This window comes from Candidatus Manganitrophaceae bacterium, assembly GCA_012960925.1.
GTDB lineage: Bacteria > Nitrospirota > Nitrospiria > SBBL01 > JAADHI01 > DUAG01.
The window spans coordinates 1-115,343 of sequence record DUAG01000011.1 but is presented as its reverse complement, the minus strand read 5'-3'; the positions used below and the strand labels follow the sequence as shown (position 1 = coordinate 115,343).

At 49.4% G+C, this 115,343-nt stretch carries 114 protein-coding genes, 3 tRNA genes and 2 pseudogenes (1 of these 119 running past the window's edge); 68 read left to right on the top strand and 51 right to left on the bottom strand.

The window, feature by feature from the left end; genetic code table 11:
• The 15 genes from gspE to EYQ01_01865 form a co-directional block, all read left to right on the top strand.
• On the top strand, positions 1-139 hold the final stretch of the coding sequence (gene gspE / locus EYQ01_01935) for a type II secretion system protein GspE (protein ID HIE64573.1). The gene continues 1,571 nt to the left of window position 1, outside the view; 139 of the gene's 1,710 nt are visible here — the last part of the coding sequence; its start codon lies beyond the left edge, outside the window; its stop codon occupies positions 137-139.
• Positions 140-1,360, top strand: coding sequence for a type II secretion system protein GspF (gspF, locus tag EYQ01_01930; protein ID HIE64572.1), 1,221 nt, complete (start codon positions 140-142; stop codon positions 1,358-1,360). It abuts the gene before it with no gap.
• 8 nt (positions 1,361-1,368) lie between these two features.
• Positions 1,369-1,914, top strand: a complete 546-nt coding sequence (gene gspG / locus EYQ01_01925; GenBank protein ID HIE64571.1) for a type II secretion system protein GspG — start codon at positions 1,369-1,371, stop codon at positions 1,912-1,914.
• A gap of 17 nt (positions 1,915-1,931) precedes the next feature.
• Positions 1,932-2,477, top strand: a complete 546-nt coding sequence (locus EYQ01_01920; protein HIE64570.1) for a type II secretion system protein — start codon at positions 1,932-1,934, stop codon at positions 2,475-2,477.
• Positions 2,467-2,844 carry a prepilin-type N-terminal cleavage/methylation domain-containing protein gene (locus EYQ01_01915; protein ID HIE64569.1) on the top strand — a complete coding sequence of 126 codons (378 nt, stop codon included), beginning with the start codon at positions 2,467-2,469 and terminating at the stop codon, positions 2,842-2,844. The genes EYQ01_01920 and EYQ01_01915 overlap by 11 nt, the downstream gene beginning before the upstream one ends.
• 23 nt (positions 2,845-2,867) lie before the next feature.
• Positions 2,868-3,530 carry a prepilin-type N-terminal cleavage/methylation domain-containing protein gene (locus tag EYQ01_01910; GenBank protein HIE64568.1) on the top strand — a complete coding sequence of 221 codons (663 nt, stop codon included), beginning with the start codon at positions 2,868-2,870 and terminating at the stop codon, positions 3,528-3,530.
• Positions 3,527-4,483, top strand: a complete 957-nt coding sequence (gene gspN / locus EYQ01_01905; protein HIE64567.1) for a type II secretion system protein GspN — start codon at positions 3,527-3,529, stop codon at positions 4,481-4,483. The genes EYQ01_01910 and gspN overlap by 4 nt, the downstream gene beginning before the upstream one ends.
• A 23-nt stretch (positions 4,484-4,506) precedes the next feature.
• Positions 4,507-6,225, top strand: coding sequence for a hypothetical protein (locus tag EYQ01_01900; protein ID HIE64566.1), 1,719 nt, complete (start codon positions 4,507-4,509; stop codon positions 6,223-6,225).
• Positions 6,206-6,784, top strand: coding sequence for a hypothetical protein (locus tag EYQ01_01895; GenBank protein HIE64565.1), 579 nt, complete (start codon positions 6,206-6,208; stop codon positions 6,782-6,784). The genes EYQ01_01900 and EYQ01_01895 overlap by 20 nt, the downstream gene beginning before the upstream one ends.
• On the top strand, positions 6,781-7,722 hold the full coding sequence (locus EYQ01_01890) for a general secretion pathway protein GspK (protein ID HIE64564.1): 942 nt from the start codon (positions 6,781-6,783) through the stop codon (positions 7,720-7,722). Before EYQ01_01895 ends, EYQ01_01890 begins: the two co-directional genes overlap by 4 nt.
• Before the next feature lie 312 nt (positions 7,723-8,034).
• Entirely contained in the window at positions 8,035-10,503 is a 2,469-nt protein-coding gene (locus EYQ01_01885; GenBank protein HIE64563.1) for a vitamin B12-dependent ribonucleotide reductase, read from the top strand.
• A 313-nt stretch (positions 10,504-10,816) separates the two neighbouring features.
• Positions 10,817-12,217 carry a Glu/Leu/Phe/Val dehydrogenase gene (locus tag EYQ01_01880; protein ID HIE64562.1) on the top strand — a complete coding sequence of 467 codons (1,401 nt, stop codon included), beginning with the start codon at positions 10,817-10,819 and terminating at the stop codon, positions 12,215-12,217.
• Between the two features lie 85 nt (positions 12,218-12,302).
• Positions 12,303-12,638, top strand: a complete 336-nt coding sequence (locus EYQ01_01875) for a 4a-hydroxytetrahydrobiopterin dehydratase (protein ID HIE64561.1) — start codon at positions 12,303-12,305, stop codon at positions 12,636-12,638.
• A 49-nt stretch (positions 12,639-12,687) separates the two neighbouring features.
• On the top strand, positions 12,688-12,897 hold the full coding sequence (locus EYQ01_01870; GenBank protein ID HIE64560.1) for a hypothetical protein: 210 nt from the start codon (positions 12,688-12,690) through the stop codon (positions 12,895-12,897).
• 149 nt (positions 12,898-13,046) lie between these two features.
• Positions 13,047-13,241, top strand: a complete 195-nt coding sequence (locus tag EYQ01_01865) for a hypothetical protein (GenBank protein HIE64559.1) — start codon at positions 13,047-13,049, stop codon at positions 13,239-13,241.
• 21 nt (positions 13,242-13,262) lie between these two features.
• Here EYQ01_01865 and EYQ01_01860 read toward each other — a convergent pair whose 3' ends face one another.
• A complete protein-coding gene (locus EYQ01_01860; protein HIE64558.1) occupies positions 13,263-13,811 on the bottom strand; it encodes an NUDIX hydrolase in 549 nt (182 codons plus the stop codon).
• A gap of 142 nt (positions 13,812-13,953) precedes the next feature.
• Positions 13,954-16,542 carry a hypothetical protein gene (locus tag EYQ01_01855; protein ID HIE64557.1) on the bottom strand — a complete coding sequence of 863 codons (2,589 nt, stop codon included), beginning with the start codon at positions 16,540-16,542 and terminating at the stop codon, positions 13,954-13,956.
• 222 nt (positions 16,543-16,764) lie between these two features.
• On the opposite strand from EYQ01_01855, the gene EYQ01_01850 reads away from it, so the two are divergent.
• The 17 genes and pseudogenes from EYQ01_01850 (at position 16,765) to EYQ01_01770 (ending at position 36,093) form a co-directional block, all read left to right on the top strand.
• A complete protein-coding gene (locus EYQ01_01850) occupies positions 16,765-17,934 on the top strand; it encodes a hypothetical protein (protein HIE64556.1) in 1,170 nt (389 codons plus the stop codon).
• A gap of 152 nt (positions 17,935-18,086) precedes the next feature.
• Entirely contained in the window at positions 18,087-18,443 is a 357-nt protein-coding gene (locus EYQ01_01845; protein ID HIE64555.1) for an NADH-quinone oxidoreductase subunit A, read from the top strand.
• On the top strand, positions 18,434-18,913 hold the full coding sequence (locus EYQ01_01840) for an NADH-quinone oxidoreductase subunit B (protein ID HIE64554.1): 480 nt from the start codon (positions 18,434-18,436) through the stop codon (positions 18,911-18,913). Before EYQ01_01845 ends, EYQ01_01840 begins: the two co-directional genes overlap by 10 nt.
• A 75-nt stretch (positions 18,914-18,988) precedes the next feature.
• Positions 18,989-20,761 (top strand): annotated as a pseudogene (gene nuoD, locus EYQ01_01835) (NADH dehydrogenase (quinone) subunit D).
• A 55-nt stretch (positions 20,762-20,816) separates the two neighbouring features.
• Positions 20,817-21,350: an NADH-quinone oxidoreductase subunit NuoE gene (gene nuoE, locus EYQ01_01830; GenBank protein ID HIE64553.1), complete on the top strand. Its 534-nt coding sequence runs from the start codon at positions 20,817-20,819 to the stop codon at positions 21,348-21,350.
• Positions 21,350-22,651, top strand: a complete 1,302-nt coding sequence (gene nuoF / locus EYQ01_01825; GenBank protein ID HIE64552.1) for an NADH-quinone oxidoreductase subunit NuoF — start codon at positions 21,350-21,352, stop codon at positions 22,649-22,651. The genes nuoE and nuoF overlap by 1 nt, the downstream gene beginning before the upstream one ends.
• 12 nt (positions 22,652-22,663) lie before the next feature.
• Positions 22,664-25,279 (top strand): NADH-quinone oxidoreductase subunit NuoG, encoded by a 2,616-nt coding sequence (gene nuoG / locus EYQ01_01820; GenBank protein ID HIE64551.1) that lies wholly within the window; start codon positions 22,664-22,666, stop codon positions 25,277-25,279.
• Between the two features lie 9 nt (positions 25,280-25,288).
• On the top strand, positions 25,289-26,311 hold the full coding sequence (gene nuoH, locus EYQ01_01815; GenBank protein HIE64550.1) for an NADH-quinone oxidoreductase subunit NuoH: 1,023 nt from the start codon (positions 25,289-25,291) through the stop codon (positions 26,309-26,311).
• 10 nt (positions 26,312-26,321) lie between these two features.
• On the top strand, positions 26,322-26,879 hold the full coding sequence (nuoI, locus tag EYQ01_01810) for an NADH-quinone oxidoreductase subunit NuoI (protein HIE64549.1): 558 nt from the start codon (positions 26,322-26,324) through the stop codon (positions 26,877-26,879).
• The gene (locus EYQ01_01805) at positions 26,876-27,475 is read left to right on the top strand and encodes an NADH-quinone oxidoreductase subunit J (GenBank protein ID HIE64548.1); all 600 of its coding nucleotides are present in this window, start codon (positions 26,876-26,878) and stop codon (positions 27,473-27,475) included. Before nuoI ends, EYQ01_01805 begins: the two co-directional genes overlap by 4 nt.
• Positions 27,472-27,774, top strand: coding sequence for an NADH-quinone oxidoreductase subunit NuoK (gene nuoK, locus EYQ01_01800; protein HIE64547.1), 303 nt, complete (start codon positions 27,472-27,474; stop codon positions 27,772-27,774). Before EYQ01_01805 ends, nuoK begins: the two co-directional genes overlap by 4 nt.
• A 21-nt stretch (positions 27,775-27,795) precedes the next feature.
• Entirely contained in the window at positions 27,796-29,280 is a 1,485-nt protein-coding gene (locus tag EYQ01_01795; GenBank protein ID HIE64546.1) for a monovalent cation/H+ antiporter subunit D family protein, read from the top strand.
• Positions 29,281-29,324: 44 nt separating this feature from the next.
• Positions 29,325-29,537, top strand: a complete 213-nt coding sequence (locus EYQ01_01790; protein ID HIE64545.1) for a hypothetical protein — start codon at positions 29,325-29,327, stop codon at positions 29,535-29,537.
• Positions 29,538-29,545: 8 nt separating this feature from the next.
• The gene (locus tag EYQ01_01785) at positions 29,546-31,405 is read left to right on the top strand and encodes a Na(+)/H(+) antiporter subunit D (protein HIE64544.1); all 1,860 of its coding nucleotides are present in this window, start codon (positions 29,546-29,548) and stop codon (positions 31,403-31,405) included.
• Between the two features lie 7 nt (positions 31,406-31,412).
• Positions 31,413-33,059 carry an NADH-quinone oxidoreductase subunit M gene (locus tag EYQ01_01780; protein HIE64543.1) on the top strand — a complete coding sequence of 549 codons (1,647 nt, stop codon included), beginning with the start codon at positions 31,413-31,415 and terminating at the stop codon, positions 33,057-33,059.
• Positions 32,837-34,636: an NADH-quinone oxidoreductase subunit M gene (locus tag EYQ01_01775; GenBank protein HIE64542.1), complete on the top strand. Its 1,800-nt coding sequence runs from the start codon at positions 32,837-32,839 to the stop codon at positions 34,634-34,636. Before EYQ01_01780 ends, EYQ01_01775 begins: the two co-directional genes overlap by 223 nt.
• On the top strand, positions 34,513-36,093 hold the full coding sequence (locus EYQ01_01770) for an NADH-quinone oxidoreductase subunit N (protein ID HIE64541.1): 1,581 nt from the start codon (positions 34,513-34,515) through the stop codon (positions 36,091-36,093). Before EYQ01_01775 ends, EYQ01_01770 begins: the two co-directional genes overlap by 124 nt.
• Positions 36,094-36,255: 162 nt before the next feature.
• Here the strand turns inward: EYQ01_01770 and EYQ01_01765 are convergent, their stop codons facing one another.
• On the bottom strand, positions 36,256-36,663 hold the full coding sequence (locus EYQ01_01765; GenBank protein ID HIE64540.1) for a DUF2127 domain-containing protein: 408 nt from the start codon (positions 36,661-36,663) through the stop codon (positions 36,256-36,258).
• A gap of 182 nt (positions 36,664-36,845) precedes the next feature.
• On the opposite strand from EYQ01_01765, the gene EYQ01_01760 reads away from it, so the two are divergent.
• The 3 genes from EYQ01_01760 to EYQ01_01750 all read left to right on the top strand — a co-directional run bounded on the left by EYQ01_01760 (position 36,846) and on the right by EYQ01_01750 (position 40,638).
• Entirely contained in the window at positions 36,846-37,829 is a 984-nt protein-coding gene (locus tag EYQ01_01760) for a polyprenyl synthetase family protein (GenBank protein ID HIE64539.1), read from the top strand.
• A gap of 65 nt (positions 37,830-37,894) precedes the next feature.
• A complete protein-coding gene (locus EYQ01_01755; GenBank protein HIE64538.1) occupies positions 37,895-38,866 on the top strand; it encodes a hypothetical protein in 972 nt (323 codons plus the stop codon).
• A gap of 176 nt (positions 38,867-39,042) precedes the next feature.
• Positions 39,043-40,638, top strand: a complete 1,596-nt coding sequence (locus EYQ01_01750; protein HIE64537.1) for a DEAD/DEAH box helicase — start codon at positions 39,043-39,045, stop codon at positions 40,636-40,638.
• Positions 40,639-40,789: 151 nt separating this feature from the next.
• Here EYQ01_01750 and EYQ01_01745 read toward each other — a convergent pair whose 3' ends face one another.
• The 23 genes from EYQ01_01745 to EYQ01_01635 form a co-directional block, all read right to left on the bottom strand.
• The gene (locus tag EYQ01_01745) at positions 40,790-41,077 is read right to left on the bottom strand and encodes a BolA family transcriptional regulator (protein ID HIE64536.1); all 288 of its coding nucleotides are present in this window, start codon (positions 41,075-41,077) and stop codon (positions 40,790-40,792) included.
• A 42-nt stretch (positions 41,078-41,119) separates the two neighbouring features.
• Entirely contained in the window at positions 41,120-41,635 is a 516-nt protein-coding gene (locus tag EYQ01_01740; GenBank protein HIE64535.1) for a hypothetical protein, read from the bottom strand.
• A 142-nt stretch (positions 41,636-41,777) separates the two neighbouring features.
• On the bottom strand, positions 41,778-43,322 hold the full coding sequence (gene guaA / locus EYQ01_01735) for a glutamine-hydrolyzing GMP synthase (protein HIE64534.1): 1,545 nt from the start codon (positions 43,320-43,322) through the stop codon (positions 41,778-41,780).
• Positions 43,322-44,791, bottom strand: a complete 1,470-nt coding sequence (gene guaB / locus EYQ01_01730) for an IMP dehydrogenase (GenBank protein ID HIE64533.1) — start codon at positions 44,789-44,791, stop codon at positions 43,322-43,324. The genes guaA and guaB overlap by 1 nt, the downstream gene beginning before the upstream one ends.
• A gap of 90 nt (positions 44,792-44,881) precedes the next feature.
• The gene (gene bamD / locus EYQ01_01725; protein HIE64532.1) at positions 44,882-46,189 is read right to left on the bottom strand and encodes an outer membrane protein assembly factor BamD; all 1,308 of its coding nucleotides are present in this window, start codon (positions 46,187-46,189) and stop codon (positions 44,882-44,884) included.
• Positions 46,186-47,670, bottom strand: coding sequence for a hypothetical protein (locus tag EYQ01_01720; GenBank protein ID HIE64531.1), 1,485 nt, complete (start codon positions 47,668-47,670; stop codon positions 46,186-46,188). Before EYQ01_01720 ends, bamD begins: the two co-directional genes overlap by 4 nt.
• A gap of 208 nt (positions 47,671-47,878) precedes the next feature.
• Positions 47,879-48,310, bottom strand: a complete 432-nt coding sequence (locus tag EYQ01_01715) for a nucleoside-diphosphate kinase (protein HIE64530.1) — start codon at positions 48,308-48,310, stop codon at positions 47,879-47,881.
• Between the two features lie 116 nt (positions 48,311-48,426).
• Positions 48,427-49,611, bottom strand: coding sequence for a tyrosine--tRNA ligase (locus EYQ01_01710; GenBank protein HIE64529.1), 1,185 nt, complete (start codon positions 49,609-49,611; stop codon positions 48,427-48,429).
• Positions 49,612-49,622: 11 nt separating this feature from the next.
• On the bottom strand, positions 49,623-50,069 hold the full coding sequence (locus tag EYQ01_01705) for a helix-hairpin-helix domain-containing protein (GenBank protein HIE64528.1): 447 nt from the start codon (positions 50,067-50,069) through the stop codon (positions 49,623-49,625).
• Positions 50,038-50,424 (bottom strand): glycine cleavage system protein GcvH, encoded by a 387-nt coding sequence (gene gcvH / locus EYQ01_01700; GenBank protein ID HIE64527.1) that lies wholly within the window; start codon positions 50,422-50,424, stop codon positions 50,038-50,040. The genes EYQ01_01705 and gcvH overlap by 32 nt, the downstream gene beginning before the upstream one ends.
• Positions 50,425-50,491: 67 nt before the next feature.
• A complete protein-coding gene (locus EYQ01_01695; GenBank protein HIE64526.1) occupies positions 50,492-51,478 on the bottom strand; it encodes a class 1 fructose-bisphosphatase in 987 nt (328 codons plus the stop codon).
• A gap of 214 nt (positions 51,479-51,692) precedes the next feature.
• A complete protein-coding gene (locus tag EYQ01_01690) occupies positions 51,693-52,619 on the bottom strand; it encodes a homoserine kinase (GenBank protein ID HIE64525.1) in 927 nt (308 codons plus the stop codon).
• Complete coding sequence (locus tag EYQ01_01685; protein HIE64524.1) at positions 52,616-53,653, bottom strand: LOG family protein; 1,038 nt, start codon at positions 53,651-53,653, stop codon at positions 52,616-52,618. Before EYQ01_01685 ends, EYQ01_01690 begins: the two co-directional genes overlap by 4 nt.
• Positions 53,654-54,042: 389 nt before the next feature.
• Complete coding sequence (gene pyk / locus EYQ01_01680) at positions 54,043-55,470, bottom strand: pyruvate kinase (protein HIE64523.1); 1,428 nt, start codon at positions 55,468-55,470, stop codon at positions 54,043-54,045.
• A 39-nt stretch (positions 55,471-55,509) separates the two neighbouring features.
• A complete protein-coding gene (locus tag EYQ01_01675) occupies positions 55,510-56,523 on the bottom strand; it encodes an aspartate-semialdehyde dehydrogenase (protein ID HIE64522.1) in 1,014 nt (337 codons plus the stop codon).
• Complete coding sequence (leuB, locus tag EYQ01_01670) at positions 56,520-57,632, bottom strand: 3-isopropylmalate dehydrogenase (GenBank protein HIE64521.1); 1,113 nt, start codon at positions 57,630-57,632, stop codon at positions 56,520-56,522. The genes EYQ01_01675 and leuB overlap by 4 nt, the downstream gene beginning before the upstream one ends.
• 29 nt (positions 57,633-57,661) lie before the next feature.
• Positions 57,662-59,209, bottom strand: a complete 1,548-nt coding sequence (locus EYQ01_01665) for a 2-isopropylmalate synthase (GenBank protein ID HIE64520.1) — start codon at positions 59,207-59,209, stop codon at positions 57,662-57,664.
• A 93-nt stretch (positions 59,210-59,302) separates the two neighbouring features.
• Positions 59,303-60,130, bottom strand: a complete 828-nt coding sequence (gene pssA / locus EYQ01_01660) for a CDP-diacylglycerol--serine O-phosphatidyltransferase (GenBank protein ID HIE64519.1) — start codon at positions 60,128-60,130, stop codon at positions 59,303-59,305.
• Complete coding sequence (locus EYQ01_01655) at positions 60,127-60,771, bottom strand: phosphatidylserine decarboxylase family protein (protein ID HIE64518.1); 645 nt, start codon at positions 60,769-60,771, stop codon at positions 60,127-60,129. The genes pssA and EYQ01_01655 overlap by 4 nt, the downstream gene beginning before the upstream one ends.
• Positions 60,772-60,831: 60 nt before the next feature.
• Positions 60,832-61,845, bottom strand: coding sequence for a ketol-acid reductoisomerase (gene ilvC, locus EYQ01_01650; GenBank protein HIE64517.1), 1,014 nt, complete (start codon positions 61,843-61,845; stop codon positions 60,832-60,834).
• Between the two features lie 136 nt (positions 61,846-61,981).
• Positions 61,982-62,518: an acetolactate synthase small subunit gene (ilvN, locus tag EYQ01_01645; protein ID HIE64516.1), complete on the bottom strand. Its 537-nt coding sequence runs from the start codon at positions 62,516-62,518 to the stop codon at positions 61,982-61,984.
• A 39-nt stretch (positions 62,519-62,557) separates the two neighbouring features.
• Complete coding sequence (ilvB, locus tag EYQ01_01640; protein HIE64515.1) at positions 62,558-64,318, bottom strand: biosynthetic-type acetolactate synthase large subunit; 1,761 nt, start codon at positions 64,316-64,318, stop codon at positions 62,558-62,560.
• Positions 64,319-64,524: 206 nt separating this feature from the next.
• Positions 64,525-65,430 carry a hypothetical protein gene (locus EYQ01_01635; GenBank protein HIE64514.1) on the bottom strand — a complete coding sequence of 302 codons (906 nt, stop codon included), beginning with the start codon at positions 65,428-65,430 and terminating at the stop codon, positions 64,525-64,527.
• 405 nt (positions 65,431-65,835) lie between these two features.
• On the opposite strand from EYQ01_01635, the gene serS reads away from it, so the two are divergent.
• The 6 genes from serS (at position 65,836) to EYQ01_01605 (ending at position 69,431) form a co-directional block, all read left to right on the top strand.
• The gene (gene serS / locus EYQ01_01630) at positions 65,836-67,110 is read left to right on the top strand and encodes a serine--tRNA ligase (GenBank protein HIE64513.1); all 1,275 of its coding nucleotides are present in this window, start codon (positions 65,836-65,838) and stop codon (positions 67,108-67,110) included.
• Between the two features lie 30 nt (positions 67,111-67,140).
• Positions 67,141-67,226: transfer RNA gene (locus EYQ01_01625), tRNA-Ser, on the top strand.
• Positions 67,227-67,304: 78 nt separating this feature from the next.
• Positions 67,305-67,398 (top strand) — tRNA-Ser (locus tag EYQ01_01620).
• Between the two features lie 25 nt (positions 67,399-67,423).
• Positions 67,424-67,963 (top strand): DUF2155 domain-containing protein, encoded by a 540-nt coding sequence (locus tag EYQ01_01615; GenBank protein ID HIE64512.1) that lies wholly within the window; start codon positions 67,424-67,426, stop codon positions 67,961-67,963.
• Between the two features lie 8 nt (positions 67,964-67,971).
• A tRNA-Arg gene (locus tag EYQ01_01610) sits at positions 67,972-68,048 on the top strand.
• 705 nt (positions 68,049-68,753) lie between these two features.
• On the top strand, positions 68,754-69,431 hold the full coding sequence (locus EYQ01_01605; GenBank protein HIE64511.1) for an IS6 family transposase: 678 nt from the start codon (positions 68,754-68,756) through the stop codon (positions 69,429-69,431).
• 272 nt (positions 69,432-69,703) lie between these two features.
• Here EYQ01_01605 and EYQ01_01600 read toward each other — a convergent pair whose 3' ends face one another.
• The gene (locus EYQ01_01600; GenBank protein ID HIE64510.1) at positions 69,704-70,732 is read right to left on the bottom strand and encodes a diguanylate cyclase; all 1,029 of its coding nucleotides are present in this window, start codon (positions 70,730-70,732) and stop codon (positions 69,704-69,706) included.
• Between the two features lie 476 nt (positions 70,733-71,208).
• Between EYQ01_01600 and EYQ01_01595 the strand changes: the two genes are divergently transcribed.
• From EYQ01_01595 to EYQ01_01580, 4 genes are all read left to right on the top strand, one after another.
• Positions 71,209-71,568: a hypothetical protein gene (locus EYQ01_01595; protein HIE64509.1), complete on the top strand. Its 360-nt coding sequence runs from the start codon at positions 71,209-71,211 to the stop codon at positions 71,566-71,568.
• Between the two features lie 890 nt (positions 71,569-72,458).
• Positions 72,459-73,061 carry a hypothetical protein gene (locus EYQ01_01590; protein HIE64508.1) on the top strand — a complete coding sequence of 201 codons (603 nt, stop codon included), beginning with the start codon at positions 72,459-72,461 and terminating at the stop codon, positions 73,059-73,061.
• 85 nt (positions 73,062-73,146) lie between these two features.
• Positions 73,147-73,878, top strand: coding sequence for a hypothetical protein (locus EYQ01_01585; GenBank protein HIE64507.1), 732 nt, complete (start codon positions 73,147-73,149; stop codon positions 73,876-73,878).
• Positions 73,879-73,891: 13 nt separating this feature from the next.
• Positions 73,892-74,179: a hypothetical protein gene (locus EYQ01_01580; protein ID HIE64506.1), complete on the top strand. Its 288-nt coding sequence runs from the start codon at positions 73,892-73,894 to the stop codon at positions 74,177-74,179.
• A gap of 22 nt (positions 74,180-74,201) precedes the next feature.
• Here EYQ01_01580 and EYQ01_01575 read toward each other — a convergent pair whose 3' ends face one another.
• Positions 74,202-74,948 (bottom strand): HAD family hydrolase, encoded by a 747-nt coding sequence (locus EYQ01_01575; GenBank protein HIE64505.1) that lies wholly within the window; start codon positions 74,946-74,948, stop codon positions 74,202-74,204.
• Complete coding sequence (locus tag EYQ01_01570; GenBank protein ID HIE64504.1) at positions 74,902-75,876, bottom strand: ketopantoate reductase family protein; 975 nt, start codon at positions 75,874-75,876, stop codon at positions 74,902-74,904. Before EYQ01_01570 ends, EYQ01_01575 begins: the two co-directional genes overlap by 47 nt.
• A 453-nt stretch (positions 75,877-76,329) precedes the next feature.
• Between EYQ01_01570 and EYQ01_01565 the strand changes: the two genes are divergently transcribed.
• Complete coding sequence (locus EYQ01_01565; protein HIE64503.1) at positions 76,330-76,512, top strand: hypothetical protein; 183 nt, start codon at positions 76,330-76,332, stop codon at positions 76,510-76,512.
• Positions 76,513-76,700: 188 nt separating this feature from the next.
• Here EYQ01_01565 and EYQ01_01560 read toward each other — a convergent pair whose 3' ends face one another.
• Entirely contained in the window at positions 76,701-77,252 is a 552-nt protein-coding gene (locus EYQ01_01560; protein ID HIE64502.1) for a GGDEF domain-containing protein, read from the bottom strand.
• Positions 77,253-77,449: 197 nt separating this feature from the next.
• On the opposite strand from EYQ01_01560, the gene EYQ01_01555 reads away from it, so the two are divergent.
• From EYQ01_01555 to EYQ01_01545, 3 genes are all read left to right on the top strand, one after another.
• Positions 77,450-78,418, top strand: a complete 969-nt coding sequence (locus EYQ01_01555) for an IS30 family transposase (GenBank protein ID HIE64501.1) — start codon at positions 77,450-77,452, stop codon at positions 78,416-78,418.
• A gap of 150 nt (positions 78,419-78,568) precedes the next feature.
• Entirely contained in the window at positions 78,569-79,192 is a 624-nt protein-coding gene (locus EYQ01_01550; protein HIE64500.1) for a hypothetical protein, read from the top strand.
• A gap of 1,090 nt (positions 79,193-80,282) precedes the next feature.
• Positions 80,283-81,068: a hypothetical protein gene (locus tag EYQ01_01545; GenBank protein HIE64499.1), complete on the top strand. Its 786-nt coding sequence runs from the start codon at positions 80,283-80,285 to the stop codon at positions 81,066-81,068.
• A 514-nt stretch (positions 81,069-81,582) separates the two neighbouring features.
• Here EYQ01_01545 and EYQ01_01540 read toward each other — a convergent pair.
• From EYQ01_01540 to EYQ01_01515, 6 genes are all read right to left on the bottom strand, one after another.
• The gene (locus tag EYQ01_01540; GenBank protein ID HIE64498.1) at positions 81,583-82,050 is read right to left on the bottom strand and encodes an IS6 family transposase; all 468 of its coding nucleotides are present in this window, start codon (positions 82,048-82,050) and stop codon (positions 81,583-81,585) included.
• 164 nt (positions 82,051-82,214) lie between these two features.
• Positions 82,215-83,033, bottom strand: coding sequence for a 2-amino-4-hydroxy-6-hydroxymethyldihydropteridine diphosphokinase (folK, locus tag EYQ01_01535; GenBank protein ID HIE64497.1), 819 nt, complete (start codon positions 83,031-83,033; stop codon positions 82,215-82,217).
• Entirely contained in the window at positions 82,981-83,694 is a 714-nt protein-coding gene (locus tag EYQ01_01530) for an SDR family oxidoreductase (GenBank protein ID HIE64496.1), read from the bottom strand. The genes folK and EYQ01_01530 overlap by 53 nt, the downstream gene beginning before the upstream one ends.
• 82 nt (positions 83,695-83,776) lie before the next feature.
• The gene (locus EYQ01_01525; protein HIE64495.1) at positions 83,777-84,799 is read right to left on the bottom strand and encodes an ATP-binding cassette domain-containing protein; all 1,023 of its coding nucleotides are present in this window, start codon (positions 84,797-84,799) and stop codon (positions 83,777-83,779) included.
• Between the two features lie 178 nt (positions 84,800-84,977).
• Positions 84,978-85,799: a hypothetical protein gene (locus EYQ01_01520; GenBank protein HIE64494.1), complete on the bottom strand. Its 822-nt coding sequence runs from the start codon at positions 85,797-85,799 to the stop codon at positions 84,978-84,980.
• A complete protein-coding gene (locus EYQ01_01515; protein ID HIE64493.1) occupies positions 85,780-86,568 on the bottom strand; it encodes a hypothetical protein in 789 nt (262 codons plus the stop codon). Before EYQ01_01515 ends, EYQ01_01520 begins: the two co-directional genes overlap by 20 nt.
• 701 nt (positions 86,569-87,269) lie before the next feature.
• Here EYQ01_01515 and EYQ01_01510 point away from each other — a divergent pair.
• From EYQ01_01510 to EYQ01_01450, 13 genes are all read left to right on the top strand, one after another.
• Positions 87,270-88,835, top strand: a complete 1,566-nt coding sequence (locus EYQ01_01510; protein ID HIE64492.1) for a tetratricopeptide repeat protein — start codon at positions 87,270-87,272, stop codon at positions 88,833-88,835.
• The gene (locus EYQ01_01505) at positions 88,765-89,232 is read left to right on the top strand and encodes a hypothetical protein (protein ID HIE64491.1); all 468 of its coding nucleotides are present in this window, start codon (positions 88,765-88,767) and stop codon (positions 89,230-89,232) included. Before EYQ01_01510 ends, EYQ01_01505 begins: the two co-directional genes overlap by 71 nt.
• Positions 89,229-90,728 carry a tetratricopeptide repeat protein gene (locus EYQ01_01500; GenBank protein HIE64490.1) on the top strand — a complete coding sequence of 500 codons (1,500 nt, stop codon included), beginning with the start codon at positions 89,229-89,231 and terminating at the stop codon, positions 90,726-90,728. Before EYQ01_01505 ends, EYQ01_01500 begins: the two co-directional genes overlap by 4 nt.
• 17 nt (positions 90,729-90,745) lie before the next feature.
• A complete protein-coding gene (locus EYQ01_01495) occupies positions 90,746-91,693 on the top strand; it encodes a tetratricopeptide repeat protein (GenBank protein ID HIE64489.1) in 948 nt (315 codons plus the stop codon).
• On the top strand, positions 91,693-92,406 hold the full coding sequence (locus EYQ01_01490) for a tetratricopeptide repeat protein (protein ID HIE64488.1): 714 nt from the start codon (positions 91,693-91,695) through the stop codon (positions 92,404-92,406). The genes EYQ01_01495 and EYQ01_01490 overlap by 1 nt, the downstream gene beginning before the upstream one ends.
• Positions 92,406-92,735 (top strand): hypothetical protein, encoded by a 330-nt coding sequence (locus EYQ01_01485; protein HIE64487.1) that lies wholly within the window; start codon positions 92,406-92,408, stop codon positions 92,733-92,735. The genes EYQ01_01490 and EYQ01_01485 overlap by 1 nt, the downstream gene beginning before the upstream one ends.
• The gene (locus tag EYQ01_01480) at positions 92,732-93,430 is read left to right on the top strand and encodes a MotA/TolQ/ExbB proton channel family protein (GenBank protein HIE64486.1); all 699 of its coding nucleotides are present in this window, start codon (positions 92,732-92,734) and stop codon (positions 93,428-93,430) included. The genes EYQ01_01485 and EYQ01_01480 overlap by 4 nt, the downstream gene beginning before the upstream one ends.
• A complete protein-coding gene (locus EYQ01_01475; protein ID HIE64485.1) occupies positions 93,360-93,905 on the top strand; it encodes a hypothetical protein in 546 nt (181 codons plus the stop codon). Before EYQ01_01480 ends, EYQ01_01475 begins: the two co-directional genes overlap by 71 nt.
• The gene (locus EYQ01_01470; protein HIE64484.1) at positions 93,902-94,300 is read left to right on the top strand and encodes a hypothetical protein; all 399 of its coding nucleotides are present in this window, start codon (positions 93,902-93,904) and stop codon (positions 94,298-94,300) included. Before EYQ01_01475 ends, EYQ01_01470 begins: the two co-directional genes overlap by 4 nt.
• Positions 94,301-94,412: 112 nt before the next feature.
• Complete coding sequence (locus EYQ01_01465; GenBank protein ID HIE64483.1) at positions 94,413-95,411, top strand: TonB family protein; 999 nt, start codon at positions 94,413-94,415, stop codon at positions 95,409-95,411.
• A 213-nt stretch (positions 95,412-95,624) separates the two neighbouring features.
• Positions 95,625-96,350, top strand: a complete 726-nt coding sequence (locus tag EYQ01_01460) for a hypothetical protein (GenBank protein HIE64482.1) — start codon at positions 95,625-95,627, stop codon at positions 96,348-96,350.
• Positions 96,280-97,146 (top strand): TPM domain-containing protein, encoded by an 867-nt coding sequence (locus EYQ01_01455; GenBank protein ID HIE64481.1) that lies wholly within the window; start codon positions 96,280-96,282, stop codon positions 97,144-97,146. The genes EYQ01_01460 and EYQ01_01455 overlap by 71 nt, the downstream gene beginning before the upstream one ends.
• A 56-nt stretch (positions 97,147-97,202) precedes the next feature.
• Entirely contained in the window at positions 97,203-97,781 is a 579-nt protein-coding gene (locus tag EYQ01_01450; GenBank protein ID HIE64480.1) for a LemA family protein, read from the top strand.
• 63 nt (positions 97,782-97,844) lie between these two features.
• Here EYQ01_01450 and EYQ01_01445 read toward each other — a convergent pair whose 3' ends face one another.
• The 5 genes from EYQ01_01445 to EYQ01_01425 form a co-directional block, all read right to left on the bottom strand.
• Entirely contained in the window at positions 97,845-98,483 is a 639-nt protein-coding gene (locus EYQ01_01445; protein HIE64479.1) for a methyltransferase domain-containing protein, read from the bottom strand.
• Complete coding sequence (gene leuD / locus EYQ01_01440; GenBank protein ID HIE64478.1) at positions 98,476-99,096, bottom strand: 3-isopropylmalate dehydratase small subunit; 621 nt, start codon at positions 99,094-99,096, stop codon at positions 98,476-98,478. Before leuD ends, EYQ01_01445 begins: the two co-directional genes overlap by 8 nt.
• Entirely contained in the window at positions 99,097-100,509 is a 1,413-nt protein-coding gene (gene leuC / locus EYQ01_01435; protein ID HIE64477.1) for a 3-isopropylmalate dehydratase large subunit, read from the bottom strand. It lies immediately after the preceding gene.
• Positions 100,510-100,653: 144 nt separating this feature from the next.
• Positions 100,654-101,997 carry a DEAD/DEAH box helicase gene (locus EYQ01_01430; protein HIE64476.1) on the bottom strand — a complete coding sequence of 448 codons (1,344 nt, stop codon included), beginning with the start codon at positions 101,995-101,997 and terminating at the stop codon, positions 100,654-100,656.
• A gap of 266 nt (positions 101,998-102,263) precedes the next feature.
• On the bottom strand, positions 102,264-102,827 hold the full coding sequence (locus tag EYQ01_01425) for a hypothetical protein (protein HIE64475.1): 564 nt from the start codon (positions 102,825-102,827) through the stop codon (positions 102,264-102,266).
• A 141-nt stretch (positions 102,828-102,968) separates the two neighbouring features.
• On the opposite strand from EYQ01_01425, the gene EYQ01_01420 reads away from it, so the two are divergent.
• The 3 genes from EYQ01_01420 to EYQ01_01410 all read left to right on the top strand — a co-directional run bounded on the left by EYQ01_01420 (position 102,969) and on the right by EYQ01_01410 (position 105,559).
• On the top strand, positions 102,969-104,195 hold the full coding sequence (locus EYQ01_01420) for a hypothetical protein (GenBank protein ID HIE64474.1): 1,227 nt from the start codon (positions 102,969-102,971) through the stop codon (positions 104,193-104,195).
• A gap of 76 nt (positions 104,196-104,271) precedes the next feature.
• Entirely contained in the window at positions 104,272-104,652 is a 381-nt protein-coding gene (locus EYQ01_01415) for a VOC family protein (protein HIE64473.1), read from the top strand.
• On the top strand, positions 104,567-105,559 hold the full coding sequence (locus EYQ01_01410) for a hypothetical protein (protein HIE64472.1): 993 nt from the start codon (positions 104,567-104,569) through the stop codon (positions 105,557-105,559). Before EYQ01_01415 ends, EYQ01_01410 begins: the two co-directional genes overlap by 86 nt.
• Before the next feature lie 24 nt (positions 105,560-105,583).
• Here the strand turns inward: EYQ01_01410 and EYQ01_01405 are convergent, their stop codons facing one another.
• From EYQ01_01405 to lipA, 8 genes are all read right to left on the bottom strand, one after another.
• Positions 105,584-106,099, bottom strand: coding sequence for a DUF4864 domain-containing protein (locus tag EYQ01_01405; GenBank protein HIE64471.1), 516 nt, complete (start codon positions 106,097-106,099; stop codon positions 105,584-105,586).
• Positions 106,100-106,270: 171 nt separating this feature from the next.
• Positions 106,271-106,477, bottom strand: a complete 207-nt coding sequence (locus EYQ01_01400) for a diguanylate cyclase (protein ID HIE64470.1) — start codon at positions 106,475-106,477, stop codon at positions 106,271-106,273.
• A complete protein-coding gene (locus EYQ01_01395) occupies positions 106,426-107,286 on the bottom strand; it encodes a diguanylate cyclase (protein ID HIE64469.1) in 861 nt (286 codons plus the stop codon). Before EYQ01_01395 ends, EYQ01_01400 begins: the two co-directional genes overlap by 52 nt.
• Before the next feature lie 41 nt (positions 107,287-107,327).
• Positions 107,328-108,185, bottom strand: coding sequence for an HDOD domain-containing protein (locus tag EYQ01_01390; protein ID HIE64468.1), 858 nt, complete (start codon positions 108,183-108,185; stop codon positions 107,328-107,330).
• The gene (locus tag EYQ01_01385; protein HIE64467.1) at positions 108,175-108,504 is read right to left on the bottom strand and encodes a hypothetical protein; all 330 of its coding nucleotides are present in this window, start codon (positions 108,502-108,504) and stop codon (positions 108,175-108,177) included. The genes EYQ01_01390 and EYQ01_01385 overlap by 11 nt, the downstream gene beginning before the upstream one ends.
• Positions 108,505-108,699: 195 nt before the next feature.
• On the bottom strand, positions 108,700-110,697 hold the full coding sequence (locus EYQ01_01380) for a GGDEF and EAL domain-containing protein (protein ID HIE64466.1): 1,998 nt from the start codon (positions 110,695-110,697) through the stop codon (positions 108,700-108,702).
• The gene (locus EYQ01_01375; protein ID HIE64465.1) at positions 110,513-111,430 is read right to left on the bottom strand and encodes a tetratricopeptide repeat protein; all 918 of its coding nucleotides are present in this window, start codon (positions 111,428-111,430) and stop codon (positions 110,513-110,515) included. The genes EYQ01_01380 and EYQ01_01375 overlap by 185 nt, the downstream gene beginning before the upstream one ends.
• Positions 111,306-112,202, bottom strand: coding sequence for a lipoyl synthase (lipA, locus tag EYQ01_01370; protein ID HIE64464.1), 897 nt, complete (start codon positions 112,200-112,202; stop codon positions 111,306-111,308). The genes EYQ01_01375 and lipA overlap by 125 nt, the downstream gene beginning before the upstream one ends.
• Before the next feature lie 423 nt (positions 112,203-112,625).
• Between lipA and EYQ01_01365 the strand changes: the two genes are divergently transcribed.
• The 3 genes from EYQ01_01365 to cyaY all read left to right on the top strand — a co-directional run bounded on the left by EYQ01_01365 (position 112,626) and on the right by cyaY (position 114,085).
• Positions 112,626-113,228: a DNA-3-methyladenine glycosylase I gene (locus EYQ01_01365; protein ID HIE64463.1), complete on the top strand. Its 603-nt coding sequence runs from the start codon at positions 112,626-112,628 to the stop codon at positions 113,226-113,228.
• A gap of 9 nt (positions 113,229-113,237) precedes the next feature.
• Positions 113,238-113,687 carry a DUF1499 domain-containing protein gene (locus tag EYQ01_01360; protein HIE64462.1) on the top strand — a complete coding sequence of 150 codons (450 nt, stop codon included), beginning with the start codon at positions 113,238-113,240 and terminating at the stop codon, positions 113,685-113,687.
• A gap of 62 nt (positions 113,688-113,749) precedes the next feature.
• Positions 113,750-114,085, top strand: a complete 336-nt coding sequence (gene cyaY / locus EYQ01_01355) for an iron donor protein CyaY (GenBank protein HIE64461.1) — start codon at positions 113,750-113,752, stop codon at positions 114,083-114,085.
• A gap of 161 nt (positions 114,086-114,246) precedes the next feature.
• On the opposite strand, the pseudogene EYQ01_01350 reads toward cyaY, so the two are convergent.
• A pseudogene (locus EYQ01_01350) lies at positions 114,247-114,359 on the bottom strand (homocysteine S-methyltransferase).
• A 240-nt stretch (positions 114,360-114,599) separates the two neighbouring features.
• A complete protein-coding gene (locus tag EYQ01_01345; protein HIE64460.1) occupies positions 114,600-115,043 on the bottom strand; it encodes a hypothetical protein in 444 nt (147 codons plus the stop codon).
• Positions 115,044-115,343 lie beyond the last annotated feature (300 nt).

Here is a 115,343-nt window from a genome sequence, read left to right as displayed (position 1 = left end):
GGTGGATTCAGGTCGAATCAAAGCCCTTGCGATTTCGAAGGGAATGATGACCCTGCGTGAAGATGGTGCCAGGCGGGTTACCGCCGGGTTGACCACGACGGAAGAGGTTCTCCGGGTGACACAGGAGGATCGGGTTTAAATGGCGATTTACGATTATAAGGGCTTGGACCTTCAGGGGAAGAATACGGCTGGCATCATCGATGCCGACAGTCCTCGGATGGCAAGGTCAAAGCTTCGGGACAGCGGCATCTTTCCCACGGAGGTTCGGCCTGCGGACCAAGAGGTCTTAAGTCCCCTCTCCCGCCCGGTCACCCTCTTTTCGGAAAGAGTGACGCTTAAAGAGACGTCGGTGATGACCCGGCAGTTGGCGACCCTTGTCGGGGCGGGAATTCCTCTGATGGAGGCACTGACCGCGCTGACGGAGCAGATCGAGAAAGAAGCGGCCAAGAAGATCTGGGTCGATATCCGAGATGGGGTCAAAGAGGGGAGTTCTCTGGCCGATGCGTTGGGCCGTTATCCGGAGACCTTTTCTTCTCTCTATCGGCAGATGGTTCGGGCCGGTGAGGCGAGCGGGACGCTCGATGATATCCTGGTTCGCCTGGCCGATACCCTCGAATCACAGGTCCGTCTCAGGAACAAGCTTTTTACAATCATGACTTATCCGATCCTGATGATGGTGGTCAGTCTCATAATCCTTGTTTTTTTGATCACCTTTGTCGTTCCCAAGGTGACGACGATCTTTACCGATATGCAACAGGCCCTCCCGATGCCGACCGTGATTCTCCTGGCCTTCAGCGATTTTTTACGAGAGGACGGTTGGCTCGTGGCTGTGGTCGGGGCCGGCAGTTTCTTCTTTTTACGGCGTCATGTGAAGACCTCAAAGGGAAGAGAACAATATGATCGTATCATTCTGAAGGTTCCTGTTGTGGGGCGGGTTGTAAAAATTGTTGCGATTTCCCGATTCACAAAGACCCTTGCGGCACTGCTGGGAAGCGGCGTTCCGATTTTGTCCGCGATGGAGATTGTTCAACAGGTTGTTGAAAATAAAGTCCTGGAAGAGGTGATTCAAGAGGCGAGAGGAAATATCCGAGAGGGGGAGGGGATCGCGACTCCGCTCCGCCGGAGCGGACTTTTTCCGCCACTGGTGACCCATATGATCGCGATTGGAGAAAAGAGCGGTAAACTGGAAGCGATGCTCCAGAAGGTTTCAGAGGCCTACGACAACGAGGTGGAGACAGCGGTGACCGGTTTGACTGCCTTGCTGGCGCCGATGATGATACTTGGAATGGGACTGGTTGTCCTTTTTATCGTACTGGCCATCCTGCTGCCGATCTTTGAGATAAGCCAGGTTGTGAACTGAGGAGAGACATGGAAAGCATAGAGATAAATCGGAGTCGGGGCGGAGGAGCAGACCGGTTTTCAACGAAAGTTTTTAGGGGTAAGCATGCATCTTCCCGGAACCTTTTCCGTTTGCGTTGCGGCGTGGCATCGTCCTTTGAGCGGGGATTTACCTTGATTGAAATCATGGTTGTGGTCACCATCCTGGCGATTCTTGCCGCCCTGGTGGTTCCCAAGCTGGTCGGAAGGTCGGATGATGCGAGACGGGTGGCGGCCAAGGTCCAGATCAAGAATATTGAGGGTGCCCTTCAGTTGTACAAACTCGACAGCGGCATCTACCCGTCGACCTCACAGGGCCTGGATGCCCTTGTTGAAAAGCCGAATATTGGCAGGATACCCAATAACTGGAAAGAGGGAGGCTACCTGCCGAAGGTTCCGAAAGATCCCTGGGGAAAGCAATATGCCTACCTGAGTCCGGGACGGCATGGCGACTACGACCTCGTTTCCTACGGCCCGGATGGGGAACAGGGCGGCGAAGGGAAGAATTCTGATATCGAGAGTTGGGATCTGCAATAGCTTGCCAGGGAAGGAAGATGAAGCGAAAACGGACGATTTCAGCCCCCGTGTTTTCGCATGGGGGGATGAGAATATTTCAAAAAGGCGGCGGTTTTACACTGCTGGAGTTGTTGATCGTGATCGCGATTCTGGGGACACTCGCCATGGTGATTTTTCCCCGGATGTCCTCCTTCGGCGCTGGCAATATGAAATGGACGGCGCGTCATCTTGCCGGATTGATCCGGCACCTCGCGCAGGAATCGGTCTCAAGAAAGAAAACCTTTCGTCTGGTCTATAACCTCGAGAACGAGGCCTACTGGTCTGAGGTACTGGGAGAGAATCGTGAGTTTACTCCGACTGGTGATCCCTTGGCACCCAGGCGAGTTTTGGCAAAGGGAATCTCATTTGAAGATGTCATTACCCCGCAACAGGGAAAGGTCAGGGAGGGAGAGGCCTTTACGCAATTCTACCCCGTGGGTGTTGAGAAGACCTGGATTCATTTGAAGCAGGGAGATCGCATATGGACTCTGGTGATCAATCCATTGACCGGACGGGTAAAGATTTTTGAAAAGTATGTGGAATAACTCCAAAAAATTCCGGTCCGGGTTTACACTGCTCGAAATTATGATCGCCCTGGCGGTTGTCTCGATTTCTTTTGTGGTCCTCTTGGGGCTTCGTAACCGGGATATTGCCCTGGCTTCGTATTCCCGGCATATCACGGTGTCCACCCTGCTGGCGCGCCAGAAGATCACGGAGGTCTCGGTGGAAGGATTTCCGGACCTCGGTTTCAGCGAAGGAGGTTTTGGCGAAACCTATCTGGAGTTTAAATGGCGGCAGGAGGTGAAGCAGACCCCCTTTGAGATGGTGCGCGAGTTAGACCTGAGCGTTGTCTGGAAAGAGGGGAAACGCGAAGAAGTGAGCCGGTTTACCGTCTATCTTTTTGATGCGTGAGGACCTTGAGGATTTCTGTGAAAATGAGCGGGAAAGCAGGTTGGATTCAGAGGTCTCAAGGGTTCACCCTGATCGAGATCATGATTTCACTGGCAATTCTCTCCGTCTTGTTTCTTATGGTCTATGGGACGTTCAGCGCGGTATTCCAGACTTCTGAGCAAATGGAGTTGGAGGCGGACGATTACCGTCTGGCCCGTCTTGGATTTTATCATCTGGCGAAAGACCTCAGCATGTTCTACACTGTGAGGACGCCTGCTGCGACCCGGGGAGCAGAGACGCGCCCATTGATCTTTGGCGGAGAAGATCGCATACGCCTGGGTGAGGGGGATGAATTCCCCAATGACCTGCTTCAATTTACTGCGGTATCCCATGGAAGGACCCTGCGGGATGCGCCTGAATCGGACCAGGTCACGGTGTCATATTATCTGCAGGAAACGCGCCTGGTCCAGGAAGCGATCCTCTCGAATGGAAGGGTTATTGTTCAAGAGATTGGTGAGCCGATTGATGGATTGAACTTCAGATACCTGGATCCCGATGGTCCCACATGGGTGGACGAATGGGATGTGCAGGAGAAAAAGAATCGCCCCCCCCTGGCCATTGAAGTTGAATTTTATCTTAAGAAGGAGCAGGGTGAGGCCCGCCGATTCAAAACTTGGGTTGATTTGCCGGTTGGCACACGTTTATGAGCAAAGCCCCTAACTCCGCTTCCACGTTAAATCCTTTGAGGTCTTCTTGGCTGAAAGGGAAAAAAAATAAGGCCGTCCTTGTTTTAGGCTATATATTTTTTGGCCTTTTGATGTTCCTTCTTTTCCTGTACCTGAGCTTCCCCTTCCATCTTCTGACGTCGAAGTTGATCCTTGTGCTGGAGGAGGAGACCGGATGTGAAATCTCCGTCGAAGAGAGCCGATTCTATTTTCCGTTCCGAGTGGTATGGACAGGGATTCGAACCCGGTGTGCGCATCTCTCATTTTTACCAGAGGTGCCGGGGGATGGAAGAGATCTTACCCTCAACATCACATCGATCGATGCGCGTGTGGCTCCCTTTTTGTTGCTCCTGAACCGTCGCGCGGAGATCGATTTTGGTATTGTACTGGGGGATGGCATATTGTCAGGTCACCTCACACTTTCACAGAAGGAAAAGCAGGTTTCTTATGCTTTAAGCGTAGAGGGGGAAAGAATTGATCTGGCCCTCTTCGGGGCGTCCGGCCGTCTTGATCTGGAGGGAAATAGCGATTGGATGAATCAAGATCTCTTTAATGGGAAAGGGGTACTTTCTTTTGCCTTAATGGAGGGACGTTTTGAAAAGATCGGTTCATGGACGCTTCCCCTCGGAGCGCTTTCCTTCTCAGACATTCATGGTAAGATGTCGTGGGGAAAGGGCCGGGTTATCGTGGATCAGTTTTCGGCAAGGGGGAGTGAAGTTGATCTTCAGGCGGAAAGCGGAAATCTCATTCTTCGAAAGCCCCTCGACGGGAGCCTGGTCACCCTGACGCTCAAGGCCATGCCAAAGGGGGATCTTGAACGGATGGCCACGCTTTTTATACAAGGATATAACGGTCGGGAATCCTTGATCCTTGGGATTAGAGGGCCTCTGCGGAGACCCAAAATTTCGCTGAATGGTCGCCCGATCAGCCCTTAATTTCGGCTATAGTTAGGAGTTACATGGGACAAACAATACTCGGTCTTGATATCGGATCCTCTGCAATCAGGGGGGTACGGATTACGGAGGGATTTAGAGGCCTTCGCCTGCTCAGGATTTTTGAGCAAAAGGTTTTCCCAAAGGAGGAAGGAGATCTCTCGGAGGCCGCACCCCTGTGCGCGGGCCAGATTGAAGCATTGGCGGAGATGGTTTCAGAAGGACTCATCCGGCCGGGGGAGATGATTTGCGTGTCTCTGCCAGGGCACCTTGTTTCAACCCGGAAGATGACCCTTCCTTTTACCGATCCGAAAAAATTGAAACAGGTTGTTCCCTATGAAATGGAGAGTACGCTCCCCTTCGATCTGGAGGAGGTTGCGATTGATTATCAGGTACTTGCCACCGAGGAAGGGGGTTCAGAGGAAGAGAATGAATCTGCGAATGAGGCCGGGGCGCGTCGTTCTCATCTTTTGGTATCGACTGTACGCAAAACAGTATTGCAGACCTACTTACAGGGCTTGCAGTCTGTGGGCATCGATCCGGCCTGGGTCAGCATCGATGCCATCGCACTGAAGGCCTTCTCTCAACATTTTATTGAACATCGGGAAGAGGCCTCAGGGGATTCGAGCCAGGGCACAGGTTTAGATGCGCATTTCGTGATTGATGTCGGCACGGCCAAAACGGTTCTCTCTTTCATTCAGGGAGGGAGGCTCAGTGGGGTTCGAACCCTTCCGATGGGGGGGAGACTTATTACAGACGCACTGGGAAGGGCATTTGAGCTTTCCGTGGCGGAAGCCGAGAAATTGAAGCAGGAGATCCGTCTGGACAAGGCGGAACAGGCCCCAGAATCCATTGAGGCCGTTGCATGTGTTAAGCAGGCGATCGAACCCTGGCTGACCGAAATTGAAAAGAGCCTGCGATATTTTCGGACATCTAACTCTCCCCGGGGTGAGACGGTGGAGGGGTTGCTCACGCTCTGCGGCGGGGGCGGCACACTCAAGGGACTCAAGGAAATTCTGGCAGAGACTCTCGATATGGATTCTTCCCGGAGGGGTGGCCCGGACCGTGAGGGGTTCTCGATGGCGGGTTTGGAGATCCTGGACACGCCCTCAATATTCCATACCTATCATATGGGCCTCGGTCTTGCCCTCCTGCCGAAGGAAGGGACACAGATTAACTTTCGCCAGGGGGAGTTTGTCTATGGCAAAGAGACGATCGAGAGGAGAAACAGGCTTGCCTCGATCGGTTTCGTCGCTCTTTTGCTTTTTGCTCTGATCGTGGGAGACCTTTATCTTCGATATGACCACAAAGAGCAGCGTTACCGCGACTTGAAAGAGGAGCTTCGGAAAACCTTTCTTGAAACCTTCCCCGGGGTCAGAAATGTCATGAATGAAGTTGAACAGGCCCGCGTGGAGATCGAGGTACTCAAGAGAACCGGAGACTTCCTGGGTGTGGGGGAGGAAAGTCCCTTGAAGGTGCTGCAGGAAATTACGTCCCGTGTTCCTAAAGAGGTGAGGATCGATGTTCAGGAACTGGTGATCGATGGGGAGAATGTCCGCATTCTGGCCCGGACGGATTCATTTGATTCCGTTGACCGAATCCGTAACGGATTTCTGAAAGCCAAGCGGTTTCGGGAGGTCAGTGTCAGTGATGCCAAGGTAATGGCGGACCAATCCCAGGTCCGTTTTCGGATTAAAATGAAGAGACTGGATCAGGGTGAGGGAAATGGGAAACGGCTTTCTTAGGGAAATTGATCGGTCTTTCAGGCGTCTTTCTTCAAGGGAAAGATGGGTCCTTGGCGGAGGCAGTCTGGTGGCCCTCCTCCTGATCGGCTATGCAAATTTCTTTGCCCCGGCCTGGGAGAGGATGACCCTGCTGGAGCGTTTGATCCCTCGAAAAGAGAATGAGGTCCGGGAAATTGCCGCGTTAAAGGACGAGTACTTCCGTATTTCGGAGGAAATTCGAAAGGTCGAAGAACACCTTCCATCGGAAAATGAGTTCTCCCCCCTCTCCTTTCTGGAAGAAAAGGCCGCAAGAAATCAGATCCGTGGCAACATTGCCTATATTCGTCCCCTGGCGCCCCAGATCCATGCGTCCTACCGTGAGATCCTGGTTGAGGTGAAGGTTCAGAATGTAACCCTGGCCAGGGTTATCCCTTTTCTGAATGCCATTGAAGCGGCGCCTTACGCCTTGCGTATCAAGCGCTTGTCTTTGAAAACCCGGTTTTCCGATCCGACCCTGATGGATATTACTTTTCTTGTTTCTTCCTATGAGAAGGGTGTTTCCCAGGCCATGCGGAAATGAAGCTTCGTAAAATTCAGGGTAACCAGGGAGGTTTCGCGCTGATTCTCAGCCTCTTGATCCTGCTCCTCCTCGTGGTGATTGTCCTGGAGACCGATTTTTATACCCGCACAGATCTGCGTGCTGCCGGTAATTTTCGTGATGACCTCAAGGCCTTTTATCTGGCCCGTTCTGCTGTTTCTGCAGCCGAGGCGATCCTCAAAGATGATGTCAAGACAAGCAATCGTTATGATGGACTGGATGAACTCTGGGCCTTTCCGATCCCGGAATACGCACTGGGGGATGGAACCTTGAGCGGGATCATCGTTGATGAAGAAGGAAAAATAAATCTGAACAAGCTGATTCAGGGAAAGGAAGGAAAGGTGAATCAGGCGAGGCGAGATCAACTCCGTCTCCTCTTTGAACTTCTTGACATTGATCCGGACCGGGTAGATCCGGTGATCGACTGGATCGATCCCGATTCCGAGACGGTCTCTTCCTCGGGAGCGGAGGAAGGCTATTATCTCGGTCTTGATCCGGCTTATTCTGCCAGGAACGGCCCGCTTGCAACCTTGGCGGAGCTTCACATGGTGAAAGGAATCACGGATGAGATTTACCGCAGGATTAAACCCTATGTGACCATCTATGGTGCGGGACAAATCAACATCAATACCGCGAATTCTCTTGTTCTCCAGAGCCTCGATCGGGGAATCGATGATTCAGAGGCCGGACGACTGATGCGTAAACGTCCGTTTGAATCTCCTGCACGGTTTAAGGAGCACCTCCTGCCGGATACAAAGGTCCGGATGACGATGGCCGCGAGTATCAACTGGATCAAGACCCGAAGTAATGTCTTTTCGCTGAGGGCCGAAGGGACGGTTCATGATACGAAAAAGATCGCCCATGCCATTATTCAACGGAAGGGGACCAAGACAAAACTTCTTTATTTCAGGATTGATTAGGACCCTGACCACATCTTATCAACAGTTTATCTTCAGAAATTCCACAACATAATGTTGTCTCCCTCATTTTTTTCTCCATATCTGGTGTTTTCTCCTTGACAAAAAAGGAAGGTTCTTTTAACATCAGAAACACTTTTGATACGTTCATCAGGGTCTGATTTTGTGGCTTGGTTTTGCTTTCTGAATCGCTCAAGATGTTCCGGGCGGTTTGTTTTGGTTCTCTACTTACAGGAAGGCTTGACGATCATAAATTCGAAAGACTACACTCATTCAGGGCATTCATCAGGCTGAAAAAGGAGGAGATCAGTGGAAATGATACAGGGAAGCAGTAAGAGCGAGGAGGGGAAATTGACCCTTGAGGGCGGAGTTGCACCGTGTGAGCCGAAAGGACGCCAAACCAGTTTAGGAATGGCCCCGAATGCCCTTCGTGTCTTGGAAAAACGCTATCTCAGGAAGAATGAACAAGGAGAGGTCATTGAAAGTCCTGAAGACCTTTTTCGTCGCGTGGCCGGGAATATTGCAGAGGGAGACCGTAGCTACAATCCGCAGGCCAATGTTACCGTGCTCGAAGAGGTCTTTTACGACATGATGTCCCAGTTCAGGTTCCTTCCTAATTCTCCCACATTGATGAATGCCGGCCGGGATCTCCAGCAACTGTCGGCCTGTTTTGTCTTGCCGATCGTCGATTCGATGGAGTCGATCTTTGAAACCGTCAAGCAGGCGGCCATTATCCATAAGACTGGCGGGGGCACCGGATTTTCGTTTTCCCGGCTTCGACCGAAGAACGATATTGTCCGGACGACCGGCGGGGTCGCCTCAGGGCCGGTCTCCTTTATGAAGGTCTTTAACCATGCCACTGAGGCCGTCAAGCAGGGCGGCACGCGGCGTGGGGCCAACATGGGGATCTTGCGTGTCGACCATCCTGATATCCTCGATTTTATTTCATGCAAGGCAGATACGAAAGAGATTACCAATTTTAATATCTCCGTGGCGCTAACGGACCGGTTTATGGCGGCTTATGAGAAGGGAGAGGATTATGCCTTGATCTCTCCGCGCGACGGAAGTGTCGTGAAGGAAATCTCGGCAACAGAGGTTATGGACCAGATTGCGGAGCAGGCCTGGAAAACGGGTGAACCGGGTCTCTTTTTTATCGACGTGACCAATCGTGCCAATCCCACTCCAAAGGTTGCGGAGATGGAGGCCACTAATCCCTGTGGCGAACAGCCGCTCCTTCCCTATGAAAGCTGTAATCTGGGAAGCATTAATCTTGAAGCCCACCTCCTGGAAGACAATGGACGATATGAGATCGATTGGTGCACACTGGGAAAGACGATCCGGACGGCCGTTCATTTTCTCGATAATGTGATTGATATGAACCGGTATCCGATTCGTGAGATTGAAATGATCACAAAGGCGAACCGAAAGATTGGTCTGGGGGTCATGGGGTTCTCGCGAATGCTCTACAAGCTGGAAGTCCCCTATCACACTGAAGAGGGTATCCAGATGGCGCGGGAAGTAATGGGCTTCATCCAGCGTGTCGGATATGAGGCCTCGACCCAACTTGCGGAAGAACGGGGTGTCTATGCAAACTGGGAGGGATCCCTCCACGAGCACCGGGACGAGCGCGTTCGCAACTCGTATATCACCACGGTCGCGCCGACCGGAACGATTTCGATGATTGCAGATACCTCCGGGGGATGTGAGCCGGAGTTTTCGCTGATCTGGTACAAAAATGTGATGGATGGGGAGCATCTGCCTTATGTCCAGGACTATTTTGTCGAGGTGGCCAAGCGGGAGGAGTTTTACAGCGAGGATCTGCTCGACAAGATTCTTGCCAATCGCGGCTCCGTCCAGGGGATTGCCCAGGTGCCGGAACATTGGCAGAAGGTCTTCATTACCTCCCACGGAATTGCCCCAGAATGGCACGTCCGGATGCAGGCGGCCTTTCAGGAATTTACCGACTCCGCCGTCAGCAAGACGATCAATCTTCCAACCACGGCCACCACTGAAGAAATCAAGAAGGCCTACCTCCTGGCCTATCGGTTGGGCTGCAAAGGGATTACCGTTTATCGCGATGGGGCCCGTCCCGATCAGGTGATGAATGTCGGAAAATCAAAAAAGGTCGAGGAAAAGGCCGCTGTTTCTGCGCCGCCTGAAACAAAACCTGAAGTGAATGGGAATGGCAATGGCAATGGCGATTCTCCCCTCTCCATGATTGCCCCGCGCCCCCGTCCCGAGGTAATGACCGGAACGACAACCCGAAAGCGGACCTCGTGCGGCGACCTCTACCTGACGGTAAACCGGGATGAAACAGAGCATCCCTTTGAAGCCTTTGCGACCATGGGAAAGGCCGGGGGTTGCGAAGGTTCGTTTAACGAGGCCATTGGCCGCCTTATCTCCCTCTGCATGCGCGCAGGTGTGACGCCACGGGATATTGTCAAGCAGCTGATCGGAATCCGCTGCAACAAGCCCTTCGGGATCGGGAAAGAAAAGGTCCTTTCCTGCTCAGACGCCATCGCCAAGATCTTCAACCAGGATCTTGGAAACAAGGTGGCGGAAGCGCGCTACCCCGAGGGTGAACTGAACGGTACAACAAACGGGTCAACGACTGGCGCGACAAATGGCGCAACAAACGGTGCAGCGCAGACTGCTGCGGTCCTCGAAGACCCCACCACACACATCCAAAAGGTCATCTTCCCCTGCCCCGAATGCGGCCTCGAACTCGAATTCGGAGAAGGCTGCGAGAAATGCCACTTCTGCGGCTATTCCCGGTGTTATTAAGGGAATAGTGGGTCGCGAAATAAATTACACCTGCCAAAACGAAGGTGGGGTTGCGCCTTACTCCCCTCACTCTGAGCACGGCTTTTTTAAAATCCTGAACCAGATGACTACATTACGATATTAATTGACGGTTTATTTAAATATGGTATTCTTCTGAAATGGGATGTCATTGTTTAACCGGGATGTGCGGTCTGGGAATATTTGACCTTGGGTGTATATCGTAAGAATTGTTGTTCAGCGTTTTGATGAGGCGGGTGACGCGTAGCCGAAGGAGAAGATAGTGGAGTTATCATTTAGAGAAAGTGTCAACGCAATGGTCGACGGCGCGATTCGTGTGCTGGGTCTGGATGAGGGGGTTGCGAAGGCATTAAAAGCGTGCAACTCCGTACTCAAAGTTCAATTTCCGGTGAAGGTACGTGGCAAGGTCGAGGTGTTTACCGGATGGCGGGCAGTTCACAGCACGCATCGGCTCCCGGCAAAAGGGGGGATCCGTTACGCGACTTTTGTGAATCAAAATGAGGTCGAAGCCCTGGCCGCCTTGATGACCTATAAGTGTGCCATTGTCGATGTTCCCTTCGGAGGTTCAAAAGGGGGGTTATTGATTGATCCCACAAAGTACACCCGTGATGAAATGCAAGCGATCACGCGCCGTTTTACCCTGGAGCTGACCCGGAAAGGCTTCCTGAGTCCCGCAACCAATGTCCCTGCTCCGGATATGGGAACGGGTGAGCGAGAAATGGCCTGGATGGCGGATACATACAAACACCTTGTCCCGGAAGACATTAATTTTACGGCCTGTGTGACGGGCAAGCCTGTTGCGCATGGCGGCATCCGGGGAAGGACTGAGGCCACCGGCCGGGGCGTCCAATACGGGCTGAGAGAGTTCTTTCGCAATGCGAAGGCGGTAAAGGCGGCTCGTCTCTCCAAGGGACTTGGCGGTAAAAAGATTGTGATTCAGGGATTAGGAAATGTTGGATATCATGCTTCAAAATTCCTCTCTGAAGAAGATGGTGTAAAAATCATCGCAATTATCGAACGGGAGGGTGTACTGATCGATAAATCAGGAGGAAAAAAACAGGGTCTCCCTGTCGAAAAAGTGCATCAGTACATGATTGAGAAGGGAACATTAAAAGGTTATCCCGGTGCCGGTGTTGAGTTCCTGGACAAAAAGGCGGGGCAGAAACCATTGGAAATAGAATGCGATATTCTGATTCCTGCCGCACTGGAGGCACAGATTACAAAGAAGAATGCCCACCGGATCAAGGCCAAATTGATTGCGGAGGCTGCAAATGGTCCTGTCACTTTTGAAGCCGATCAGGTTCTTAACAAAAACGGCGTAACGATTCTTCCCGATACTTATCTAAATGCTGGAGGTGTGATTGTCTCCTATTTTGAGTGGGTGCGAAACATCTCTCATATCCGTTTCGGGCGAATGCAACGCCGCTTCGAAGAAGCAAAAGGTCTTCAGTTTGCGAGTGCTTTAGAACGTCTGTCTGGAAAAGTGCTTCGTAAATCCGTGAAAGAGGAACTCGCAAGTGGACCTCAGGAAGTGGATTTGGTTCGGTCCGGCCTGGATGATTCCATGCGGATGGCCCTTCAAGAGATCTTCGAGACGAAAAATTCTTTGAAAGCAGTCGATAATTATCGTACCGCCGCCTATGTGGTTGCGCTGAATAAGATTTCACGGAGCTACCTCGACATCGGAGTTTATTAGGCGCCCTTGGAGGCGAAGGGGCCTTGTATCGCTTGCCTCATGAGGTTTACAATACGATAGAGTACTTTAACGAAGAGGGCTAAAAATGGAGCCATTATTAGATCGGAAGTGTGAGGCCTGCAGGGTTGGCGCGCCCTTGGTGACTCAGGAAGAGGTCGATGCGTTCATGCCCAAGATTCCCGCATGGAAAATGATTGAAGAAGAGGGGATGGATCGCTTAACGAGGGTCTTTGATTGTCCGAATTTTGAAGCGGCATTGTCGTTAACAAACAAGGTTGGCGCAATCGCGGAAGAAGAAGGCCATCATCCCGCCATTCTGACCGAGTGGGGAAAGGTGACGGTGACCTGGTGGACCCACAAGATCAAGGGATTGCATGTCAACGACTTCATTATGGCCGTGAAGACAGACCATCTTGCCTGACAACATACCTCCCTCTGCCCCCACGAAAGGCCTGAACCTCTTTCCCTCTATGGATGAGCTGATCAAGGGGCTTTCCTGGATACGGAAAGCCCCGCAGGATGACGGCATTTTGAAGGCGATTGTAATCAGACCGTCTGTCGATGTGCGGAAGGAACTTCAAAGATGCCGCCTCAGCCCTGAGTCGGGAGCCGAGGGAGAGGCCTGGTCCCGGAATTGCTGGCTGAGATTCGAGGATGGCAGTCCTCATCCCGATGTCTAGATCGCGATCATGAGTGTCCGGGTTATTGCGCGATTGGCCCGGGACAGAGTGCGTTGGGAACTGGGAGGAGATCAGCTCTATGTCGATTTTAACCTCAGCCGGGCTTGCCTTCAGGCGGGCCAAAAAATAAGGATTGGTCTGCCATCCTTATGATTACAGAACAGCCTTACCCTGCCTGTAAGAAATTCTCTGAGCGTTTTGGTGCTGCGGCACTGAAGTTTGTAAGTAGCACAGAAGGAAAGGCCCTCCGTTTAAGAGGGGTTTATGCAAAAGTCCTCCGAGCGGGATCGGTCTCCGTCGGCGACAGGGTTGTAAAAGTACCCGCCGTCTTAGGTCCGGATTGATCTCTGCACTGCACATTGTTTTCAGTGGAGGGGTCCTTCAAAAACCTGTCGGTACCAGAGCAGTGCCAGGAGGGTCTTGCTGTCTACGATTTTTCCGGAGAGCCCCATCTGAAAGACCTCCTCAAAGGGAAGGGTGACAATCTCTAAAAACTCTTCGGCATCGGCATGTGCCTCCATGCTCGGCTCCAGATCCCGGCCCAGGTAGATGGCAATTTTTCCGGTTGAAAAACCCACGGAGTGATAGTAGCTGAAGAGAAAATCGAGCTTCTTGGGGACCAGTCCGATTTCTTCAATCGTTTCCCGCCGGGCGGTTTCCAGGCGATCTTCATTCGGTTCCAGAAGGCCGGCTGGAATTTCCAACGTGACCTGGCGGATGGCCGGACGGTATTGTCTGACGAGGCTGACCCTCTGGTCCTGATCGATCGGAAGAACCCCGACGGCATCAGGCGGTGAGACGATCTCCCGCAAGGCCTCTTTCCCATCCGGGAGCCGCACGGTATGTTCCTCGGTGCGGAGATAACGTCCCTGATAAACGGTTTTTTTTCGGATTAGTTTTTCTTCCAGATCCATTCAACCTCCTTTTTCATTCAGGCTCCTAAATGTGGCCGTAGGATAAAGCATCATCATTCCTTTTTCAAGATATTCCCTATCAATAGAGATAGAGAGGTGTTTTATACCCATCCTTACCGGTTTTTTTGGAGGAGGCCAGTTATTAAAATGACTGGCCCGCCATGAGATAGTAATGTGGTTTGTCTTCGGTCGCAATGGGGGAATCGATCGGCACGGCGACATCAAAACGGACCATTGTCGGATAAATCCCAAAAATATCGACAAAGAACCGAAGGCCGGCACCCATGTCGGTCTTGTATTGGCTCGCTTGAAAGAGATTACGCGAATCCGTGACCATCCCGACATCGCTGAAAAGGGCGATCTGCAATGTGCGCTGGGTTGCCAGACCGAAAACCTGGAGATCTGTTTCACGCAACAGAGGGAAACGGTATTCGACAGAAAAGAGCGCCATGTTTTCCCCTTCAAAAGCCATGGCCGTATATCCCCGCATTTTCGTGTTTCCTCCCAAAAAAAACCGATTATTTTTGAAAAGCCTGCCAAAGGACTCTCCGAGGAAGACACGTGTACTGATTTCATGATGGTTGGAGAAAGAGAAGATGCGGCGGAGATCGAATTCAATGAAGAAGGAGTTGTCGTAAGCTTCACCCGTGAACTGCTGGTTATATAGAAGGCGGGTGCTGAGTGTGGGATAGGTTCCTGTCAGGCGCTGGATGTTTTCCTCTAGCAGGGGGATTTCAGGGTAGTTCACCTCATAGCCGAGATTGATAATGTCTGCGGACGCTTCCTTTAAATCTCCCTGGGCTGTTTTACGGTTTTCGTTTGTAATGCCGGTAGAGATAATTTGTCCCTTCCCTACGACTTTCGCGTAGCCTATCCGGGAGACGGTCCCGGTGTCGGAACGTAAAAAGAAAAGTTGAATCCAGCTTTTCGTATCATAAGCACGTCGAAAGAGAAGACCGGCCCGATAGCTCAGGAAACGGGTTTGAAAATCATAATTGACTGAGAAATCATTGAGCAGAATCTTCCATGAGGGGGGAGAGCGGTTATTCAAGCGGTTTGAGTCACTTGAAAATTTGTGAGGGTCGATTGCGACGGTCTTGATCCGGGAGGATGTCGTCACAAACACTTCATGCGAATCCCCGACCCCATCCCAAATCAAAGGAATTTCATCCCCATCTTTTTCATAAAGGACGATCTCCAGGGGTTCGATCCCTTCTCCATGTTTTTTGATGAGAATTCGGGTCTCAAATTTGTCCTGGACTTTTTTCCGTCGGATTTCTTCGATACTAAAATCAAGGCGCGGCTTTTTTGTAAGCCATTGATCGATGTAAGGTCCGATCTCCTCCTTTTGAGAGGCCTTGAGGAGGATCTTCCTGAATGAGGGAGGGGGATCGGATCTGAGTCTCTCGCGATAGTTCAGCACGGAGCGCGCAAAGGTCTCGTTGCCCAAAAAGATTCCCAATCGATGGAAGATGTTCGCCCCTTCCAGGCGTGGGTGCTTGAAGAATCGGAGGTTTTCCTCCATGAGCGGACTGTCTGCGTCCGGGAAATAAACCTTTCGAAGAGGGAGGGATTTGGAGTATAAAATCTGATCGATGATGGGAAGGAAACCCAGGGGCCTTAACCAGTCCTCCAAACGGCGTTCTTTTCCGTACTTATGCTGAATGAATTGCCTTGCGTCGAGATGGGCCAGCCCTTCTGCGACCCAGGTCTCTTCATGGGGGAGCTTGTCGCGCCAAAAGAGAAGAAAGAGTTCTTTTGCGAGACTCATTTCGTGGAATCTTTTTAAAAGAAAGAAGACCTTAAAAAACCCTTCATTGATGTAAAGGAGACGAGACCCCGCTACGGCCAGATCCTGAAAGAGATAGGCATCGGTCAATGTGAGCCGGGTGACAGGGATCTCTCCGATGTGCTCTTGGAAAAAGGAGACCATTTCTTTCAAGGTGGCAACCAGGGCCTCGGCCTCGCTTTTATTTTTCAAGTGCGTGTTATAAATAATTTCAACCCCACTCACATGTACATCATGGCGGATAGTTTTTTTTACAATGGAAAGAGAGAAGAATGGAATTGTTTCCCGCTCCATAAAATAAGTCAGATGACTCCCTTCGACACCGACCAGTTTGGGTCTATCGGAAGCAACGATTTGCAGCCCTTCTTTCACCGTCAGAAAGACGCGGAAATGACTGCCTGGAAGGGCCCGGGCAAGATCCCATTCCCCGTCGATACGTGCAGGGAGATAAGGATGCCAACCCCCCTGGAGGGTGGCCAGACCCCTGTAATATCCAAAGAGCCCTTTTTTTTCAGGAATACTGGTGATGAAGCGAACAGAGAAACGACCTGTTCCCTGTGAAGGAATCGGTTTTGTAAGTTCAATCCGCATCAGGGTGTCCCGGCCCTTTTCCAGAGAATGACTGAGGATCGTCCCTGTGTCGTCCCGGATCGAGGTCACCTGAAGCCCTCCGGGGTTAAACGCAACCGGGTAAGCCCGATTGTAGGTGGTCTGGCGGATGGTCGGATCTTTTCTGAGGTAACGGTTCGGATAAAGGATCAGAACGATTTCTGTAAGTGGGCTCGGCCCGTCGTTGAAGAAGGTAATCTCTTCGCGTCCTTCGATCTGATGCTTGGCCTCATCATAAGTTACGAACAGGTCGTATTTCGTCACACTTGCTTGAACAGAAGGAATACAGGCAAAGGATAAGAGGAGTAAGAGGAGGAGTATCATATCCCTCATTATACCAAATACCTACTTTGAATACGTACCGCACGAGATTAGAATGTAACTATTCAGCATGGCTAGATAAGCCTTCAGGGCAAGGCTCGAGGAGTGAAGAACCGCAGCGTATGTGCTTATATGCGAGGATTTGAGCACCGCAGTAACGCCGCCATGGAGGTTGAGATGGGTGTGCTGGATAGTTACCTTGATTCTTTGTCCTTCTTTTTATATGGTAGGTAAATGTCAAAGCCGGAACTTATTACTGCAATAAGAGAAGAAATTACCCGCAAAGGGCCGATCCCGTTCATGCGCTACATGGAAATGGCACTTTATCATCCTCGTTATGGTTATTACGCCTCCCCGGGTGAAAAGATCGGCTGGAAGGGAGATTATTATACCAGTAGCAGCGTCCACCCGGTCTTCGGGGAACTCATTGCAAAACAGGTGTTGCAGATGAGGGCCGTGTGTGCACGCGGGGATGCATCCAACCCCGAAGAGATCTTTACGCTCGTGGAGATGGGTGCTGGGAAGGGAACCCTCTGTTTTGACATCTTGAACACGATCAGGCGGGAAGCGCCGGCGGTCTTTGAGCACCTTGACTATGTCATCATTGAGGAGAGTCGATGGCTCAGGGATAAACAGGCCGAATCGCTCCGCCCGATCTTCTCCGGGCGGATTCGTTGGGAAGAAAAAATACCTTCAAACCTGGTGGGGCTTGTCTTAAGCAATGAGCTTCTAGATGCCTTTCCTGTGCACCGCTTACGGGTCGAAGGAGAGTCGATCGAGGAAATCTATGTGGATTGGGAGAATAGCGGGTTTGTAGAGGTCCTGCGACCGCCCTCCTCTCCGCGCTTACAAAACTATGTGCGCCGACTCTCTGTTCGCTTTGACCGGTCGACAGAGCTGGAGGTCAACCTTCAGGCGCGTGATTGGATGCGTCAGGTGGGACGGGCGCTTTCGCGGGGTTTTGTGATGACCATCGATTACGGCTATCCTGAAGAGGAACTTTATTCACCCCGTCGCCCCAAGGGAACCTTCCTTTGCTACCATCAACACAAGACCAACGAGGACCCCTATGTGCGCGTGGGAGAGCAGGACATGACGGCACATGTTGATTTTACGTCATTGAAGCAGTGCGGAGAAGAGGTCGGTCTGCGTTGTCTCGGGTTTACTGATCAGTGCCACTTTCTCATGGGCCTGGGGATTTCCGAAAAGATGGCAGGGCCGGCAGACCGGATGGATCAGTCCACTGAGGCACGGGAGACTTTTCTGGCGATGAAGCGTCTGATGGCCCCGGAGCAAATGGGAAAAGTATTCAAGATTCTTATCCAGGGGAAGAACCTTCCTGCCGATGTCCATCTGGACGGCCTTCAATTCAAGCCCTTTTTTCGTTTTTCTGACGCTCGGTAGCCGCAATATCGGTCTTTTTTCAGGGATCTTCCCTTCATAAACTGAGGATCGGGAAACCTTTTTCAAATTCTTGACTTTCTTAAGTTTATATCTTATTATTCGGTACTCATTTGCCTTCCTGGGGGAGAACGGCGACAATGCCAACAGACGCTTTGCCTTCAAATTATCTTCCAGTATTGGTATTTTTCTTCATTGCCCTCGGCTTCGGGGTTGTGACGATTATCATGGGATACCTGGTTCGGCCGAGTCGGCCCTACGTGGAGAAACTTTATCCCTACGAAAGCGGTATCCATCCCGATACCGACGCTCGCCAGCGCTTTCCCCTTCGTTATTATATGATCGCGATGCTCTTTGTTCTCTTCGACATTGAGATCGTTTTTCTTTATCCTTGGGCAGTCAGTTTTAATCATCTGGGCCTCTTCGGCCTTGTTGAAATGATCTTGTTCCTGCTAATACTGTTTGTCGGATATTTTTATGCATGGAAGAAAGGAGCGCTTGAGTGGGACTGATCCGTCATCAATTTGAAACGAATATCCTTACCACATCGCTCGATTCCGCGGTGAATTGGGCTCGGAAATCGGCTTTGTGGCCAATGACTTTTGGCCTGGCCTGTTGTGCTATTGAAATGATTGCGGTTGTGTCTGCCCGTTATGATCTCGATCGATTCGGTGCCGGTGTTTTTCGTGCGTCGCCGCGTCAGTCCGATCTGATGATCGTTGCCGGGACGGTGACGCGGAAAATGGCGCCTGTAATCAGAAGGATCTATGACCAGATGGCGGAACCGCGATATGTTCTTTCGATGGGTTCATGCGCCACATCCGGGAATATTTATAACAGTTATAGCGTTGTACAAGGAGTGGACCGTTTCGTGCCGGTAGACATCTATGTCCCTGGCTGCCCGCCACGCCCTGAGGCCCTGCTTTCAGGTATTTTGCGGCTTCAGGAAAAAATAATGACCGAAAAGATATTCAGAAAGTAATGGGAGGAGATCATGTTTCAAATCCTCCTGAATCTCTAGGACAGTTGCGGTTGCGGCTGCCAGGCGAAAAGGTGAATGAAAGACATCGTTGTAAAAATTAAGGAACAGTATCCGGATGCCTTCCTCTCGTCAAAGATCGATTTCGGTGAACTGACGATTACGCTTAAGAGAGAGGGGCTTCTGGAGGTCTGTCGCTATCTCCATGATGAGCCTTCGCTCGATTTTGATTTCATCAGCGATATCTGCTCGGTAGATTTCCCGAATGAGTCTCCCCGTTTCGAGATGATCTATCAATTTTACTCCATTGACAAAAACCGGAGAATAAGGGTGAAGGCCCGCGTTCCAGAAGAAGATTGTTTGATCGATTCTGTGGTAGAGATTTGGAAGGGGGCGAACTTTATGGAGCGGGAGGTCTACGATATGATGGGCATCCGGTTCAATAATCACCCCGATCTTCGCCGTATCCTGATGACGGAGGATTATTCGGAAGGGTATCCCCTTCGAAAAGATTTCCCGGTGGAAGGCTTTGGATGGAGAGATAAGTTTGATTTTTCAGAACGATAACGTCGGGAATGGTTTAGTCAAAAAATGACTGAGAATAAGAAAGACAATACTGTGGAATATGACCATTACGGCGAGGATACGTCCGCTGTTGAACTGGAGGACGGAAAGCCTCAGAAGCACGTTGAGGATATGCTCCTGAACATGGGTCCGCAGCATCCCTCGACCCATGGGGTCCTTCGGATTGTTCTCGATCTGGAGGGGGAGACCATCGTGAAGGCGACCCCTCATCTTGGCTATCTTCACCGCGGGGTCGAGAAACTTGCCGAGAACTCAACCTACAATCAGATCATTCCCTTGACCGACCGCCTGGATTACGTCTGTTCCATGACCAACAATTATGCCTTTGTCCGGACCGTGGAGAAGCTCCTTCGTGTGGAAGTCCCCGAACGCGCGGAATATATCCGGACGATCGTGGCGGAGATGCAGCGGCTCACAGGCCATCTCTTCTGGCTCGGAACTCAGGCGCTCGACATCGGGGCCATGACGGTCTTTTTCTATACCTTTAGGGAGCGGGAGGTATTGCTCGATCTCTTTGAAATCCTCTGCGGCGCAAGGCTGACCATGAGTTACTATCGTGTGGGGGGCGTCGACCGGGACCTGACCTCAGAAGTCATTGATGCCCTCTATAAATTTCTTGAAGGATTTTCAGACAATATTGACGAGTACAACACCCTCCTTGAAACAAACCGGATCTGGGTCGGGCGAACGAAAAACATCGCGGTCATCTCCGCAGAAGATGCCATCAACTTCGGACTCTCCGGTCCGACCTTGCGAGGTTCCGGGGTCAACTACGACATTAGAAAAAAAGAGCCGTACGGGGTCTATGACAAGGTCGAATGGGAAGTCCCACTGGGCAGGAATGGGGATACTTATGACCGTTACTGGATTCGGGTCGAGGAGATGCGACAGAGTGCCAGGATCATCAAGCAATGTCTGGATCAACTCCCTGAAGGCCGGTTTCTGGCCGACCTCCCCATGATTACCTATCCTCCCCGTGATCGGGTGGAGACCGACATGGAGAGCCTGATCCACCACTTCATGATTGCGACCCAGGGATTTGATGTGCCGGAGGGGGAGGTCTACTCCGCCATTGAGGCGCCAAAGGGAGAACTTGGATTCTATATCCTGAGCCAGGGCGGGAACAAACCGTATCGCTTGAAAATTCGTCCGCCCTCCTTTATTCACATGGGGGCGTTTGACTACATGGCTCGGGGGTATATGATTGCCGACATTGTGACGATTTTTGGAACCTATGATATTGTGATGGGGGAGTGCGACAGATGATTCCTCAAAGGGATTTTATTGTAATAGAAAGCGAAGTGGGTTCTTCACTGTGAGGCTGAAGGTATTGTCCGATAAGGCAAAGGCCGAAATTGAGGCGCAGTTTCAACACTATCCGGACAAGCGCTCCGTCCTCCTTCCGGCCTTGCGCATTGCACAGGAAGAGGTGGGTTATTTATCTGAGCCGGCCATGATCGATGTGGCCGATCTTCTTGGTCTGACCCCGGTGCAGGTCTATGAAGTGGCCACCTTCTATTCCCAATATAATCTTAAACCGGTCGGAAAATATCTCATTCAGGTTTGCAAGACCCTATCCTGTGCCTTGGTGGGTGCCGGTTCGATCGTGACTCATCTTCAGGAAAAATTGGGAATCCGATCCGGTGAAACCACTGCGGACGGATTCTTTACACTTAAACTGGTGGAATGTCTTGCGGCTTGCGGCAGTGCTCCGATGGCGCAGATCAACGACCGGTATTATGAGCAATTGACCCCGGAGAAAGTGGACCGAATATTGGAAGATTTAAAGAGGGATGGAAAGAGCTCCTTGGCCACGGGTCCCTTTATGCTGCCGGTGATGGGGGAGAAATCGTAATGCCGACTTACGAGCTTATATTACTGAAGAATATGTCCAAGCCGGGATATACCGGCTCTCTGGAAGATTATCAGGGTGTCGGGGGCTATGCCATATTTGAAAAGGTCCTCAAGGAAATGTCCCCGCCCGACCTGATCGATCTTGTGAAAAAATCCGGTCTGAGGGGGCGGGGCGGGGCCGGGTTTTCAACCGGAATGAAATGGAGTTTCATCCCGAAAGACCATAGCGGTCCAAGATATCTTTGCTGCAACGCGGATGAGAGCGAGCCGGGGACATTTAAAGACCGTCAGTTGATTGAAAGAGATCCGCACCAGATGCTGGAGGGGATCGGGATCGCTTGTTTTGCAATCGGGGCGCATCAGGCCTACATCTACATCCGGGGGGAGTTTGATCTAGGTGCCGAGATTATTCAGAACGCGATCCGGGAGGCCTATGAGGCCCGGCTGTTCGGGAAAGATCTTTTTGGAACAGGTTTTGATATTGATGTCGTCCTTCACCGAGGGGCAGGGGCTTACATCTGCGGTGAAGAAACGGCCCTGCTGGAGTCGATTGAAGGAAAACGGGGGAAGCCGAGAACGAAACCGCCTTTTCCGGCGATCAACGGGCTTTACCAGGAACCGACCGTGGTGAACAATGTTGAGACTTTGGCGAATCTTCCCTATATTATCAAGAACGGACCGGAGTGGTATGCCGCCATCGGGACGCAGAAGAGTCCGGGGACGCGGGTTTTTTCGGTCAGCGGCCACGTGAAACGGCCGGGAAATTATGAGGTGCCGCTCGGCATTACCCTCCGTGAGATGATCTACGATATTGCCGGCGGGATTCGGGGCGATAAGGAACTCAAGGCCATCATCCCGGGAGGGGCCTCCGCGCCTTTCCTGAAGCCTGATCATCTCGATACCCAAATGGATTTTGAATCGATCGCAGAGGTCGGCTCAATGCTTGGCTCGGGCGGGGTGACGGTGATGGATACAGATACCTGTATGGTTTGGGCGGCCATGAACCTGATGGAGTTTTTTCATCATGAGTCGTGTGGAAAGTGTACGCCCTGCCGGGAAGGGAGCGCCTGGATTTTGCAGGTCTTACGGCGGATTGAGGGGGGGCTTGGAAAGCCCGAAGATATTGATCTGCTGGTGAGCCTCTGTGAACGGATTGAGGGCAAAACGGTCTGCGCTTTTGGTGAGGCGGAGATTGGCCCCATTCTTTCGACCATCAAAAATTTCAGGGAAGAATACGAGACCCATATCACGGAGAAGCGATGTCCGCATCGCCCGGATGCCGCCCTGGTTATGGCGCATTGAGGAAGTTTTGAGATGAGCAAAATGATTAAGCTGACAATCAATGATCTCGAAATCGAAGTCGCGGATGGGACGCTCCTTATTGAGGCGGCCAAGAAGGCCGGTGTGGAGATTCCCCATTTCTGCTACCACCCGAAGCTGAAGCCCGACGCCAATTGCCGCATGTGCATTGTCGAAGTAGAAAAGGCCCGTAAACTTCAGACCTCCTGTAGCACCCCGGCGGTGGAGGGCATGGTGGTGAAGACCAATTCTCCGCAGGTGAAAGAGGCTCAGTTCGGTGTCATGGAGTTCCTTCTGGGGAACCATCCGCTAGACTGTCCTGAGTGTGATCAGGGGGGAGAGTGTCAACTCCAGGATTTTGCCCATCAGAATTCTCCAACGACCAGCCGTTTTGTGGAAGAGAAGAGAATATTCAAGAAGGAATATTTCGGTCCGCTGATTGAAAAAGAGATGAACCGCTGCGTCAGTTGTCTCCGCTGTGTTCGTTACTGCGATGAAGTGATTGGTTCAAACGCCCTGGGTTCGATGGAGCGGGGAAACATGCACGAAATTGGTGCCTTTGCTCATCAGGAACTGGAGTGTGAATATTGCGGCGGCTGTATCCAGATCTGCCCGGTCGGCGCATTGACCTCAAGGCTTTCAATGTACGATACCCGGACCTGGCAGTTGCAAAAGACGGAGACCATTTGTAATTACTGTGGAGATGGTTGTTTGTTGACCCTGGAAGGGGTGAAGGATGATATTACGCGCGTCAGTTCTGAGCTGGGGGCTGGCCGAAACGAAGGGGATCTCTGCGCGCGCGGATTTTTCGGTTACGGCATGATTCACCATCCGGATCGTTTGAGCCGTCCGACCGTGCGGCTGCAGGGTCGTGACCTCCAGGTCACGTGGGACTGGGCGATGGACAAGGCGGCCACCGGTCTGACCGAGATCAAGGCAAAGTATGGTCCCGAGGCGATCGGAGGGGTCATTTCGGCGCATTGTACAAATGAAGAGATCTACCTCTTTCAAAAATTAATGCGGCAGACGATTGGGTCGCCCCACATCGACAGTTCCGCCCGGCTTGGATACATCAACGCAGCGACAGGGCTCATGAAGGCCTTTGGGACCACCCGCCTGGTTCGGTATGAAGATATTCTTCAGGCCGACGTTCTTCTGGTCTTTGCGGGAGAGATGACGGAGTCCAACCCGATTACCGCCATCAAGGTTAAAGAGGCGGTCAGGAAAAACAAGGCAAAGTTAATTGCTGTTGATTCTTACAGTGCAGGGAGAGAGACCTATATTAGTCATCTTCCCAATCTGGCCACACATCATCTGGAGATCCGCTCGGGAACAGAAGGAACGGCCATCGTTGGATTGATGAAGGCCGTTGTCGAGGGATCGCCTTCGTCTTCACTCTCTCAGGCCGCGTTGAATAAGCTGAAGGAATCGCTTGCCCCGGTCTCTTATAAAAATATCGAAGCGGTCACCGGTATTCCGGAAAAGACCTTTCGCGAGATGGGCACCCTTTATGCAGGTGCCGAGCGAGGCGTCATTATCTTCGGAAGGGCCATCACTCGTTGCGAAGAAGGGTATCAAAATGTCTTGAAGCTGGCCGATCTTGCGATTGCGGCGGGTCAGGCCGGTCAGGCGGGAAAAGGAATTCTTCCCCTGACCAAAGAGAATAATGAATTTGGTGCAGTGGAAATGGGTGGGGGCTCCGAGTATCTTCCCGGACTTCAGCCGACCGATCCGGCGCGGAAGGGCCACACGCTGGTCGAAATGATCGATGCGGCCATAAGGGGTGAGATCAAGGCCCTCTACCTGGTGGGAGAAAATCCGTTCCGCTCGCTTCCGCAAAAAAAGGTTGAGGAGGCGCTCAGCAAGTTGGAACTCTTGATTTGCCAGGACCTTTTCCCTTCCGAGGTGTCGTCCCTGGCGCACATCGTTCTTCCCGCGGCCAGCTATGCAGAGAAGGCAGGGCGATTTACGAATCTCGAGGGGGAGATTCAAAAAGGTCGAAAGGCGATCGAGCCTGTTGGAAATTCAAAGCCGGATTGGGAGATCTTTTCTCTTCTCGAGAGGAAACTGGCGGGCAATCTTGCCGATCCAAGCCAATCGCAGAAACTTCAATACCTTACGGTTGATGAGATCTGGAGAGAGATTGTGACGACCTTGCCCGCGTCATGGCCAAAGATCTCAGATGAGGGGATTTTGGAGAAGATGGCTTCGCACATTGGCGATGGTTCGAGAAGCTATGTTCTTCCGAACCCGCCCGAAGATAAAGAGGAAGGCGTTTTTGATCTTTTCATGGGGCAGGTTATTTTTCACGCCGGCAGGATGTCAACCTATGCCCCGGGACTGACAACGCTTCTCGAAAAAGAGATCGTCCTGATCCACCCCGATGATGCCGAATCTCTTGATCTTCAAGAGGGCGAAGAGATTGAATTAAAGGTGAGTGGAAGTGACCCCGGTGTCATGGTTCCTGTCAAGTTCAGCAAGAAGTTGTCCGAGGGGAGCCTCTTGTTCCCCGAACATTTTGGGATGGAGATGAAGGCCTTACTTCCCTTAACAGTCGATCCAACGACTGGGGTTCCTTATGGAGATCGGGGGAGGGTGATCCTTTCAAAAGTATCGGTGTCGGTTCAGTAAAGGAATAGGATGGAACTTGTAATAACGCTACTGGTTGTGTTGGCTCAGATTGCCGCGGTGATGGGCGTCGTCCTGGGGCATGTTGCCTACCTGACCTACCTGGAAAGGAAGATCCTGGGTGATATGCAGGATCGGCTGGGACCGATGGAAGTCGGTCCACATGGGCTGCTTCAGCCGCTTGCAGATGGATTGAAGCTCTTCTTTAAGGAAGACATCATTCCCACCGGAGCGAATAAGATTATCTTTTCAGCGGCGCCGATTCTTTCCCTGGTCCCTGCCCTCATCGGTTTTGCGGTGGTGCCGTTTGGTAGAGACAGTCTTGTGATCGGAGATATTGAAATTACTCCTTATATCACGGATATCAATGTCGGGGTCCTTTACATCCTGGCCTTTTCCTCTTTGGGGGCCTACGGTGTTTTATTGGGGGGTTGGGCCTCGAACAGTAAGTATTCTCTTCTGGGAGGGCTGCGCTCGGCGGCGCAGGTGATCAGCTATGAGTTGCCGCTTGGCTTGTCTCTTGTGGGGCCGATCCTGCTCTCAGGCTCCCTCTCTATGGTCACCATGACGGAGGCGCAGGGCGGCGGGTTTTGGCACTGGTATGTCATCACCCAACCCGTTGCGTTTGGAATCTATATGATTTGTGCCATTGCAGAGACGAACCGCCTCCCCTTTGATTTGCCGGAGGCGGAGAGCGAGTTGGTCGCCGGTTTTATGACTGAATATTCCGGGATGCGGTTTTCTTTCTTCTTCCTGGCGGAATATGCCAATATGATCCTGGTTTCCTGTATCGCAGTAGCGGTCTTCCTCGGAGGATGGCAGGCCCCATTCTCGTTTCTGGAGTTTATTCCCCCGATTGTCTGGTTTCTGGTGAAGCTCTATGCCCTGCTTTTTTTCTATATCTGGCTCCGAGCGACGGTCCCGCGTTTGCGCTTTGATCAGTTGATGGCTTTTGGATGGAAGGTGATGCTGCCCCTTTCATTGGTCAATGTCTTGCTGACGGCAGTGGTGAAATATTTCTTGAATCAAATGTAAGAGGTCTTTGATGCGAAGCGGCATGAATTTGATCAAGACGGTCTTCTTTTCGGAAATCCTGAATGGACTGCGTCTGACCTTTAAACATTTTCTGGCCCAAAAGGTTATCACGGAACAATATCCGCGTGTAAAGCGTGAGCTCCCGGATGGCTACCGCGGCATTATTGTTCAGCTTCGGTACGATGATAATAGTGAGATATGTGTCGGATGTGCGCTCTGTGAGGCCGCCTGTCCTTCCCACTGTATCACGGTGATCAGTGCGGAACGGGAAGATATGCCCCAGAAGCGTTATGCCAAAGAATACATCCTGGATGTGACAAAGTGTGTTTTCTGCGGGTTCTGCGTACAGGCCTGTCCGGTGGATGCCCTGGCCTCAAGTAAAGAGTATGAGATGGCAACGACGGATAAGCGGGAATTGATCATGGACAAAGAAGCGATGTTGAAATTGGGTGATCAATACTTTCCAGTTAAAAAGAAACGCCCCAAATATTCACAAGATCGTTTCGACTTTTTCGAAAAGATGAAGCAGACAGAATTTCCCACAGCAAAAAAAAGGACGGCATCATGACGGCTCAGCTTCTTTTCTTCTATTTCGCCGGGATGACGGTGGCAGGTGCCATTGTCGCGGTTGCGGCCCCCAACTTGGTTTACAGCGCCCTTGCCCTCCTCCTGACATTTATCCATATCGCGGGAATCTATGTCCTTTTGAATGCGGAGTTCATTGCGGCGGTTCAGATTATTGTTTATGCCGGTGCGATCCTCGTCCTCTATCTTTTTGTCTTAATGCTTTTCAATCCTGAGCAGGAGAAACTTTACCTGCACAAGCAATACCCTGTCGGTATATTTCTGGGGGTCGTGGTTTTGTTTCTGATGATTCTTGCCGCTTTTAAAACCGAAATCCTTGGGCAGAAAGGAAGCTTTACGGTCGAAGCGGTTCGATCCTTGGGCCATACCGATGCGATTGGCCGGGTTCTGTATGCAGAATATATTTTCCCCTTTGAGATCGCGTCTCTTATTTTATTGGTGGCCATGTTCGGAGCGATTCTCCTTGCGGGGCGCGGCCAACGCCCTCGAAAGAAAGGAGAGCCTTCGGATCATAGTGGAGGGGATACGCCGTCTGAGGAAAAACCAACGCGAACCGATGAAGTGATGGTAGGGAGATGATTCCAATAGAGTGGTTCATTACGCTTGGATTTTTTCTCTTTGCCATTGGTATTGCGGGAGTGCTCATTCGCCGGAATATCATCATGGTTCTTCTCTCGATCGAGTTGATCCTGAATTCTGCAAATATAACCTTTGTGGCATATTCGTATCAGCATCAGTCGGTGACGGGACAAATAATGGTCTTCTTTATCCTGACGATGGCCGCGGCGGAAGTCGCATTGGGGCTTGCACTGGTCATTGCACTCTATCGAGTTCGCTCCGTAATGAATGTTGATGAAATTAACCTTTTGAAGTGGTGAAAGCAGGGTAAGGGACTACATATGGAAATTGAATCATACCGCCCTCTTCTGGCGATGCTTGTTGCGTTAGTCGGGGCTGTTTTTATTGTCGTTAACCGGGACAAGCCGAATACCCGCGAGGCCTGGTCGATCGGGGCCGCCACGCTGATGTTTCTGATTGTCGTCTCGATGATTCCGGGGATTCTTGAAGGGAACACCTATAATTACACCCTCTTTGCCTTTCTCCCGGATGTCTCGATCGTCCTGAGGGTTGATGCGCTGGGGATTATCTTTGCGACGGTCGCTTCCTGTTTATGGCTGATTACGACCTTTTATTCCATCGGCTATATGCGCGCCCACGAGGAGACGAACCAAACACGTTACTATACCTGTTTTGCCATCACGCTTTCGATGACGATGGGGGTTGCTTTTGCGGGTAATCTGGTGACCCTCTACCTCTTCTATGAAATGCTGACCCTGATCACCTATCCCCTTGTTGCGCACAGTGGGACGGAGGATGCCTACAAGGGTGCGAACAAATATCTTTTCTACCTGCTTGGAACCTCGAAGGCCTTTCTTCTTTCCGCGATGCTGTTGACCTTTGCCGTCGCTGGAGATCTGGCCTTTAGTCCCAATGGGGTCTTCCCTCCCGGAACAAACAAGACCGTCATGGTCATTATCTACTTCCTCTTCTTGGCCGGAGTAGGCAAAGCCGCCATTATGCCCTTACATGCATGGCTTCCGGCGGCGATGGTGGCGCCGACACCGGTCAGCGCGCTGCTTCACGCCGTTGCGGTTGTGAATACTGGGGTTTTTTCCGTCCTCCGGATTATGTTTCACGTCTTCGGTGTGGAGTTGATGAAGGAATTGAACCTTGGGATCGCCACGGCCGTCCTGGCGTGTTTTACCATCGTCACGGCTTCAATGTACGCGATGACACGAGACAATCTGAAGAAACGGCTTGCCTACTCGACCGTGAGCCAACTCTCCTATATTATCCTGGGTGGCGCGTTGCTTACTTCGTCTGGGATGACCGGGGGGGTCATCCACATCGCCAACCACGCCTTTTCAAAGATTACACTTTTCTACGCCGCCGGGTCGATCTTTGTCGCCTCCCATAAAACGGATATCTCCCAGATGAATGGAATTGGCCGCCAGATGCCCTGGACGATGACTGCCTTCGCGATCGCGACCCTGAGCATGATCGGAATCCCTCCCTCGGCCGGATTCATTAGTAAGTGGTTCCTGGCGGTCGGAACGATTGAAGCGGATCAACTTTCGATCCTCATCGTTCTATTCGCCAGTTCGATCTTAAACGCGATCTATTTCGTCCCGATCGTTTACAATGCCTTTTTCAAAGCGCCGGATGTTGTTGCGGGAGACAAGGACGGTCACGGAGAAGTGCATGAGGTCAAGGAAGTGTCTATTTTTGTGGTGGCGCCGCTGATGGTGACCGCCATTATTTCAGTGATCCTGGGGATTTTCCCCGATATTTTCCTAAGTCTTGTGAGGCAGGTGGTCGGATGAGCGGACATTCTCCAGATGAAGCACTGATACTGAATAAAAAACAGATGAAGGGTTGTTTTATCTTCGGGGGGGTCCTGGTGGTCATCGACCTTCTGCTCTACGTCTTTCACTTGAAACATCATGCAACGTTTTTCTGGGATCATATCCCCGGGTTTTCAGCTATTTTTGGTTTCATAGCCTGTGTCGGGTTGATCTTTTTCTCTAAAGGGATCGGGCATGCCTTCCTGATGAAGGACGAGGATTTTTACGATGATTGACGTTTACAATGATTAGTTGGATACACCCGGCGCTGTTTTTCTTCATCGCCGCAGGGGCGCTTCCACTGGTCAAGGGAAAGGCCAAGCAGATTGTTTTGTTCGGCGCGCCCGTCCTGGCCCTGCTCTGCCTGGTGCTCTTCCCGGAAGGCAACTACGGGGTCATGAACGTCGGGGGCTATGAACTCATCCTCGGACGCGTGGACAAGATGGCCCTGCTCTTCGGCTATATCTTCTGTATTATGGCCGGCATCGGCATGGTCTACGCCCTCCATGTCCGTCAGGAGGGCGAGCATATCGCCGCCTACCTCTACATCGGCAGCGCCCTCGGCGCCATCCTCGCCGGAGACCTGATCACTCTCTTTGTCTTCTGGGAGATCATGGCCTTCGCCTCCGTCTTTTTGATCTGGTACGGCGGAAAAAAAGCAGGCGCTCCCGGCTACCGCTACCTTCTGATGCACATCTTCGGCGGACTCTGTCTCCTGGGCGGAATCGTGGTCCATGTCATCCAGAGCGGCAGCATCGCCTTCGACGCCCTCCCGCACAACACCCTGGGCGGGGTCCTCATCATGATCGGCTTTCTTATCAATGCCGGCGCGCCGCCGCTGCATGCCTGGCTCCCCGACGCCTATCCGGAATCCACCATCACCGGGATTATCTTTCTGGGCACCTATACGACAAAGACCGCCCTCTATGCCTTGGCCCGCTCCTTTCCCGGTGCGGAGGTTTTGATCTTCATCGGTCTGGTCATGGCCATCTGGGGCGTCTGCTACGCCATCATGTCGAACAACCTAAGAAGACTGCTGTCCTATCACATCATCAGCCAGATGGGCTACATGGTAGTGGCCGTGGGCATCGGCACCGAGATGGCCATCAATGCCGCTGTGGCCCTGGCCTTTACCAATATCCTCTACAAGGGACTTCTTTTAATGGGGGCCGGTGCCCTGATCTACGGCGCGGGCCAGAAGGGCTTAAGCCGGATGGGCGGCCTCGCGAAAAGCATGCCAATCACCTTCGGCCTCTTCCTGATCGGAGGCTTCTCCATCTCAGGCCTGCCCTTCCTTAACGGCTTTATCAGCAAGTCCATGGTCATCTCCAGTGCCATCGCAGAGAAAATGCCCATCGTCACCCTGCTCTTGACCATGGTGGCCGCCGGAACCTTTCTCTCGACCACCCTCAAGCCCTGCTACTTTGCCTTCCTGGCCCCGGATAAAGGACTCAAGGCCCAGGAGCCTCCCCGGCACATGCTCTGGGCCATGGGTGTGGTGGCCGCACTCTGTTTTATCACCGGAAGCTTTCCAGGCCTGCTCTACGGGCTTCTGCCGCATCCGGTGGAGTATCATCCCTACACCCTGGAGCATATCGCCGGATCCCTCCAGGGCCTCTTCTTTGCCGCCCTGGCCTTTATCTTCCTCCTTTGGAGACTTCACCCAGAGGACGGAACAACGATCGATGTCGATATCGCCTACCGGAGAGGCGTCCCCGGCTTTATGTGGTTCGCGGAGAAACCCCTCGCACGCTATGAAGAGTTTATTACTGAGGTGTATAAACGTCTGATCATTCAATCAACCATCCGCTGGGTTGCCCTTTGCCGTAAGTTTGACACCCGAATTATCGATGGGATTGTCAATGCCGTCGGACGGGTCGTCTTCTTTGGAGGGTGGCTTTCTTCTACGATCGAAAAGTACGTGGTCTACGGAGCGCTCAACCTATTGGGATACGCAAATCATGTGGCCGCCCGGATTCTCAAGCGTCTCCAGACCGGTACGGTCAATCACTATGCCATGATGATTGTCATCGGCATTTTTGTATTGGTGAATCTCTACCTGGTTCTGAAAAGCCAGATCCCGTCACTGCTGGTCTTGAAATGAGGGGTCTATGCTGGGAACATTAAACCAGGTTTTTGCTTCGGATCAGATTGGCTTTCCAATCTTGAGCCTCATGATCTTTCTTCCCCTGATCGGGGCCGTTTTGATCTGGAGACTCCCTGATAAAAAAGTGATGAAGCAAGTTGTCCTCGGTACCGTTTCGGCCAACTTCCTCCTCTCTCTCCTCCTCCTGTCGTTCTTTGAACCCGGGGTAGCCGACATGCAGTTTGTCGAAAAACTCCCCTGGATCGTCCCGATGGGGGTCAATTACCACGTCGGGGTAGATGGGATCAGCCTCTGGCTGCTCCTCTTGAGTACTTTTTTGCCGGTCCTAACCGTCCTTTTTTCCTGGAAAATGGACCACGACCATCTTCGGGAATATCTCCTCTGTCTTTTGGGACTGGAGTTTACCCTGATCGGGGTCTTTGTGGCGATTGACCTCATCCTCTTCTTCCTCTTCTGGGAAGTCATGCTGATCCCAATGTATTTCCTCATCAAGATCTGGGGGGGGACCAACCGGGACTACGCTTCGCTGAAATTCGTTCTCTATACCCTGGTAGGAAGTGTCCTGATGCTGGTGGGTTTTGCCATTCTCGCCCTGAACTACCATGATTTTGCCGTAGCACAGAACCTCCCGCTGAACTATTCGTTCAGCCTGATCGATCTTCTGAAGGCACCCGTTCCTCCCGAGCAGCAAATCCTGGTCTTCATCCTTCTTTTCTTTGGTTTTGCCTTCAAGGTTCCGATGGTTCCCTTTCATACCTGGCTTCCCGACGCCCATGTGGAGGCCCCCACAACCGGAAGCGTAATGCTGGCGGGCCTCCTTCTGAAGATGGGGACTTACGGATTTGTCCGTTTTTCTCTTCCGCTCCTCCCCGATGCCTCACGGACCTTTGTGCCGCTCATCTCTGTCCTGGCGGTCATTGGAATTGTTTATGGAGCCTGGCTCGCGCTCGCGCAGGACGACATCAAGAAATTGATCGCCTACTCTTCCATCAGTCATCTTGGTTTTGTCATGCTCGGGATTTTCACGCTCAACCATCTCGGGATTCAGGGCGGCATGATCCAGATGATCAATCATGGAATCTCAACGGCAGGACTCTTCTTCATCGTCGGCTTTCTCTACGAGAGACGACACACCCGTTTGATCTCCGAATATGGCGGTCTGGCCAAGCAGGTTCCCATCCTGGCAGCCTTCTATTTCATCATCAGTCTCTCCTCAATGGGAATGCCAGGAACAAACGGTTTTGTCGGTGAATTTCTAATATTATCAGGGGCCTTTCGCGCTGACTGGCGCTATGCCGCGGTGGCCATCGGGGGGGTGGTCCTTGGAGCAGGGTACCTTATCTGGCTGTACCAGCGCCTCATGTACGGACCGCTTGACAACCCGAAAAATAAAGTATTACTTGACCTGGACCGAAGAGAAGTGGCAATCTGCATCGCCCTGTGCGGGGTCATCTTCTGGACCGGACTCTTCCCGGGACCCTTCCTCAAGAGAATGGAGGGTTCCATCGCGTTCTTAACAAGCCGGACGGAATTGGCCTCCATCGCAGAAAATCAAAAAATCCCCCGGTTCAGCATAGGTCCCCCCGCTTCGAAGTGGAAGCAGGAAGTCGTACAGGCAAGGCCTGTTTCACTAAAGGAGAACACTCCGTGAGCACCCATCTCTTGTCCATCATTCTATTCTCACTCTTTGGGGGCGCCATCCTTCTTATTTTTATCCCGAACTCGAAACCCCTCCTGGTCCGTGCTGTGGCGGCCGGCTCGGCGTTTATTTCGATGATGGCCTCGTTTTATCTCCTTTATACCTTTGACTATAAAAAAGGGGGCTTTCAATTCATTGAGAAGTATGTCTGGGCCCCGGATATCGGGATCTCCTTCCATTTGGGCGTCGACGGCATCGCGGTCCCCCTCGTCCTCGCATCGTGTATCCTCATGTTTGCCGGAATCTTTGTCTCATGGCACATCAAAGACCGGACAAAAGAGTTTTATATCTTTCTCCTGATCCTGACCTCTGCCACCGTCGGGGTCTATGTCTCGCTCGACCTTTTCTTCCTTTTCTTCTTCTATGAAATGTCGGTCATCCCGATGTATCTCCTGATCGGCGTCTGGGGAAGCCATACAAAGGGCTATCTTGAATCAAAGAACCCCCTGAAGGACACGCCGCGCTTCTTCTTTAATTTCACATCGAACAGCAAGGAATATGCGGCAATGAAACTCGTCCTCTTCCTCTCTGCGGGAGCGGTACTGGCGCTGCTTGGCATTCTCCTGATCTACAGCAATTCAGGCCTCTACACCTTCGACCTGATCGAACTCTCTCAGGTTCCGGAGGGGCAATATGGAAAGGCCCTTGTGACAGCAATCTGGTTCATGATCTTCTTCGGCTTTGCCTCTATTGCCCCCCTCTGGCCCATGCACTCCTGGTCACCGGTCGGCCATGCCTCCGCGCCGGCCGCCACGAGTATGCTGCATGCCGGCGTCCTGATGAAATTGGGTCATTTCTCAATCATTCGGGTCGCCTTTTTTCTCTTTCCAGAGGCCACTCAGGAGTGGATGCCGGTCGCGGCCTACCTTTGCATCGGAAGCATCGTCTACGGCGGCCTGGTCGCCCTCTTCCAGAGGGATACCAAGTATGTGATCGGTTATTCCTCATCCAGCCATATGGGCTATATCTTCCTCGGCATGGCCGCCTTAAATGTCATCAGTCTGACCGGGGCGATTCTTTACATGTTTGCCCATGCCTTAGCAACCGGGCTTCTTTTCGCGATGGCCGGCTGGGTCTACGACCAGACGCATACCCGGGATATTCCCTCTCTGGGGGGACTCTCTAAAAGAATGCCCTTCATTACAGGGGTCTTTATCGTGGCCGTCGTTGCTTCTTTCGGCCTTCCCCTGACCGTCAACTTTGTGGGTGAATTGATGATTGTCGTCGGAAGCTGGCGCATGTACCCCAAGATCACCATATTGGCCGTCCTCGGCATCTGTCTCACGCTCTGCTACCTCTTCCGGATGATGCGCGGCGTCTTTTTTGGAGATCTCAAATCGGAGTTTTCAGGCGCCATGGACGCAACGCTTTGGCATGACCGCCTTCCCCTGATTTTAATGCTGACATGCTCCATCTACTACGGCCTCTTTCCCTCTCACTTCATCAATGTGATCCAGTCCGGCGTCATTCCCTTATTGGAGCGCATGCACAAAGTCACCCCCTTACTGACACAGGCAGGAGGTTTCTGATGGCCGCTCCGCTGAACCTTGCTGATATCGATCTCTCGCTGATGGCTCCCGAACTCTGGATGACCCTCCTGGTTTGTCTTGTTATTTCAATCGACTTCCTCTTTCCAAAGGTTGGCAAGGACCGACTCGCTTATCTCTCCCTGGCCGGATGCGGCCTTATTGGTCTTCAACTGATCGGGTACTTCGCCTCTGGAAAATCCGGAACCCTCTTTGGCGAAATGTTTATCCTGGATCCCCTGGCCCTCTTCTTCAAAATCTTCGTTTTGATCACGGCCATGCTGATCATCCTTTCGTCGATTGATTACATCAACAAGGCCAAGTACTTTAGGGGCGAGTATTACTTCCTCATTCTTTTTTCTGTTCTTGGAATGATGTTCATGGCCTCGGCCAACGATTTCCTCTCACTCTATCTCTCCCTGGAGTTTTCGACCTTCGGATTTTATGTTCTTGTGAACTACCTAAGAGATGATGAAAAATCAAGTGAAGCCGGAATCAAGTTCTTTATCCTGGGGGTCCTGACATCCTCCATTATCATCTACGGGATCAGCCTGGTCTACGGAGCAACAGGCACCATCCGGTTTGCTGAGCTGATAAATATCACGCCCTCCCTGGGGGCCATCATCGGATTGCTGTTTATCTTCGTCGGGCTCGGGTACAAGATCGGCGCTGTTCCCTTCCACGCATGGATCCCGGACGTGTATCAAGGTGCTCCGACACCCGTGACCTCCTTCCTTTCCATTGCCCCAAAGGGGGCCGCTTTTGCGGTCACCTTACGGGTCATTCTCTCGACCTTTTCAGGGATGCGAAGCGACTGGGTCTGGTTCATGGTGGGTCTGGCCATCCTCTCGATGACCTATGGAAACATCGTGGCCATCGCACAGAAGAATATGAAGCGGCTGCTCGCCTATTCGGGGATCGCCCAGATCGGGAATATACTGATCGGCCTGGCCGCCGGAACGAAGATGGGCGGGGATTCCATTCTCTTCTATCTCCTGGCCTATCTTTTTGCCAACATCGGGGCCTTTGCCGTTGTGATCGCCTTCTCCAACCTCACGGACAAGGATGATATCGACGATCTGGCCGGACTGAACCGGCGCTCTCCCTTTCTCGCATTTTCGCTCCTGGTCTTCCTTCTCTCACTTGCAGGGGTTCCTCCCCTTGGAGGATTTATTGCCAAGCTTTATATCTTTGCGGCCGCCATCAATCAAAACCTGATCTTACTCGTCATCGTCGGTCTGATTAATATCGTCATTTCAATGTACTATTATCTCGTAGTCGTCAAGAAGATCTACATTGCCGAACCGACAGATACATCGGCGATCCCCATTCCCCTTCCCCTTCGGACCGTGGTCTGCATTTCACTGATCGGCGTCTTTGCCCTGGGTGTTTTCCCAAAGACCTTCATGGATTGGTCCATGGCCGCCACAGAGATATTCTCCAATCTGGCACTAAAGTAAAACGTAACGATTCATCTCACCTATCTTTGGCTCCATTGCTGCGTTTCTGTGGTACTCGAATCCTCACGCATTAAAGTATACGCTCCGGTTCTGCGCTCCTCGTGCCTTACCCTGAAGCCAAATCTAGGCAACCTGAAACATCACGTAAAACAAGGATTAGGATTAGGTTTTGAAGTAGGCTCTTCGTTTGTAGAGATATCCCAACACAATAACACTGCCGATGAGTAGTATGGTTCGAATACGGTGCGGAGGAGGCATGCGGAAGTAGTTGATGAGGGGACTGATAATGCCGTATGCGGCAAATGCGATGAAAAGGTAGTAGGCCCATCGCCGACAGCGAATCACACCGTAGCCGACGACAAAATGAAGGAGGGGGAAAAGAAAGATAACCATCCGACCGACCGTTCCCCCAAACTTCATCCCCATGATCGGAAGTTCATATTCCGGATGGTCAAGAATGATTTTGACATCATAAAACCCGGAAACAATCATGACAATACCCAAGATGATGATATCGCGTGGAACCTTTCGCGAGGGACGAACGGCTATTTGAGAAAGTTGCTCCGACATCACGGGTTCCTATCCGAACTTCAGAAGGGATGAAGCCTGCCTATTCCGGGCAAGTCTGATTGAAAATATTGACTGTGTCAAGTTCTTTTACACAGGTTCCAGAATAGACGTTTTAACTTGACATAACAGGTAGCATCCCATACTATTTCCGTACTTTTCGACCTGATTAAAGGAGATCTTCTGTGGAGGGAATGGATTGTGTCTGGTCCACATACAAGAAATCGTTAGACGAGGTTGAAGGACAGATCCTGAAGGGACTGGACTCTAAAATCGACCTTGTCAACGATATCGCCACCTATATCCTTAACAGCGGCGGCAAACGAATCCGACCTCTTTTTCTGATGATTTCTTCGGAACTCGCAGGCAGTTCCGAAGATAAAGAACAGCTTCTTGTTGGCGCGGGCCTGATTGAATATATTCATACGGCCACGCTCCTTCATGACGATGTCCTGGATAATGCGGAGGTACGTCGCGGGAATGCAACTGCGCGCGTAAAGTGGGGGAACCAACCCAGTATTCTTGTCGGTGATTACCTCTATACCCTCGCTGTTTGTCAGGCCGTGACAATGGAAAACCATGAGATCAACCTAGTGCTCTCCAAAACCTGCCGTAGCATGACTGAGGGGGAAACGCTCCAGTTTTATCACAGCAAGGACTTCAATCTCTCAGAGGAGACCTACTTCAAGATTGTCGAATATAAAACGGCGTCACTCATTTCAGCCAGTTGCCGTATCGGAACAATTATTGCGAAGGGATCCGAAGAAACAAAAGAGGCCCTCTCGTCCTATGGACGTCACATCGGTATAGCTTTTCAGGTGGCCGATGATACGCTGGACTACATCGCCGATGGAAAGCGCCTGGGAAAATCCCTCGGCGAAGACCTCTCGGGCGGGAAAATTACTCTCCCCCTTATTCATCTGCTCCAACACTGCAAGGAAGAAGAGAAAAAAGAACTTGAACACCTGATCGGAGAGGCCACGATACAGAAAGAGGAACTGAAGTATGTGACTGATCTCATGCGACACTATGGGTCAATCGATTATTCAATCAACAAGGCCAAAGATTTTGTCAACCTGGCAAAAGAAGCTCTCTCTTCTTTTAAGGATTCAACCCATCGCCAATCCCTCGTCACGATGGCCGATTATGTCATTGAAAGGGATCACTGACCTTTCCACTGGCATCACTCGTTTTACAATCAAAATAGGACGGCCTTCTCCGCCCACATCCGAGAATGGGAGGAAAGATTAAAACCGCTGATTCTCCGCGATCGTCCACGCCCTGTCGACCCTTGCTTCTTACAAAGGTCTTGTTCATCATTAACCCCGCAGCCGGGTCTTCACAAAAAAGAAATAAAATTAAAGGAATACTCGATCATCTTAAGCGATTCTCTGGATATCTTGATGTTTTCTATACAAATTCGTCCCTTGATGCAACACGCCTGGTGAATAAAAAAAGAGGTGAAGGCTGGAGCCTTCTTCTGTGTGCCGGAGGGGATGGCACGATAAATGAGGTCGTCAATGGCTTGCTGGCGGAGGAAAACGGTCCCCTACCGGAGACCCTTCCACCGATCGGAATTATTCCGACAGGGACCGGAAATGGTCTGGTCCGAGAAATCGGACTTCCACTGGATCCAATGCGCGCGTATCAGACGATCTTAGAGGGAAAACCCCAAGCGATCTTTCCCGCCAAAGTGAACCAACGCTACTTCATCTTAATGGCGGGGGCCGGATTCGATGCCTTTGTCACCGACTGGGTCGAGAGCAGGACAGGGTTTTTCAGAAAAATCCCGAAGTTATTGACCTACTTTCTCTTCGGATTTGCAGCTATATTCAAATACACCTATCCATCGCTTCGCTTTGAGGTAGACGGCAAGCCCTATACCGGATCAACGGGCATCGTGACTAAGGCAAGCTGTGTCGTCGGCCCTTATGTCTTTTCCCCGAAATCGGATCTTCTGTCCCCCACCCTGACACTTTGCCTCTTTAAGTCCCGCGGGTTCATGAACCACCTCCTCCTCACAGCCCGATTTATTTTAAGCGGACGGTGCGGGGAAGGCATTGATTATATTCAGGGAAAAGAGATCACGATTCAGGAAGGAGAGGTGCGGGTTCAGGCCGATGGAGAAGGAATTGGAAAACTACCCGCCCGATTTTATCTTTCCCATCGAAGCATCCGCCTGATCTATCCCCATAAGTCGTCATGAGCATACTCCAATACAGGCCAACTCTGGCCCTCCCCTTCCGCTTTTGATATTTTCTCCACATACTCACAAGTGTTTATATTATACTGAACCGGATAGGGCCTTGTATAAGCGATTTCCAGCCACCTTGAACACATCTGTTTTATATCAATGAAGAATCCTTAGAAAGAGAGACAACTATGGCAAGCAACAAAACATTTAATGATCTTGGACTTTCAGAAAAAGTACTGGACGCGATCAATAAAAAGGGCTTTGAAGAACCCACTACGATTCAAGCCATGACCATCCCCGTCATGCTGCGTGATGATACCAATATCATTGCCCAGGCCCAGACCGGTACAGGCAAAACAGCGGCTTTTGGCCTGCCCCTAATAGAAATGATACAAACCTCTTCCAAAACGGTGCAGGCGCTCATCCTCGTGCCCACACGAGAGCTTGCCATTCAGGTTGCGGAAGAGATCAATTCACTCAAAGGGAAAAAGGATATCAAAATTGTTCCGATCTATGGAGGGCAAGCCATTGATCAGCAATTACGCCGACTAAAAAAAGGGGTGCATATTGTTGTTGGATCTCCGGGCCGGGTGATTGATCATCTGAACAGAAGGACACTCAAGCTTGGAAAAATTGAGCACCTCATCCTGGACGAGGCAGACGAAATGCTTAACATGGGCTTTATCGAAGATATCGAAGAAATCATGAAGCATACCAATCCCGACAAAAGAACACTCTTGTTTTCTGCGACCATACCGGGACGGATCAAAACTCTCGCACGAAAATACATGGACGGGTATGAGTTGCTCACCGCGAAAAAAGAACCACTGACCAGCAACCTGACGGAGCAAATATATTTTGAGGTCAAACACGCAGACCGCTTTGAGGCCCTCTGCAGAATTATCGATATCGAAGATGATTTTTACGCGATTATTTTTTGCAGAACAAAGATCGACGTGGATACAGTGGTCAATCAGCTCATAGACAGAGGCTATGACGCAGAAGCTCTTCACGGGGATCTTTCTCAAGCGCAAAGAGAAAGGACCCTGCTTAAGTTTAGGAAGCAGAAAATAAATATTCTTGTCGCCACTGATGTTGCGGCACGCGGCATTGATGTCAACAACCTCACCCACGTGATCAACTATGCCCTGCCCCAAGATCCGGATGCCTATGTCCATCGAATCGGCCGTACGGGAAGGGCCGGAAATCAGGGCACCGCGATTACCTTTATTACGCCGAGTGAGTACAAGCGACTGATGGTCATACAGCGTGTTGCCAAAACGGATATCAAGAAATCAAGAGTGCCAAAGGTGGAAGATATAATATCTGCCAAGAAGAAAAAGATCACCGATGATCTGACGGCAACCCTTGAAGGTGAGATTGATCCTAAATATTATAACTGGGCCAAAAAACTACTCGTAGACCATCATCCCACAGAAATTCTGGCGGCACTCCTGAATTATTCTTTCGAGGAAGAACTTAATCCTGATGTGTATGGAGAAATTAAAGAAGTCGGATCAAGAGGGAGACAACTTGATCAAGAAGGGAAGACGAGACTTTTTGTCGCCCTGGGAAAAAAAGACAAGATGACTGCCAGAAAACTTGTGGAGATTATTTCAAGCAGGGTCTCGATTAAATCTAACCTTATCAGTGATATCCAGGTCATGGACAAGTTCTCTTTTATCACTGTTCCTTTCGAAAAAGCAGAAAAAATCGTCCGCAGCTTTAAAGAAAAGGACCGGAAACCCCTGGTCAGCCATTTTAAGAAAACAAAGCCTCGGTGATGAGTGCAACGAAGCATTCCTGGCACTCCATAGGAAATAAAGATTGAAGTAGATGAATGTCATGCCGGACTTGATCCGGCATCCAGGGAACTTTGCCATTTTCCCGGCCTTGCTCAAAAGACATGCATTCCGGCATGCGCCGGAATGACATTTAAGCGCTTTTAAACTCCTCAGGGGTCATCGCCTTGATGATGAATCCATGGATATCCTCCTTCATTTCCTCTTTTAAGATATCGAAGACCATTCGGTTTCGATTAACAAGTGACACACCTTCAAATTTTTTTGAAGCGACACGAAGGATATAATACCCCCCCCCGGTGGCGGCAGCATGCCCGGCATGTTTCCAGCTCTCATCGATGACCTCCACATAAACGGCCTCCAGAGATTCCTTCATCTTTCTTTCTATTATTTCTTTTGTTTTCAAAGACCTATCATTCATATTTACCTTTATCCTCTCTTTTACATTTATTTACTTTCCAAACTATATTTTGACTGTCGCGCAATGGCTGACCTCCTCGATAATCTCCGGAGGCGGCGGCGGTATGCGGAAAACCTTCTCCAGATCCGGCCCTTCCACAAAGTGGACCACCACACCCTCCTTCTTTATCCCCAGCACGAGGGATTGAAACAGGTCGAAGCCTTTCGTTCCGCCGAGAAAATAGGGGTTGGGTCCGTCATTGATCTTATCGATTTTCCCTTCACTCGACCCTGCGATTGTCTTGATCCAGGCACTCTGAATTTTGATCGGGGTCACATCCGAAAGGTCGATCTTGTGAATATGCCCTGCTGAAACTTTAATCAAGGTAAAGTAGCGGCCCTCATCTTCGACTTCTACGGCCTTCTCTTCCACCAGGGAGAGGTTCATGACGATCACGATACGGTTTTGGGTAATCCCCGTAAAATGAATCACGCAGGTGGTCCTTTCCTCCTTCGAGACCACCTCCGCCTCCCAATCATAGAATTGCACACTCTCGACAGGGACAGAGGGTTCAGCCAACAACGACACAAACACGGCCAAGGATAACAGTCTCACAACAACCTTTCGCGATGATAGGGACACAGGACAAGACAAATGTAGCAGGATCGACCGGACCTTTACAATGAATGAGGTGGTACCGTCTCACTCATCCAAAGTAATATTACTCCCATTCTATCGTGCTGGGGGGTTTAGAGGAGATATCGTAGACAACGCGGTTGATGCCTTTGACTTCGTTCATAATCCGACTGGAAATAAGCTTCAGGACATCGTGTGGAAATTCAAACCAGTCGGCCGTCATACCATCCTGACTGGTCACGGCCCTAAGGCCAATGGCGTCTTCATAGGTGCGCTCATCTCCCATCACACCCACACTCTGAATCGGGAGATACACGGCGAAGGCCTGCCAGATCGACCGGTAGAGGCCCGTAGATCGAATCTCTTCCTCAAAGATGGCGTCTGCTTCCCGGAGGCGGTCCAGTCTCTCCTTTGTGATTTTCCCCAGGATACGAACCGCGAGGCCGGGACCGGGAAAGGGATGACGATAAAGAAGCGGCTCCGGAATATCCAGCTTAAGCCCCAGCCTACGGACTTCATCCTTGAAGAGGGTCCTGAGGGGCTCGACCGTTTTGAGGCGCATCCGTTTCGGCAGGCCGCCGACGTTATGATGTGTCTTGATCGTGGCAGAGGGTCCTTTGAGAGAGACGCTCTCGATCACATCAGGATAGAGGGTTCCCTGAACCAGAAAATCAACATCCCCAAAGTGCTTCGACTCCTCATTGAAGATTGAGATAAAGGTGCGGCCTATTATTTTTCGTTTCTTCTCCGGGTTAATAACAGAAGAAAGTTTCCTTAAAAATTGGTCTGATGCATCCACACATTTTAAGTTAAGCTTTAGGTTGTTTTTAAAGGTTGTTTTAACAGATCTGGCCTCATTCTTCCTCAAAAGTCCATTGTCCACGAAAATACATTTCAGGCGTTTTCCGATCACCCGTTGAACAAGGACCGCCGCGACGCTTGAATCCACCCCGCCGCTCAGTCCGCAAATGGCCTTTCCGCTACCGATCTGCCGACTGATCTCTTCTTCGGCCTCATGGATAAACGATCCCATGTCCCAAGTTGGTTTACACCCGCAGATTTTGTATATAAAGTTTTGGAGGATTTTGACGCCATTCGGCGTATGCGCCACCTCGGGGTGAAATTGAATGGCATAAAAATTACGCCGCTTGTCCTCTATCACGGCGGCAGGAGAGTTGGCCGTTTGGGCAATGGCATGAAAGCCCGGCGGAAGGGTCTCAATCCGGTCTCCATGACTCATCCATACCAACATCCTACGTGGCAATCCCCGAAAAAGGAGGGAGCGCTCCATCAGGGACAATTCGGCACGCCCATATTCCCTTTTGCTGGAACGCGCAACCTTTCCCCCCACGAGATGGGTCATCAACTGCATCCCATAACAAATCCCCAGAACGGGTATAGAAAGATCAAAGATTCCGGCATCACATCGGGGGGCCTTCCTGCCATAGACGCTTGCCGGTCCTCCGGACAGGATCAGTCCTGTGGGTTGATGGGATTTTATTTCATCGAGTGAGAGATGGTAAGGAACAATTTCGGAATAAACGCGGCTTTCACGAACACGGCGGGCAATAAGTTGGGTATATTGGGACCCGAAATCAAGGATTAAGATCTTGTCGCTGGTTTTAGGGATTAAATTGATCCTCCCCTCTTATAGTTTGGGGCTTCTTTTGTGATAATCACATCATGGGGATGGCTCTCCAGTATGCCCGGAGAGGTAATCCGGATAAATTTCGCTTTCTTTTGAAGCACGGCGATCGTCTTCGTCCCGCAATAGCCCATCCCCGCCCTCAATCCACCAATGAGTTGGTAGACGACGCCGGATAAGGTTCCTTTGTAAGGTACGCGCCCCTCGATCCCCTCAGGAACAAGCTTTGATTCGGGTTCAAATTCCTGAAAGTAACGGTCTTTTCCTCCCCGTTCCATTGCCCCGATCGACCCCATCCCCCGATAAACCTTGTAACTTCTCCCCTGAAGCAGGACCGTCTCTCCAGGACTCTCTTCGGTCCCGGCAAAAAGCCCGCCGAGCATGACAGAATTGGCACCTGCCGCAATCGCCTTCACAATATCGCCCGAGAACTTGATCCCCCCATCCGCGATCACTGGAACTTTGTATGGCTTTGCCGCCTTTGCACACTCAGAGATCGCTGTGAGTTGAGGGACTCCGGCTCCGGCAATCACCCGCGTCGTACAGATCGATCCGGGACCCACCCCCACTTTGACCGCATCAACCCCGACCTTGATCAGATCAACCGTTGCCTCCGCGGTCGCCACGTTCCCCCCGACGATCTCCGCATCCGGATACAGCTTTCGAATCGACCGAATCGTATCCAGAACGGAGACAGAATGGCCATGGGCCGTGTCAACAACCACCAGATCCGCCCCGGCGCGTAAGAGGGCCGCAACCCGTTCTTTCGAGTCCCCTCCGATGCCGACTGCTCCGCCGACACGCAAGCGCCCCAAACTGTCTTTACTGGCATTGGGGAATTTAATCTTCTTTTCAATGTCCTTTATTGTAATTAAGCCTTTGAGCTCATAACGATCATTCACAACCAGAAGTTTTTCTATCCGGTTTTCATGGAGGGTCTTCCGGGCATCCTCCAATGTCGTCCCAACCGCGGCAGTAATCAAGTTTTTCCTGGTCATCACCTCAGAGACTTTCAGGTGCATTCTGGTCTCAAATCGAAGGTCCCGATTGGTCAAGATACCCACCAATTTCCCTTTTTTTGTCACGGGAATGCCTGAAATCCGATATTGGGCCATTAAATCAAGCGCGTCCTGTAAACGTTGGTCCGGAGAAATGGTAATGGGGTCGATAATCATACCGCTTTCCGACTTCTTCACGCGGTCTATCTCTACCGCTTGGGCCTCAACAGAAAGGGCCCGATGGATAATACCGATCCCGCCTTGACGCGCGAGGGCAATCGCCAACCGGGACTCGGTCACGGTGTCCATCGCGGAGCTGACTATAGGAATCTGTAACTTGATATGTCGGGTCAGTTTTGCGGTAAGATTGACATCCTTGGGCAATACAGAAGACCGTCCCGGCACGAGCAGAACATCATCAAATGTCAATCCTTCTTTGATTCTATCCGGAAGCATCACATATTCTTTCGTTACGAAAAAGGTTGGTATTTACTAGCATAAACGGAGGATTAAGGTCAAGGAAACAGTACGATTTGGGTTCTTCAATCAATGATTAAAAGATTCCCTGAGCAGATCCTGATGACTCCGGATGACAAGTCCTTGTAAAGAGGGCTCCCCCCCAAGAAAACTTTGGGAAGCATTTGATTCCGATTGCAACCAGATTCTCTCCGGCCTAATTTCATAGCGTAAAAGATCGTTCAGTAGATTCAGAGGAGCCGGAGCACCGGAATAGGAGGTCAGAAGGTAGAAATCAAACTTCGATTGATTTAATTCAAGAAGATCGAGCGACGTTTCGGCCAGTCCTTTCAGGGGATCCACCAGGATAAAATGAGGGACCGCAATACCAAATTGTATTTCCGACCGCACCGACTTGACCTCCGCCTGAAGATCTTTCAATAAACGGTTAATATAACGGCTTCGCCACCCGACCCAGTGCCAAAATTGTTGTCCTCGGGGAATTGAAGACATCTTGTCAGATATTTTACCTGGATTTCCAATCAATCGAAAGGGAGATGGCCTCTCCAGAAACAGATCCTGAAACTGATTGAGGGCAAGCGAGGTCCATCCCTCATCAATCCCATAGGCAATCCCTTCAACATATATACCATCAATTGGATATTGAGCAAGACGGCGATAAAGTTGAAGGAGAACCCTGTAAACGTCTTCGTTGAAAATATCAAGTTTATCCGTCGGCACTAAAATTCTTTTCTCTTTTTCATAGCGCAAGTCGTGCCACTGAGGCCTCTTTTCACTCACGGTGGAAATTTCACGGAGGCTTAATTTTACAATGACACGAAGACCCGTCAGATGCGCTGTTTCAATCCAATCTAAAAGAGATCTTTCCGCCTTCCTAAAATCTCCAGACAAGACAAACCGCCTTGAGGCCACACTGTATGTCACCGGCAGGATAATCGTATTCGCTCCCTTCTCTTTCAAGCGCTTGAGTTCCAAGCCAAAAAAATCCTGCATGCCCGGATCAATATAGATTGCAACGGTCTTTTTGTGGAGCGGGTCAAGACGAAAGAGAAAAGCCTGAGCCAGTTCTTCATGTGGGCTATTCGTGTAATTCTTCAAAAAAAATTCAAGTTCCCGGAGCGCTAGGGTGTTCTCTTCTGCACCAAGATAGGAATTGACCAGGAACCATTGTGCCTCTTCCAGGATCGCTTCGCCAGGGTATGCTTCAATGACATCCTGCAAAACCGGAATGGCTTCCTCATACCTCCCTTCCCGATAGGCATCGATTCCCTTGAGTAAATCATCCCATCCCCGGTCATCAAATCGACTGATCGAACGAATGCATCCGCTTAATAGCAACAGTAAAATAAGAGATGCAAGCATCTGTCTGATGTTCATTTGGATTTCTCTATCTTATCTGCCAGACTTTTTGCGGCGAGGAAGGAAGCGCCTCCCCCAACGGGGTTGGAAAAATCTGAAGGGAGGAGAAAAAGATTCTTTCCTTCTCTCGGTTGCAGATAGTTCAATATACCGTTTGATACCGACTTGGTATTTTGTCTTAAACGACGTTCAAGTTCAGACGAAAGAGACCTTCTCCCAACTAAACTGTCCGATTTCTGTAATGGAGCAGACCTCCCAATCTCTTTAATGCTCATTTTTGAAAAGGGAATCAACCAATGAAGGCGATCGAGAACTCTTTCTTTCACATGGTCAGAATGCGTTGAATCAATGTGACTTCCAGGTTGCATAATGGCCGTGACGGAGAGCCCCCGGAGACCTGAGGGGAAACCTTCTTCCTCTTGTGCGAGACTGAGGCGAACAATTAAGGCATCAAAAAAGCCCTTTGGAGGAGCCGACCCCCAAGTCATAATCAGGGTTTCCTTCATAGGGGAAGGAATAAGCTCCGCTTGAATGTGATAATAAAAATGAAGGACAGCGTCATTTTCAGATTGCGAGACGATGAATTTTCTGCCCCTCAGGAGAGACCCATCGTCAAGTCTTATCCCTTCGACAAGTCTTTTCCCCGCCATCTCAATATCCGATACTTTTTTGCGATGCAGGACTTCTCCTCCCCACTTTTCAATCAGCCTCTGGAGAAAGTGGATTACGGTTCGACATCCTCCAAGGACTCGGACGCCCCCCCTCTGAAGCCCTGAAATCAAGGTAATGAGTTCATAAGAAGAGATCTCAGCCAATTTTTTTCTATATGCAAAAAGGGCATGAAGATCCAGATATTCAAGAAAGGCCTTGTCAAAGGGATACGGCGCTAAAAAATAAAGCGCTGATTTCCTTTGATGACGACCCAAGGCGTTGGAAAAATCACGCCTCTGACCCCACTCATTCAAGCGGTCACCAAACCCTCGGAGCTCTAATTGGGAAAACCGACCAAGAAAGGGATAAAACAGCCGGTCAACATGTTCTACTTCTTCCAGGCAGGATTTGATATGCCGAATCTGCTTTCCAAACTCTCTTTTGAGTTCATCTGCATAATCTTCTTTTTTAGAGTAGACATTCAGGCGATGAGAAGACTGTACCACCTGTAAGGATGGATTAGATCTGTGATAAAAAAGACCGTCTCTCTTTAAATTTGGGATCGGAAGACCCAATTTAGAAAAAAATCCTTCCATGGCCCCTCCTCTTTCGAAACCAAAGTAGAGATAGGGACCCAGAGTGTAATAGAAAGTGGCATCCGGGACAGACGATTCCAACAGGTCTGTCGTATCGAGAAAACAGACGGACTGACCCTTTTTTGCCAAAAGAGCCGCGGTCGCAAGTGAAACCAGCGTACTCCCAATAAAAACAACATCGTAATATTTATTGCTGATCAGACTGGAGCGTACTGAAGGCGACCGTCCATGCCGGGTCTCACCTTGTGACATTCTATTTTTATCCTTCCGGATAAGGTTGTCCAGAATAAGTCTCTTTAGGAACCTCTGATTAAGTCTGGGTTAAATTTTTCAGGAGATAAAATGTTTCGATTCAAGGTGAAAATTGCAGAGGATGGTTCTCGCGAAGCCATAGCCTGCTATTTTCAAGATTTGCAACGCAGAAACGGGACATTTTTGCCCTGAAAAAATAATTCATGACTTATTCGGAGGTTCCTTTATTAAGGGCTAACTGACTGAAGAAATACGAGATCTCAAAGTCGGCAGTTTCTTTTGAGTCGGATCCGTGAACAATATTTTCTTCGATACTTCCAGCCAAATCGGCACGGATACTTCCAGCTTCAGCCTGCTTCGGATCGGTCGCTCCCATCAGGGAACGATTCTTTAAGATTGCCCCCTCCCCTTCCAGAACAAGAGCGACAAGGGGTCCTGAAGACATAAATGTTACCAGGCTGTCAAAAAATCCCCTCTCTCGATGAACGGCATAAAAACCTTCCGCTTCTTTTTTCGTCAGGGTTCTCATTTGAATCGCTATTACCTTGAGATGTGCCGCCTCAAATCGCCGAAGAACCTCACCAATTACATTCTTGGAAACCCCATCCGGCTTGATCATTGAAAGTGTTCGTTCAGTCATTACTCCTCCTTATTATCTTTAATAAGCGATAGGCCGCCCTCCACCCCCTGCCTTCCTCCCTTCGGGAACGGAATACAAACAGAAAGGATCAAGCGACTCACGCAGATTATATATACTTATAGTACAAGGCTATATCTAATTTTCTTCCCGACTTTCAAATCGAATCGCTCCCCCTTACTGAGAACAATCTCATAATTCGGATCGGTTATTTTCTTCCCGTTAATTTCTACAGCCCCTTGTTGAACAAGCCGTCGTGCTTCCCCTTTACTTTTTGTCCAGGCTTGCTCACAGATCAGGTCGATCACCCGCTTCGGCGTCAAAGATAACTTCAACTCTAATACATGACCGCTCGAGTTTTTTCTGCCCACCGTAACATCAAATTGATCCTTCGCCTCATGTGCAAGTACAGTTCCATGGAAGCGCCCGACGAGCAGCAAGGCCAAGTTGAGTTTCGCCTCCATCGGGTGAATTTTTCGGACCTCCTCCAGAGAGACCTCAGTCAGCAGTTCGTAGAATCGATGCATCAATTTGTCTGAGATAGACATGATCTTTCCAAACATATCAGAGGGCTTGGCTTCCAGGGCAATTTCATTTCCAAAGCTCTTGCTCATTTTACGCACGCCATCGCAACCCTCAAGAAGCGGCATGGTTAGAACGACCTGTTGTGGCTGTCCATTTATTTTTTGTAAAGCGCGTCCTACCAAGAGGTTGAATTTTTGATCGGTCCCTCCGAGTTCCACATCGGCCTTTAAAACAACAGAATCGTAGCCTTGAATCAAAGGGTACAAAAATTCATGTATCCCGATTGGATATTTGGCATTAAATCTCTTTTGGAAATCGTCCCGCTCAATCATCCGGGCCACCGTATACTTAGAGGCCAGATCAATTAGATCTACGGCTGACATTTCACCCATCCACTCGCTGTTAAACCGAATCTCTGTTTTATCCGGATCGAGTATTTTAAAGATCTGTTCTTTGTAGGTTTCCGCATTTTTTGTGACCTGTTCCGGAGTGAGGGGCACACGCATCTGAGACCGTCCGCTCGGATCACCGATCATTCCGGTAAAATCACCAATAAGGAAGATCACCTCATGACCCAGATCCTGAAACTGTTTCATCTTTTGAAACAGAACCGTATGTCCCAGATGAAGGTAGGGCGTGGTCGGATCAACACCCATTTTTATTCGGAGCGGTTTGCTTTCACTGATTGATTTTTTGATCCTCTCAAGGAAGTCATCCTGTTGAAGAACCTCTACGGCCCCTCCACACAGCAGAGCTTCCTGGGCTTTGGCATCATGCATATTTTTTTCCATCATTTGACATCCGAGCCGAAAAGAAGGAAAGGGCTTATCTTTTCCAAGCGCTTGGGACCAATACCCTTGACCCGAAGAAGGTCATCGGCCCGAAGAAACAGCCCTTTTTGAAGTCTATCCTGTATGATGGCATCCGCCAATTTTGGTCCTATACCCGGAAGGGATTCAAGCTCTATTTGAGAGGCACGATTCACATCGATCGATCTGAAAGTGCGACCTTTTTTATCGACAGGAAGTCTGGATTTCGCCGAGACGGCTTTAACAGAATTTTTGGATGCCTGCAACAAGAACTGCGGCGCCTGTCCTTCAGCCCAGAACCTGAAATTGAAGACAACCATTAAAACAATGAAGAGTATTATGATTTTAAGAAGGGATGGTTCATTGAGAATGAAGCGGATAAAACGGACGAACCCTTTAATGTTCCTCCTTCTGGAGAAAAGACTCATAATCCCTGGCCGTCATCAATTGTTCCAGCTCATTGGGCTGGTTCATCTCAATCTCTACAATCCAACCATCACGGTAGGCATCCTGATTAATCAATTCCGGTTTTTCTTTCAGGATCTCGTTGACCGCAACGATCTTACCCCCGACAGGCGCATACAACGGAGACGTTGTTTTGGTGGACTCAATCTCTGTGATTTCTGTCCCTACCTCAACGGTCAGTCCTAGCTTTGGGATTTCCAGATAAACAATATCCCCAAGATTCTCCTGGGCAAAATCCGAGATTCCAATGACAGCCTTTTTCCCGTTGGCACGGACCCACTCGTGGTCTTTATGATAGCGAAGATCTTCTGGAATCATTGACTTATAAGACATTCTTCGATTCTGTGAATTGGAAATAATTTATAAACCAGTGCGGGGCATCTTGTCAAGGGCTTTGCGTGTTCAAACAGGCCTCAGCGTGTTCAACATCCTTCTTGCTCCCAATAATTAGCGGAACCTTTTGATGAAGCTTTTTTGGAGTAACATCAAGGATCAGATCATGTCCTGTAGTTGCCTTTCCCCCGGCCTGTTCAACAATATAGGCGAGTGGAGAGGCCTCGTAGAGGAGCCGGAGTTTTCCATCCGGGTTGTGGCTGTCGGCCGGATAGAGAAAGATTCCCCCCTTCAACAAATTTCGATGAAAATCGGCCACGAGCGAACCCACATAACGTGCGGTCTTGCCCCCCTTCTTGGCTTCTTCAACATATTTTCGGGTTCCTTCATCCCATCGTGAAGCATACGACTCATTGATGCTGTAAATCTTTCCTTCCTCTGGAATGAGCATGTTTTCATGAGAAAGGAGAAACTCTCCGATGCCCGGGTCAAGCGTAAATCCATGAACGCCAAAACCGGTGGTATAGATCAGCATGGTACTCGAACCGTAAAGGATGTAACCAGCACAGACCTGGAGGCGGCCCGGTTGAAGAAAGTCTTCCATCGTCGCCCGCGCCCCATTACTCTTTCGCCGATAGATTGAGAAAATGGACCCGATGCTGATATTCACATCAATATTTGAAGATCCATCCAGGGGATCCATCAGGAGGACATATTTCCCCTTTGGGGCTTTCTCAGAGATCTGGTGCGGATCTTTCATTTCTTCTGAGGCAATCGCGATGAGTTGACCTGCCGGACTCAAAGCCCGGATGAAGGCATCATTGGCAAAAAGGTCCAGTTTTTGGACCTGTTCACCATGCACATTCTTCCCCCCCTGGTCACCGAGGATGTCGTTCAAGCCGGCCTTTTTGACTTTCCGTGATATAACTTTCGCAGCAGTGGCAATATCGGCAAGCAGTCCGGTAAATTCCCCGGTAGATTTCTTAAACTTCCACTGCTGCTCAATCAGGAACTGCGTCAGTGTAGAACCCAACTCCATCAGACCTCCTTTAAATTTGTGGGATTGAATTTCCCGTGCTAGTAACTTATGGAACCTCTGTTTAAGTCTAGGGTGAGTTTTTCAGGAAATAAAATATTTCGATTCAAGGCGCATATCGCAGAGAATAGCCCGCTATTGCTAAGATTTGTAACGCAGAAGTGGAACATTTTTGCCCTAAAAAAACAATTCATGACTTATTCAGAGGTCCCTTATGTCAGTTTCCTGCAATACGCGCGCCTTGCTGGTCCATTTTTGTAACACGAAACTTTGCGACCACATGATTTCGTTCAAAAGCATCGGCCATTGCCCTTCCAATCTTCTCCCCTTTTTCTTTTGTCCCGCACACTGCAAATATTGTCGCGCCAGCGCCGGAGATGGAACAACCCAGAGCCCCCGCGGAGAGAGCGGCTTTTTTTACATCAGCAAAGCCTTTTATGAGCGGACCCCGTGATGGCTCCGCGACATGGTCTTCAATCGACTGTCCAAAGCGATCAAGATCATTCTTCGCCACAGCCCAGGAAATCATTGCCGCATAGGCCATATTGTGGACAAACTGCTTCATCTCAATGGAAGAAGGAAGCACACGCCTGGCATCCTTCGTTAAAAGGGCAAAATCAGGAGTAATAATAACGAGTACGGCCTGATCGATGCAACCCAGGGAAACCACCTCTTGTGTAAAGGGATTATTCCAGGTCACACCCCCCATCATGGATGGACCCACGTTATCGAGGAAAAGGCCCCCGCTGACTTTGGTTTCCGCAACAGCGGCGAGAGGAATGAGTGCATCCTTGGTTAAGGGATTTCCAAAGAGGCTATTGACGGCAAGCGACGCGGCCACTGCGCTTGCCGCGCTGCTCCCAAGACCGGTTCCGGGAATATCCTTGTGAAGCTTCAAATCCACTCCCTCGGATACACCCAAATGATCCAGAACCACCTGGGCCGCAATTCCAGCCGTATTCTCATCTGCCTTATGTGAAAGGCGCCCTTGATCCCCTGTGATCCCGAGGATCGACACACCCCCCTCAGAACGTTTTGTCATCGAAACCGTATCCCCAATACCCGAGACCGCCATTCCCAACACATCAAATCCAGGGCCGATGTTGCCGACAGAACCAGGTGCAAATATGCGGATATTCTTCATGAAGGAACCTGTTTTTTTACAGGGAAGATATTCATCACATCTATCATTTTCCGAAGTCGCCCAAAGTTCTTTCGATTAAATTGAAAAATAATCCGGGGCAATCCGGCCAAATCAGGCTCATCCCTCTCTTCCGGAAGGGCTGTCGTATCAGTAATTTTTCCTTTCTTACAAATATCTGAAAAAAGATCATTAAGATAATCGAGCATCTCTCTCTGAATGGGGTGATTCAATCGAACCACCAAGCTGTCCCCGACAAAACGGATCGAGTGATAGTTATGGTAGAAACGCACTATTTCATCGACCGCTTCGTCGATGTCATTCGTAACCTTAAAAAGATCCATGTCCTCTTGTGAAATCAACTCACGAGAAAGGAAAGCATCTTCCAGGTGGGATTGCCATGCCTTCCAATATCCTCCTCCAGGAACATCAACCAAAACCAGGGGCAAGGGGTCGGTCTTTCCTGTCTGCAGGAGGGTCAATGCCTCAAAGGCCTCATCATGCGTACCAAATCCACCGGGAAACAGGGCGATGGCATTGGCCTCCTTGATAAAAAAGAGTTTCCGGGCAAAGAAATATTTGAAGGTCATCAGTTTTGGGTCATTTTCTATAAATTCATTCGCCCCTTGCTCAAAGGGAAGCATAATATTAATCCCAAAACTATTACCGGGGCCTGCCCCATCCTGAGCCGCGCGCATGATCCCCTCTCCGGCACCCGTAATGACCATGAATCCCTTTGAGGAAATCTTTCTTGAAAACGCGGCCGCATGCTCATAAATCGCCTCCGAGGGATTACTGCGGGCCGAACCAAAGACACTGACTTTTTTCCGTTTTTGATAAGGAGAAAAGAGCTTAAAACCATAGCGTATCTCTTTCAATGCCTGGTGTATGATCTTAACATCTCCACGTGCGGCACGATCTGTTGATAAGCGAAGAACGGTTGATATCATCTCAGAGATTAAATCCTCATGTTCGAGATTCCCGCCACTCAATTCAATTAATTTTCGAATCTGATCCCCGAGTGCCTTATTATTCATCTGCCTTTATCCCAACCACACGTATAATACCCCAATATTCTTTATGACCATTATTTCCTAAAGGGAAGGATCTGTCAACAATATGTACAAATCCAAGATCCGCACTGGATATTGGGATAAACCGATAAGTCGCCTGAAAGACAAGGCCAGAGACCATTTTGAGACCGAGGCGTACTCACCCGTACGGTGAGGAACAAAATGGCCGATAACGCAGTATAAGCAGGCGAATCGGCGGTTTTTAATTCCACAATCTCGGAATTAGAAACAAACGGTTCAGGCAATCTCCAAACATTGCCATACGGATAAATTTTGTATCACTTTTGAGAAAGGGATTGAAAATGTTGTATAAAAAAGTGCCCAGAAAACATCTTTCTTGGGGTATTATCTCTCTACTCTAAACAATGGACCTTGATGAGATCCGTCGAGGCTCCGCCTCTTAGTTTTAGACCTTGAGGCGGAGATTGGGAAACCATCACCAAAAGATCCCCCTGTTTTGCCAGCTTTCTCCGTTTGATCTCATGGACCATTTCATCGAAAATATCATCCGCTGCCTTTAACATTGACATCGGCTGAGGATACACACCCCAAAAAAGACCCATTCGACGTTCCACTTCAGGATCAGGGGTAAAGGCCAGGATCGGGACCTTGGGCCGGTATTTAGAGAGACGGAGGGCAGAATCCCCTGAAAGGGTCGATGTCACCATCGCTTTTGTATTCATCGGAGAGGCAAGATGGCATGCGGTATTGCTCACTGCATCTGCCAGGGAAAGCTCCCCCGTCGATGGAATATCCAGATCCGGAGGCCGCTCCTCAGCAGTAAGAATGATCCGACTCATCATCTGAACGGCTTTCACCGGGTGTTTTCCAGAAGCCGTTTCAGCGGAAAGCATAACGGCATCCGTCCCGTCAAAAACCGCGTTCGCCACATCTGAAACCTCGGCACGGGTCGGCCTGGCCTGCTCGACCATCGATTCCAGCATCTGAGTCGCCGTAATGACAGGAATATGAACCAGGTTTGCCTTTTTTATAATTTTTTTCTGGAGGAGTGGAACCCGCTCCAGAGGGATCTCAACACCTAGATCTCCTCTCGCAACCATCACACCATCGGCCGCGGTCATAATGTCGTCCAGATTCTCCATTGCCATCGCCTGTTCCAATTTTGCAATGACAGGAACATAATGCCCGTGTTTCCGGATTAAACGCTTAACCAGAATAATGTCCTGAGCCGTTCGGACCATGGAAACGGCAATATAATCAACACCCTGTGCCAGACCGAAGGCCAGATCGCGCCTGTCCTTGGCGGTCATGGATTTGAGTCCCAACTCTCTTCCCGGAACGTTAATCCCTTTCTGCGCTTTCAGAATTCCCCCATCAACCACCCGGCAATAGATATCCCCATCCTTAATCTTCAGGACACGGAGGTTGATCTGACCGTCATTGATCAGGATGTGGTCGTTCTCCCGGACTTTATCAGACAAGGCCGGATAATCGGTCGAAACAGCAGAACCCGTTCCTTGAACCGATCTCTTCCTGATGACAAAAGATGCATTCCGCTTTAATCGATAAGCCGTCTCCTGAAGATGACCAATTCGAATCTTCGGGCCCTGAAGATCCTGGATAATGGCAATCGGTTTTCCTACTTTTTTAGAAACCCGATGGATTCGGCGGATCGACTCTGCATGCTCTTTCTGAAGACCGTGGGAAAAGTTCAGACGAAATACATCGGCCCCCGCCTGGACAAGCTGGAAGATCATCTCTTCAGAAGAACTCACTGGCCCCAAGGTACAGATAATTTTGGCTTTTCTTCTTTTTATCACAACAAGTTCAGTGACATTACCTTGAGGCCGGTCATCTCTTCAATCTCGTATGAGTTTTTCGGCAATCTGAACAGCATTGAGAGCGGCCCCTTTTCGCAGATTATCTGCAACAACCCAAAGATGAAGGCCGTTCGTGACGGAGCGGTCTTTTCGGATTCGACCGACGTAGACATTGTCCTGGCCCACTGTATCAAGCGGGGTGGGATAGATCTTTCGCGAAGGGTCATCAAATACCGTAATCCCCGGCGCGGCCGAAAGAAGTGCCCGGGCCTCGTTCGGATCGAGCTCCCTTTCCGTTTCAATGTTAACCGATTCACCATGCGAACGGAACACGGGAACCCGAATGGTCGTCGCCGTCACCTGGAGAGAGGGTTCTCCCATGATCTTTTTTGTCTCTTCAATAATCTTCGTCTCTTCTTCGGTATACCCTGTTTCCGGATCACAATCCCAATTCACAATACAGTTAAAGGCAATCTGTTGCGGGTAGACATGGCACTCCACCTCTTTGAAGGAAAGAACCGCTTTCGTTTGTTCCATTAATTCACTCATCGCTTCCTTCCCGCTGCCGGAGACCGACTGAAAGGTTGTCACCACAACACGCCGTATTTTTGCCGCATCGTGAAGCGGTTTCAAGGGAACAACCAATTGGGCCGTCGAACAGTTTGGGTTGGCAATAATCCCTCGATGTGTGAAGATAACATCTCCATTCACCTCCGGGACGACCAGGGGAACCTTGGGTTCCATTCGAAATGCGCTCGAATTATCAATGACCACACAGCCCGCCGCAACCGCATGAGGGGTGAACTTTCGACTTAAATCACTGTCAGTCGCCCCGAGGACCAGATCAATCCCATCGAAGACATCTTCTTTCAAAACCCGAACCACGATTTCCCGGCCCCCATAAGAGATCGTTGAACCGGCAGAGCGTTCGGAGGCAAAGAGATGGATCTCTTCAATGGGAAACTTTCGTTCCTCCAGGATTTCAAGAATTTCCTGGCCAACAACACCCGTCGCTCCCATAATCGCAACATGGTATGAGTCCTTTTTCTTCATGAACTTACAGACTTCCCCTCTTTTAGCCGTGCCACAATATAATCTCCCATTTCTTTTGTACCAATTTTCTGTGTCCCTTCCGAAAATATATCAGGTGTTCGATAGCCTTCTTCCAGTACCTTGAAAACCGCATCTTCGACCGCGCAAGCCTCCTTCTCAAGACCAAAGGAGTAGCGCAACATCATCGCTGCGGAGAGGATGGTTGCAAGGGGATTGGCAATATCCTGTCCTGCTATATCTGGCGCGCTCCCGTGAATCGGTTCATACATTCCCTGAACACGACCACTTGGCTTCTCTCCCGTCTGTCCACCCATGCTCGCGGATGGGAGCATTCCGATTGATCCGGTGAGCATCGCCGCCGCATCTGAGAGGATATCACCAAACATATTTGTCGTCACCAGGACATCAAATTGCTTCGGGTTCCGAATCAACTGCATGGCACAGTTATCGACATACATATGTGACAACTCAATATCCGGATAGTACTGATGGACATCAATAACCACCTTACGCCACAACTCGGTCGCCTCCAAGACATTGGCCTTATCAATGGATGTTACCTTCTTGCGCCTTTTCCGAGCAACCTCAAAGGCCACATGGGCAATCCGCTTTATCTCAGAAGTGGTATAAACCAGGGTATTGATTCCCCGCTCTTCATCCCCGTATTTCTCAATACCGCGCGGTGAGCCAAAATAGATCCCCCCGGTCAATTCCCGAACAACCATCAGATCAATCCCATCGATGACTTCCCTCTTCAGGGTTGAGGCATCGGCCATCATCGGATAGAGAATTGCAGGACGGAGATTGGCAAAAAGACCCAGTTTCTCACGAAGCCCCAGCAGCGCCCGTTCGGGACGAATCGCGTAATCCATTCCCTCCCACTTTGGACCGCCGACAGCCCCAAGCAAAACAGCATCCGCATTCTTTGCCAGCCGAAGGGTCTCCTCTGGCAACGGCTCCCCGAATTGATCGATCGCTGCTCCCCCGACAATGCCAGATTCAAATTCAAATCGATGCCCAAACTTCCTCCCAATGACCTCCAGGACAGCCACTGCCTGCGGAACAATCTCCACCCCAATTCCATCGCCAGGAAGCACCGCCACTTTCATACTATTCACCATGATTTCGCTCCATTCCCCTAAATTAAACCCACTTCCTTTGTCCCTTTATCTCTCCTATCTTCCCACGCTGCCAGTTTATTCAGGGCATTCAGATAGGCGCGGACGGAGGCAATAATGATATCGGTATCAGCGCCGTGTCCCATGACACGTTTTTCTCCCTCTTCAAGGATGACCGTGACTTCTCCCAGAGCGTCCGTACCGCCGGTAATTCCTTTTACAATATAGGATTTCAAATGGCTCTTCGTCTCCGTCATCGACGCGATTGTTTTGTAGGCAGCATCGACAACACCATCTCCCTGTTCCACTTTTTTCAGAACACGATCTCCCACTGCCAGTTCAATCGTCGCAGTCGGAGAGATATTGCTCCCGCTTTCAGCATGGAGGGAGATAAGGTGGTAACGCTCTACTTTTCTACCCATCTCTTCTGAAATAATGGCCTCCAGGTCTTCGTCAAAAATCTCTTTTTTCTGATCGGCCAAGTTTTTCATTCGTTCAAATGCCTTATCTAAATCAGGCGCATTCGGGTGATAACCCAGTTCCTCAAGCCGATTCTTAAAGGCATGCCGTCCGGAATGTTTTCCCAACACTATGCGTGTCTTCCCGACGCCGACCGATTCCGGGCGGATGATTTCATACGTCATCTTTTCCTTCAGCAGCCCATCCTGATGTATTCCTGATTCGTGGGCAAAGGCGTTGTCACCAACGATGGCCTTATTAGGCTGGACCGGCATCCTTGTGATCCGGCTTACCAATCGGCTTGTTGTCATGATTTCTTCTGTCGTAATCTGCGTATCCGCCTCAAAAAAATCCTGTCGTGTCCGCAAGGCCATGACCACCTCCTCAAGGGAGGCGTTTCCAGCACGTTCTCCAATGCCGTTGATGGTACATTCCACTTGTCCGGCCCCGGCATGAATCGCGCTCAAGGAATTGGACACGGCAAGCCCCAGGTCATTATGGCAATGGACTGAAATCACGGCTTGATCAATATTGGGCACACGCCTTCGGATCTCCTGAATTAGCCGGTGAAACTCCTCCGGCGTCGTATACCCGACCGTATCTGGGATATTTACCGTCTTGGCACCCGCGGCAATCACGGCTTCCAGCATTTCACAGAGATAAGATTCTTCGGAACGGGTTGCGTCCATCGGTGAAAACTCAACATCATCAACATACCCACGCGCATGTTGAACAATTTCTACGGCCCGATCGAGTGCCTCTTTCCGTGTCATCCGGAACTGATATTTTAAATGAATATCCGATGTGGAGATAAAGGTGTGGATTCTGACCTTTGCCCCTCCTCTCAAGGCCTCCCATGCACTGTCAACATCTGCCGTCTTAGCCCGTGCGAGACTGCAAACCACCGGTCCTTCCATCTCTTGGGAGATTTTTTGGATGGCCTCAAAATCTCCGGGAGAACTAAACGCAAAACCAGCCTCAATAACATCAACACCCAGACGAGCAAGCTGTTTGGCAATAAAGACCTTCTCTTCAACATTCATGGTCGCACCGGGAGACTGCTCCCCGTCGCGAAGCGTTGTATCAAATATCCGAATCAGTCGTGACATTACTATTCTCTCCTAAAAGAGTGGCCCTCATCAGGGTATTTCAGATTGATGAAGGCCACTCTTTTTATACCACATCGTAACGCAATGTTACATTTAATGTTTAAGAATGATCTCCTTATCTTCAATGTCTTCAATCTCTTCTTCTGCTTGAAGTAGAGAATCCTCTGGGGGTTGTTTTCCGAACTTCCGGTAAAGCGCGATCAAGGGCCGTTCTGTTATTCCGGAAAGAACATACAGGAAAATCGCAGAAAAAAGCATGACCTGAGGAGCCGTCACAAGGACCAAGAGAATAAGGACCAAGCCGACCAGAGCACCGAAGGGCTTTCGATCTCTCAGATTCAAATCTTTGAAACTTCGGTAACGGATATTGCTGACCATGAGAAATGCCAATACATAGATAACACCCAACATCAGGACCGGACGGACCTCTTTCCCAAAATCAAGAATATATCCATCCAGAGTAATTGTTGTCGCAACCAGGGTCGCAGCAGCTGGGATCGGAAGCCCGATAAACCCTTTGCTTTCCGGCCCGGAAACCTGAACGTTAAATCGTGCAAGCCGAAGAGCCCCGCAAACAATGAAGAGAAAAACTGCCACCCAACCCAGGCGCCCGTAAGACTGGAGTCCCCAAGAATAGGCCAAGAGCGCGGGAGCCACACCAAAAGAAACAAGATCAGACAATGAATCATACTCAAGCCCAAAACGGCTTGTTGTATTTGTTAAACGTGCCAACTTGCCATCCAGCATATCAAAAACAGTCGCAATCAGGATTGCTGTTGCGGCCGTGCTAAAATGACCGTTAAAAACGGAGATAATGGCAAAAACCCCGCAAAAAAGATTGCCGCTTGTGAACAGGTTTGGAATGAGGTAAATCCCTTTTTTCCGTAACTCCCTGATCGGCCGCTTTTTCTTTTTTCTCATCTTAATACCCCAATCACACTCTCACCGCCTAAAACTTTATCTCCTTTGGAGACACGAACCTCCGTCTCAATCGGAAGATATAAATCAACTCGGGAACCAAAACGAATCAGACCAAAGCGTTCACCCCGTTGAAGGGTTTCACCGAGGTTCGTTTTGCAAACAATACGCCTTGCGATCAGACCAGCAATCTGGATACAGACGATTTTTTTTCCAGAATCCGTTTCCAGGATAAGGGCATTCTGTTCATTCTCCAGCGAAGCTTTCGGAACATTCGCGGCGAAAAAACGGCCTTTATTGTAGATAATGTCAAGCACCTTTCCAGCAACAGGACTTCGGTTGACATGGACATTAAAAATATCCAGAAAGATACTGATCTTGATTGCTGGTTTTTTTAGAAACCGCCCTTCTTCCGTCGAGGAAATATCGACGATTTTCCCATCCGCAGGAGAAACCAGTACTCCCTCACCTTTCGGGATAACCCGTTCCGGATCCCTGAAGAAATAGGTGCAGAAAAGGGTAAGTACACTAAGAAATATACCCCCCGCCCAACCAAGATAAAGGGACGCCGGAAGGATCAGGTTTCCGGCGATCCCGATAAAGACAAAACCCTCTTTCGCAATGGGAAATCGCCTATCCTGCATCATTCCTCAATAAACTACCGTCTTTGCAGGCAGGGAAGAAGATCTGAACTCGACGACCCCTCAATTCTTGCTCCGATCCACCAGAAGATCCTTTTTCAACCAGGGCATCATCGCGCGGAGTTTCGCGCCAACCTCTTCAATGGGATGGTTTTCGCCCCTCTTGGCCAGCGCATTAAAGACCGGACGTCTTGCCTTGTTTTCCAGCATCCATTCTTTGGCAAACTGACCGCTCTGAATCTCATCCAGGATCTTTTTCATTTCCTTCTTTGTCTCATCGGTCACAATTCGGGAGCCGCGGGTCAGGTCTCCATAACGGGCGGTATTTGAAATTGAATACCGCATATTCGTGATGCCGCCTTCATAGATGAGATCCACGATCAGTTTCACCTCATGGAGACATTCAAAGTAGGCCATTTCAGGAGAATAACCAGCTTCAACCAGAGTTTCATATCCGGCCGAAATTAGCGAGGTCAATCCACCACAGAGAACTGCTTGCTCGCCAAAAAGATCTGTTTCAGTTTCCTCCCTGAAATCGGTCTCCAGAACACCCGCTCGTGTTCCGCCAATCGCCTTTGCATAAGCAAGGGCAACCTCCTTGGTCTGCTTGGAAGGATCCTGGTGAATCGCGATCAACATCGGGACGCCGCTTCCTTTCTGGAATTCCGACCGAACCAGATGCCCAGGTCCTTTCGGCGCCACCATGAACACATTCACCTCGGCTCCTGGAACAATCTGGCCAAAATGAATATTAAATCCATGCGCAAAGGCCAGGTAAGCCCCTTTTTTAAGGTTAGGCGCAACTTCACTTTCGTAGAGATCTCCTCCGATTTCATCCGGTGTCAGCATCATCACAATATCTGCGGCCTTCGTCGCGTCAGCAACAGGCATGACTTTCAAACCGGATTTGACTGCTTTGTCCCAGGACCGGCCTTCTCTCAAACCGATCGTAACCGAAACTCCGCTGTCGATGAGATTCAAAGCATGGGCGTGCCCCTGACTCCCATAACCAACAATGGTCACCTTTTTTTCGTTGAGAATCTCAGTATTGGCATCCTGATCATAATAAATTTTCATTTTAATCTCCGTTTCATTTGATTGAACAAAAAGTTATTGCAACTCTTCAGCATGCCACTATTTGGCTTCGCGAGGATTCGAGTACCACAGTAAGGTCGCCATGGAGGAGAAGATGGGTGTGCTGAATCGTGACATGCTACTTCGCCTGACCCGACAATACTCTTCGATCTAAATTTCCCCTGACCGCCGCTATTTTTACCTCTTCACGCGCAATCGCGATTCTACCCGTTCGGATCAATTCCTTTATCCCCAGAGGCCGGAGAAGGTTGATAATGGCCTCAACCTTGTTCACATCCCCGGTGATTTCGATCGTATATGTATTGGGTGAGGAATCGACGATATTCGCGCGAAAAATATCGGCCACTCTTAAGGCCTCCGCCCGATCTTCCGGGCGGGCATTTACTTTGATGAGCGCGGTCTCCCTTTCAACATAAGCCTTCTCGATCAGGTCAACCACCTTAATCACATCCACCAGCTTATTGAGCTGTTTTGTGATCTGCTCAATGATTCGGTCTTCGCCCTCTGTGACAATCGTCATCATTGAAACCGAAGGATCCAGAGTCGGTCCTACGGAAAGGGTTTCTATGTTAAACCCCCTTCCAGAAAAAAGCCCTGAAATACGGGACAGGGCTCCAAACTTATTCTCGACAAGAACAGATATAATATGCTGCATTCATCCCACCCGATATTGTTACAGAGTGAATAAAATGATTCAAGCCGTGAGAACCCCATCGGCCTTTTTCTGCTCTTTCTCTCCCTGCTTCTTCGGCTCCGCTTCCTCAGGATCAGAAAATACCATTTCATGAATTGCAGCACCGGCGGGGACCATCGGATAACAGTTCTCTTCCTCGTCGACTTGAAAATCCATCATCACAGGTCCCTTTACGGCCAGAGCTTCCTGGAGTACCTGATCCACCTCCCCGATCTCTTTTGCGCGTAGACCCACGGCCCCGAAGGCCTCGGCCAGTTTGACAAAGTCAGGTCCGTCTCCTAGATAACTGGATGAGTAGCGTCGATCATAAAAGAGCTCCTGCCATTGACGCACCATGCCAAGGTACTTGTTGTTAATCACCGCAATCTTGACCGGAAGGTTGTAGCTTACAGCCGTCGCCATCTCCTGGATATTCATGACAATGCTCCCATCCCCAGCGACACAAAAAACCAGGTCATCCGGAAAGGCCTTTTGCGCCCCGATCGCGGCGGGAAGCCCATAGCCCATCGTCCCCAGACCACCCGAATTTGGAAAGGTTCTCGGCCGGTCAAACTTGTAATACTGCGCCACCCACATCTGGTGCTGACCCACGTCTGTTGAGACAATGGCCTTCCCTCGGGTGGCCTCATATATTCTTTCGATCACATATTGTGGCTTAATGATCTTGTCTCCCTGGTCATATGCCAGTGGATGTTCTTTTCTCCAATCTGAGATTTGAGACAACCAGGCTTGATTCTTTCCCGATTGCCCATTCTCGGAAAATTTTAAAATCTGGTTGAGGCCACTCAAGATAACCTTGACATCTCCCACAATCGGGATGTCTGCTTTGATAACCTTATGGATCGATGTCGGATCGATGTCAATATGGATAATCTTGGCCCCCGGAGCAAAGTCAGCCACCCGGCCGGTTACCCTGTCGTCAAAGCGGGAACCCACGGCAATGATCAAATCGGAATGATGAATAGACATATTCGCCCAATAGGTGCCATGCATTCCCAACATCCCTAACGACAAGGGGTGAGTCCCCGGGAATCCCCCTAAACCCATGAGTGTCTGCGTTACCGGGACCTGCATACCCTCGGCCAGATCCAGCAGCTCCTGAGATGCGCCGGAAGCAAGAACCCCGCCACCCGCATAAATGACCGGCCTTCTTGCTTTCATAATACTTTCGGCTGCCTGCTTAATCTGCCATTTATTCCCTTTGTAGTTGGGCGAGTAGCTTCTAATATAAACCTTATCGGGGTATTTGAACTCAGTCTTCGCCAAGACAACATCTTTCGGAAGATCAACCAATACAGGACCGGGACGTCCGGAGGTTGCGATATAAAAGGCCTCTTTCACCGCCTTCGCGAGATCATTAACATCTTTGACCAGTATATTGTATTTCGTGCATGGACGCGTAATCCCGACGACGTCTGCCTCCTGAAAGGCATCGTTTCCGATGGATTGTGTTGGGACCTGGCCGGTCAATACAACCAGAGGCGTCGAATCCATATAAGCATCGGCAATGGCCGTCACCGTATTGGTTGCGCCTGGCCCCGAAGTCACCAGGACAACGCCGGGACGCCCTGTCACCCGGGCATACCCTTCCGCCATGTGAGTTCCTCCCTGCTCATGTCGACAGAGAATAACCTCGATCTCTTTTTCATCGTAAAGAACATCAAAAATGGGAAGATTCACTCCGCCCGGATAAGCAAAGACGACCTTAACATTTTCCTTCCTGAGACATTCGATGAGTATTTGAGACCCGGATAGTTTCATCATCCTTCTCCTTAAAAGAGCCAGACACCATTAAGAGACAAACTGAGGTCTGTTCGCAAATCCTGTAAGTCCGTGGATACGGATTAAAAGGAATCAAGCTGTGCTGACAGAAACCCAATGTTATCATGAGTTTACTATTCTTAACATAGCCAACTACCGGAGTCAACCGGAATGTCATTGCAGAGAAAACGGTTTTTATGGAAGGATTATCTTGAGGATAGGAACAGGATGGAATCTCCTTTGGATATCGGTTCTTTGCTTTCTACAATGCGTGCGGTCGCGGTCCGATCCTGCGTGGAAAGAACGACCAAAACACCCACTTCACGATGAGGAAGACCGACTGCCTTTCTGGACAAACGAAAATCACTCCGTTGTCCACTGTGAATGATCGAAAACCGGTCACCACGCACCACGCCGTCATTTCTCCCGTAATCAATGTAAACAATATCATGCTGCGCATTGCTTCTGCGATTGTCCCGAACCTCCACAATAGTCCCTTCTGTGTTTTCAGGAAGGGCCTGGTCGCTCAGATCAACCTTCTTAAACAGGTTTTCAACTGAAATAATGTAATCCGACCTGGAAATCGGTTCCTTTGAGTGGACAATCTGCGCTGTTGCCGAGTCCTTATCGGCATGAGTGACCTCTATGAGTCCGAGAACATTCACGAGGTCGCCCAGCCGTTCCTTGGTCTTTGGATGATAAACATCCTTCATTGTCTTGAATACAACCCATTGCCCTTCATCAACGAACTCTTCACGGAAAGATTTCAAATAGACAATATCTCCATCACCCAGCATGGTTTTGGCATCTTCGGCAGCTCGAATTTCCCCGTCTGGTTGTAGGTCTGTTACAATCATGCCATTGGAAAATAAGGCCCAGAAGTCAGGTTGCGGAGGAAGCGTTTCCTCAATCTCCGGTTGGACCGGCTCAGGCGGGAGAGGAGCGGGGATCTCTTTTCCTGCAAAGAATGGAGGCGGAAGCGGTTCGACCAACGGCCGTTCCGTGGACAAGGCCTGTGTTTCGGGAACCCCATCTGCCAAGGCAGGATAATTGGCAAAGCCTACCAACACAATCAACAAGCCCGCCATCCACATCATTCTTTTTCTGGACATTCTCTCCCCCTTTTATCTAGATTTCATAGAAAAAAGATACCAAATTACCAGAAATTGTCAAGCAATAACCCAGTAATAAGGCAATATGATACTCCCAAGATCAGAAATTCTACCTTGAGATAAACCCTAATTCCGAGATTTCGGAATTAGAAACCGTCGATTCACCTGAAATTACTGTGTTATCGGCCAACGGACTCCTCACCGTACGGGTGAGTACGCCTCGATCACCCTTATGGCCTCTGGCCTTGTCTTTCAGATAACTTGACGGTTTGCCCAAGATCTAATCGCTGATCTTGGGATAAAGCATCATGTTGACTCCTTTTGCCCAAAAATGTTAAGTTCAGACCCACTCATTCAGGAAGAATTTCAGAAGGATTTCCCATTTTCCAAGGCTGATTCCCGTCTATGTTGGCACTTAGAGACCTGCGCGAAGGTCTGGATTTCGTACGAGAACGGATTGCGCTCAGACAAATAGATATTTCTTTTGACGAATGGATCGGACTGGACCAGCGTCAACGCGACCTTAAGAGGCAGATTGAAGGGCTTAAACATAAAAAAAACAAGGCATCGGAACAAATCGCAAAATACAAGAGAGAACGTACGTCTATCGAACCCATACTCAAAGAAATGAAACAGGTTTCCGAAGAAATTTCCGGACTTGAAACTGCACTGAAACAGACTGAAGGAAAAATAAACCCCTTTCTGCTCAAACTACCCAATCTTCCTCATGCCTCGGTACCGATCGGAAAAAACGAAGCGGATAATCCGGAAGTGCGTCGATGGGGGAAGCCTCCTTCCTTTTCCTTTCAGCCTTTACCCCATTGGGAAATCGGTGAGCAGCTCAACATCCTCGACTTTGAACGAGGTGCAAAGATTACCGGGGCACGGTTTGCTCTTTACAAGGGATGGGGGGCACGACTTGAACGTGCACTGATCAATTTCATGCTTGATCTTCATGTGAATGAACACGGATACAAGGAAATAATCCCTCCTTTTATCGTCAACCGCGAGAGCATGACCGCCACCGGACAGCTTCCGAAATTTGAAGAAGACCTCTATCAGCTCAAAGATAACGATTATTTCCTCATCCCGACGGCCGAAGTCCCTCTGACCAATATCCACCGGGCGGAAACATTAACGGAATCACAGCTTCCTTTATCCTACGTCGCCTACACCCCTTGCTTTCGCAGGGAGGCCGGCACTTACGGAAATGAAAGCCGTGGATTGATCAGACAGCATCAATTTAATAAAGTTGAATTGGTCACTTTTTCCTTTCCTGATGAATCCTATGATTTACTGGAAAGACTCCTGTCTCATGCAGAAGAAGTTTTAAAAAGACTGGGACTCCACTACCGGGTGGTATCGCTTTGTACAGGTGACCTTGGTTTTGCTTCAGCAAAAACATATGATATAGAGGTCTGGCTTCCATCACAGGGAAGGTATCGAGAGATCTCTTCATGCAGCAACTTCGAGGGATTTCAGGCGAGACGCGCCCGAATTCGATACCGCACGCGTGAGGGGAAAATCGCCCACCTCCATACACTCAATGGCTCCGCACTGGCGGTTGGACGAACCGTTGTCGCCCTCCTGGAAAACTATCAACAAGCGGACGGCTCGGTTCTCATTCCGGAATGCCTCAGGGCTTACATGGGAGGGCTTAAAGCCATTGAAGACAGTTGAAGGAATGTTTCCTATGTCTAAATAAAAAATGGAGGGGTGGCCGAGTGGCCTATGGCGGCGGTCTTGAAAACCGTTACCCGAAAGGGTCGTGGGTTCGAATCCTACCCCCTCCGCCATAAGCCACAGCAAAGGCTCAGAGTAACAACAAAAATATTTCTAGGAAAAAGACCTAGATACTGACATGACATAATTAAGGAGAGGTGGCCGAGCGGCTTAAGGCAGCGGTTTGCTAAACCGCCGTAGGGGCTTCAACCTCTACCCAGGGTTCAAATCCCTGCCTCTCCGCCAAGTTTAGAAAGGTTAAGAGGAGATTATGAAACAAACACCCATCGTCGTTCTTTTGTTCGCTTTGGTCATTCTTGCGTCATGTAACAAGAATGAGGCAAGAACCGAACTTCCTGACACATTTCCCCCATCATTGTCCGGTCAAAACTCAGATCGTCCAACCCCGCCGCCTCTCCGCGGAGGGGCACATACGGACATACCGGACCTAAGCGGGGCAAAAGTGATTATTCCGGACATGGTCAAGGGAAAATGGAAAAGCGTTAAACTTATGCTGGAAAATAAAAAGACCCATGAGATCACAGAACATCCTGTGAACCTCGGAGAAATATGGAATGTTCCCGGTTCAGAGATTCAGGTGAAGGTCGGTGTTTTTCTGCCCGATTTGATTATCCAGGGAACAGTCTTCACTTCGGTTTCCAATGAACTGAAAAATCCCGCGATACACGTGGTCATCACTGAAAAAGGAGTTGAACTCTTTGAGGGCTGGCTCTTCTCACTCTTTCCAACCATGCATCCATTTGAACATGACAATTTTGCCATCACCCTGAAAGATGTCCTCGCCTCATAAACCAGGTCGCGCCCATAGCTCAGTTGGATAGAGCACTTGACTACGAATCAAGGGGTCGGGAGTTCGAATCTCTCTGGGCGCACCAGTTTTTACCTTAATTTTCAAATACTCACAAAATACTTCAAATACCATATCAGTATTCAATATTTTAAGATGTAGGCAATGTGTAGGCACAAAACGCATCTAAATTACTCCTATCGGGGGAAACTTTGTCACAAAATTTGCCTTGAGGCTCTCGGCCACATAGATTGAATCATCCAACAGCCCATGGTAACTCCAAAAAAAGGAGTCCTTGGGCCTTTTTTTTAGGTAGAAAAACTGCCAAGTAATATCAGGCTCGAAATGGGACTACGAGAATTTACTGGACAAGCATTGGACTCGTTCATGGCGATGCCCGTCTATATTCAATTATCATCTCTTGCTCTGTTTCTTTTGATTGTGATCTCCTCAATAGATCTGTTCCGGAACAGATCACTTAGAGGCAAGAAAAATAGTATTCACCCTAATTCGGAATTACTTAGATTTTGTGGCGGTGACCAAGACAAGGCTGGGAGATTAATCAATCATGAACGCAGACGTGCGCCCCAGATATCTCAGAAAAAGGCTGAGGAGCGCGCACTAGAATCTTACAAACGTGATAGACGAATTTAATATCCGTTAAATTCTCTTCTCTTCTTCGTAGGCATCAATACCCCTAAAAACCGGTTCTGTCGCAAAGTTCGGATTGTAATTCCCGACGGTTTCATAGTAGCATCCGGGGCATGAAACAAATAATGATTTTGGAGCTCTGATGCTGAGTTTTAAAGGATGTCATTTTGAGAAAGAAATTATTTTGTTATGCACCCGGTGGTATCTGGCTTATCCTTTGAGTTATCTTCACATCGAAGAGATGATGGAAGAACGTGGAGTCGATGTGGATCACTCAACCATTAACCGCTGGGTTTTGAAATTCACTCCTTTCATTGAGAAAGAATTTAGAAAGAAGAAGAGCCCCATTGGCCTAAGTTGGCGAATGGATGAGACCTATGTATCCCTCAAAGGGGAATGGAGGTATTTATACCGCGCAGTCGATAAAGCAGGCCTGACGATAGACTTTATCCTCACCGCAAAGCGGGATCGGAAGGCAGCTTTGAGATTTCTAAAGAAAGCGATAAAGTTCCAGAAGAAACCCTCCAAGATCAACATCGACAAGAGCGGGGCCAACAAAGCAGGGATCAGAATATATAATCAGGAGAACCGGAAACGGATAAAGATCAGACAGTGCAAATACCTCAATAATATTGTCGAGCAAGACCACCACTTCATCAAAAATAAAATACGACCCATGCTCCGATTCAAATCATTCCGAAGTGCCAGTATCACCCTAGGGGGTATTGAAACAGTTCATATGATTCACAAGGGCCAGATGAAACAACGGGCCGGGCAACACCAGACCTTCGCCCAACAATTTTACTCATTAGCCGCATAGGCAATAGTATTTCAGGCACTTTTACGTCCCTTGACAATATTTGCGACAGAACCGGATTTTGAGATTGTTTTTGACGAATGAAGAGTGGAAGCGATTAATATGAATCCATCGTCAGGTTTTTGCCCGAATGGGTGTTTTCAATGAACGTTGTCGTCCTTGAAATGTTTCTGTTTATAGGAGGCATTGCAATCATGGCTTATTTCATTTCTAAAAACCAGTGAATACTCGGGGAACAGTTTTTTGTTGATTATGGGCAGATCAGAGACAGACCTCTAGCAGAAGGTCTTATCTTGACGAGGAGAGGTTTCCTCCTTTGGGAGACCCTCTTGGCGTTTCATTGGCCATGGATTCTTTTCGACTTCCATCATCCGGGCAGATTGAACCCTTCCTTCACCCGTTTTCTTTGCTTTGTCAAGGGCATACTCGGCGCACATTATAATCCCTTGAGCCCGCTTGATTCCCTGATCGGGCATTGAGGAGATCCCGATACAGACTGACAGTTCTTTCTCTTTTGTTGAGATTCTTTCTGAAGGAATCTTTCCGATTCTTTCCGCAATCGCTGTCGCAATCATTACAGCTGTTCCTTGATCCTGCTCAGTAAGAAGCAGCATAAACCCTTTTTCCCCGTTTCGGGCCAAGGTGTCTACAGCCCGCACCTGCTCTTTAATCGCTTCCGAAATCGCCTTCAAATCTACGTCGCTCACCCCTTGTCCGCATGAATCATTATCTTTATTTCCTTGATTAACATCGATAATCAGGCAGGAAAAAGCACTTTTATAGCGACTCGCCCTCTTTAGTTCTTTTGCGATGATCGATTGAAAACGTTCTTTGCCCACAAGTCCGGTCACAGGATCAAAAATGACAAGTGAGTCCACATTTAGAATAAGATCATTATATTCCATCTCTTTAATTTTGAGCGCATCGCTGAGTAATTTTTCTCGAACAAATGAATCGAACCTGATTTTTACTTCCAATTGATCAACGGGTTTTCCAATATAATCAACTGCACCTTCCTTTATACAGACAATCCGCTCTTTGATCTCCTTCTTCCCCCCTAACATGATAATAGGAACTTTCTTGGTCAGCATGTTTAATTTTGCCCACCTGCAGACTTCGATGGCTGAGATGTCGTGCAAAGCCAGATCCAATATGATCAGATCAGGATGTTGCGCTGAAGCAATCTGCATCCCCTGGCGACCGGATGCGGCCAGAACAGCTTCATTTCCCATCTCATCAAACAAGCGTTTGACCTGCTTTGATTCGTAGTCACCATTTCCAATAATCAGTGTTTTAACTTTCATTATGCTCCTGAGAAGAAAAATTGATTTGTGTCGATTATATTACTTAAAGATATCGCCTCAGCCTGATCTGTCAAGAAATAAAGGCAATTTAAATATTTGTTTCAATAATATTTAAATTTTTCGGCTCCAAGCCATAAACCTGGAAAGAAAACATGAAAAGTTGTAAGACAAGAACTCCAGTAAATCCAACTTGAGGTACCGTACAAGTCAATCAGAGAGGGGCACACATCTTTTGGTTCATCACGACTTGTCTCTTGCCTTTAAGTACAATCGTTGCAGGCTAAATTCTCACAAAATAAGTAATAATTCACCGATTTCCTCATAGAACCTATTGTTATCATGAATATTCTCTATTAATATTATTTATGACAGTATAAAAATAACGACAAAATGAGAAGCTTATGTACCGATGTATCCGTTTTGACGGTTTCGAGAAAGATTGGGTAGAGCCCGTTATCAATGAATTTGTATACCATGTGAATATTAGCAAAACGAGGCTGGATATTGCCCAGGAACCTGAACCGGTTTTTCCTGATCTTTACGCACCGCTTTTCATGCTTCCACCTCTCCCTGACCGTGAACTTCCAGACCGTATTCTCGTCTCGATAGGGAAGGGCTACAAAGCCGTCCGAAGAATTGGTTTTCGCGGGGAGAGAATCAAACCAGCGACGGCATCAAGTGTATGGAATTTTGAGTATGCCCATGAAGTGGAAGGTGTAAATAGATATTTTGCGATTTATGAAGGTCAGACCTACAACCTCCACTTGCCGAACAATATCTTTACAAAAACTCAGGTGCCCACGCGTCTCTATCTGCGAATCGCCCTGCCCGCATAATACATAATGGCGAGCGCAATCCCCGTTCTTCCGAGCGGGATTGGGTGAGCGAGTAAATATGGAACGAAAGCTTCCTTTTGGGAAAGAGAGTCCTCACCCCTCTGGAGCGAGGTTCTCCAATGATGGCAGCATAAGGCTGTCCAATAAGCGGTGCCAAGCCATCAGGCCTTCTCTTCAATATCTTTCCGCTCTTTAAAGGAAGTCTCTTCTGTCCCTAATTCCGCGATTTCGGAATTAGAAATCGCGGATGGCTGGCGCGAGACCCATTCGGCTGAAATTACGTCGTTATAACAGACTCCTCACCGTACAGGTAAGTACGCCTCGCTCGTCCTTAAGGCCTCTGGACTTGTCTTTCAGGCGACTTAACGGTTTATCCCAAGATCCAATCACCGATCTTGAGTCTGTCGTTATAGTATGATGGATAGTAAAATTATGGTAAAATATTATCAAGTCAGGTAGCATTCTATGCGCCTAAACCTTCGTGGCTGATGAGATATGGATTGATGGAAGACCAGTATAAATGGTTTACCGAAATTTCACTCGAAGCACAAGAAAAAATAAAACAAAAGGTATCTGAATATATTCAGTCCGGAATGGGACGGTGTAAGTGCGGCCCCCTGAGCATTAGTATCGCCACGGACCCCTTCGACTCTTTTTTCAAAGCTCGGATTCGATGCAAATGTGGGCTTACTGACGAATGGGGTGTGATTGAAGGAGGACTACAGTCATCATGACCCTGCTTGATTGAGAACATAAATAGCGAACGCACTTCCCTTCCGTCCAGGATGGAGTTCTTTAATGCCTGGAGACCTCTCTGTCTATATTTCTCTCCTCCATGGAATCTCTTTTTATATTTCATTCTATGAAGCGCTGCACTATAATGCGAAGAGATGAAGAAACTCTCCGTATTTCTATTGTTATTCACATTGACTGCCTGTGCCCCGATTCCGTGGCACGTCAAGGAAACCAAATCTTCGCTTCTTGATGCAACAGAGGTCTCCGTCGGCCCTGTCTGGACCTATAGCACCACGATCAGTTTAAGCCTTTACAGGCGGACCAATATGCCGGAGGGGAGGATCATTCTTATCGCCCATGTCCCTGGTATCCGCTTATTTTCAAAAGAACCAAGCCTTCTGTTCCAGATCGATGGTGCTGTGGTTACTTTTTCTTCAACCGATGAACGAATACGAGTGAATACCGACCCGGGGTCAGTGAGTGGAAATTTCTTTGGCCTATCAATATCTTCTTCCTCAAAACACTATGAAATTGATGATGTGTTTCTGAAACGTCTCATCAATGCCGAAAAAGTGATCGTACAAATAAAACTAAAGGATTCACTTGAAGAAGGAGTGTTTTCAGATGATCGGGCCGAGGCCCATCAAGCTTTTTCCAACTTCTACGAACGGATCAGCGGGCAGTCATTTCTGCTTCGGCGGAAAGCCCAAAAAGGGAACCCCAGAAGGAGAGCGAGTGACCGTATCGTCGTTCCTTGAACCCGCATCGCATGTTCAAAGCGGCCTTGTGAATTCAGCCTCAATATGAAATACTGTCCAAATTCATCATACTGAATAGGATTCTATGCACAAATCTTTTTTCTCATTACTGCTCCTTTTTTTCCTCTTCGTAGATGATGCCTCAGCAGGTTTGGGAACCACAACTTTAGGCTCCGGGTTAAGTTTCGGGAATATACGATCAGAAGGCCGGACGATTGACGGGCTAAGTCTTCACATAGGAACTCTATTTCGCTCCAACCTTGATCCACCGATAGATGAAATTAACGGCCTGGCCATCGCACTTGCACCGGCATCTCGAAAGATGAATGGCCTCTTAATCAGTCCGCTCTTTGCGGAAACCAGGGATGGAACCACAGGGATAGCGGTCGGCCTGCTCAGGACAGGGGGAAGACAGATGGAGGGAATCTTTCTGAGTGGTTTCGCAATAGGTGGAAAAGAATTGAGGGGTCTCGCTGTCAGTAGTGTTGTATCGTTCAAGAAGAGTATCGATGGAATTTCGATCGGAATCATCGGGAGTTTCGCTGAGCAAGCAAGGGGACTCGTCATCGGGGGGCTCTATGCGGTTCCGACTGAAATGCGGGGCGTTTCCATTGGCGGAATATTGAGCGGGGCGGACCAAAAGATGATCGGGTTATCCATCGGGCTCGTCAACGGGGCGGACGTATTCTATGGTGTCCAGATCGGTGCATATAATGTTGCCAACGAGCTTCACGGGATACAAATTGGAATTTTTAATTTTGCCGGAAACAACCCCACTTTTCTCCGTTGGATTCCGGTCATCAATGCACATTTTTGATTGAAGAATCCTGATGAAGAAAATTACCTTAATCCTTGCAGCTATTATCATCCTCATCGGTATACCTGCCTTGAGCTATCCGGAAAGTAAGAAAACCGTTTCAAATAAGATATTCGGGAAAGTCCTGAAAGCAGAAGGAGTATTTATCCTTGTGATGGATAAAGAAGGGAGGACACACAAATTTCATCTGGATGAAACAACCCGTCTAAACGGGAAAATCAAGGCCGGGATGGCCGTTGTTATTGAGTCAAGCGATAGCGGGCATGCCGTTTCAATCTCCACCAACGATCCACAAAAGTAATCGCACCCAGACTAGAAGTTTCTTAAATATATCTAAAAACACCCCTCAGACTGGAGATACGGTCAATATCCTCCCTTTCTCTATGATCGTTGGTCCGATCGACCAACAACGGCTTCATTCCAATAGAAAGTGCTCCCCTGATGTCATTATGAATACTGTCCCCGACATAAATCGATTCGGAGGGAGAGATATTGGCCGCTCCCAGAGCAGCCGCAAAGATCTCAGGTGAAGGCTTGGCCATGCCATGCCGGCTTGAAAAAAAAATCTCGCTGAAGTAGCGGGAAATATTCAGTGCTTGGCAAATTGATTCAAGGCGAGAGTCGAAATTTGAAATAACCCCTATATAGTATGATCGAGCATGGAGACCCTCCAAGACTTCAATCGTCTCTGAAAAAAGAACCCATCCTTCCGGACCGGCAAAAAAAAAGTATACTTCATCAAAAAATGCTTCAAAGGATGGAAATGGAATCCCTTCAAAAACCTGACGGACAACTTGTCGCCACCAATTCCGCTCCAAGCCATTTCTCTCATGCTCACCCGCCCCTGGAAAGGCCAGAGGGCGGGTAAGTTCAAATACTTTTTTAAAACGATTATTTAATACAAGCGGGTCAACTTGAACCCCATGTTTCCCTGCGATGCGACTGTATTGGATTCCCACACCGCCTTTTACATCAAACAGAGTCCCTCCTGCATCAAAAAAAACCCCTTTGATCATTCGACCTTCAACTCTCTTTTTCATGGACAAGCCCGGATTCCCGATCTGATCCATCCTGCGGCGTGTCCGAGCTTCTTAAGGATCGATTCATGACCAATCCCTTCACCAAAGGATACAACATCTGATGCGTTGGAGTGGGAATATTTACTTTCTTCCCTCGGCGGATGATCGCACCATTCAGGTATTCTATTTCAGTCTGTTTTCCATTCTTGTAATCTTCATACATCGACGTATGGTAATTTCTAAACGGGTTTGATGATGAAATCGTCTCACGGATGGTGTCTGGATTCAGGCGGATCCCTTCCGCAGATGCCACATCCATCACCTCGGAAATTCCCCTTCGGACAATCTCCAATAACGAAGGAGAATCCAATATCAGCGAGATGGGTGCATCGAGAATAACAGATAAGGGGTTGAAGGTTGCATTCCAGCACAATTTTTCCCATTTTGCCTTTAGAATTCTGCTTCTCAAAGTGTATGAAATTCCGGCCTTCGAAAACAAGTCATAAATCTGGGTGGCGCGATCACTCTTCTCTGCTGACAACTCTCCCAGGGAAATCATCCCCCGCCTGTAATGTTCTATCACCCCTGGGGAAGCCAGCCTGGCCGTAATATAAGCCAAGCCCGCGACCACACATTCGCGTTTATAATAAGACAAGACCTGTTCTTCGATATCCACACCATTTTGCAGGGTGAGAATCACCGCTCCCTTTTCAACAAGTGGTGCAATCTCCTTGAGGACCGGAAGAATGTCATAACATTTGACGGCTAAAACAACGAGATCCACTGAAGATATTTGTGAAATGTTGTGAATAAGGAAGGGATGAACCCAGAAATCGCCATGAATACTCTTAATCGTCAGACAATTCCCGGAAATATGATCATAGGTCTCCGGACGGACAAAAAAAGTGGCATCCGCACCAGACTTGCAAAGACGTCCACCAAAATAACCTCCGACAGCTCCTGCCCCAACGAATAGAATTTTTTTTAATCTTTCTAGATGTCACTTGACCTGTATTACCCACTCATTTAAGAGATCTCTGATGAAGTCTGAGGTGAATACGCATCGCGCAAGTATAAAAACAGTTAAGCTCAACTCGCATCGAAGAATCCCCCCAGCTTGCCGGAAATTTCTTCCATTTAGATGGAGATCTGATGTGTCTATTCAAGACGAAAATCGAAGAGAATAGCCTGATATTTGGAAGAATCCCGCCCTGCGAACAACAGGCCGCTCGCTCGGTCTGTGTGTCCGAGTAATTATACCATGAGCTTATTGAAATCGTTTTATTTCCCTGTGTTGCGATTGCACCTCCTTATATTTTGTGTTAAGATTTCGATCGCTTTGAGGATTCTCGGTCCAGAAGGATGGAAATTGGGCACGCTATACGCGTTTATCAGGAAGAAGTTCGTCATTTGTTTGCGAAGGAGAAAACTCATGTCCGGAATGCTCGTCGTCAGTTTAAAGGTGAAGAAGTTTATTCAGGGAAAAGCGCAGTTTAATTCTTCGGCTGAATTTCTGTCAGAACTAAGTCGCCAGGTTGAAAATATCTGTCTTGAAGCCATTGAAAAAACACGACAAGATAAACGCAAAACACTAAAAGCGCGTGACCTGTCTTAAGGAAGCTCTGAATAGGGTGAGTTTTCCAGGAAAAAGCTCGCTTCTTCTTTACAAGCCGAAAACATATAACAGCGAGTGACCAGGATTAGGCAAGCGCATAAGGATAAAGGGTCTTTCTTCCATCTGCTCAAAGACTCCTCCGCTTCGGGGCATGGGTTCTTCCAGGTCGCGGCTATTCTCTAATATCTTCACCCTGATTCAGCAAGAAAGACACAACCCTTCCCGCTTAATTTTGCCCGGTACATCGCCTCGTCGGCTTTCCTGATCAGGAGATGGCGGATATTGTCATTCGATAACCGCAGATCAACGTGATCCCTGAGAGAAGACAAGCCGATACTGCATGTCAGCCTGCCCTCGATCATAACCACTTTAGCTTCAGGATGGATAGGTACTGAAGTAAAGGTGAATTTCTGGATTGATTTGCAGACCGACTCGGCAACAGTAAGGGCTTGTGCCAGGCTGGTTTGAGGAAAAATGATGACAAATTCATCTCCCCCATATCGGGCAATCGTCACATCCTTGGATGGAACCACTTTCCTGAGAATAGTACCAACATCCTGAAGAACATGACTTCCGGTCATATGACCAAAAGTGTCATTGATCTCTTTGAAATGATCCATGTCCATGAAAAATAAAATAAGATCGTGCTTGCGCCGTTTTGCCAGGCGCACCTCTTCATCCAGTTTCAGATGAAAATACCGATCATTGTATAGACCCGTAAGACCATCCCGTTTTGACATTTCGCTATGCTTACGGGCATATAACACGTTTTCAATCAGAGTCGATGTGTACCCTGCAAAGATCTCCAATAACTTTAATTCTTTTTTAGAGTAGTACGTGAATTCAACAAGTAAGTGCAACTTTGGTAGTTGGAAAGAGAGGCAAGCTGCGGTAGGATCAGCAGTGTTTCTCAGACCATCACATCAAAGGAGCACTGATGAAAACCTACACGCAGCTTACCCGGGAACAAAGATATCAGATTTACGTGCTTATGAAAACAGGACATCATCAAACCAAAATTGCGGAGTTGATAGCGGTTCATAAATCAACGATCAGCCGCGAGCTTTTCCGTAATCGCGGTTTACGGGGCTATCGTGCGAAGCAGGCCCATCACCTGGCATCGACTCGGCGCAAGAGCAAGGCCAAACCCCGGATCGACTCCGCCATATGGGTGCTGATCAGACAGCTCCTGCGTGAAGAATGGAGCCCGGAGCAGGTCAGCGGTTGGCTCAAACGGGAAAAGGCTCTTCGTGTCAGCCATGAATATATTTACCAGCATATCCTTCAAGACAAGGGGCGAGGCGGTGATCTCTATCGGCACCTCCGTTGTAAAAAGAAGAGAAAAAAGCGCTACGGCTCTTATGATCGACGGGGCCAGATCCCTAATCGGATCAGTATCCACGACCGGCCCGCGGTCGTGGATTCAAGAGGCCGCTACGGCGACTGGGAGGTCGACACGATCATCGGCAAAGGGCACCGCCAGGCCATCGTCTCATTGACCGAGCGTAAATCGCGTCTGGTGAGAATACGCAAGGTCCAGTACAAATCTGCTTCTCTTGTGACGCAAGCGGTGACTGAGTTGCTCAAACCGCTGGCCAATCGTGTTCTCACACTGACTTCCGATAACGGCAGAGAGTTTGCCCATCATGAGGCGATTTCAAGAGAGCTCAAGGCCACGTTCTACTTTGCACATCCCTATTCTTCTTGGGAACGCGGCCTGAATGAAAATACCAACGGGCTCATTCGACAATACTTTCCCAAAAGCAGAGACTTCTGTACAATCACTGATGAGGAAATCAATAAGGCCATGGAGAAATTAAACAATCGTCCAAGAAAAACATTGAACTTCAAAACACCCAATCAGGTGTTTTTTAATTCAAACCCTTTTGTTGCACTTACTACTTGAATCCGCGGTATGTCCTTACTCAGGAGGCGATCATTAATCTTTTAGATGCGAAAGGAATTTTGAAGAAGGAAGAAATATTGACGGAGATTAGGAGGTTGAGGATGGATACAAAGTTGAGGAATGAGGTTGGTGAGGTTTAATTAGGAAAACATGATTCCCCAGGAAGAGATTATCCGTGTTGCTATGAATGCGACCTTGCTCATTTTGTTCTGTCTTGTTCATAGTCTCTTGGCACGTGAATTTGTAAAAGCATATATCGAACAAATAATACATCGAGGCTTTTATCGGTTTACGTATGTCTTATTAGCCATCTTTACTCTGACGGCTGTAATGTACTTCTGGCAACCCATTGAAGGCTTTGTGTGGCATGCAGAGGATGCCCTCTATTGGATTCTGAATATTGTGTCGTACGGATGTGTTTTTGGAGGAGTTTATTCGATTTACATTATCAACTACGTCGACTTCTTCGGTATCGGTTCCCTTTTACCAGGCAGAAAAAATATCCCAGATAAGCCGCTGGAATTATCAACAAAAGGACCCTACGCTTATTGTCGCCACCCGATGTACCTCTTCTTTGGTTTAGCAGGATTCTCAAGACCGGTCATGTCTTACGGAGATCTTGAGTTTCTGATCATTGCCGCTATCTATATTGCTATCGCAATCCCTTTAGAGGAGCGTAATTTGAGAAATGAATTAGGGGAAATCTACGATACCTATCGTGCACACGTACCAGCGATAATCCCTAAACTGACTCCATGGAGATATATCTCATAAGGGGAATGTCGCCTTAAAGGTTTTCCCCTTGTGACCTCCGAAAAAGGGCTTTTACAAGGTCGTCAGATATTAGATGAGGTCTTTTCCCTGTAATGTTGTTTTTTGATATCACCCCATCGGTACAAGGTTTCTCCTGGAAACCGATAAAATCTATGCCTGTTTTTTCAGGCAGCGTTGGGAGAAAAGCGTTTGCGATTTGGTAGTTCTTCCGATACTATCACCATGACCGAGAACAAGACAGGTTATGAGACAGAATGAGTAATACTGTCTCATAGGGTGCCATTTACACGTGAGAATGGTATCCGGATAATGGCCCACCTGGCGGTTTGATTTTTGATGCAAAAGGAATCAACGACAATTATTTTTCGCGGAAGGGAATTATAATTGTCGCTGATCAGTAGAATTGTTAATTGTGTCACAGGTTTTCACCGTTTAATCCTTCCTCGCCCTTTTTCCCCATTCTCTCATGCCAGTTGAGACATTATTCTCCCCCTGATGTCACTAATAGGAACTACGATTGATTTCTCTTGGTAATCCTCAATTCTCAGTGTGTTGATTTTTGAGAATTAGTAGATGTTATCGATAATTCTCAGAGATTCAAAATTTATCGAGTTGTAAGATAACTCTTTACCCCCCCCCGTTCCAAAAACCTGGCTCATTAACCAAAGTCTAAGTGGTTGATTTTTAATAGGGTCTGGCGTACATTTCTAACAGTCCAAAAACAAATGTTTTAGGTCACCATAACTTTGTTGTGATATTGCTTTTTCAAAGCTGAGTCTTCCCTTCCAAGAAATGTAAAATATGCCTGGTTTCTCAACATGAGTAGTGGCGGTCTTCCTGATTCTCACTATTTTTGGGGAAGATCACTTTTCACTAAACAAATCATAAAATGTGCTCAAGTTCGCTCACTGCGTTCGCGGAGCGCCTCCGGCGGAGAAGTCTATGGGCAGGATCACTGCCCATTTGGCAGTTATCTACAGAGTCACTGGGAGAGAAGATACTACTTCTTTTCAAAGTATGATGTGGGAATTGAGCTTGATGAAAAATGGTGAAAGCTTCGGGTGACGTTATCTATTAACCTCAAAAACTAATGGAGAAGATTATGCCAACATTATGTCGTGATGTAGACGATGTAAATTTTAAATCTGATCGAGTTAGGATTGCAAAACAGGAAGGTGAAGTAGGATTGGCACCATTCATCCGCTGGATTACTCTTCAGGCAGACGGTTGGTGTTCCATCGGTCTTTGTGCTTCGGGAACTTGTAAAGGCCATTTAAGGAATACTGAAGTCAGTTTATTAGAAGAAACTGATGAATACATAGATGTTGGGTTCAGTACCACTATTTACTGTAGCTGTGATGGTGGCGAAAGCTCGACAGACGATACTGGCAGCTCATCCGTTTCAAGTGGTGGGAATAGCGCAGACGATGGCAAATGTAGTCAGGCAGAAGAAGATGCCGAATTCCAACAGATGATTGGTTTTTATACCGATGCTGTTAATAATGCACGGCAGACTGGCTATCAGGCCGGGAATGACGCAGGATATTCTGATCCCGGGTTTGGAATGCATCGAGTTGGGAATTGTGCGGACTGGCAACAAGTGAGTTGGTCTGCCTTGGTTACTCGCGTTTGGAAATGCTGGAAGATTCAGCAAATTCGTGCAAGACGAGATTATAGCGTCTTCTCTTATCACCATTTTGTCAGACTTGAAGGAACATGCAGTGGTCGTGTGGTTTATCTCGATCCCTGGAACACCGGCAACCCGGATAAATGGGAAGCGGCAGATTTTCCATTTGAGGACGGAAATGGTTGGGTACACACGGACACACATACTCATGGAGCCGGGGATAATCCCCGCGATCCGGGGAATGACTGAGGGGACGCTGTCACCAGAGAGTAGAAAAGGTTAAACTTATCATTCCCACAGAAGAGTATGGGCGTCCTACAGGGGAGAGCTTGCTGAGATAGATCCAGCCCCGAAACATAGATGCAGCTTATTAAATAAAGCTTGAGGATTCTGGCTCCGTAGTTTCTTCAGAAAATGTAGTTGAAAGGCTACAAAGCGATGGTCATAACGCGATATAAATGTCATCAGCAAAAAAGTCGCTAAACCCAACTAGGTTGTACCCTGCGACCTTCTGTCGGAATCTTTAGCTAGCAAGTTGTCTTGATCGTTCGCGTCGAAGTGCAGCGTGAATGCGGAATTGAACGGCATAACTCGAATGACTTGTCCGCCAAGCTATGCGTAGCAGAGACATTCGTTTACTTTACGAGGATCTTTCCCCGCTTGGTAATGCAGGCCAAAGACGAAAGGCGCACAGAATATAGTAGAATAAAGGTTCTGTCGCAAAATACTCCAGAGGACAAAAAGGGCCTGACGATCTCAGTCTTTAAGCTGCCAATGAGTAAAATTGTTGGGCGAAGGTCTGATGTTGCCCGGCCCGTTGTTTCATCTGACCTTTGCGAATCATATGAGAGGGTTTCTTCTGAAACGCTATCGCTTTGTTAAGAAACCTCAGTGCTGCCTTCCGATCCCGCTTTGTAGTGAGGATAAAGTCAACCGTCAGGCCCTGTTTATCGACTGCTCGGTATAAATACTTCCATTTCCCTTTGACGGATACATAGGTCTCATCCATTCGCCAACTTAGGCCAACAGGTTTCTTTTTCTTTCTAAATTCTTTCTCAATGAAAGGAGTGAACTTTAAAACCCAGCGGTTGATCGTTGAGTGGTCCACATCGACTCCACGTTCTTCCATCATCTCCTCGATGTGGCGATAGCTCAAAGGATAAGCCAGATACCACCGGGTGCATAACAAAACAATTTCTTTCTCAAAATGATATCCTTTGAAACTCAGCATGAGGGCTCCAAGAGTATTGTTTATTTGATGCCACGGATGCTCCTATGAAATCGCTGGTGATAACAATCTGAACTTTGCGACAGAACAGAATATCGTTGTGCCATCTTTACGAAACCAGGGTCAACGCCAAGATATAAACTTCGTGGGGAGAGTTGTCGTAAAGATCATGGCCCTTCGTTGGGAATAATACCTGGTTGAAGTTCCTGGATAAAAGAAGCTAAAAAATCTAACTTGTGAATCTCTTTATCAACGGGGACTTTGTTAAAGACAATCACATCTAGATCGATTGTTCGTGGTCCGTTTTTATTCTCTGTTCGTACTCTTCCCAGCTTATCCTCAATGCATTTCAAATGTTCAACCAGTTCATCAAAATAAAGCTTGGTTTGTACGAGCAGGGCGCCATTTAGAAAATCATCCTGTTCGACGAAATCGACAGGTTTTGTGTAGATAGTTTTTGTTTCTTTCAAGATCGATGCGATCTGTGAGATTTCTAATCGAGCCGTTTGTACATTTTGTTCCGGATCAATATTCGATCCGAGACTGATGATTGCAGAATTATATCGATCTTTATCCGATACGCTTACAAGGACATTGTCGCAAAAACGCAAAGAATTTGGTTTTTCAACCGTCACGTTGACATCTACTATGGACGGGACCTTTTTTACACATTCCCATATAAGTTCGGCAAGCGTTTCTACTAAATTGAATTTATTGTTTTCAACCAAATGAATCACTTCTTTTGTGATTATCTTATAGTTGACCCCATAATCTATATCATCGAATTGAACGACTTTTGAGATATCGTATTTGTAGGATATTGATATAACGACATCCTGTAACTTTTCTTTTTCCCAGTCATTAAATCCGATATAAGTTCTTAATCTTAAATTTTTTATACAGACCTTTGAAAATTTCCCGGTTGAATTCATTTTATAAATGTTCTCCTCCATCAATAAACAGGGTCTGTCCTGTCGTAAAATCATTGTTCACGAAGAAAACCATGGCATCCTCAATCTGTTTTAGGGTGCCCGTTGATTTCATCGGAATATGTAAGGACAGTCCTTTTAAATACCCTGGTTCTTTTTCTTTTGGCGGTAAGATGAGTCCGGGTGCGATCGCATTCACACGAAAGTGTGGCGCCAAATCCATCGCGGCCATTTCTGTGAAAATTTTTAAAAACTTCTTTGTTAATAAATAGTCAAAATGTTTTGAGGTGTTTTTATTTATTTTTGAATCTAACATATTAATGACCAGTCCATTTTGTTTTGTTGTGGTGAATGATTTTGTGAGTGTGTATGCGCTCAAGAAGTTAATCCTAAGCAGTTTCATAAAAAGTTCTATCCCAATGTCTGAAATATTGGAGGGAATAAATTCTGAGGTGTTATTAATGAGTATTTTTAAATCAAAGACGTGGTTCACTCTTTGGATCAACTTTTCGACATCGGTCTCAACAAGAAAATCCGCTTTAAAAATATCGCAGACAACGCCTTTGCGGGTAATTTCTTCTTTGGTCTGTTCAGCTTGCAGTTCAGCTTTGTTATATTGCAAGGCAATGTCATAGCCCAGGTCGGCAAGCTTGAGGGACATTGCCTTGCCGAGTCTTCCTGCCCCTCCTGTTACTAATGCAGCTTTTCCTGTTTTCATTATTTGGACCTTCTATCTGGTGATGATGTCTGCATCACGATTTGCATTCTGATCAATTCTCAACCGAAATCGAGAGATGATTCTATTTATCTTCCACTCCGTTAGGATGGTCTTTTTCAATCGACTCCTCCGGAGACTCCTCGAAAATCCTCCGAATGACCTCTTCGATTTCCACCTCCTCAACGGATAAGTCTTCAATATGATATCCCTCGAGAAGCCTTTGGGTGATGTGTGCCACCTCCTTTTTTTGAACTTTTACTACAGCGTGGTGTGCGTCCCACACCTCAACTCCCTCTAAACCGGGTAGCGGGAGTGTTGTTTGAGCATCGGCAAAGCGAACCTTGATGACCTTATGGTCGCCATAACGTTGAGACAGATCAGAGAGCATGCCGTCGAAGGCAATGCGTCCGTGGTTGATTACAAGCACCCGTTTGCAGAGCTGCTCAACATCCTGCATGTAATGGCTTGTGAGGAGGACGGTCGTCTTTTTGAGCCGGTTATATTCCTGAATAAAAGACCGTATCTTTTCCTGTGAGATGACGTCGAGACCGATGGTCGGCTCATCCAGAAAGAGAACCCGGGGTTGATGGAGCAGTGCCGCGACCAGTTCGCATTTCATCCGTTCTCCCAGAGAGAGCTGCCGTACCGGCACGTCCAGGATATCCTTGAGTTTGAGCAGGTCCACCATTTCATCGATGCTCTTTTGGAAAACCAATGGGTTTACGTCATAAATATCTCGATTCAGCAGGAAAGACTCAGAGGGAGGGAGATCCCACCAGAGTTGATTTTTATGCCCCATGACGATAGAAAACTGTCGCTGATACTCACGGTCTCGCTGCCAGGGTGTGAAGCCCAGAACCTTTGCCTCTCCCGATGTTGGATAGAGTATTCCAGAGAGCATCTTCAAGAGGGTTGTTTTTCCAGCGCCATTGGGTCCAAGAAAGCCGACAAGTTCTCCCTCCTTCAAGGTGAAGGAGACAGACTTTACTGCTTCTTTATAAAGCGTCTTTCGTGAGAAAAGCCCTTTGAAAGAGCCCTTAAGGCCGGCCTCTTTCCGGTGGGTTTTGAAGGTCTTTGTCAGTTGGGTGACTTTAATTGCAGGCATTGATCAGATATTAATCCTTTAATTGTTGTAACGATCCAGCAGCCCCTCTTTTCCCCATGGCGGTGTTGCTGTGGTGCTCGAATCCTCGCGTAGAGACACATACGCTGCAGTTCTGCGCTCCTTGCTTTGCCCTGAAGAAAAATAGTGGCTGCTGGATCCTTACCATGAATGTAACAATTTAACTGCTTGCCGAGCTGTAAAAGTTCAAACTCCAGTTCCAGATAGAGAGTCCAAGGATTAAGCCGCCCACCGCAACGCTCAAAGAAATGAAAATCAGAGAGGGATCGGCACGGCCCACCAATATCGCGGCGGGTGTTGTCGCAATTAAACTGCTTGGGAGGATGAAGGTGAAGAAGACTTTTCCCAGGCCGTGGTAGATGTCACGCGGATAGCGTGCCGTATTTATAAAGTAGTAGACAATGGTATTGAGTTCTTGTGATTTCACCAACCAGAAGACCAGGCTGTTGATGAGGAGGCAGAGCGCGTAATAAATGGCAAGGGAGTTCAAGAGCATCAGGAGATAAAAAGGAATACTGACCCAGCTTGCTTCGCTAAGATGTGAAAATCCGTACACAACGAGCAAGAGCCCCATCAAACCTTCTCCGAGACTGTCTGTGAGGGAAACATGGCGGAAGGCCAGGTGGGTGGCCGGAGCGATGGGTGATGTGAGCATGACATCGAAATTGCCTGTGCGGACATAGTTTCCCAGTTCAAGAAACCCTTTTCGAAAAGTGAGGTAGGCGAGTTCCCGAACGATGCCAACGCTTCCCACCAGGATCAAGGTCTGATGAAATGTCCACCCTCCGACGGTTTCGACATTCCCATAAAGGATGGTGAAAAAGAAGACATTCATCATCATGAAAAAAATATCCATGCCGACATTAATGGCAAAATTTGCGCGATATATCATCTCATTCTTCAGGTTATGGCTCAAAAATGAGCGATAGAGAGAGAAGTAACGGAAGAATATCGTCGTACCCTTATTTACCGACAGCTTCATAGCGTGCAATCCCGCGCCGTAAGGCGAATTGGAGAAAAAAGTATAGAAAAATAATCCAGCCCATTGCGATCAGGAATCCTGGAAACGGATTGGTCTCTTTTTCCAAAAAAATCTGGATAGGAAAGAAGACCAGAAATCGAAACGGTAAGGCATTCGCGATCACCTGAAAGGACTCTGGAAAAAGATCCAGCGGAAGAAGGGCTCCTGCAAGAAAAAAGATACAATATTGGAGCATGTATTTGAATGAATTGACCTTCACGATCCAGAAAGCAAGGATGCCAATTGCAAAATCAAACTCGAACGCAAGGAGGCCGCCCAAGATCATTGAAAATATAAAATAGACAAGGGACAAGCCGTTGCTTGGAAACGAGACATGTTTGATGAGAAGAAGTGACAGGATGGCCCCAACCACCAGGATAATTAATCCTTCAAAGAGTTTCCCGGAAAGGTTGATTGTAAACCAATAGTGGAGATAGTTGACCGGTTTCACAAGAAAATTCGAAAAAGACCCCTCCGAGATTTGATCGCTGATTTCCCAGCTGATATAGGAGAGGACCATGCTGTTGATGATCAACTGAATGATGTAGTAAGTAATCAGGTCTGAGAGGGTGTAGTTCCCCAGGCGCTGATTACTGAGATAAATTGCGTTCCAAAGATAAAGAAGAACGGAGATATGAAGCAGGTTTCCAAGGATTGAAATGAATGTCGGACCCCGGTATTGAAGTGCATTCTGCCAGTTGACTTGAAAGACGGTCCAGTATTTACGCATCCGCCCAGTATACCGTTGTCGCTATTCCGCATGCCACTATTTTTTTGCTCCCCTTGCAGGTTCATTTTTGCTCGGAAGAACAAAAATCTGTCATCGATTGGGAGAAAATTTACATAGCTGAGGCGGCGGAAGAGAGATATTCGCACTAAATATGGGTGATCCTTCTAACAATATGGCATTTGTCCCAGGATGAACCAAGGCATGCGAATTGCTTCATTACGGCACATTGCAAAAAGGGGTGGTAACGATTCAAAATGCCACTGTCTTTATCATGCTCGCCGGGCCGCCAAAGGGAAACGCTTTGGCGATTTTTTTATTCGCTTCCGAAGAACACACATAGCGAGCGCAATCCTCGTCCTTCTAGGGCGGGCTTAGCGGTTGAATTAAAGATAAAGCCATTTTTCCTCTCGGGTCGGAGAATCCTTGCCGCTTTGCGTTGGGGTTCTTCAAAAGAGAGTGTTTCTATTTCATGGCGGGGGACATGAAAAACAATTGTGACGTTTCAGTCCGCCCATCTCATCCTCCATTGGGATCTTGCTGTGGAGTTTAATTTCTTAGATATAAACTCATACACTCTGGTGATCCGCTCCTCGCTTGACTGGAGAAAAATAGTGGCATGATGAACCTGTACAAAAAGTATTGTTTTTCGGGATGGCTCCGGTCCGAGTTCATTAATTCGGGTTTATTATAGAGGAATAACCATGGTCAGTAAACTGTGTGTTTTTCTGTTGATGCTCCTTTTTGCGGTCCCTGCGCGAGGACAGGATTTTTCGTCAGCGCTGCCGGTGAGGACCCCAGAGGCTGTGCCAAAGGTCAATATCGAGAGCCTCGGGACAAAAATCCAGACATTGAAGGAAGAAATACTGGACCTCAACAGCCGACTTTATAGGCTCCAGGAGGATCTCCTTTTTCGAGAGGACGCCTCCCTGGTCATTTTTCTTCGGGTTGAAGGGGAGGATTATTTCAAGCTTGATTCCGTCAAAATCCGCCTGAACGATACCATGGTCTCGAGCCACCTGTATTCCCATCGGGAGGTGACCGCCCTTCTCAAGGGGGGTGTACAGCGTCTTTATACCGGAAAGATCAAATCCGGTGTAAACGAACTGGTGGCGGTTTTCACGGGGAGAGACCCGGAAGAGAAAGCCTATGAGCAGGTAGAGACAATTTCAATCGAGAAGAAAGAGGGTGCAACTTTTATTCAAATCATTATCCGGGACGTTGCGGATAAGAAACAGCTCTCCGTACACGCGGAGGGCGTGGTATCAGAGGGGGATACGGCTCGGAAGAAATCATGGGAGATCCTTAAAAGAGAGGCTTATTACCATTATTTCATCAAGGACTACTTAACCGCGGGAACCCGCCTGAAATCGATCGAGGCCTCCGGAGAAGACTTAAAAGATGCCAGGATTAACAATGAGGCGAAGATTCTCTTAGGAAGTCTCTACCTGGCCTGGGGAATGGAGCAATCGGCCGTCCGGCTCTTCGGCGAATTGGATATGGAGACCCCTCCGGGAGAGAAACGGGATCAGCTTCTCCTCAAAGTGGTCAAGGTGCAGTATGAGCGTTCCCGATATCAAGATGCCCTTGAGACTTACAGATTAATGCTGCCGGGAGGGCGTCCAGACCTGATCACCCCAGATCGTTATTTGGAACAGGCCCGTTATCTGGCTGCCTTGAGCCATTACGCCTCGGGGTCTATTCAAGATGGGATCAAGGGCCTTAAGACCCTCCCTCCGGACAGTCCGTATTTCCCCTTTGCGCAGCTCACCTTGGCGAAGTCTTATTACCAGCTGAACAATTCCGCAAAATCACTCCTTTATCTGAAGGACTTAAGTGAAACCGATATCCGCAGGCGACAACATCTGAGGACCTTGACTGAGAAAAGCCGGTTGACCTGGGGGCAGGTTCTCATGGAGGAGGGTTACATTAAGGGGGCGCGCCGCGTTCTGGCAAATATTCCTCCGAAGAGCCCCTTTTTCCCGGATGCCCTCTTTGGTATCGGATGGTCTTATTTCAGGGAGGAAAAGTACTTAGAGGCGATCCTCGTTTTTCAGGATCTCATCCAAATTGTCCCGGATCATGACTATGCCTTGGAAGCCCTCACGGTTGTAGGCCATGGATATAAAAATCTGGGCGTTTTCCAGAGGGCACTCGACCATTATACCGGGGCCCCTGGCCCGTTTGTTCAGAGAAAAAATGGACAAGAGGGGCGCGCTGCCCGGATTTTTAAGGGACGAGCGCATTCGCTTCTGGGTCAGTCAATATAAAGATCTCTTAAAGCTGGAGTCTCATCTCGACCAGAAATACCGTGAGACGGAGGTTTTTGAAGAAAGGCTTTCCCATCGGGAAGCACTTTCCCCGCAGTATCTTCCAGCGGTGCAACGCTTTTCCGGAGAGGCAGGCCGGAGCGGTTTGCGCGTTGCTGTCCCGGAGCCTACAAAGGACCTCGAGCCTTTTCGACGCCGGATCGCTTCGGCCCGGGCCGACCTGATCGGACTGAGAGGAAGGACCATTGCCTTGAGAGAGGCGCTTCTTCCCCCGTTGCGAGGAATTCTTCTAAGGGCATCAGAAAAATGGCTCAACCGGATTGTGCGGCTGGTGGCTGAGGCGGAGTTAAGTCAGATACAGATCCTCGATGGTCAGGACGGGGGGATGAAACCATGAAAGAATTCAGGCTTCAGGGCATCCACGGAGTTCTCTTTATTTTTTTGTTTATGGCAGGCTGTTTTGGACCAAGTCCTTATCGGGTGGGTAAGGCACGAGTCCGTGCCCTGGCTCAGGAGGTGGCTTTGCTCCGGGGTGAACCCATCCTCTCCAAGAGAGGAGAACTCCATAAATACAAGACCTTCCTGACAGCATACAGCCGGATGCCTTCCAAGTTGAATGCGTCCGCGCTGAAACGGATCGGAGATCTTTACATGGATTCAGCCAACAAGAAATTTATTCAGGATATGGAGGCCTATGAAGTCAATCCGGAAGGCCCCCTTCCCCTGGTGGATTATCAAAAAGCAATTGAGGCCTACAGTGTTCTGCTTCGCTCCAATGACGATTATCCGGAGAACGACAAGGCCCTCTACTCCCTGGCCCGGGCCTACGCGGAGAGTGGAGAAAGAGATCTGGCCATCCCCCTGCTTGAGCGGCTCATTAACGAATATCCCGCGAGTCCACAGAGGCTGGAGGCCTACTTCCGCTTGGGAGAGTATTACTTTGACCGGAATCAGTTTGAAGAGGCGGCAGAGGCCTATACACAAACACTCTCCCCGAAAGACCCCTTCTTCCACGATAAGGCCCGCTATAAGCTGGGGTGGACCTACTTCAAAATGAAAACCTATCCCGAAGCCATTCATCAGTTTATGGCCCTGATTGAAGAGATGACGGCCATGCAGTCCACCTTCTCCCCGGAAAACGGCACCCTAGTCTGGGAGGCCTTGACCTACGTGAGCATTTCTTTTCGAAACCTTGGGGGAGCTTCAAGCCTGGCAGCCCATTTTACCGAACATGGGTCACGAAGATATGAAAAAGATCTCTACCTGATGATGGGGAATCAGTATATGGCCGAGCAAAAAATCCAGTCCGGCATAGAGACCTATCAGACCTTCATTCGGCAGCACCCCGATGCCCCGATCGCGCCGATCTTTTCTTCCTATATCATCGAGGCGTATTTAAAGAAAGGGGAGGGGGAGAAGGCCCATACGGGGCGCATCCAACTGGTCAGAGATTACGCCTCGGGAGGCCGCTGGCACCGTGCGAATGACGTTGCGGCACGGAAGAGGGCCCGCCCTCTGGTCAAGGCGGAACTGCACCGCCTGTCTTTGTCAGCCCATGCCAGGGCTGAAAAGAAGAAGGGTGAGAAGCATTACCGGGAGGCGGCCGGGTGGTATCGGAAATTTCTGGTGGCCTTCCCGAAAGAGAGGGAGTCCCCGGAGGTCCAGTTTCTGCTCGGGGAAAGCCTGATGGCCCTGAAGCAGTATGCCGATGCGGGAGCCGCTTTCGCGACGTCTGCTTACGGCTACGCGGATCGCGGTCCGGAAAGAAAGGCGGCCTATGCCGCCGTGGTGGCCTATCAGAAGGTGAAAACTCCGGAGGGTGAGGATCAGTTTGTCATTCTCTCAAAACGATTTGCCGATAACTTTCAGGGTGATCCCCAAGCGCCCCGGTAGCCCTTTTTGAGACCGGCTTGCTCTTCGAGCTTTTGAAGCAGCCTGAAAAGGCGATTGAGACCTATGGCCTGCTGGTTCGGGGCTATAAGCGCTCACCGCTGGTGGCTAAGGCGAACCTTCAGGCGGGCCTCGCCTACGAGGCCCTGGGAGAAGACCTCAAGGCAGCCGCGGCCTTTTCTGAGGCCGCGAGGCGGATGAAAGACAATGAGGAGGTCCGGAATCTCTTGTGGACGGCCGCCGAACATTATGAAAAAGGAACGCTATGGAACAAGAGCTATGCTGCCTTCTCCCGCTTCATTAAACGCTTTCCAAAACATCAGGATGTTCCTGAAGCTCTTTTCAGAATGGCAGAGGCCCGACGGAAGGTAGGAAGGCTTCAGGAGGCCGGAGCGTTCTATAAACGGGTGGTGAAGCAGGACCCGGGCACGTTGTTTGCGGCACGAGCCCTCTTTCAGGAGGGGGAAGCGTCCTTCAAACACTTCAAGGCCATTCGGATAAAAATCCCCCTCACGAAGAGCCTCAAAAAGAAGACCAGAGCCTTTAAAGCGGTGATCAACTTCTATACAAAGGCGGTTGAGACGCGGGAGATGGAGGTCGTTACCGTTTCTGCCTACCGACTGGGAGAGGTCTTCGAGCACTTTGCAGCGTCGCTCTTGAATGCGGAGCGCCCGAAAAACCTCAATGATGCGCAATTGGAAGAGTACATGTTTCAGTTGGAAGAGAAGGCCTATCCCTTTGAGGAAAAAGCCGTCACAGCCTACAAAAGCAATGTTCATCGTACGCAGCAGACGGCGGGTCCATACAACGAGTGGGTCCGAAAGAGTTACGATCGCCTTGCCGATCTCCGTCCGGTCTTTTATCGGAGGAAGGAGCACACTGAGCAGATTGTCTCCAATGTGGATCCCAGGGTTTTCTTTCTCAGTTCGGGTCAGGAGACCCTTGCGCGTGTGATGAGGGAGGACTGATGCAGACCCTTCGACTGTTTGTGTGGATGCCGATCTTTTTCTTTTTACTTCTTTCCGGTGGGTGCATGAGGACGATGCCCTTGCTGGATATGACCTCTCCCGTGGTACCGGATCGTAAGGTCCTGTTGGAAGTTGTGCCTGAGCCCGAAGCGGAGGTGTCGGAGGAGGCACAGAATACCGTGCCGGAGACTGAGTCAAAGGCGGCGATGAATCAGGTATTGTATCAATTCCAGAAGGGGATTCAGCTCCTCGAGAGAGGCAGGTCGGAAGAAGCCCGTTTTCTTTTTGAAGAACTTCGGGAGCGTTACCCGGAGGTCAGTGTTGTCCATAACAATTTGGGGGTTACTTACAAGCGCCTGAGCCTTCTGCAGGAGGCGACCCGGTCCTACCAGAAGGCGATTGATCTTCAAGGGGGAGGCTACACAGAGGCCCACTATAATCTTGCAATCATTTTTCGGGAGCAGGGTGCATTCCGAAAGGCCGAAGTGATTTACCTTAAGGTTATTGCCTTAAATCCGGAATTCGAGGATGCCCACTATAATCTGGCGGTCCTCTATGACCTTTACCTGGACAAGCCGGAAGAGGCCCTGCAGCACTACCGTAAATATATGGAACTTGTTGATGGAAATCATCAGGAAATCGAGCTCTGGGTCACGGCCCTTCAGAAACGGCTGTCCACAAGTGTATCCGAGAAAAAACCGGAGAGACAATAATGAAAAAATTTATTACGGGGGCAATTGCTTCCATCTGTTTTATGCTCTTGTTTATCCTCCTGACCGTAACGCCGGGATTTTCAGAAGAAGGAGAGGGACAGCAACGCGGTCTGGAGCGCCTGATGATGGGAGGCACGGAGATTCAGGGGACGGTTGAGAAGCCGCATGTCGTTTATGTGGTCCCATGGAAAGATGACGTTTCCCCATCCCGACAGGAAATAACGTATGAACGTAGCTTTCGAGAAGAGATCCTGGAGCCGGTCGATCGTGACCGCTTCCAGCGCCAATGGGGGAATGATCCCAGAATGTTGAAAGGAGACCGTCGATGAATACGGTAGTCGTGTTAATACAGTTTTATCGAGAGGGGGGTATTTTCATGTACCCGCTCGTCGGAATATTGGCCATTTCCACTGCGATTGTTCTGGAGCGTTTTATCGTCCTGATGCGGTCCAGCGTCAACACTCAGAAGCTTTGGGACAAGGTTGCGACCGACCTCCGCTCCTGCACCCGCTCCAACCGTCCGCTGGGCCAGGTTATCGGCGCCGGGATCGGGGGGATGAAGGATTCACTATCCCGAGAAGGTATTCAAGATACGATGGATGAGGCCGCCATGGAGGTGATGCCCAGACTGGAGGCCCGCCTCCATTATCTTCCCAATCTGGCCAACGTGGCCACGCTACTCGGGCTCCTGGGAACCATTATCGGACTTATCCAGGCCTTTACGGCGGTTGCTGTGGCCGACCCCTCGCAGAAGGCCACCTTGCTTGCGAAGGGGATTTCCATGGCGATGAATACCACCGCTTTCGGCTTAGTGGTCGCCATCCCCATTATGCTGATTTACAGCTTTCTCCAGGTCAAGACCAATCGGATTCTAGAGAGCCTGGATATCTATGCGCTGAAGCTTTTGAACCTTTCTTCCCGGCTGAACATTAAAAAAAGCGGCCTGTCTTCCAATGGGGGAAAAGAAAGCAAGTGGCGTAACGGAGAGGCGCAACGGGTCAAGGGAGAAATCCATGCCAACTAGGGAGGACCGCCGCATTACCCGACGAAAGAACTCGGGAGACCTTTCCCTGAACATTACCCCTTTTCTGAACCTCATGGTGGTGTTGGTGCCGGTGCTTTTAAGCGGGGTTGTCTTCTCACGGGTGGCCATTCTGGAGATGAGTCTTCCCTCGGTTCCGACAAAAGAGGTACACGCCGAGATGCCCAAAGAGACCTTTAAATTGATCGTGACCATTCGCCGGGATGAGTTGGTTGTCCGGGGAAGCGGGGTCGGCACCCGGCGTCTTCCAGGAAAGAAAGGAACATACAACCTCAAGAAGCTGGCTGTGCTCCTTCAGAAGGTCAAGGAAAAATATCCTGGAGAGAAGTCCTTGATTTTGCTCAGTGAGCCTGAGATTCCCTATGAATCACTGATCGCAGTCATGGATACCTGTCGGGAATACCAGAGCGATCTGCTCTTCCCGGACATCTCAATCGGGGAGGTGAAACCGGCATGAAACGAATGAGATGTCTACAGAAGCGGAACAGGCGAAGTCCTGCGGTTCAGCTTTCACTCACCAGCCTGATGGATATCTTCACCATTCTTTTGCTCTTTCTCTTGATGCAAATGGGAGGTGAAGGGATGGCCCTTCCGACTTCAGAACAGATGAACCTCCCGACCTCCACCTCGCGGGAGAATCCCCACCCCACCGTTATCCTCATGGTCACGGAGAAGGAGATCCTGATTGAGGGGAAAGCGATCATGAGTGTGAAAGAGGCCCTCAATATGAAGGGGAATATTCTTTTTCCGGTCAAGGAGGCTCTGACCCGGCTGGCCGAGCAGACAAAGACCCTCGCCAGCCAGAATACTTCGGTAAAGTTCAGGGGGAAAATCACGGTGATGGGAGACTGAAAGATTCCCTTCCGATTGCTGAAAAAGGTGATGAGTACCTGTGCGCAGGCAGAATTTCCAAACATCGCCCTGGCGGTGACGAAAAAAGAAGAAGTCGGTTAGGAGGATTTAGATGTCTGATCTTGCGTTCCGGGAAGAAGACCTCTTCCAGAAAACGCTCCGGTATTCCCTGGGCTTCTACCTTATCTTGAGTCTCGTCGTGGCCATGGTCAAACTTCCGAAGCCTAAACCGACGGATATCCGGGATCTTCCCAGGCGGGTGACCAAGTTAATCCTGGATCCACCCAAGCCTGTGCCGGCACCCCCTATCCGGAAGAAGATCAAGCCGAAGCCGGTGGTCAAGGCCAAGGGCTTAGCCAGGGAAAAACCGAAGGAAAGGCCCGGGAAAAAGATTGGCAAAAGAAAAATAGTCAGGAAAAAACCGCCTAAGTCTACCTCTGTGCAACGGAACCGTGAGATCGTCCGAAAAAGCGGGCTTCTGGCCTTCCTAGTGGGGGAAGAGCTTTCTGGAAGCCTCGGTGCGATTATTGAGGACAAACGTCTGGACAAAGCACTCTCCCAGGCCAGTATCATTTCAGCCCCGATACGAAAGGGAAGCCACCGCCCGGCTGTGAGCAAAAGCGGTTCAAGCCACAGCAAAATCGCGAACAAGAAAATCGAAAAATTTGGAACTCTGAAGAAGAAAGATCGGGTTCGGCTTGCAAAGCGGGAAAAGGTGACCGTCACCCACTTCAGCGGGACCGGCGGGGAGACAGGGGAGCCGGGCCAGGGGCTAGGCGGCGGGGTGGGCGTTCGCCTCAGAGGGAGCGGTTCGGGCAGGGCTGAGATCGATTATGATGCCATTGCCCGTGTTGTTGAAAAATACAAAGGAGGCCTGATTTTCCTCTACAACAGAGAACTTCGCTCCAATCCGATTCTGAAAGGGACAGTCACCGTGGAGTTCTCCATCGACGAGAAGGGAAAGGTCGTCGAAGCACGCGTGGTCAACAGCAGCATGGGCTATGCCCGCCTGGAAAAAGCCCTCGCGAGGCGGATTAAAATGTGGAAATTTCCTGAACTTTTTGAAGGAACTATCATTGTCACCTGCCCCTTTGTTTTCTTTCCGGCGTAGAATCGTCTCGGAAGAATAAGCACCCGGCCTCTGAGTCTTCTCTTCCATAAATCTGTCCGAACGGGTACTTTCCGGCCATCTCTCAAAAGAGCAAGTATGCTTGACTTTTTTGGTATTCCTGATACCGTACGTCCAGAGATCAGACGGGGGTGTGGTATCCTTTATATCTGATGTTTAAGTGATTTACTCAAGGCTTTTCCTGAGAGGCATTTTATGGGGATTGAAGGGAGCGGTATGGATAGAATCGCGGATGCAATGCGTCGGCCTATTGAACAATACATGGAACAAATGCGCGGTCTGGCTGCGTCCAATGGACTGGCTTTAACGCTTTACGGTGCGATTACGGCAGGTTCATTCGATAAGAAACGGCATACGGTTCGGAGTGTCTTTGTCCTGAAAAAGGTTGATCTGAAGATGTTACGCGAACTGGCCAAAAATGGAATGAAACTCGGCAAGACCGGGATAGCCGCGCCCTTGATCATGACGCCGGAATATATTAATGCCTCCCTGGATACATTTCCGTTGGAATTGATCGAGATCCAGCAAAGTCATCTGACCCTTTTCGGAGAGGATTATTTCAAGGCGCTTTCATTCGAGGACGATGATATTCGGCATGCCTGTGAGCGGGAGTTAAAGAGCATCCTGATCGGAATGCGTCAGGGACTGTTGGCTGCGGCAGGTCGGGAAAAGCTCTTCGCCGAGGTCGAGGCCGATATTGCGGAACGCCTCATTCGGACACTCCGGGGCATCCTCTGGTTAAAAGGAAAGAAAGAACCTCACCCGGCATTGGAGGTTGCGAATGAGGTGGAAAAGGTGATCGAATTTAAATTGCCTGGATTGAAAGAAGTTCTCCGGATGTCAGGGGAACATGGCTGGGACGAATTTGTCATGCTTTATGGGGAGATCGAGGTTCTCGTGGAGATTGTTGATGCGTGGTAAGCGGATCTATTGTCCCCTTTTTATTTTTGTCCTGCTTGTTCTTGGATGGCCGTCTCTCTCAAGTGGAGAGGTCACGGTTCGGGACCCCGGACGTTTTATCGTCGATCAGGCCGGCATCATCAGTGGGGGAATCAAGCAGGGCATGGAAGGATGGCTGCGTGAGTTAGAGCAGAAGACGACCGCGCAGATCAAGGTCCTGACAGTGCAAACTACGGATGGTGAGGACGTCTTCGGCTTCGCGCAGCGTCATGCGGAGCTCTGGAAGCTGGGCCGGGCGAAGGAGGACAACGGCGTGTTGATCCTCCTGGCCGTGAAAGAGCGCCAGGTGAGGGTTCATGTGGGTTATGGACTCGAAGGGGTGCTTCCCGATTCGTGGGCGGGTTCCGCATCGCGGTCCGTCACGAAGCAATTTTTCAAGCAGGGCCAATTTGGCGAGGGGCTACACCGCTTGACGGTCCTCGTTGCCAACAAGGTGGCCGATGCCCAACAAGTGAAACTCAGCGGGATTCCTCCCCATCGTATGCGTGTTCGACAGCGCTCCCGGAGAAGAGGAGGTTTTCTCGGCGGGATACTTCCCTTATTGATGATGTACTTTCTCTTTTCTTCGATGGGCCGCCGCCGGGGTTACTCGCGCTGGGGAGGCGGGGGCGGAATGATGACCGGACTCCTGCTAGGCAGCATGCTGGGAGGGAGACGTTCCTCCTGGGGCGGGGGGTACGGCGGATCTTCGTTTGGAGGCGGGTCGTTTGGAGGAGGCGGTGGTTTTGGCGGCGGCGGCGGTGGTGCGGGCTGGTAGCAGTCGACCTGGCACGTTCACTTCCTGTTGTTTTGTAATGAGTGTGGAGAAATAAGATGGGTGCAAAGCGAATACTTTTGATTGTCCTGGGAGGGATTCTCGTCACGGTCCTGATGGCCGGGGGCTGTGTCTACTCCGGATACAATAAGGCTATTACTTATGACGAAGACGTAAAGAGCAGTTGGGCGCAGGTGGAGAACCAGTTGCAGCGTCGCTTCGAGTTGATTCCAAACCTGGTCGAGACCGTCAAAGGGATTGCCGGTCAGGAAGAGAAGATCTTCCTCGGGGTTGCGGAGGCGCGAAAGTCCTACTTTCAGGCAAACACGATTGGAGACAAGGCGCGGGCGGCCGGCGGGATGGAATCGGCACTTTCCCGTTTGCTGGTCTTGCGGGAGACCTATCCTCAGTTAAAATCAGATGCATCCTTTCTGAAGTTACAGGATCAACTGGAGGGGACAGAGAACCGGCTTTCCGTCGAACGAAAACGGTATAACGATTCCGTCAAGCAATTGAACACCTTTACCCGTAAGCTCCTCGGGCGCGTCTACGCAGGCCTGGCGGGAGTGGAAAAGGCCGAGTATTTTGAGATTGGTGATGAGGCGAGGAGTACGCCTAAGGTGAAATTCGGCGGTTAGGTCTTTGTCAGGACAACAGTCTCCCGAGGCCATGGGTTAAACCTCGGCTTTCCGGGTCTCGGCTTATTTCCGCTCCCAGAGCATCAGGAGTTCTTTTCCTTCCCGGTCGGGAAAGGAGCGGGGAGTCTTTTCTAATCGAAGTGTGAATTGAGGTGAGAAACGCTCAAGCAGTTCTTCTCTTGTGCAGCCGAAGGGAGGACCGCTTTCGGCTTGGATATGGTAGAACATCCCGATCAGACCCCCTCCCGGCTTGATCAGAGCCGCGACTGTTTTAACGTAGTCTCCCCTGAGGTCCGGGTTAAATGCGCAGAAAAATGTGTGTTCAAAGATCCAGTCGTAGGGGCCGAATTTTTTCTTAGGAAGATTAAAGAAGTCGGCCTGGATGAATTTGATCTTCTGAAGACCCTCCCGCTCAGCCAGTGGCCTTGCCTCCCGAATTGCCCCTTCAGTAATATCCATCCCCGTAACTTCAAACCCGGCCCTGGCCAGGGCCCTTGCTTCGTGTCCCCGTCCGCATCCCGGAACGAGGATGCTTCCAGCCTGAATTTGATTGTTTTTCAGGAGATCCATTAAGCCAGGTGACGCCGCTCCCTGATCCCAACCTGTATCTCCGTTTTGGTATCTCGCCTCCCAAAAGGCCGCGTCAACTTCTTCTTCGACCCGACCGATATGGGGATAGCGTTCTTCTTTCTGTTTATCCATTGGATGTTATGGCGAGGGAGGGTGTTCCTGACTGTCGGCCTTCATATTCGCTGATTTTTTCTTCGTATTCAAGTGTCAGGGCAATGTCATCGAGGCCTTTCAGAAGCGAGTTCCGTCGAAAGGGATCGATCTCAATTTTGATGTCAATTCCGTCATTCGAGGTGATCTGTTCTTTTTCCAGATTGACATCCAGTGTGTACCCAGGTGTCTTGCGAACCTTCTGAAAGATCGTCTCGATCTGCTCTTCACTCAGACAGACCGGAAGAATGCCATTCTTGAAGCAGTTGTTGTAAAAGATATCGGCGAATGACGGCGCAATAATGCAGCGAAAACCGTAATCCAGAAGCGCCCAGGGGGCATGCTCCCGTGAAGAGCCACAGCCGAAGTTTGCTCTTGTGATCAGGATCGTCGCATTCTTGTAGCGCTCGGCGTTCATCTCGAACGCGGGGTCCGGTTCTTTGCCATCGATGAACCGCCAATTGTAGAAGAGAAATTGACCGAATCCCGTACGCTCAATCCTTTTTAAAAATTGTTTCGGGATAATCTGGTCGGTATCCACGTCAGGAAGATCGAGCGGAGCAACGATTCCTTGTAACGTTGTAAAGGACTCCATCTACCCTTCCTCCGGAGGTGCATATTGACGAATATCAACAAAATGCCCTTCCACGGCGGCCGCGGCGGCCATGAGTGGACTGACCAGGTGGGTCCGACCTCCTTTGCCCTGCCGTCCCTCAAAATTTCGGTTAGAGGTCGAGGCACAGCGTTCTCCAGGTTCAAGGGTGTCGGGGTTCATCCCGAGACACATGGAACAGCCTGATTCACGCCAGTCAAATCCTGCCTCCTTAAATATCCGATCCAGACCCTCTTCTTCCGCTTGTTGCTTGATCTTCTGCGAACCGGGAACAACCATGGCGTCTACCTTTGAAGAGACATGTTTTCCCTGGACAAAGTGTGCCGCCCGGCGGAGGTCTTCAATGCGGGAGTTGGTGCAGGAGCCGATGAAGACCCGGGTGATGGCGATCTCTTCAATCGGTGTATTTGCCTTGAGCCCCATATACTCCAGAGCCCTTTCGGCTGATTTCCTTAGATTGGCATCCGACAGGTCGGCCGGATGCGGGACGCGCGCATCAATGGCGGCGACCTGGCCGGGGTTGGTTCCCCATGTGACCTGAGGGGCCAAAGATGCGACATCAATTTTTAAGCTGAGATCAAAGGACGCACCGGGATCACTCGGAAGTTTCCGCCACTCCGCGACCGCCGTATCAAAATTGGCCGGGGCGTATCGCCGTCCGCGCAGATACTTAAATGTCTTTTCATCCGGAGCGATCATTCCCGCCCGGGCGCCTGCCTCGATGGACATATTACAGATGGTCATGCGTTCTTCCATGCTCAAGGCCCGAATGCTCTCTCCACCATATTCAATAACATAGCCCGCGCCGCCTGCCGTGCCGATCTGACCGATAATGGCGAGGATCATATCTTTTGCTTCAATCCCAAAGGGACGCTTGCCATTGACTTCAATCAGAAAAGTTTTGGGTTTTTCCTGAATGAGACATTGGGTGGATAGAACATGCTCTACCTCACTGGTGCCGATGCCAAAGGCCAGTGTGCCGAATGCCCCATGTGTCGAGGTGTGACTGTCGCCGCAGACCAGGGTCACGCCTGGGAGAGTGAGTCCCAGATCGGGTCCTATCACATGAATAATTCCATGGTCGGGGCTCTTCAGGTCAAAAAGGGTAACACCGAATTCTTTGCAGTTTTCCGAAAGCGTATCGATCTGCTTTGCAGAGATTAAATCTTCAATCGGCAGGGACCGGTCTGTGGTTGGGACATTATGATCGGGTGTGGCAAAGGTCAACTCCGGACGGCGGACAGATCGACCGGAAAGTCTTAAGCCTTCAAAGGCCTGGGCAGAAGTGACTTCGTGTACAAGATGACGGTCGATGTAGAGCAGAGAAGGCCGTCCCGGTTCTTCGTGGACGATATGGGCCTCCCATATTTTTTCAAGCATCGTCTTTGGGGTCATGGGCTCTTTCAGGACATTCAACTCGAATGGAATTAAAAATTCTTCAACGATAAATTATTTTTGCACAGAAAAGCCATGGGCGCAAGCCTAATCCCCCGCCTAGGGGGCAAGAGGATATTTTCTATTTGTTGACGAGGTTTTGTTTCAGCGAGTTCTGTTTCGATTATCAGACCAGGAATAGCCGCTCTGGGAGCGTCCGGATGGACGTCTGGACGAGTTTCCGGACCGCCGGACGTTATCATTCCTACGAGTAAAGGGTCTGGGCGCGGGTTGCCTGGATCGGAAGGACTCGTCGCAATGATAGGCGTGTTCCATCTCGGCCGGCACCGACTTGCCCAGGAGGCGTTCGATGTCCCGTAGATTGGCTCTGTCCTCGGCGCAGCAAAACGAAATTGCCTCACCACTCGCCCCGGCACGTGCGGTGCGTCCGATACGGTGAACATAGGTTTCGGCCTCGACGGGAAGATCGTAGTTGATCACATGGGTGATGTCATCCACATCCAATCCTCGTGCAGCGACATCGGTGGCGACCAGGACGCGGGAGCGGCCACGCTTGAAATCGTCCAGGGCCTTGGTGCGGGCGGCCTGACTCTTGTTGCCGTGGATGGCGGTGCCGTTGATTCCGGCGGAGGACAGTTTTTTTACGACGCGGTTGGCGACATGTTTCATCTGCGTGAAAACAATGGCCTTATTGATTTCATGGGTTTTCAATAGGGAGACCAGAAGCGCATCTTTGTTGTTTTTTCCGACAAAGAGCACCTTCTGGTTGATTCGTTCAACCGCAGGTTTGTCTGGCGTAATGGTCACACGTATCGGGTTCCGGACCATGGTATGGGCCAACTCCAGCATTCTCGGGGCCATGGTGGCCGAGAAGAAGAGGGTCTGGCGCTTTTCTGGGATCATGGCCAAGACCCGCTTGATATCGGGAATGAAGCCCATGTCCAGCATGCGGTCCACCTCGTCAAGAATGAAAACCTCCACTTCATTCAGGTGGATGAATCCCTGCTGGATGAGATCCAGCAGGCGGCCGGGAGTGGCCACGAGAATATCAACCCCTCGGTTTAGCGCCTTGACCTGAGGCGTCTGGTTGACTCCGCCGAAGACCACGGTATGGCGGAGCCGCAGGAAGCGTCCATAGGTCCGGATGCTCTCCCCGATCTGTGCCGCCAGTTCGCGGGTCGGGGCGAGAATGAGGGCCCGGGGTGTTCCTCTTCGAGGTCTCCGGGCATCTTTTGAGAGCTTCTGGAGGAGCGGCAGGGTAAAAGCCGCGGTCTTCCCGGTGCCTGTCTGGGCGCTACCCAGAAGATCTCGTCCTTCCAAAAGGTGTGGGATGCTCTGCTCCTGGATCGGCGTGGGGGTGTGGTATTTCTCAGCGGCGACAGCCCGCTGAAGTTCCGGGATCAGGGTGGCAAAGACGCCTTGCGGGAGTTGGGGCTGCGCTTGAGCGGTGGGCGTACTGGGTGTGCGTGTGTCTATCGTTTCGTTCATTTCGTTTCCTCGTCCGGGGTTTTCACTTCTCTACCCGCCGGACGCGTGGAAAAGAAAGGACCGCAACAATCGCGGAAAAAATCGGGCGCCCCTGCCTTCATTGCCGGGATGCACTGCTTAATTGTTAGAAATCGCTTTTGGGATGGTACGGACGCGAACAGTGAACCTGCCGCGCGAGAGCATATTTCTATCGAGTCATGATACCGCACCATCGCAATGAATGCAAGCACTAAAATAAATCCGGATTCTGATTCCAAGGGATGCACTTAGTTTAAGGAATCATCCTTCCAGTATTTTGTGCCTTTAATCGTTGCCTGAAGGGCCAGGCCGCTCTCAGTCAACTGGTAGATCGTAATATTATCAAGAGTTGCCTCGCCCCCGATAGCCGCTCCTTTGTCGCTTGCCTTGAGGGCTGCATCTGCTTGAACGCCAAAAGCCCAGCCATGTTCTACAAAACGGTTCATGCTGGCGGTACTGTGGAAGATGAATACCACACGAAAGTCTTTAACGCCAAGGCCCAGCCCTAGGCCAACTTCAGCCATTCTCATAAACGTGTGTTTCCCTGTCTTGTTATTCTTGACGACCCCTTTTCCGCCGCCAAAACTGGCAAAAATGATATTGATGTTTGCGTTGCTGAAGACGGCATAACCCGGGGCACTTTTAATTTGAGATCTTACATCCGGTTTGTGTTTAAAGAGATCTGTGAGGACTTTATTCTTCATTGTGAGGATGGATTTTTGCTTGCTTGATGAAGCTTTAACTCCCGATGTGGCACATCCTCCCAGAGTGAACATCAGGAGAAAACAAATGGTGACCGATATGCGCTTCATGTTTACCCTCTTGTTTATCATTAAACAGCGTCATCCAAAAAAGAAGATGACTTCTTTTAGAAACACTCGATAAAATATACCACTTTTCAAGAACTTTGTATTTTTTGATCTGGGTGCGCTCTAACAAGGATATATTGTGATATGACTTTGTTCAGCGTAGAGTACTACCAGATCAACGAGGCGATGATCATGCGCTGGTTTCGTAGAACTCCGTACAGGACAAGGGGCATCCTTCTTTGGGGTTTTTTGATCGTATTCACCGGGGGGGGCATTTTCTTTTTTATGTCAGACCGGGAGGACACTTTTATCTATCCGGTACAGATCGCTGCAGGGGCCTACCATACCTGCAGTCGCTTTTCTGACAATAGCCTAAAATGCTGGGGAAGAAATGGGAACGGTCAACTGGGGAATGGAAGCTTTAAAAGAGCGCTTCTCCCGCAGAGTGTCTCGAAGATCACTTCTGCCAGCGTGGTTTCGACGGGTGGATTTCACACCTGCGTTCTTTTAGTAAACAGAAAGGTGAGTTGCTGGGGGACCAATGACAGCGGTCAGATCGGGGATGGCCTTTTCTCAGGCCGGCCTCATCCGAAAGAGATCTCTCAGATTGACGATGCCATCGACCTCTCTGCGGGGTCGCGTCATACCTGTGCCGTTTTCTTCGGCGGGACGGTCCGATGCTGGGGCGAGAACCGCAATGGTCAGCTTGGAATAGGGACCGTGCCGGACACCTCGTCCGTACCGATATCGGTTCCGGAGATTACCAAGGCCAGAGCGGTCTCCTCCGGCGGGAGTCACACTTGTGTTCTTCTTCAGGTCGGCCTGGTTGCCTGTTGGGGAGGCAACGATAAAGGTCAACTCGGGAGGGGCAACTTCAGTAAAACTGGCGGACCCTGGGTGGTTTCGGAACTTAAAAACGTAAGGGCCATCGCCGCCGGGGGGGAACACACCTGTGCCCTCCTTATAGATGGGTCAGTCTGGTGTTGGGGGGAAAACAACAACGGACAGCTCGGTACAGAAGAAGTTGGAAATGCACATGGTCCGGTGAGAATCCCTGGCATCATAGATGCCGTGGCGGTGACCTCCGGGGCATTTCATTCCTGTGCCCTCCTTAAGGAGGGCCGGTTAAGATGTTGGGGACGACGCGACAACGGCCAGCTCGGCGTCATCGATCTCTCTGGAGGAGGGGTTGTGATGGTTCCCGGGGTGACCTCTGCGGTCGCAATCACTACCGGGGCGTTTCACACTTGTATTCTTGATTCGGTGGGGGGGATAGAATGCTGGGGGGCCAATGACAGCGGACAGCTCGGGACCGGGGGGCCAAAAGGGCATGATCCGGCTCGCGGTTTTGTCGCCTTGCCTGAATCCTAGGGGCCTATCGGGGCAGGTTTCTTTAAACGGATAGGAAATGACTTGATTGATTTCTCAAAACAATAAAGGAGAGAGTATGGCGAAGATCATCACGGATTCCTGGGTGAAGGCCGATGTCGGCGATATGGAGATGGCGCTTGCCTTTTATGCGAAACTCGGACTCAAACCAACGATGCAAGTCCCGTCCTATTCCGAGTTGACCTTTCCAGGAGGAACCGTCTTGGGACTTCATCAGGTGAAGAAGGATGATCCCACGGGTCAAAAGGAAAAGGGTTCTAAAAATGGTTTTGTTCTTATGCTTCGAGTTCAAAACCTGGACCAGGTTGTGCGTGATCTGAAAAACGAAGGGCTTGAAATCAGCAAAATTGCGCATGCCCCCGGCGGGGCCGATTTTTCCTCTATCTATGATCCTGATGGCAACCGGCTTGTCCTGGTTGAGATGGGAGAGGCCTCTTGATCTGGAATTATCCTTGAGGAAGGCAGTTTCCACGTCCATGGCAGAGTTCAGTCAATATCCTGACAGGCTTCCGGATCATCAGGTCCGCGCACTGGTGCAGCTTCTGGCGGATGAAAATACGCACGTGGCCGAGACCGTAAGGGCCCAGCTCCTGGCACTGGGGACACGTGCTATCCCCTATCTCCATGGAATCCCGGAGCATCGAAACCCGGTTCTGCGTGAGGAGGCCGACAAGATGATTACGTGCATTCGGTTGGAGGAGGCTGCACAGCAATTCGAAGTTTTTTTGGAGGGCGATATCCACTTGGAGGAGGGGGCTTTTCTCCTCGCAAGAATGGCCTATCCCGATCTGGACGTTCAGGCGTATCGGCAGGACCTGGACGGTATGGCGAAGACCCTCAGCGAGCGTCTTCCTGCCGGCGGTGATGGTGATGCGACCCTCCGCATCGTCAATCACTACCTTTTTGTGGACCTCGCGTTCAGAGGGAATACCGAAGATTATACCAATCCGGAGAACAGTTATATTCACCGGGTTCTAGCCCGGAAGCTGGGCATCCCCATCTCCCTCTCTGCTGTTTGCCTCTTTATCGGACGAAGGCTGGGCCTGCCGTTCTTTGGCGTGGGCTTGCCTGGACATTTTATAGTCAGTTACCGTGGCGATTTGAACCCGTTATTTATTGATCCCTTCAATGCCGGGCAAATCCTGACCCGGGAACAGTGCATGCAGTTCATCACGCGGACCGGCCAGCACTGGCATGAAGACTATCTCTCCGTGACAGCGGACCGTGAAATACTCGCCCGTATGATACGAAACCTGGTTGCGAGTTATACGCGCCTCGGTGAAACCACTCTGGCGGAGCGGCTCTCAAGATGCCTTAAACGCCATGGTCATGAGGACGGAGCTTAAAAAGTCGTCAAGACTTCAGCCCTCTTATACGGGTGTGATGTGTTCCAGGATGATGACCCCGTTGTTCTTCCACTCTCCCTCTTCCCGGACGAGCTCATATCGGACGATGACGGTCACATGATCCACCCCGGTTACATGGACAATCGCATCAGCGTGGGTTCCGTCGTTCGACAGGACAATCCTGCCGAAAGTGCTCTTGCGAGACTGGGCGATTTGCGGAAAACCGTTTCGTACCATCACCTCAAATTCTGTACGCGACAATACAGACTGAATGTCTCTTGAGGCATATCGATATGCGACCTCATAGTCGTTGGCATTGAAAGCCTTAAGCTGTTGTTGTATGAGTGTCTTGATGCTGTCAATGGGAAGTTCAGTCGCATGGGCAGAGCTGGATATAAAAATCACGAAGGAGAGAACGACAAGACGAAGGGCAATTACCCCTTCTTTCTGCTTATCCTTGTTCATGATGAGACCTCTGTAAAAATTTACTACAAAATGGTACCGTCGAGGATGTGACATCCCCTCGTAGAACTGTACCATTGGTAAGAGAGTAAATCTTTTGTAACGATTTAGCTACCTATTCTTTCCTCCTGATTGTAGTGTTGGAAGGATTTTTTTCTTTTTCACGAAAGATTCTCCTCCTTATTTTCTTAGTGCTCCATAACCCCTGACGGAATAAGATGCGTGGCGGTTCTGTCTTCGTGAGGCCGGTCAGTTGTTTCGCTTAACGGTCTGGAAATCTCGTTCCATGAGATCGATTGCGACCTGGTTGCGGCCGTTTCGCTTGGCTTTATACAAGCCCCGGTCCGCTTCTGCCACGACTTCTTCCCAAGTGGATTTTCCTTCTGTGCTATCCAGTTTTTCTCCTATCCCGCCGCTAATCGTGACCACCTTGAAGCGATTCTTTCTGTGAGGAATGCATAATCAGCAAGACGTTTGACCATTCGTTGTCCCATAACCTCGGCCTGTTTTCCTGTCGTCTCAGGGAGGATCAGGAGAAATTCTTCACCCCCGTAGCGATAGAGACGATCCGATTGTCGGATAGAGGATTTCAGGCTATCTGCCACTTCTTTAAGGGCCTTGTCTCCCATCAAGTGTCCGTAGTCGTCGTTGTATTCCTTAAAGTGGTCGATATCCAGGAGAATGACAGAGTACGGTTTTTTGTAACGGATCGCCGCGCTGTGTGTGTATTGTAGGTCGACCTCCATGGCACGCCGATTTCCGATTCCAAGGAGGGCATCTTCGAGGGCAAGTGCTTTAAGCTCTTTATTTGCTTCCTTCAGTTCCTCTGTCTTTGTGGTGACAGAGAGCTCTACCAATCCCCTGATTTTCTCGATCATCATGAAATGGGAGCGGACGAGGTCTGTCTGTGTGAGCAGGCCGGCAATCTCGCCCAATGGGTTGACGACGGGGAGATGCCTAATCCTTTTACTTCGGGCGACGACGAGTGCATCAAATACAGTGACGGTGAGATCGAGCGTTATCGGAGGTGATGACATTATTTCAGAGGCGAACCCCTTCGTGGCGTCAGTACCTTTAAGCAAACTCGCCAGGACACGGATCAGATCGCGTTCTGTGATGATCCCAACCGGAGTTTTTTTCTCGGTGACAACGAGGCATGAATGCCGGTTTGCGTGTATTAGGCGAATCACCTCTGTGATTTTTGTTTCCGGGCTAACGCAGGTGACCTCCTTAGTCATCAACTCGTGGCTTTGAAGTTCATTCATTGTTTTCTCCAACGCTTATTTTAGGAAACATGTGCTTATCCCTACGGATGTTCTGTGGATTGTATTTCTTGACTAAATTGTTTCACCTCGACTAATTTTTGGTCAAGGTCTTCAGTGATTTCTTCCAGTAAAGGCTCACTCAAATTAAGGATATCCCATGTGGCAGACTGTATGGGAGGGACAAAAGGGTCCCCGGTGAAACCAAAGCCATTTGCCTTAATCAGGATATCGGCCAGGTGGACAACGGCGGCCTCCACTCTGTAAGCCTCCGACTTCTCAACATCATGGTGACATGTAATGGGTTCACATAATGCTTCAGGGAGACCCCAGGCCCTCACGGCCCATCCTCCGACTTCAGCATGGTCTACTCCAAGCATTTCCAATTCGGCCTCCTGCATGGAGACCTCATTTTCTTTGACCTGTGTGAGGAGATAAGCATAGTCATCTTTGAGTTTGGACTGAATGATCACCTTGCCGATATCGTGCAACAAGGCCGCAGTTGAGACCTCCTCTGCCTTCGCCACTTTGAGTCGTTTCGCAATGATATTGGCGGCCATGGCCGTCCCGAGTGAATGCTCCCAGAATCCCAGGGCATTTTCGTTCGTCATCTCAAAAATAATAGAGGTCAAGACCAGTCCCTTGACGGCCTTGGCCCCGAGCATGACCATTGCCGCCGGGATGGTTGAGACATGGCCCGGAAAGCCGTAGAATGGAGAATTTGCAAGACGGAGGATCCTGGCGGACAGGGTCTGATCAGACGAGATCAGTCTGGAAATGTCCTTGAAAGGCGTCTTGTTGTCGTCCAGTAGAGAGAGGACCTCTACGATGATCCCAGGGATGGTGGGGAGGGATCGGACGTCTTTAATCACCTTCATGAAGGTATTTTGTTTATTCTCCATGGTCATTCTCCATTGAACGGAGTAATTGTCTTCTCGTGATCTCTTTCAGTTTCATCATGCGTTGATTCCCGTCCAGGCGTTTGAATCGATCGTCCAATGCATCCAGACGCTCCTGGAGGTCATCGTCCCTTTCGAGTTTGACTGGACGTTCTTTCACGCAGAGGGATTGGATTCCCATCTCTGTTAAGCGTTCAATCAACACCTGGGTCAATTCTGTCCCTTTCCTGCAGATCGGAAGTAGATCTGAACCCCCTGGATGGGCGATGTCCTTCGCAAGGACCATCTTTTCTTTTGCAGACTCTAAGAGGATATCCTTCATGCCACCCTTTCTTTAGAGACCATCATAAGTACCCTGGCAACGACGCCATGAAGGATTAGATAAGTGTGTTGAACAGTTAGGTGTCATGTTTGCTTGTCCACGGATGATGGAGACCACTTTTGTTTTTGTAAGAGCACTTCCGCTACAGCCTCAGGCACAGGGCGACTGAAGAGATAGCCCTGTCCGTTATCGCACTCATTTTCCTGCAAAAAAAATAAGTTGTTCTTCTGTCTCTATCCCCTCGGCAACGACATCCATTCTCAAATTATGGGCAAGCGAAATGATCGCAGTGGTAATCACGGCATCATCTTCATCATGCGCGATATCATTCACAAAGGACCGATCAATTTTTAACGAGTTGATCGGGAAACGCTTCAGGTAGCCCAAGGAGGAATAGCCGGTACCAAAATCATCGATCGAAAGAGTCACCTCCTCATCTTTTAAGCTTTTGAAGCGTTTGATGGTCACATCTGTATTTTCCATTAACAACGACTCGGTCATCTCCAGGATCAAATCTTCAGGATCCAGCCCGGTTTCGTTTAGGGTCCGGGCGACCATATCAATAAAGTTCTCCTGTTTAAACTGGATAGCAGAGACATTGACTGCGATGGATATTTTCGGCAAGCCCTTAATCTGCCAGGCCTTGTTTTGGGCGCAGGCGGTGCGGAGCACCCATTCCCCGATGGGGATAATAAGACCGGTTTCTTCAGTAATCGGGATAAATTCTGCAGGGGAGATCAATCCCACCCCAGGTCGTTCCCAGCGGACGAGGGCCTCCATGCCGATGACCTGGCCTGTCCTGAGACATATCTGAGGTTGGTAATTCAGTCTGAACTCGCCCCGTTCTATGGCATGGATAAGGGCGGATTCTATCTTGAGGTTCTGATGGAGCTTGCTGTTCAGTCTGGGCGAATAGAGGTTAAACTGTCCTTTCCCTTTTTCTTTCGCGTGAGACATTGCCATATCGGCATTCTTTAGGAGGGTCTCGGTGTCTTCCCCATCGCTCGGATAGATGCTGATCCCGATGCTGCCATTGATCAACATTTCCTGCTGTTCGATCTTGAACGGCTGCTTCAGGGCCTTGAGTATCCGGTCACTTATCAGGATAACGTCTTCATCCTTTGAAATAACCGTCAGCAGGAGACCGAACTCGTCTCCCCCCATCCTGGCCAGGAAGTCATCCTTGCGCAGGCATTGTCCTAAGCGATGCGCCACAACCTCCAGCAAACAGTCACCGACATGGCGTCCCAGGCTTTCGTTTGTCAATTTAAAGCGGTCAAGGTCAAGGAATAGAATGGCCATCGTTTGATGATATCGCTTTGCCTGAGCGAGTCCTTGAGTGAGGCGGTCAAGAAACATGCTGCGATTGGGAAGGCCGGTTAAAGTATCGTAATGGGCCAAATGGTGCGCATGCTCTTCGATCTCTTTCTGCTTGGTGATATCCGTGTGTATCGCGAGGCAGTTATAGGGTTTGTCTTTTCCGTTGAGAAAGGGCGTAATTGTGGCATCGACCCAATAGATCGACCCATCCTTAGCCCTGTTTCTGAGTTCACCTTTCCAGGTCTTTCCTGAGGTAATCGTATCCCAAATTTGTGTAATGAAGTTTTTTGAGTGGTAGCTTGCATTGACAATGGGATGGTCCTCACCGAGCAGTTCTTCTCTGTTGTATTTTGAGATTTCACAAAATTTCTTATTCGCATATTGGAGGATTCCCTCTTCATCGGCAATGGTGACCATTACAGAATGATTCAGGGCATGCTTGAGTACGGCCAATTCCCCAGGGATGACCTCCGGCCCATTCCTTAAATCCTTCATCGTATTGTTTTTGAGTCTATTAAGCACAGTATTTCCATATCGGAAGGAAAGGAGTAAAACTTGAGGTTTTTCCGGAAAAGGTCTCGCCCGAAGCAGGGAAACAGGCGATAAAGATCTAGTGCCATGTTTCATTCGGGGCAGGTCGACATCCTTCATCTTCAGGCGAAGATGAAGGATGTTGTTGTCTTGGGATTTATCCTTTCGGGTACCTGGCCTGAAGTTCTTTGAGCCGGTTCTTGTTTTTATTGAGTTTCGGGAGGGCATACTTCTCATCGATCGCAATGACTCCATTGAGGCAGTAGATCGCTGCTTTGAGGTCTCCTGCGGACTCATACAATGAAGCCTGGTGGTAGAGGGACGCGGCACAGCCCATCTCATCTTTGATCTGATGATAGAAAGAATAGGCCGCTTTGCTGAGCCGGAGCGCGTCTGTCTTCTCTCCGATCCCTTCTTTTGCCTTGGCGAGGCGATGAGAAGCATCGGCGCACAACCTGGGGCGATTGAGTTTATTTGCCAGGGCCATCCCCTTTTCGGCATATTTCAGGGAAGTATGAGGTTCTGAGCATTGAACCAGGGCAAGGGAGATGTTTCCGTAAAGCACGGCCAATTCCTCCTCTTTCCCCGAGCGTTCCAGGAGGAGGATGCCTTGTTTGTAAAAATGAATTCCTTTCTCAGCGTTCCCTTGGTCGGTATAGAGATTGCCTATATTTACATAGGTGACGCCCAGGCGACCATAGTCTTCGATGCGCCGGAGAATCTCCATGCCCTTTTTATAATATCCAATTGCATCATCAATTTTTCCGATCACACCATAGACATTCCCGATGTTCCCGTAAAGATCTGCCAGGGGAGCCGGATCTTCGCGAATGCCCTTCACGGATTTGAGGTAAAAGGTCAAGGCACTGCCGTAGTCTCCTCTCGAGAATGCGTCATTTCCTTGTTGCATGAGGGTATAGGGGTCCATCATTTTTTGTATTGGAATATCTTTATCGCGCCATGGGAAGCGCGCCTGCCTGTGCCTCGGCGTGGTAGGAACTCCGAACGAGGGGGCCGGACTCGACATGAGAGAGTCCCATCTCTTCCCCCTCTCTTTTAAGCGCCGCGAATTCATCCGGGTGGACGAAACGGTCGATGGGAAGATGTAAGGCCGTCGGCTGGAGATATTGGCCGAGGGTGAGAATGTCGCAGCCGACCTCTGCCAGGTCGGCCATCACGTTGCGGACCTCATCGATCGTCTCACCCAGACCGAGCATCAGTCCTGTTTTTGTGAGTAGCCCGTCTATTTTTGCCCGGACCAGAACCTGCAATGATCGCTCGTATCGGGCTTGAGGCCGAACCTGCCGGTAGAGCCGTGGGACGGTCTCTATATTATGGGCCAGAATGTCGGGGCTGGCAGCCAGGACGATCTCAAGCGCGTTTTTCTTCCCCTGGAAATCGGGGATGAGGACTTCGAGCGTACATTTCGGAGAGCGCGCACGGATTTGTCGAATCGATTCGGCGAAGATCTCGGCCCCGCCGTTATCCAGTTCATCTCGATTGACCGACGTAATCACAGCATGGCCCAGGTCCAGGGCGGCGACCGCTTCGGCAAGGTGCGCCGGTTCGGATTGGTCCAGTTCATTTGGACGTCCGAATTGTACTGCGCAGAAACCGCAGCTGCGGGTGCAGATCTCCCCAAGGATCATAAAGGTTGCCGTGCCGTTATTCCAGCATTCCCATATATTGGGACACCGCGCCTCTTCGCAGACGGTATGAAGATCAAGCCTTTTCGCAAGGTGGCGGATCCTCAGATAATTCTCTCCCGTTTCCCGCTTGACTTTAAACCAGGAGGGAAGCCGTTCTGTCCGACGCTGCGGCGGCGTCAAAAAATGTTGTTCCGGCATGGTTGTGGCCTCTCGCCTTTATTAAGGAGAAAAGGTTAATGTTGTTGTCTGATGACCTGTTATTTCCGCGAGTGAGCTAGAATGCAGTATTCTGATCAAGACCGGATATTGTGCAAAGTTCGCTGAATGCCGGATCAAACCCAGTCTGATATCAAAGGACTATACAATAAAGTCTAGCATCGTAGATGTGAAAAATCAAAATTGGCAACGATCGCTCTTCAGTCTTACACTGGAAAAGCTTGTCATTGGTTTACAGGTCCGATATATTGAGGAATCCGGTTTTATTAGATGGAGGCGAGAATTTTCCTGGCCGAAAGGGAGTAAACTGCTAAATTATTTACTCGCCGGATCCCTCCGAAGAAGGACTGGGATTGAGTTTTCTGTGTGTGTTGAAGGTCAATGGTCTGGCAGGCCCTGTCCGTAATGGTGAAGATAAATAAGAATAAGGACGCCCTCACCCGCTGTCGCTGGGTCGATTTTACCAAGCCCATTTACATAGAATATCATGACAAGGAATGGGGTGTTCCTGTTCATGACGATCGAATCATCTTCGAGTTTCTGACGCTCGAATCTGCTCAGGCCGGCTTAAGCTGGTATACCGTTTTAAGAAAGCGTGAGAATTACCGGCTGGCCTTTGACCAGTTCAACCCAGAGAAGATCGCAAGATATGATGCAAAGCGGGTTGCACAGCTTTTGGGGAACCCGGGCATCATTCGAAATCGGCTCAAAGTGCTTGCCGCAATACACAACGCGCAGCACTTCCTGAACGTCCAGGAAGAATTCGGAAGTTTCGATAAATATATCTGGAAATTTGTTGATGGAAAACCGATCATCAATGAGATCAGAACGATAGAAGGCTATCAAACAACCACGAAAGAATCTGATGCAATGAGCAAGGACATGCGGAAACGGGGTTTTAAATTCATGGGTTCTACGATCTGCTATGCGCATATGCAGGCCACGGGGATGGTCGATGATCATTCGGTGAACTGTTTCCGTAAGCAGTTGTATCCTTCGAAGATGTGAGGGGGTTGCATGGAAATCCAAGATCGCTTAGGTCGGCCGCTTGTTTTTTCAGTGATCATCATGATGGTTCTGGCGTTCAACAGCTGTCGTGGCTTAATGAATAATCGGGCCGAGACCAAACCGGATCATTCTGATACTTCACTACGGACACGCACCTATACGGCCACTTATGAATCCTTTTTTGAGACCGCGGCGCATGTGACAGGATGGCTTCCCCGATGGGAGGTGGTAGAACAAGACATTGAGAATGGAAAGATCAGGGCGACGCGTCAAACGAGGATATTCCATTTTGTGGATGATGTTGAGATCAGTGTGAAACGGGTGAATGAGAATACATTGACGCTCGATGTCCTCTCGACTTCCCGTGTAGGAAAAGGGGACTTCGGACAAAATGGACGGAATATACGGGAATTTTTGAAGGGGATTGATGGGGAGATTGGATCAAACAACCCCAGATAAAGCATCTAAAATTCAATCTTTGTTGCAGAAATCTGTGGGAGGCTTAAAAGGGGTGAAACCATATGAACGAAGCAGAATTTAACACGGTTGTTGACGACACCTTAAATAAAATTGAAAGGGAACTTGATCGCTTAGATGTTGATCTTGACTATGAGACTTCAGACGGTTTGCTCAATTTGGAGTTTGAGAATGGCACCAAAATAATCCTCTCTCGCCAAACGCCGCTATCGCAGCTTTGGCTTGCCACCCCGACGGGGGCATACCATTTTGACTACGATGTCTCCCAACAGGTGTGGTTGGATGAAAAGGATAAAGTAACCTTATTCCGAGTTTTGAGTCAGCACTGCACAGAACATTCTGGTGGGGAGATTAATTTAGTAGAGCGACAGAGCTCCTAATTTTGAGATCGTGAAGATTCGACAACCTTGACGAAAGTTTGGTGCGGAAGCATATGTTTCTCTTTATGTACCAGGATGTGCCAAAGTAAAGACTGAACAGAGCCAACCAAAAGACATGTCAATATCAACCCGCCGCTGGTTTTAGAGGTTGAGCTTTACACAGCGAACTCAGGTAAAATAAGACCGTCGTAAAAATTAGAGTAGTTTCAAGTCCTCCAGCGGTAAGGAGTAAATCACCCGATAATTGCGGTAAACTGTTTCTATATCTTGCCATTTGTATTCACCTTCAGTTTTACACACAACGCCTGAGCTAGCCCGCGCTGAAAAGATATGTTCCAAAATTAGAGCGGAGATTCCGAGTCGGGTTAAGCGACTTGTTATGTGATTTATAGGAAGCTAGCGATAAATTTTGCAACAGGCTTTGTAAAATCATTATCTGTCCAATATTCACCATGCGCTAAAGGGTTCCAAGATGAGAAAACACCACCAACATTTATTGAAACATCTTTAGTCACTATTTTTTGTAATCGGGATTAATGGCCTTCAACGGATATGCTAAAACATCATCTGGATCATAATAGTTGAGCCATTTTGCCTTTTTCTTTAAATGCTGAGGCAACTTTTTTGGTGGAAACTCTATCGGTTCTACTTTTTCGTAGGCGAATGTAAATAACGGAATATTGCAGCCAAACGTAACCACTCCAGATAGTTTCTCCATTCGTTCAAAAGGGCTTATCTCAGCCTTCCTAGACTGCTGCATATCCCAGATATAATTTGACATAATGTGACCTCCAAGCGAGTGTGCCATTACAATGAGTGGCTTAGACTTAGATTGCAATCCATTCACATATAATGATTTGATACCCTTTTCTATTCGCTTATGGATTTTCTCATATGTGCTACTCCCTTTACTTCCCACTTTCTGATAAGCACTGGCATCACCCAAAGCAGAGAGCATAAATTTTCTCAATCCAATGTAATTAAGGTTGTTAGCTCTCTTTGCACTACGCAGGTATTCCTGTTATCGGCCTTCCAAAATATTTGCCCAGTATATAGGCTTCCAAGCAATAGCTTCGGGGGCTTTCCCAAAATCCGAAACCCGATCATTTAACTCCTCAATCATATCTACTGCAAAGTCAGGAGATTGAGAACCCATTCCGTGTATTATTACCACTGCCAACTCAGGAGTTATAACTGAAAGTGGTGTATTGAGTACTTGAAAAAAAGCGGCGTATCTGGTTGATTTGAAACTGCGAAT

Bases quoted from the DNA above. Each gene is read 5' to 3' on its own strand.
- gspF (HIE64572.1), top strand. From the start codon at position 140: ATGGCGATTTACGATTATAAGGGCTTGGACCTTCAGGGGAAGAATACG.
- gspG (HIE64571.1), top strand. From the start codon at position 1,369: ATGGAAAGCATAGAGATAAATCGGAGTCGGGGCGGAGGAGCAGACCGG.
- EYQ01_01920 (HIE64570.1), top strand. From the start codon at position 1,932: ATGAAGCGAAAACGGACGATTTCAGCCCCCGTGTTTTCGCATGGGGGG.
- EYQ01_01915 (HIE64569.1), top strand. From the start codon at position 2,467: ATGTGGAATAACTCCAAAAAATTCCGGTCCGGGTTTACACTGCTCGAA.
- EYQ01_01910 (HIE64568.1), top strand. From the start codon at position 2,868: ATGAGCGGGAAAGCAGGTTGGATTCAGAGGTCTCAAGGGTTCACCCTG.
- gspN (HIE64567.1), top strand. From the start codon at position 3,527: ATGAGCAAAGCCCCTAACTCCGCTTCCACGTTAAATCCTTTGAGGTCT.
- EYQ01_01900 (HIE64566.1), top strand. From the start codon at position 4,507: ATGGGACAAACAATACTCGGTCTTGATATCGGATCCTCTGCAATCAGG.
- EYQ01_01895 (HIE64565.1), top strand. From the start codon at position 6,206: ATGGGAAACGGCTTTCTTAGGGAAATTGATCGGTCTTTCAGGCGTCTT.
- EYQ01_01890 (HIE64564.1), top strand. From the start codon at position 6,781: ATGAAGCTTCGTAAAATTCAGGGTAACCAGGGAGGTTTCGCGCTGATT.
- EYQ01_01885 (HIE64563.1), top strand. From the start codon at position 8,035: ATGATACAGGGAAGCAGTAAGAGCGAGGAGGGGAAATTGACCCTTGAG.
- EYQ01_01880 (HIE64562.1), top strand. From the start codon at position 10,817: ATGGTCGACGGCGCGATTCGTGTGCTGGGTCTGGATGAGGGGGTTGCG.
- EYQ01_01875 (HIE64561.1), top strand. From the start codon at position 12,303: ATGGAGCCATTATTAGATCGGAAGTGTGAGGCCTGCAGGGTTGGCGCG.
- EYQ01_01870 (HIE64560.1), top strand. From the start codon at position 12,688: ATGGATGAGCTGATCAAGGGGCTTTCCTGGATACGGAAAGCCCCGCAG.
- EYQ01_01865 (HIE64559.1), top strand. From the start codon at position 13,047: ATGATTACAGAACAGCCTTACCCTGCCTGTAAGAAATTCTCTGAGCGT.
- EYQ01_01860 (HIE64558.1), bottom strand. From the start codon at position 13,811: ATGGATCTGGAAGAAAAACTAATCCGAAAAAAAACCGTTTATCAGGGA.
- EYQ01_01855 (HIE64557.1), bottom strand. From the start codon at position 16,542: ATGAGGGATATGATACTCCTCCTCTTACTCCTCTTATCCTTTGCCTGT.
- EYQ01_01850 (HIE64556.1), top strand. From the start codon at position 16,765: ATGTCAAAGCCGGAACTTATTACTGCAATAAGAGAAGAAATTACCCGC.
- nuoF (HIE64552.1), top strand. From the start codon at position 21,350: ATGCCGACTTACGAGCTTATATTACTGAAGAATATGTCCAAGCCGGGA.
- nuoG (HIE64551.1), top strand. From the start codon at position 22,664: ATGAGCAAAATGATTAAGCTGACAATCAATGATCTCGAAATCGAAGTC.
- nuoH (HIE64550.1), top strand. From the start codon at position 25,289: ATGGAACTTGTAATAACGCTACTGGTTGTGTTGGCTCAGATTGCCGCG.
- nuoI (HIE64549.1), top strand. From the start codon at position 26,322: ATGCGAAGCGGCATGAATTTGATCAAGACGGTCTTCTTTTCGGAAATC.
- EYQ01_01805 (HIE64548.1), top strand. From the start codon at position 26,876: ATGACGGCTCAGCTTCTTTTCTTCTATTTCGCCGGGATGACGGTGGCA.
- nuoK (HIE64547.1), top strand. From the start codon at position 27,472: ATGATTCCAATAGAGTGGTTCATTACGCTTGGATTTTTTCTCTTTGCC.
- EYQ01_01795 (HIE64546.1), top strand. From the start codon at position 27,796: ATGGAAATTGAATCATACCGCCCTCTTCTGGCGATGCTTGTTGCGTTA.
- EYQ01_01790 (HIE64545.1), top strand. From the start codon at position 29,325: ATGAAGGGTTGTTTTATCTTCGGGGGGGTCCTGGTGGTCATCGACCTT.
- EYQ01_01785 (HIE64544.1), top strand. From the start codon at position 29,546: ATGATTAGTTGGATACACCCGGCGCTGTTTTTCTTCATCGCCGCAGGG.
- EYQ01_01780 (HIE64543.1), top strand. From the start codon at position 31,413: ATGCTGGGAACATTAAACCAGGTTTTTGCTTCGGATCAGATTGGCTTT.
- EYQ01_01770 (HIE64541.1), top strand. From the start codon at position 34,513: ATGCTCCATCTACTACGGCCTCTTTCCCTCTCACTTCATCAATGTGAT.
- EYQ01_01765 (HIE64540.1), bottom strand. From the start codon at position 36,663: ATGTCGGAGCAACTTTCTCAAATAGCCGTTCGTCCCTCGCGAAAGGTT.
- EYQ01_01755 (HIE64538.1), top strand. From the start codon at position 37,895: ATGGGAGGAAAGATTAAAACCGCTGATTCTCCGCGATCGTCCACGCCC.
- EYQ01_01750 (HIE64537.1), top strand. From the start codon at position 39,043: ATGGCAAGCAACAAAACATTTAATGATCTTGGACTTTCAGAAAAAGTA.
- EYQ01_01745 (HIE64536.1), bottom strand. From the start codon at position 41,077: ATGAATGATAGGTCTTTGAAAACAAAAGAAATAATAGAAAGAAAGATG.
- guaB (HIE64533.1), bottom strand. From the start codon at position 44,791: ATGCTTCCGGATAGAATCAAAGAAGGATTGACATTTGATGATGTTCTG.
- bamD (HIE64532.1), bottom strand. From the start codon at position 46,189: ATGAACATCAGACAGATGCTTGCATCTCTTATTTTACTGTTGCTATTA.
- EYQ01_01720 (HIE64531.1), bottom strand. From the start codon at position 47,670: ATGTCACAAGGTGAGACCCGGCATGGACGGTCGCCTTCAGTACGCTCC.
- EYQ01_01715 (HIE64530.1), bottom strand. From the start codon at position 48,310: ATGACTGAACGAACACTTTCAATGATCAAGCCGGATGGGGTTTCCAAG.
- EYQ01_01710 (HIE64529.1), bottom strand. From the start codon at position 49,611: ATGCATGATGCCAAAGCCCAGGAAGCTCTGCTGTGTGGAGGGGCCGTA.
- EYQ01_01705 (HIE64528.1), bottom strand. From the start codon at position 50,069: ATGAGTCTTTTCTCCAGAAGGAGGAACATTAAAGGGTTCGTCCGTTTT.
- gcvH (HIE64527.1), bottom strand. From the start codon at position 50,424: ATGATTCCAGAAGATCTTCGCTATCATAAAGACCACGAGTGGGTCCGT.
- EYQ01_01695 (HIE64526.1), bottom strand. From the start codon at position 51,478: ATGGAGTTGGGTTCTACACTGACGCAGTTCCTGATTGAGCAGCAGTGG.
- EYQ01_01690 (HIE64525.1), bottom strand. From the start codon at position 52,619: ATGAAGAATATCCGCATATTTGCACCTGGTTCTGTCGGCAACATCGGC.
- EYQ01_01685 (HIE64524.1), bottom strand. From the start codon at position 53,653: ATGAATAATAAGGCACTCGGGGATCAGATTCGAAAATTAATTGAATTG.
- EYQ01_01675 (HIE64522.1), bottom strand. From the start codon at position 56,523: ATGAAGAAAAAGGACTCATACCATGTTGCGATTATGGGAGCGACGGGT.
- leuB (HIE64521.1), bottom strand. From the start codon at position 57,632: ATGAAAGTGGCGGTGCTTCCTGGCGATGGAATTGGGGTGGAGATTGTT.
- EYQ01_01665 (HIE64520.1), bottom strand. From the start codon at position 59,209: ATGTCACGACTGATTCGGATATTTGATACAACGCTTCGCGACGGGGAG.
- pssA (HIE64519.1), bottom strand. From the start codon at position 60,130: ATGAGAAAAAAGAAAAAGCGGCCGATCAGGGAGTTACGGAAAAAAGGG.
- EYQ01_01655 (HIE64518.1), bottom strand. From the start codon at position 60,771: ATGCAGGATAGGCGATTTCCCATTGCGAAAGAGGGTTTTGTCTTTATC.
- ilvC (HIE64517.1), bottom strand. From the start codon at position 61,845: ATGAAAATTTATTATGATCAGGATGCCAATACTGAGATTCTCAACGAA.
- ilvN (HIE64516.1), bottom strand. From the start codon at position 62,518: ATGCAGCATATTATATCTGTTCTTGTCGAGAATAAGTTTGGAGCCCTG.
- ilvB (HIE64515.1), bottom strand. From the start codon at position 64,318: ATGAAACTATCCGGGTCTCAAATACTCATCGAATGTCTCAGGAAGGAA.
- EYQ01_01635 (HIE64514.1), bottom strand. From the start codon at position 65,430: ATGTCCAGAAAAAGAATGATGTGGATGGCGGGCTTGTTGATTGTGTTG.
- serS (HIE64513.1), top strand. From the start codon at position 65,836: ATGTTGGCACTTAGAGACCTGCGCGAAGGTCTGGATTTCGTACGAGAA.
- EYQ01_01615 (HIE64512.1), top strand. From the start codon at position 67,424: ATGAAACAAACACCCATCGTCGTTCTTTTGTTCGCTTTGGTCATTCTT.
- EYQ01_01605 (HIE64511.1), top strand. From the start codon at position 68,754: ATGCTGAGTTTTAAAGGATGTCATTTTGAGAAAGAAATTATTTTGTTA.
- EYQ01_01600 (HIE64510.1), bottom strand. From the start codon at position 70,732: ATGAAAGTTAAAACACTGATTATTGGAAATGGTGACTACGAATCAAAG.
- EYQ01_01590 (HIE64508.1), top strand. From the start codon at position 72,459: ATGAAGAAACTCTCCGTATTTCTATTGTTATTCACATTGACTGCCTGT.
- EYQ01_01585 (HIE64507.1), top strand. From the start codon at position 73,147: ATGCACAAATCTTTTTTCTCATTACTGCTCCTTTTTTTCCTCTTCGTA.
- EYQ01_01580 (HIE64506.1), top strand. From the start codon at position 73,892: ATGAAGAAAATTACCTTAATCCTTGCAGCTATTATCATCCTCATCGGT.
- EYQ01_01575 (HIE64505.1), bottom strand. From the start codon at position 74,948: ATGGATCAGATCGGGAATCCGGGCTTGTCCATGAAAAAGAGAGTTGAA.
- EYQ01_01565 (HIE64503.1), top strand. From the start codon at position 76,330: ATGTCCGGAATGCTCGTCGTCAGTTTAAAGGTGAAGAAGTTTATTCAG.
- EYQ01_01560 (HIE64502.1), bottom strand. From the start codon at position 77,252: ATGTCAAAACGGGATGGTCTTACGGGTCTATACAATGATCGGTATTTT.
- EYQ01_01555 (HIE64501.1), top strand. From the start codon at position 77,450: ATGAAAACCTACACGCAGCTTACCCGGGAACAAAGATATCAGATTTAC.
- EYQ01_01550 (HIE64500.1), top strand. From the start codon at position 78,569: ATGATTCCCCAGGAAGAGATTATCCGTGTTGCTATGAATGCGACCTTG.
- EYQ01_01545 (HIE64499.1), top strand. From the start codon at position 80,283: ATGGAGAAGATTATGCCAACATTATGTCGTGATGTAGACGATGTAAAT.
- EYQ01_01540 (HIE64498.1), bottom strand. From the start codon at position 82,050: ATGCTGAGTTTCAAAGGATATCATTTTGAGAAAGAAATTGTTTTGTTA.
- folK (HIE64497.1), bottom strand. From the start codon at position 83,033: ATGATTTTACGACAGGACAGACCCTGTTTATTGATGGAGGAGAACATT.
- EYQ01_01530 (HIE64496.1), bottom strand. From the start codon at position 83,694: ATGAAAACAGGAAAAGCTGCATTAGTAACAGGAGGGGCAGGAAGACTC.
- EYQ01_01525 (HIE64495.1), bottom strand. From the start codon at position 84,799: ATGCCTGCAATTAAAGTCACCCAACTGACAAAGACCTTCAAAACCCAC.
- EYQ01_01520 (HIE64494.1), bottom strand. From the start codon at position 85,799: ATGAAGCTGTCGGTAAATAAGGGTACGACGATATTCTTCCGTTACTTC.
- EYQ01_01515 (HIE64493.1), bottom strand. From the start codon at position 86,568: ATGCGTAAATACTGGACCGTCTTTCAAGTCAACTGGCAGAATGCACTT.
- EYQ01_01510 (HIE64492.1), top strand. From the start codon at position 87,270: ATGGTCAGTAAACTGTGTGTTTTTCTGTTGATGCTCCTTTTTGCGGTC.
- EYQ01_01505 (HIE64491.1), top strand. From the start codon at position 88,765: ATGGACAAGAGGGGCGCGCTGCCCGGATTTTTAAGGGACGAGCGCATT.
- EYQ01_01500 (HIE64490.1), top strand. From the start codon at position 89,229: ATGAAAGAATTCAGGCTTCAGGGCATCCACGGAGTTCTCTTTATTTTT.
- EYQ01_01490 (HIE64488.1), top strand. From the start codon at position 91,693: ATGCAGACCCTTCGACTGTTTGTGTGGATGCCGATCTTTTTCTTTTTA.
- EYQ01_01485 (HIE64487.1), top strand. From the start codon at position 92,406: ATGAAAAAATTTATTACGGGGGCAATTGCTTCCATCTGTTTTATGCTC.
- EYQ01_01480 (HIE64486.1), top strand. From the start codon at position 92,732: ATGAATACGGTAGTCGTGTTAATACAGTTTTATCGAGAGGGGGGTATT.
- EYQ01_01475 (HIE64485.1), top strand. From the start codon at position 93,360: ATGGGGGAAAAGAAAGCAAGTGGCGTAACGGAGAGGCGCAACGGGTCA.
- EYQ01_01470 (HIE64484.1), top strand. From the start codon at position 93,902: ATGAAACGAATGAGATGTCTACAGAAGCGGAACAGGCGAAGTCCTGCG.
- EYQ01_01465 (HIE64483.1), top strand. From the start codon at position 94,413: ATGTCTGATCTTGCGTTCCGGGAAGAAGACCTCTTCCAGAAAACGCTC.
- EYQ01_01460 (HIE64482.1), top strand. From the start codon at position 95,625: ATGGGGATTGAAGGGAGCGGTATGGATAGAATCGCGGATGCAATGCGT.
- EYQ01_01455 (HIE64481.1), top strand. From the start codon at position 96,280: ATGGCTGGGACGAATTTGTCATGCTTTATGGGGAGATCGAGGTTCTCG.
- EYQ01_01450 (HIE64480.1), top strand. From the start codon at position 97,203: ATGGGTGCAAAGCGAATACTTTTGATTGTCCTGGGAGGGATTCTCGTC.
- EYQ01_01445 (HIE64479.1), bottom strand. From the start codon at position 98,483: ATGGATAAACAGAAAGAAGAACGCTATCCCCATATCGGTCGGGTCGAA.
- leuD (HIE64478.1), bottom strand. From the start codon at position 99,096: ATGGAGTCCTTTACAACGTTACAAGGAATCGTTGCTCCGCTCGATCTT.
- leuC (HIE64477.1), bottom strand. From the start codon at position 100,509: ATGACCCCAAAGACGATGCTTGAAAAAATATGGGAGGCCCATATCGTC.
- EYQ01_01430 (HIE64476.1), bottom strand. From the start codon at position 101,997: ATGAACGAAACGATAGACACACGCACACCCAGTACGCCCACCGCTCAA.
- EYQ01_01425 (HIE64475.1), bottom strand. From the start codon at position 102,827: ATGAAGCGCATATCGGTCACCATTTGTTTTCTCCTGATGTTCACTCTG.
- EYQ01_01420 (HIE64474.1), top strand. From the start codon at position 102,969: ATGACTTTGTTCAGCGTAGAGTACTACCAGATCAACGAGGCGATGATC.
- EYQ01_01415 (HIE64473.1), top strand. From the start codon at position 104,272: ATGGCGAAGATCATCACGGATTCCTGGGTGAAGGCCGATGTCGGCGAT.
- EYQ01_01410 (HIE64472.1), top strand. From the start codon at position 104,567: ATGCCCCCGGCGGGGCCGATTTTTCCTCTATCTATGATCCTGATGGCA.
- EYQ01_01405 (HIE64471.1), bottom strand. From the start codon at position 106,099: ATGGTACAGTTCTACGAGGGGATGTCACATCCTCGACGGTACCATTTT.
- EYQ01_01395 (HIE64469.1), bottom strand. From the start codon at position 107,286: ATGAATGAACTTCAAAGCCACGAGTTGATGACTAAGGAGGTCACCTGC.
- EYQ01_01390 (HIE64468.1), bottom strand. From the start codon at position 108,185: ATGGAGAATAAACAAAATACCTTCATGAAGGTGATTAAAGACGTCCGA.
- EYQ01_01385 (HIE64467.1), bottom strand. From the start codon at position 108,504: ATGAAGGATATCCTCTTAGAGTCTGCAAAAGAAAAGATGGTCCTTGCG.
- EYQ01_01380 (HIE64466.1), bottom strand. From the start codon at position 110,697: ATGAGATGGGCTGTGCCGCGTCCCTCTACCACCAGGCTTCATTGTATG.
- EYQ01_01375 (HIE64465.1), bottom strand. From the start codon at position 111,430: ATGAATTCGCGGCGCTTAAAAGAGAGGGGGAAGAGATGGGACTCTCTC.
- lipA (HIE64464.1), bottom strand. From the start codon at position 112,202: ATGCCGGAACAACATTTTTTGACGCCGCCGCAGCGTCGGACAGAACGG.
- EYQ01_01365 (HIE64463.1), top strand. From the start codon at position 112,626: ATGGTGAAGATAAATAAGAATAAGGACGCCCTCACCCGCTGTCGCTGG.
- EYQ01_01360 (HIE64462.1), top strand. From the start codon at position 113,238: ATGGAAATCCAAGATCGCTTAGGTCGGCCGCTTGTTTTTTCAGTGATC.
- cyaY (HIE64461.1), top strand. From the start codon at position 113,750: ATGAACGAAGCAGAATTTAACACGGTTGTTGACGACACCTTAAATAAA.
- EYQ01_01345 (HIE64460.1), bottom strand. From the start codon at position 115,043: ATGCTCTCTGCTTTGGGTGATGCCAGTGCTTATCAGAAAGTGGGAAGT.